Raw genomic sequence first — 112454 nt, forward strand, 5'->3', positions numbered from 1 at the left:
AGTGATACTAGCCGTGCAGAGGCAGCCGTGATCCTAACAAGATTACTTAAAGCTGCCGGATTATTGAATTAAATTTCTACTAAAAGAGCAGCTATTCTCCAGTAATTGGAGAATAGCTGCTCTGCGTTTTTTGGACGAAGGCTGTCTGCCAGAACATATTTGGTTATTTTCATGCCAATAGCGACTAGAGGGTCCGTTAGTATGCCGAATATTCGATTATGCTGCGTAAAAGGTCAACTGGCTCCGATAGCGGCCTCATAGGCGATACAGCCTTATTTAAGCTTCCCCATCGACAAATTGACTCTGTAATTTCCGAACTTTAGCAGCTCGTCGAGAAAGATATTCAAATCCTCTTGGCTTCCGGCACGAACGCGTATCCAATAGCAGCCTTCTCCACTGACGCGATGCATTTCTTTTACGCTGTCATGCTGCTTTGCGAATGTTTGAAAGGCTGGATGTACCGTATTCGAACCTAGAAAGACCGTTATAAAGGCATTGATCGCCTCACCAACTTTATCTGGATTCCAGCGGACGGTGTAGCCTTCAATCACTCCGGTGTCCTGCATTTTGCGAATACGTGCACCCACTGCTTGGCCTGTCATATGCACTTGCTGCCCAATGTCTCTGTGACTGATCGTGGAATCATCAATTAGAAGCTGTAAGATGCGAAAATCCACATCATCTATGGAATAAGAACTCGTCATTATTTAAAATCCTTTCTGCGTGAAAGTTGAACAGGCCAATCTCTTTCCAATCTCAATGTATTCTGTTTCAAGGTCCAACTATAATTAATTGTAGCAGAAGATATCTGAAAGAAAGAAGGGCTTACGATGAAAATACAGCATATTCGCAACGCGACCCTATGGATGGAGTATGGGGGAAGTACATTTCTGATCGATCCTATGTTGAGTGAGCAGGGCGCTAATCCTCCCATTTTTAATACGGAAAATGACCGTCGGAATCCGCTTGTATTGTTACCGGGATCAGTAGACAAATGGCTGAATCCTAATGCAATAATAGTCACGCATCTTCATCCAGATCATTGGGATGCCGCTGCCGTTTCCTTGCTGCCGCATAATCTCCCGTTATTTTGTCAGGAGGGGGACAAGCATACCCTAGTAGAGCAGGGATTTGAGAACGTCTCGGAAATCACCGATAAGCTGACATTCCAAGGAGTAACTATAACACGTACCGGTGGACAGCATGGAACCGGAGAGATTGGCAAGCTGATGGGGAAGGTATCCGGGTTTGTCTTTCAGGCGGAAAACGAACCAGTTGTGTATTTGGCAGGAGACACGATTTGGTGTGATGAGGTGAAGATTGCACTCGATGCCTTTAAACCTGAGGTGACGATCGTTAATGCTGGTGGAGCGCAGTTTTTAACCGGAGGTCATATCACAATGAATGAGCAGGATGTCGTAGACTTATGCCAATATGCCTCTTCTACTAAGGTGATCGCTGTACACATGGACGCCATCAACCATTGCCTTGTTACCCGGGATAAGCTAAAAGCTCACTTGGAGAAGGAGGAGCTACGGGATCGAGTACAGCTTCCGCAAGACGGGGAATGGTGTTACGCATAAACTAAAGGGGGGAGTGATCCCCTCTTATATCTAGCTAATGGCAGAAATAATGCATGAATTTGAAAACGATCACAAAAATTATTTTACCTGCTTGACTAGACCTTGAAATCATGATAAATTAATTCATGTTCACTTCTAATTTACTTCTAATGTTCCCTGATAGCTCAGTTGGTAGAGCACTCGACTGTTAATCGAGTTGTCACAGGTTCGAGTCCTGTTCGGGGAGCCATTTTTATGGAGAGATACCCAAGTGGCTATAAGGGGACCCTCTGCTAAGGGGTTAGACTGCGTAAGCGGTGCGTGGGTTCGAATCCCACTCTCTCCGTTCTGAATTACATAAGAAGAGCTTCCATTATGGGGGCTCTTTTTTTGTTGTGTAAAATTATTTTTTCGGTGGCTAAATGTGATATATCTGGAATTGAGGAAGTACCGGGACAGATCACACGAATGTGTGATTTGTCTTTTTTAATCTGAATTATCAGTGATCAAATTCAATATTTTGGAAGGTGAATAGAGTGGAAAAGGCGAATGTTTACTTGTTAAGTTTCATGAATCCAGCTATATCAGCTAACGCAACATTCATATTACTGAAAGAAATTTAACGGAGGGAACATGAAAACTATAAATCAATTACAAACTAAACCTTCAAGTAGATATGATAGTTTTGATCCGGATCAAGAAGGAAATAAAAATACCAAATTTGCTGACATAATAATTGATGGCAGGTCTCTTTATCAAATGCTGAAAAGACATGACATGGTTCCATCCCTCGGGTGGGGGAGTGAAGAGCATCAAAGGAAAATGATTAACTATTTTTTATTAAACCAAATGCATGAATATATGTACTACAGATACCCAATATTAGTCTGCCCTTGGTGTGGAGATGAAGAGTGTGGCTTTATATCCGTATTTATTGAGAAAGAAGAGGATCTTATCATATGGAGAGATTTCAAACTGGAACCCAGCAATAAAGCTATTGATGTTGGGCCTTTTTATTTTAAATGGGATGAATACGAAAAAGTTATTAGAGAGACATTTGGAACTGCGGGGATTCAATAAAGTTTCAAGAAGTATTCTGCAGACGGAAAAGCTGTGAGGCTAAGTCTCCGACTTTTCAAATTAGAACAACCTTGAGGTGGATTATGAAGTCTTTTTTAATAAAGGGCAAAGATAATAAACAAGATTTATTATCCATTGAGATTGAGATAAGCAGCAGGAATGAATATAAGAATATATCTAAACACAAAAGGGTACTAATGCCTGTTATTAAATGGTGCATTTCTTTAGATATAAATGGCCATAAGTTAGATAAAGATGAAGTGTTTGTAGAAGATGTTTTTTTTGAATCATTATGTTATCCGGGGCATTACCCCATGTTTACCTGTACTTGTGGTATTTTCGGTTGCGGAGGGTATTATGTGGATGTTGTACATGATAATGAAGCGATGATTTGGACAACGCAACAATCTCCATACGAGGATAAAACAATTAAGAGCACTAATAGATTTGTTTTTTCATGGAGTGATATAATTGATTTTTCGGAAAAATTAATACAGAGACTAGAAGAACTCCAAAGTTTAATGATATCCAATGAATTAGAATTTCGATTCGATCTTGAAAAATATAAAGACATAATACAAGAAATAAAAATAAAGAGAATAGAAGATTACAATATTTGAAGAAGGTTAAATGACCCTAGGTCTGAAGGGTTCGGAGAGCTTCTTGTGATTGCGAATGTAGGAACGTTATAGAAATCGATTTTAGAAGGAGACTAATACATACATATGGGTAAGAAATTAACGATATTTCTTGTTGATGGTTCTGAAACAGGCCCTAGAACTATTGAAATTGGAAATTGGTCTGGTAAAGCAGTTTACTCGCAAAGATCATCACTACCAAAAATAATAGAAAGACAGGAGTTTAACCGACCAGGTATTTATATATTAAAATCAATGCCGAATAACGAAAATTACAACGAACGAATATATATAGGAGAAGCTGAGAATTTAAGAAAACGGCTTAAACAGCATTTAGCTGATTCAGATAGGGATTTTACTGAAATTGTAGCTTTTATCAGTAAAGATGAAATGCTAACAAAATCTCATATAAAGCATTTAGAGTCTAGGATTATTACTTTGGCGAAAGATGCTAAGACTGCTGAAATTGATAATACCATACAACCAGAATTGACAACATTACCAGAGGCAGATATTTCAGATATGGGATATTTTTTAGAACAAATCAAACTGATTTTACCTGTAGTGAATTTTATGTTTTTAGTTCCGTCTACAATAAGGCAATCCGAAGATGTTAGTGTTTTGAAGCAGACAGAAAGTAATAACGAAATTGTTTATACGGCAAAAAGTAAGAAAGTATTAGCAAAATTAATTGAAACAGAAAAGGGCTATGTAGTTTTATCTGGATCTCAAAGCAGTAAAGTTACATCAAATTCTATTTCAGAAGGCTGGGTTAAACAAAGAAATAAACTAATAGAAACAGGGGTCCTAATTGACGGAGGAGAGTTATATATATTCAAGGAGAATGCTATTTTCTCAAGTATTAGCGCGGCAACAGCTGTTGTGCTAGGTCGTCAAGCTGCTGGTCCTGTAGAGTGGGTCGATTCTAGCGGAAAAACATTTAAGCAAAATCAAGAGAAGAAGTTTGAAGGGGGATTCAATGAAGAAGACTCGTGAATATAAGGAGTACATTACATGAACAAAGATGAGTACTTTGAAAATCTAGAAGAAATAATTACTGATCAAATATACATTGGGTCATCAGAATCTGATATTCAAAAAGAAATTGAGACAAATATGTGGAGAATTACAATTCAACCTGACTTGGCGAAAGAAAATTTAATTGATGATTTCGACAATTTTATAAATAAAGTAATTGAAAATAGACAAGAACAGATTTATAGATCAAATTCAGCTAATGGTATGATCTTTTACCTGTGGTTTGATCTAATGGCTAGCCAGTTGAGATTCAACTTAATATCAGATGTAAACAAAGAACTACCATTTGCTTGCTCGATTCAATATATGGGAGATAAAAGAGAAGTTTTAGAAGATTTTATAAATTCACCGTTACATAATGGCCTACCAATAGAAGGATATGATGTTAGTTTTGTAGAGAAAGAATTTGTATTAACAATCTATAAAAAACATTTAATAATATATTAGTTTATATCAAGGAAGACGGAAAACCATATAAGTCAAAGGAGTGGAATCAACATGGAACTGTATAAGCAAATACCCTTGTACAGATTTTTGGCATTATGCAATGAAAGTGGTATGGAGAAAACAATATTAGATTGTGGGGCGGGAGGGGATTCACCTCCATTAAGTTTGTTTTCGAATTATGGATACAGTACAAACGGAATTGAGATGAATGTCGAACAAATTGAAAGAGCTAATCAGTTCGCAACTGAAAGAGGACAGAATCTAAATATACAACAAGGCGACATGAGACAGTTGGCGATAAGTGCTGAGTCGATGAGTTTTGTGTATTCATATAACTCTATTTTTCATATGAGAAAACAAGATGTGAAAAAAGCGATAAATGAAATGAAACGAGTTCTAAAACCTAATGGCTTATTATTTGTAAATTTTTTAACCCTAAAGGATTTTAGAGTCGGCGATGGAGTTGATTTGGGGGATAATCAGTTTGAACAAATGGAAGATGATGAATTAGTAATACACTCTTATTATGATTATCATGAAGCAGATTCTATGTTTGATGATTTGCAGTTAATATACAAAGAAGATCGAGTACTGGAAAGAAAGTTTGAAGGTGAATGGATACGACAAGGATTTATCGATTACATATATAAAAAATAGAGATAGGATTCAGCTTAAATTGTTTCTCTAGGATTTAATGGATATGAAATGTATCTATAAACATATAGCAGAATATACCGATCATGAAATCAGAGAAATTTTATTTAGACAAGAATTAGAAGAACTAATTTACTTGCCAATTTCAGTCGGTCTTTATCATCATAGCTGGAAGTTTGCTCAGGATATATGTATTAAACTAGCTCAGCATGAGGATGCAAGAGTGAGAGCTAATTCAATTTTTGGTTTAGCGCATATAGCAAGAACTAAAGGTCGATTAGATAAGAGACTAGTAAAACCAATTATTTTTAAAAGAATTAAGATATAACGAAATCCATAGAGGGATAATATTAGATGCGATAAGTGATATAAATATATTTATGAAGTGGGAAATTGGAAGGAAGCATAATTTGTAGTCGTTTCAGAGAGTTGGTTGACATCATATAACAAGGGGATATTTAAATGGATAAGTTAGAAAAGAGGTGTTTTTTTGGGTGAACGAGATGTTAGTTATGTAACTTATACGCAGAAACATAGAGATATCATAATTACAGGAGTGACTGCAATCAACGATTTTTTGAATCGTAAAGATGTTTCTGAAAAGAGAAGTCTATTATTTTGTTTGGACAGGTACTTGGATCCATATTTCGGATATGATTTGCCGTACTTTGATGATATTATCTTGCTCCTTGAAAAACATCTACTCTTTAATCATAGTAAAGAAATCAACCAAGATATTCTTCAATTACGGCAAAAAATGCATTAATAGAGCTTTCAAAAAAACCGTGAGAGTACCCATTTAACAGTTTGTTATTGAGATAATGTATCAAGAGAGTATTAATAAATGCTGTTAAAGATGTTTACTAAAAAAGGAGATGTGCCAATGAATAACAGATCAGATTTGCTAAATCAGTTTAAGGAATGGAATGGATTTGTTCTAGAAATTATTGATTTAGATTGGAAAACACCCATCGCTGAAGGAAAATGGACAATTCATGATGTTGTTAGTCATATTATATTATGGGATAAATACTTCTATGAATCGACGATAGAACCGATAGCATGTGATAAAGCGATAACACTTCAACTTATTGATTACGATCAATTCAATAATGATGCTGTTACATATGGTAAGACAAAAACCAAAGATGAATTAATAGAATTGACTATGAAGTATCGTAACTTACTATTAGATTGTATAAGTAGCCTTGAAGAGGGGAAATACTTGAAAAAATATGTTGACGGAAGGTTTTCCTTTGAGTCCTATTTAAAGGATTTTATATCGCATGACCGACATCATATGATGCAGATTAAAGAATTGGAATTAAAAGGGAGAATGTGAACAGCTTACAGCCTATTCTCCTTCCGTTTATCGGTTGGGAATAAGCTTTTTTTTTGTATGTAACAATGAGACACAAATGTTATATTATTTGCTATAAGATTCAGCATTCGAATGAATATCAAACAAGGATCAACGAAAACCAAACTTATTCTATGCATGTAGCACTCGCCATCACATGCATGACTTTTGTAGAAATTGTTATGGCGGTGCATGGGGCGATCGTTATGATGAGAAAAGGAAAAGCGCCAGCCGTTTCGGCAATCAAGTTATCCAATCTAGCAGCCTCCTTAATATCTCTCGTTCTTACACAGACAGCTATACTTTCGTTTACACATCAAGGAGATATGTCTTATTATAACGGTCTTGCGGCGTGAATTTTTCTATTGAACTTATTCGTTACGAGGATCATGCTCCTAGAAGGAAGCTTCTTTATGTTCATGAGATACACAGCGACTCCAGGGAACAATATGAGGAGATCAAGGCAAGGATTAGACGTGATTGGGATATAGAGATGATTGAAGAATCGAAGAATGCTACAGGCTGAAGTGGTGTGAAAAAAAGTTCTTGCCATGTCCTTATATTTCTGGTATCATAATTTTTGTTGTCACGTTAGACAACCTTGCTAAGGCCCGTTGGTCAAGGGGTTAAGACACCTCCCTTTCACGGAGGTAACATGGGTTCGAATCCCATACGGGTCATATTATGCGGTAGTGGTGGAATGGCAGACACGCTATCTTGAGGGGGTAGTGGGTGTATACCCGTGGAGGTTCGAGTCCTCTCTACCGCATACAAATAAAAAGTAAGAAATCCTTTGCTTCGCAGAGGTTTTCTTACTTTTTTTTATAAGGTTAGACAAGTTGATTAGTTCTTGAAGGCTCTTGCATATTGAGGATAGAGCTGTCTGACACAGTCTGGGCAAATATCATGGGTGAATTGCAGAGAAAGCTGATGTTTTAAAAAATGTTCAATGTTGATCCATTCATCCTTAGAATTTCGAATGGATTTGCAGGAAGCGCAGATGGGGATTAACTCTTGTGTTGGCTGACATGTCGAACAGATGCTTGTGATCCCCGACATCTTAGTTCCTTCTATAAATACACCCAAATCATATAGAGAAATTATAAAAGCAGCTTCTAGGTAATAATCAGAGAGCAGCGGATAGATTTCCAAACGAAAGATTCGCGTCCCTTTATAGGCGGTTTGTATGATGAACTCAGAGGTATAAATCTGTTGCTCTCTGCGAAGTATAATTTTCACCGAATCATAAAGCTTGGCCCATTGATCGGAATCGATGATCACATCTTGCAGAAGCTCCGAATAATAAGCTCCAATCCATTGTTTGTGAGGGGAGAGGCCGTATTCATGACTAAATGCTTTCCACTTCCTGTTGGTGAACTGGATAACTCCTTGGCTGTTGATGACCACTGCATTGTGCGGCAGATATTCAAGTGAATGGATAATGGAAGATGATAAGCATTTTGACAAAAGTCACCGCTCCCTCCTAGAGATCCTTCGGGATGACATGTTAATTAAGGGGGTCAGACGGCATTACATCAGACACTTGTCACCTGAGTCGCCTCTTATCGTCACTCTAGCCATATGATATAATCGGATAATACATAGTAACACCAATTATATACTTTTTTGCGTTATTTTGCAATAGATAATTACTTAAATAAGTCTTTTTTTATTTTTTTGTGAAGGGCGGTTTACGGATGCAGACCATATACGAACGTATAGAGTACTTAATTAAGCAAAAAGGTCTCACCAAGAAATCATTCTGCGAGCAGTTAAATATAAGCACAGGTAATATGGGAGATTGGAAGCGGGGCAAATCTACTCCGGGAACACATAAATTAATTGAGATCGGCGCTTTTTTTCATGTAAGTCTGGACTGGCTTATTTTAGGTAGAAATACATCTGAAATATTGAAAGAGAGCAATGAGGACTATGATTTCGGAGAAGTGAAGTTGAATGAAGATCGAACGAATGAATTGCTTCCAGAGGAAAAGGAATTCATTAAAGAATACCTAGCATTCACTGAATATCGTAAGCAGAAATGGGCCGACGAAAATTCTTAAATCAACGCCTTTACATTTCGGGGAAGTACATTTATAATAATGAATGTTGACCTCAAACAAAGTTTTATGTTTTATCTCACCGCGCGGTAGTGGTGGAATGGCAGACACGCTATCTTGAGGGGGTAGTGGGTGTATACCCGTGGAGGTTCGAGTCCTCTCTACCGCATACAGAATGACGGAAGAAGCCTTGCGATGCAAGGCTTCTTTTTTATGCTTAACGAGCAATCGGAAAGCTGTATTTTCGTATATTGGATAATGACAAAAAGGATACTGACCGCATATCACCTAGTGGGCTGAGTGATGTGGCCAGTATCCTTTTTTAAAATTTCTTATTGAATGGATTATTTCAGAAGCTTGGAGATATAGGATTCGATCTGCTGAGGAGTAGTTTTAGGAGCAAAACGCTTAAGGACACGGCCTTCTTGATCCACCAGGAACTTGGTGAAGTTCCATTTCACGCTTTTTGAGCCTAGAACACCAGGTGCTTCCTTTGATAAGTATTTGAATAATGGGTGTGCTTCATCACCTTTTACATCAATCTTCTCAAACATTGGGAAAGTTACTCCATAGTTAATCTCGCAGTATTCTGCAATTTCATCACTTTCGCCAGGCTCTTGGCCAGCAAACTGATTGCTTGGGAAACCAAGTACTTCGAATCCACGATCCTTAAATTTCTCGTACACTTCCTGAAGCCCTTTATACTGAGGAGTAAACCCACATTTGCTAGCTGTATTCACAACAAGGAGTACTTTACCTTTGTACTTGGACAATGATTCTTCTGCACCCCGAAGAGTGTTGACCTCAAAATCATAAATACTCATGGATGCCACCTCCTTTGTAATTCCTAATTTTAATTTATCGCAATTTAATTGTACACTATTTATGAGGGTGAGCCAAATAAGAAAATTCTATGAACCATTAACGCCCATTCGGTTTATCAAATCACAGCAAAATGAATGATCATAAATTAAATGTATCTGTATATATTTTATGGAAATAATGACTGAATAAAGGCGTTGATCAGAAAAGAGCAATAAATAGCCTCCGTGTTAGGCGTCTTTGGTTGACATCACTCTTAAAATTCTTTAATATGTCTAAGTATCTGAGAATATGTTGCGTGTGCAATTTACAACCAAAAATTTAAATAATGGGTGATGAAGATGTCTTACAGACCGAATATTACGAATGTGACCAAAGCCAGCAGCAACGATAAGGAAGGATTGTACGAGTTCATTATCAAGCTTGCTGATGGAACGGAGTGCCGTGCGTTTTATAATCGGTTTCCGGAATGGAAAATGACGAACATCAGCCGCCTGCTTAAAACTCCATGTCCAATTTGCCGCAAAGATTTCATCTGTAAATGCATGGAGGCATTCACTGCTGATTTCGAAGGACAAATGATCGGTGATCAATGGATTGAAAAGGCAATTGCTGAATAATTAAAGAACGGTACATGTTGGCGCGGGATTCTATCCCGCGTTTTTGTTTACCCAAAATATGCGATACACTTATTTATATAGGGAGGGGGAGCTATGAACGAGGAGCTGAACATTATGCAAAATAAGTCCATTGTGTTGATTGATGGGGTGTGTCATCTTTGCCAAGGTTTGATTCGTTTCATCATCCCGCGTGATCCCAAGGCTAAATTTTTATTCGCCCCTTTACAAAGTGAAATTGCCGCTAAGCTAATGAGTGAGGCTGGACTTCAACCTGGGCAGTTGAACACAGTTGTATTGCTGGAGAACGGTGTGTATTATACAGAGTCGGCTGCTGTACTGCGGATTGCACGTAGATTGAGATGGCCTTGGCCTGCTGCGTATATCTTCATTATAGTGCCGCGCCCAATACGGAATATCCTTTACCGCTATGTTGCAAGGAATCGTTACCGTTGGTTCGGGCGCGATGAGCAATGTCTGCTCCCAACACCGGAGATCAAACAAAGATTTTTGTAATCTGGGATTTGGCTAGATGTTATAATGTAACCATAATTTGGTATATCTAAGGACATTTAGCGAGGGGTGAAGGGATGTTGCGAAAGGCAGGACTTTATCTATTAATAGTTATGCTAGCTCCTTTAGGTACGATGGGAACGGTATCCGCAGATGCTAAGCTCAAGGTAATGGTGAATAATTCGAGCGTGAATTACGGCGTGCAAATCGTCTCTGGACAGACGATGGTTCCGCTGAAGGCTTTTGAGAGCTTCAAGAATATTTCTATTCAGTGGGAAGCCCGTACAAAGCAAGTAACGATCGTTAGAGACTCCATGAAGATTATGCTTGCTGTGGGTTCTCGAACGGCGTGGAAGAACTCCGAATCTGTACAACTGGATGCACCTGCTAGCATCATGGATGGAAGAGTTACGGTGCCGCTGAGATTTATTGCGGAAGCTCTTGGAGCAAGAGTAACGGTAGATGTTACTACGAATACTGTCTGGGTTCAGGAACGTGCAAATGCGAAGCTTGTGCAGAATTATAATAGTAGGGACTTGGTAGTTTCCCGCATTGCTGCTTTACAATTCCCGGTTGAAGAAAGAGAACCGTCCCAATTAACGGGTGATAATGAAGCGTTGTCTATGTCGTATTATTTTCCTGAAGGCAGATCTGATGGATATTTCATAATCTATGGGCATTTTGTATCGTATTATGAGATTAAAGACAACATTAGAACAGTCGTATGGGAAGCAGATTTGGACAATTCGAAAGAGGCTGATAAAAAAGATTTTACCGCGATATTCGGACACCCCATTGCGAAGGAATATGGTAAAGCCCCTGTTTTAGCCCCATCCTATGCCTATTATTATACGAGTGTATGGGGAAGTCAGATTATTTGCGGAATCGTTAATGTGGATGGAACGACTAAAGTTTCAGGGAAGTCGCTGAACTGGGAGGGTAACAAGCCCTTTATCGTGGCTATTCCCGGCGAGACCAAGCTTTAAGCGCTCTACAAGTCATATAAAATATGGAGATGAATTATGAATAAAGGGAAGCCCAAGGGATTTATGCGTTTTGATTGGCCTTTTCATTTTGTGACGATGCCGCTTGCGCTAATTTTGTTTGTGTGGTCGGCGATTTATGCTGTTCAAGAGATACGTGATGATGGTGCTTTAACGGTGCCATTGCTGTTATTCGGTATGTCCTTATGCTTACTTTTTGCGATTACAAGAATTCGTATATATGCGACAAAAAATCAGGACCGCGTGGTGAGAGTGGAAGAGCAGTTCCGCTATTTCCGTCTGACGGGCGAAGCCTTGAGCCCAGAGCTTGAAATAGCCCAAATTATAGCGCTACGTTATGCGGGTGATGATGAGTTTCCAGGACTGTGTCAACTGGCGGTGAAGGAGAAGCTCATTCCTGCTGATATTCGGTCTGCCATTAAGAACTGGCGCGAAGATAAGATGAGAGTATAGTATCCAGCTAGTGTGCGAAAAAACTTATTGCTGCCTTCATATATATATGCTACTATAGCTGTAAATTAAAGGAATAGTAACGGAAGCACCGTTCAATTACCGTATCCACGGTTATTGTCGGTGCTTTTTTTTGCTGTCTTTTTTTGAGGAAATAATGGATTTCTTCTTATCGAAAGGAGCGTGGTTTCATGGCGGCAAGGATTGTGCTCGCAGTGCGTGAAAGTCAATATATCGAACCATTACTGCACTATCTTCATCACAGCGAGTACGGAGAAATGCTGCGTATTACGGCTTTTAGCCGAATGGATGCTTTTATCGAATTTATGAGGGGAGAGGACATCCCGGATGCTGTTGTGGGGGACTCTTCTTTTATCGAGGCTTGGCTAGTAGAGGGGAAAAGCACGGTTCCATGGGCAGTTTTGAGTGAGGATGGAGGTTATCTCGGTAAGAGTTCTAAAAGCCTGGGAGGGGGAGTGATGATTGCCAAATATCAGGCGCTTCCTTCCCTCCTGGGAGCATTTCTCCAGTTATGTGAAGTTCAGAGAGGTAGAGGATCTTCTGTGCTAGATGAAACGCTGTTGCTGGGGGTTGTCTCTGCCAGCGGCAACATGGGCAAAACAACGATAGCATTGAATATGGCGAAGCAGCTTGGTGAAATGGGCCTTTCGGTTTTCTATCTGAACCTTGAGAGTATAGACAGCAGTGGGTTGTTTCTCAGAATCCCTGCAGGTTATACGCCTGGACTAGAGCGGCTGCTATATGAAATAAAGGCCAATCGAGACAAGGATGAAGCGGATACGATCGAATTAGGACAATACTTCATTAGATATGATCACCTCCGAACTGCTGCTTTCAGACCAGTTATTAATGTGAAGGAAATGCTGCAGATGACTTTGCAAGATACGCTGGATTTGTTAGAGCGGCTGGTTGCGGAGAGAAACTTTGATGTTGTTATTGTGGACACCGGCAGCATCGAGGAAGAGCGTGCGAAGGCTGTGCTGCAGCGAAGTGGGATTTTACTTTGGGTCCTGAAAAATGATGATGTAAGCATGTATAAGACTATGAGATGGCTGTCGCATTGCACCGCTCCTAACTCTGGCATGTCCCCCCATGTGATGGACAAGAGTAAATTTGTAGTGAATTTTGCAGTGGATCGTTTGGAAGAGTGGGTGCCTCCTGAAGGAATTATCATTGAAGGCGTATGTCCCTTTATCCCATCATGGACGCTGCAACACCGTGAAGAGCTCTTTTTGAACTCTCCACAATTTCAGCAGGAGATCATGCAGTTGTGCAAGCGGATTGTAGAGCCAGCACTCCCATTAGTTTTTACAGGGAAGAATATCCATGAATGAGGAGATGTTCAGGGCGCTGCGTAGTGAGATTCGTGCAGGGCTTGATGTGACTTCTGCAGTAGGAAACCGTGAACTTACTGGGTTTATCGAACGAACGATTCTAGAAAGTGAAAGCCTCCGTTACTTAACAGCACAGGAGAAGCATGAGTTAGTTAAGAGACTATTTGACTCCTTCCGAGGATTGGATGTGCTTCAGCCATTAGTGGATAATCCGGCGATCACGGAGATTATGATCAATAGTCATACTGAAATTTTTATAGAAGAGGAGGGTCAGATTCGTCGTCTTCCTTTGGAATTTGAGTCCAGCAGCAGGCTGGAAGACATTATCCAAACGGTAGTATCCGGTGTTAACAGGGTAGTAAATGACTCCTCTCCTATCGTTGATGCCCGGTTGAAGGATGGATCCCGTGTGAATATTGTACTTCCGCCAGTCTCACTGAAGGGACCAGCGATGACCATACGTAAATTCCCGGAGAAGCCGATGACGATGAATGAATTGGTGAGTCGTGAAGCTTTAAGTCAGGAAGCAGCAGAGCTACTGCAAATCTTAGTAGCTGCTAAATACAACATTTTTATAAGCGGGGGAACGGGCTCGGGGAAGACCACCTTTCTAAATGCGTTATCTCAGTTTATCCCTTCACAGGAGAGGGTCATCACAATAGAAGATTCTGCTGAGCTACAGATTGTAACGGTGCCAAATCTGGTTTCCCTGGAGACTAGGAACGCGAATACGGAAGGCAGAGGGGAGATTTCCATTCGAGATTTGATTCGTTCTTCGCTGCGGATGAGACCCAATCGAATTGTTGTGGGTGAGGTACGGGGAGCGGAATGCCTCGATATGCTACAGGCGATGAACACTGGACACGATGGTTCGTTATCAACGGGTCACTCTAACAGCGCGCACGATATGGTCAGTCGATTGGAGACGATGGTGTTAAGTGCTGCGGATCTGCCGGTAACGGTTGTTCGTCAGCAAATCTCATCGGCGATTGATATATTCGTACACTTATCTAGGCTCCGTGATCGTTCTAGGCGAGTGATGGAGATTAGTGAGGTTGCAGGCCTGAAAGATGGAGAAGTGGTCTTGAACCCTCTATATGAATTTCGAGAGTCCGGTGAACGAGAGGGCCGGGTACAAGGAGGGCTGGTTTCTTGCGCAAACCCGCTTATGCATACAGCAAAGCTTAGAATGGCTGGTGTAACCTCCTATCCGTTATCACAGGCTGGATTCTGAATTCTAAAAGGGGGAAGAGGTAGTGCTTAAGATTAAGTTTGCTGCTGAAAAGCCTAAGAAAGCTGATTCCAGAGGCCATTCATTATTGCCGGATTATACGGTATATGAGTTGACCTTGATACAGAAAACTCTGGCTATTGCAGTAGGTGGTTTGCTGCTGTTTGGAGTGGGATATCTTTTTTATCATCAATGGATACTGTCGTTACTACTTATGCCAGGTGGGCTGTATGCACCTCGTATGCTGCGTAATTATTTGCTGAAAAGACGCCGGAGTATGCTTAATTTACAGTTTAAACAGACGTTATTTTCATTGTCTTCCTCACTCTCAGCAGGGCGATCGGTCGAGAATGCTTTCCGGGAAGCGGTCCAAGACTTACGTATGCTGGACCCGGAGGGGGGCGGCGATATGATCTCGGAGCTAAATATTATCTGTACGCGCATGGAATACGGTCAGCCAGTAGAGGAAGCGCTTCGGGAATTCAGTGAAAGAGCAGGAATGGAAGATATTGAGCGGTTCGCTGACGTGTTCTCTGTATGTAAACGTACAGGCGGTGATCTGGTAGAAGTAGTGCGCCGTACGTCTACGATTATTGGAGAGAAGCTGGATATTCAGCAAGATATTACTGTAAGCATTTCACAGAAGAAATTCGAAGCGAAAGCGCTGTTAATATCTCCACTAATTATGGTGATCTTTATGAGTTTGACTGCAGGAGACTACATGCAGCCCATGTACACAGGAGCGGGTATAGCCATATCGACGCTTGCATTAGTAGCTTTGTTTTTATGTTATCTCTGGACTACTAAAATAATGGACATTCCGCTGTGAAGGGGATGAAATCATGCGATGGCTATGTGCAGTAGTCACTATATTTTTACTTGTTGTCTGGGCTCTGTTACGAATTAAATGCGGAAAAAGATATGACGGATTAAGAGAACTTCCTATGGAAGGATTACGACTTCGGAAGCTGGGTGAACCGCTGTTGCTGCTCATTGAGAAAACCGGCATTGTCAGTCGTTTTCCATCGTTGATGTTCAGGATTCAACGTTCCCTGCAGCGAAGTTATGGGATGCGTTACAGTGCAGAACGAACCCTGTTGTTCATGGGTGAGAGGCTTAGCTACAGTTGGTTGCTGCTTGTGGGTGGAAGTTTGATCACAGGATTTAGCGGCGATCAGACAGGTCTGATTCTAGGTTTTTTCTTGGCGGTAGCTCTACCAGCTGCTATGGTGAGTGATTTACATAAAAAGGTGAGGGTGAGAGAGCAGAATATTATGCTCGAGCTACCAGAACTTCTGAACAGCATTGTATTGCTGGTAGGAGCAGGTGAGACCGTGCAACGGGCGATTATTCGCTGTGTGGAGTTGATTCGATTAAATAAAGTTGAAAATGATAAAAAATAGTTGGTAAAGCACAATTAAAGTTGGAAAAACGAATTTAAAGTTGGCAATGAAAAGCTCGAAACGCGAATACAGAGCGTCCGAAACGATTAATTTAAAGTTGGCAATGAAAAATCGAAGGATTATACCGCTGATTTTGAACATTACGAATGGTCATGCTTAAGAAGACATACGACAAAAAAGAAAGCCTTCTTATTTGCTTTGTGGGCACCTTTTATTCATAAATAAGGGGCTTTATGAGGTTGGAACTTATGAGGGCTTATATGCGAAATGGAGCCCATTAGAGATGGAGGAGACAGTATGACTAAACGAATCATCACAACCGACGCCGAACTAAAAAGTGTAATGTTAATGGGCACTCCTGTAGACATATGGATGGGGAATCATCTGTGTGAGAAAAATAAAATGATACATAGTTATAGTTCATCAGCGATTCAAAGTAAAAACAGTTATTATTTGCGTCCGAATGTACAAATTGTTCGGAAGGATGTTCTTCAGTAAGAGGAGCGAGGTTTTAATAAAGAAGAAACGGGGACCAAGGCTTTACTGCCAAAATCTTGGTCTCCGCTGTTTCGATTAATCGATGTTTCCTTCTTAAGGAATTTGATTGCATATTTTGGCATGTAATTTAAGGAGAATCCTATAAGGTAAAATTTTTTTGCAGTATTTAGCATTTTTCAGTTTTTGGTAGACGCAAACTTTGTTAAAAATCTCCAAGCCGCCAATATGGAGTTTGCTAACTTGGAGCAGTTAAAGAAGATCTTGAAAGAAAATTTAATTGTTTACGATCTGAATAAAGATCGGGTGAATTCGGTAGTCAGTGCCTTTATAAACAATATGCACATAATCAAGCTGATACATCGTATGCTGTTCTTCTCTTGTATGTGGACTCCAAACTTTCGCACCTTCTTCCCACCAAATATATGGTGAAGAACCACTCTCACCAATTTTGCATTCAGGATCATCAGTGAGATTTACCCAATTACCAAGCAAACAGGCATGTACTTGTACTGCCAATACAAAACACTTCCCTTCAAATTTCTATTTGAACAACTTTTACATTCAACAGAAGAGGGCTTTGTTCCTTTAATGCGCATTACGACGAAACTATTCATCACAAGATGCTAATCTGAAAAACGCAACGTTAATCGTCGCTCTTATAGACTTATAGATGGAGAATCATCTGTGTGAATACATAGTTATAGATCAACAGCGATTCAAAGTAATTCAAAGTAATTCAAAGTAAGAACAGCTAGTATTTGCGCTCAAACGTACAAATTCTTCGGAAGGATGTTATTCAATAAGAAAAGAAGAAGCAGCCATCAAGACATCTTCCAAGTCTTGATGGCTGCTGTATGCGCTGATCTGATTTCCTGTTTAACGGGGTCTCTTTATCAAGGGTGGAGGATTTTCGTAAGAAGAAAACATGGGAGGTTTTGTGATTCATTAAAATCGCTACAAAGGATATGCGATAATCCCTTTTCTCCTTGGTATTCAAATAGGTCTGTTTTCATTAATTGATCGTAAAATTGTTATTTTCTTCACTTTCCGTAATAATGAGGCTTTCCCCTTGGTCCAAGGTATACATTGCAGTAATTAACCCGCTGACAAGGAATTCTTTGTTTGAAAGTACATTACCATCCTTGTCCAATATTTTCAATCCATCATTCTCTAATTTAAGGAGTAACGTATAGATATCGTTAATTAATCTCTGCGGAATACCGACTTGATTTGGCTTTTTTATCCTGCGTGTAAATTCTAAGTAGTCGGATGTATCAATTTCACCCTTTTTATAAAGATCATAGAGGATGTCCGAGCATCTTTCGTAGCTATGTACATGTTTTTCGTCTTTCAACAAGGTGAGAACACATTTATATTTCTTCTTTAGGAGAGGCTCGACAATTCGAACTTTTTCATTGCCTTGCAATGCTTTAACTTGCAGTCCACCTAACGGGGTGAGTTTATTATGCCTGTTCAGATCAGGAATATAAAATTCAATATCATGAGCATCAGATGTCGAAAATAGGTCAGGTTGATGAATTTTGGTTAGCTTAGAGGCTCTTCCAACTACTTTGACAGCAAATAATAACGAAATAAAATTGTCGTAACCGTACATGCCCTCTTTAAAGGTATGGTACGTAATCCCCGTACACCATTCAAAGAGGTTCTTTTTGGTCGTTAAATCAATCCCCATTAAGCCAACAATGAAGTTCTCTAAAACACATCCTACTATTTGTTTAATTCCTGTGTTCGTTTTAATTTTGCGCTTACCCATATCAAAGTGATTGGATTCTTCCATTGCTTGAAGTAGTAATGATTTCAATGTCCTATCGCCAAAAACTTTAATGTAATCTTCTTCTGTAATTTCAACTGGAGAGTTTAGATCCAACTTATTAATCAGTATTTTTGTTTCTTTCTTACTAATAATCAAATCAGGTATCATTTTACTCATTGTCTTAACTTCCTTCGCTATTTGTAATATCTGTTGCATGTTATCATCCGAGAAATTAAATTTATAACCAGTAGTTCATTATCCGTATTTATACACTTAAACATGATTTTATGTGGAAAACTAGTAATTAGCTCATAAACATGCCTCTTCAAACTAACCTGCCTGCTTGTTGACAAACTTAGTCGATTGAGTTGATTAATTTGAATGCCTTCCTATTCGGGCTTCGTTTCTTTTTAGTGTAGTTCTGTGAGGGGTATTTTCAAGGTTCAAGTATTTGTATCTTTATAGCTAAGTATTCTATAAAAATGTTGGGTCTTCATCATCCAAAGTGGATGTTATAGAAAAGTTGAACATTCAGCCTTTTTATAATAAGGACTTATGAAAAGATCCATAAGCGATTGCTCTGTGAAATGAGCAACTGTACTTTATAACTGATGCAATAAATAGTATGATTTAGATATTTCATTAATTGGAAAAAATGAAAGTGATTCGGAATATTTTTTATAGGGAGTCAATTAAGATCATCTATAAATGGAATTTGACATTTTAAACAAGGTTTGATTTATTTTCACAATGCTATTTGAGTTATGTGAGGTTAGATGCTTTCTTATAATTATTAGGATTTTAAAAATGCAAATTTAATTATATGGTTGAAGATCATACATTATTTTAAAGGATGTGTTAAAATGTCGCATTTTTCTGATAAAGAGATTAAAAAAATGATAAGTGAAGACGATATTAGAATATTAAAAGTTGACGAAAATAAAGGCAAAAACATTATTGAATTGAAATATGATGTTAAGTCAGGAAAGTTTGTTGAAATAGAAAAAAGTGATAAGGAACAAGGGTGGGGGACCCCTGCATATGTCATATTATCAGATATGAAAGTAAGCGCAACAGAAGAAGAGGCCAGAGGAAATGTAGATGCCTATTTTAAAAATGAAAATACAAAATATTTTGTTCTAGATAAAAATACGGGAAAAATAGTTGAGAAAGGAGGTAATACTATGAAGTTTGAGGACACCGATGATGATACTCGGCTGGAATTAAATGAAGAAGTCGTGGAAAAAGCCACCAAGGAAGATATATTAAGAAATGTAAATAGAGCTCGCACTACATCTGGGTATGGCAATGTAGAAGAATATAAGCAAGCAATTTCTAGCGGTATGGTTAAAAATTATTCAAGAGCACAATTGAAAATGTGGGAACGGATGGAGAAACTATTGAAGGAGATGGAGAATAATGATTTTTAAAGGTAGCTTACATGAATATAAAATATACCTAAAAAAAACGATATTTAAGTATGAAAACTTTTTTGAAAACGCTTGGGTTGCTGAACATATTCAACTTAAAGATTATGGCCAGTTTGCAGAAATTGGTTTAGGTAATTATTCTATACTTCATGCTGGTGAAACAACAGATTGGAATGAGTTCCCGTTAAAGTTTGTAGACGGTTCAATTTTGATGATTGCCCAAAGTTTAGAAAAAATAGGAAATAGAAAATATGAAATATCAATTTCGAATATTGCTTTTGTAAAGGTTGATGAAGGAAATGTTCGGTATATTTTCCATTATGATAAGGTAATGGAAATGGCTGATCATCCTGATAATCACTTACAATTTGAGTTTGATAAAACTATTGATACTCCTAGATTTGATACATATAGATATGTAGAGTTAGAGGAAATTTTGAGTATGATTGTTCGAGATAGATTGATAGTGTAATAAAATTTTTAATTTGAGCTTCTAAGTTAGCGGTGTCCATACGGACTTATTTTATACACTATCAATGACATTTTTTAGCCCTTTAAAAAAAGAACCATAGCATTAAGATTCAACAAGTGAGATACGGTTGGGATTATAAGAATGAACCCGTCAGGCTAAAGCTTGGCGGGTTTTATTTCAAGTATGAGTAATTTTTTTAATCGGATAATGATAATTCAAAATAATCAATGCCGTTAGAGGTAATATGAATCGCAAGCAAATTCTTACCCATAGAAGTAAGCCAATTTAATTTTGCCAAGTAAATAATGATAAGCTTTGTGATGTTCGTTATCTATAAAATGCTCCTTTTTTGTTCCGATTAAAACTTCATGTCTTCCACTGGAGAAAAGGACAATCATTAGAGGACTGCAATTCATTTTCTTTGTTTTTGAAACTGAGATTCCTGTTAACTTAGTTTCGAAATCCGTCGGTCAGGAAGAGGGGCAACGTCTCCAATGCTTGAATCGGTTGTGGATTTCTCCTCTACGAACCCCTAATCTCTCTTTTGTTTAGTTTCTTGAATGCCGAGTATTCTTGATCAGAATTAATAAACCTAAATATTTTATCGGCACATTCTGTTGGACTCAGCTCTTCTGTATTTACTTCAAGGTCATATTCATTAAAGGAATAAACTATGTCGAACTGGTAAAGTGCTAATCCAAGCGCTCGATCTCCTCTAATATGCTCTCTTCTTATGAGTCCGTCTCTTGAACACAATACACCTACAAACAATGTAGGAAGATCCATCAGCAGATCATGAAACTCATTAAAACGCTTGTCATTGTCAATTACTGTATCGACGATGACATTCAGCCCCATTTCCGAAAACAATTTAATGGTCGCATAGTACACTGAGCTGATGGGATCAAAAAGGATCTCTGAGACAACTTCATCATCCAATACTCGTGTAGGTTTAATGCCTGGATATGTTTTATTGATAAAATCATTGTAGTTACCAGAAAAATCACCATAGGATAGGTGATGAAATGGGATGTCGTTCTGTTTTTTTAGTTCCATAGAAATACTTGTCTTTCCTGAGCTTGAGGCTCCGTTCAATAACACAATAACTCCTTTCTTCAAAACGAATCCCCCTTACATATCAAGATTTGAGTGTAAGACATCGTAATATTCAACATTTTGTTTTTTGTTCCGTAAAAGAAAAGTAAGAGAAACAATACATCCCAGTCATCCCCATTTATGGTATAATGCTTTTGGCCCATAACCTTATTTGTTGTGGAGATTGCATACTGACTGCAATTTCTTTCTTTGAGGGGCATTCACACAAGTGGCTGTAATTATTCAATAAAAGGTGGAGAAAAAGTGTCTGTTGTACACGATTACTACTTAGAGCACTTTAAAGAGATGTATTATAATGAGCATGAACAAAAAGAAAAAATAAACGGGCGAATTCAAACACCAATTGGTTTTTTAAGCTTGCTCATTGCATTGGATGCCTTTTATATCAATGGGATAGAAGATATCCAGAAAGGAACGTGGGGTGTTGTATTCTATGTAATGCTGAGCTTGCTTTCTCTCTCCTTAATTGTGGTTATCTTTTATTTAATGAAAGCTTACTACACATATAGCTATAAATATATCCCGACCCCAACTGTTTTAGAAAATAAGGCAAATGAGCATGTAGTTCATTTTGATACATATTATGAACAGTATAGGAATTATTACAATCTCCCCAAAGAAGAGTGCGTTAAAAATCAGATTGATAAAGATATGTATCATTATTATAAGACAAGTACAGAAGAGAACATGATATTGAATGAGAGAAAGCTTAAGTATCTGAGGAATATTGGATATTTATTGATCATATCGCTTATTTTAGGTCTTACTACGCTATTCCCATATTTTATGGCTCATGAAAAAAGCGATATCCAAAAGATTGAAATTGAGAAGATTAGTGAACTAATTGATACCATACAATTTAAAAAGATAGATTTAAATGATCATAATGATTTGGTGAAAACAGTTCAGGAGCAAGAAAAGGTGATTAGAGAAATAAAATCAGAGCTTGAAGCAATTCAGTTATCGAAAGTTAATAGCAGTCAAGGAGGTGAATGACATGACTAATCCCAACGATGATGCTAGAAACCAAAGTGAACCACCAGCTCCTCCAGAACCAGCCCCACTTCGATCTATAACAGAAGGCTTTGAACGAGTAGAAGATGCTAATAAAGGTGATGAGTAAAATGCGGAAACGTCTCGATGAGAGGCGTTTTTTCTGTTTTTAATAATTGTCTACTGTCTTAGTACGCTCAAACCTCTTTTGTTTACAGTTATTCACAGTTAAGACCTTAGAACGTTGACAAGAAATCAATGGATAAATTTATGTTGAGTATACTTTAAAAGTTGATCAAGTCTGGAATAACCAAAAATTATATTTTAAAATAATCTACTGATGATCTCGACGGCTTCCATACATATTAATTATAAATGACTCACTTTTATTGACGACACATACAGGTATTTGCTGAGGAATGCCATTTAAATTGATTATTGTTAAACTCAACATTCTGTGAGGACGTAAAATTTGGACTACACCGTGTACAATATCGTTGTGTAGAAGCGATTTCTAAGTACCAGTCCCCAGGCCTTGATTTAAATCGCCCATCACTACGGACCCAAATTGAATTCAATGCCTCTGGATTATCATTGTTGTACCGTTTATAGCAGTTTTGATTGCTTTTTGAACCATGATGTGATGCAGTTATTATCATGTCGTTTGACCAAGGAATTGTTTGATCAAAACCAAAGTCAGAATCAGCGGAAAATAGTACAGCGGGTGCATTTAGAGTCTTAGGAGAATGGAAGACTAAGCTCTGTTTATTTGATTTAGAAAGGGCAAGGTATTCTAAAGCGCCAAGTTTTCTTATCTTGCTAATTTCCTTTGAATTCAATGGCTCTAAAATATCCTTTATCCCACCCGAGGCCATTTCGTATTTGTCATACTCAAACCATTTTATAGTAACGCCCTTCTGAAAAGCTGCGAGCGCTATATCTTTTATCATTTTGGCTGCATTAATCGCTTCTACAAATATTTCAATCTTGTCTGGGTCAAGTTGCCACCAAATATTGTGTTTAGTCATATAAGCTAAATGAAAGATATCAAAATCCTTTTCCGAAGATACCTCAAAGTCATTGTGTAATTCTTCTAATTGAAAATAATCCTCCATCATATTTTTTACGTCTAACATTTGCTCATAATCAGATAGAGCGTCGCCATAAGTAGCTAGATCTATTATGCTTTTTTTATGAATATTCTCAGCCAACTCATCTAAAAAAACGGAAGGGCTAACTAATATATCCCCTAATCTACTAGCCCAAGTTCCTGGTAACCAGATCTCTTTACATGATAGACGCTCGTCTTTTAAAAATCCAAGAATACCAGTCGCATGATCAGCATCATTATGAGTGCAGACTAAGATGTCGACCATGTTGCTTTCAATTACATTCCCCCCATTGATTTTGAAAAAACTTGTCAGGCTATTCTTCGCAAGTCCGCCGTCCACAATTATTAAATAATTGTCGCGTTGTAAATAGAATGAATCACCTTGATTTACCATTAGAGACACAAATCTTTCCACGTACATAACCTCCGATTTTTTCTGATTATAACCTCAATGAAAAGATACTACTTCGTAATTTAATTAATTGAATAACTAACTCACTAACGTATCCGATAATTGTGTACTTGAAAATATATTCATTGTAAGTAAATGGATGGGTGCCTAAAGTGCTTTTATCGATAAATTCTGATGAAAGCGTATATATTCAATCCTTATACACCTACAACATCACTAGCCACCACTTTTATCACGGAAGAGTCAATTTTTGAAATTTCACGCAAATAAGCTTTGTTAAACCTTGGATTATAGATACCTAATTTCTTTATGTCATGAAACTCCCTACGCATTGAACGAATACCTAAAATGTAATACATCAATAATTGTAAAGTATGTCCAGTCGTTGGCTTATTTTTTGAAACCTTGAAATCCCAAAGGGTATCTTCGGTGAGGAAGTCTCCATCGCCAGATGTAACCGTTGGTGTGTATCCAAGTTCAAAAGTGAAGCCTTCTTTGATGATTGGCCCATATTGTTCGAAAAAGGCAAGACTACGATTTACCATGGTGCGAATATTGAAGATCGTTTTTTCGTCTGCATGAATTTCATCTGCATTCTTATATCCGATAATCCCGACTCTAGTGCATACATCATACCCCACAAGTTTACATGCAGATCTTATTGATAGATCATCCAGCCCCCGCACTCTAGACAGTAAGAAATCGGCGTCTTCTCTTTCGCCAATAATTGATGCACCACGTAGTGAAATATCAAACGCTTGTGCAGCAGGAGTGCCCATTGCATAACGGGTCAAATAATCAACTGCTGTTCCGACTAGACCTGCATTAATGTTTTCTTCAGGGTAAAGTTCAACTCCATCATCCAATAATATTTCATTAAAATCTTTTGGTTTCAGGTAGCCCCCATAAGGTTGCTTAATCTGTGCAATCCTTTGTGTGACTGATGTCATGAGACTCACTCCTACTCCTTAGTCCGTTTTTCCGCTTCCCCATATATAGTAAACCAACATTAACACATATTGGAAGTGTCCAGCCCGTTAACTCAATTCTGGTTCATCATTTCTATAATGAAAATCAAGCGCAGAGCTATTCATTATTTAAAGAATGGAAGGTATATGATGGACTATTTAAAGTCGAAGGTCGCTCCTTAGTAGATCAAGCCCCTGCTGTTATGCAGGGGCTTGATCTACTGTCAAACTAAAAGCCTAATCTTTTATATACGACTTCAGCAAGAGCAGCCTGGGACATTTCATGAAACGTCGAAAATTTCGTTGTAGAACGAACATAGGCCTCTAAGTCCTCCTGGGGAAGGGCCGCAAAGTCTTCTTTCGATTTGACACCAACGCCTTCTAGAAAAGCAGAGATATTTTCAGATGGGGTGTATTTCTGAATAAAGGAATCTGGGAAGAGCTCATCAAAGGACATTTGTTTTTGATCACCAAGTTCCTTGGCACCTTTACATATTTGATTCAACCTGTTATTTAATTCTTTAAAGCCAGTTACTTTTACCATCTGGATCACACCTTTACAATTATTTTTGTATGATAAACCTTATGTGTAGAAGCTATGGTTATTTTCGAAAAGAAGAGTAGCGATGTATGATGAAGAATCACTCTTGGAGAACAGGTATGTGTGATTCGAAAGGATTAATCTGAAAGAAAATGATTGAGGGATTATTTATTCGTAATTATTTGTGATATAAGAGTCTCCTTCAGATGTACCCGCATCTGAAGGAGGAGAAGTATAGGTTGTGAAGCTTACTTTAATCTTTTTATTAATTTGTCGAATTGCTTATCCACTTCACGTGAGATTTCACGTTCAAACTTTTTTAGATCGTTTTTGGTTTGTGACTTCGATCCGCCGACTCTAATCTTAATTGTTTTACTCATAGACTCACTCCCGTTAGGTTATTTGAAATTATTTAGATTGCGAAAGGACGCTTGCAGCCAAAGACTTGGTTAACTTGCTGGTTTGTTTACTTTGTAGAGCTTTCGAAGCAACAGTTGACATCTTGGAACTTGAAGTTTTTTGTGAACTGGATTTAGCCATTATGACACCTCCATATCTATATATTGTGCTTTCAAATAAATGGTAACCCAATATATTGTGTTTGTAAACATTTTTTTTTACTAACAGCTTGTCCACAGGATATTCACAGTAAGTACGCTTGTTCCCATGGGTTTATCCACAGAATGGGGCAGAAAATCCACTCTGAAAATAAATAATGAGCGAATATACGTATGATTCGCTTTAGGAATTTAAAGATATATTATCCTGCTTTTTTAGACCCAAATACGGTATGCAAAATAGAACAGTTTATTTTAGAGAAGTGAAATGAATTCTACCTACTTTCGTAATACGTTTCTGTTCAAAATCTATTAAAGTATTTATGTATTCGTATTCGTAAGAATGCAGAGGTTCTGAATAGCGTAGTTGACACTGATGAAGAAAATTAAAGGAGTTAATTAACCGTATATAAAGTTTGGAATGATAAATCTAAGATTTTAATGACGCCATTTCGAACATTAAGAATTATTATTATTGAGAAGAAGAGTAATTAAATAGACGTTAGCTGGCTATCGAGGCGACTTCATCAATAAAGGTTACTTTTTTACTAGAGGGAAATATGAGGGCTTATACGCAAACAGAGGCCCAATAAAAATGGAGTGTATTATATGACCGAGTATTCATATGGATGATAAGGCAAATCTATGGGCCATCGACACAGTCGATGGTCTTTTTGTTATGACTGGTGAACATTAAGGAGGTGTCATTGCCAACTTTAAATGCAACACTTTTTTTAGCTAACGAAAGTTGGAGGCATATCCATTGCCAACATTAAATACCTCATATTTTTTAAATGGGATTCCAACTTTAAATTAATCATTTTTAACCTCTGATTCAAAAAATGCTTGCAATACAAGGTATGTATATTTCCAACTTTATTTAATCGAAACAGGAGTGTTCCAGTAAATTAAAGTTGATCATAAGAGATTAAAGTTGATCATGAAATGTAATTAAATCTAAAAAGGACGCATGTTCTTGTTTACTGATGTGTGTGATTCGATTAAACAAAGTTGGTAATGAAAAAAACGAAGAATTATGACGCTGATTTAGAACATTAAGAATGGTCATGCTTAAGAAGACGTGCGACATAAAAGGAAGCCTGCTTATTTGCTACGTAGGCGTATTTTTATTCATACATAAGGGATTATGAGGTTGAAACATAGGAGGGCTTATACGCGAAATGGAGTCCATTAGATAGAGATGGAGGAGACAGTATGACTAAACGAATCATCACAACCGACGCCGAACTAAAAAGTGTAATGTTAATTGGCGCTCCTGTAGACATATGGATGGGGAATCATCTGTGTGAGAAAAATAAAATGATAAGCAACTACAGCTCGTCAGCGATTCGAAGTAATAGCAGTTATTATTTACGACCAAATGTTCAGATTATTCGTAAGGATGTTCTTCAATAAGAGCAGGGGCGCTGTTCTATTTATAAAAAACTGCGGTGGATAAAGATTTGGGTAAGAAAGTCTAAACCCGCCGCTGTTGTCATTGAACAAATGTTCCTTTTCTGCTTAATTAAGCTTCGTGAGTCCATTATTCTATCGGATTTTTTTCCCTCGTAAAGACACGAAAATTTGGGGAACGTAAAAAAACACCAAATAGGTGTCTATTATCAACATAGTGAAATGAGTGAGCTAGAGTACAACTTGAACCCTGTTAAATCAGTAATAACAAGAGATATTCAATGGATTGAGCTTCTATAACGAATAACTTTTTGAAGAATGCCTTAAATATTATTCTCTGTTTTCTTTACTTAACAGATCAGCGAGCTCTTCCGAATTATGATCTTTTAAATCTAGCATCTTTTCACTATTACTTTTTTTAATCAAAAAGCCATTTTTCGTTTTAAAATTCATATAAAGACTGTATTCGACAACCTCAGAATTAGCATAGGTAACAGTCATTCGATAAGTTGGTGGACCACCCACATCAACAGACCCGCGTACTTTTTTAACGGTTCTTATAGCATCATCGAAGATTTGGATGCTTTCACTATCGGTGTAAGTGATCTCCGTTGTTTCGGACACAAGGTTAACGCTAATGATATCTTGCTTTGGTCTGACTAATACAAATATTAAAATCAATAAAAATATTATTGAAATTGAAAGGATGCTAATTTTTTTCATAACTACCTCCTTGAAGAAAGGAGGAGACTGAATATTCAGTCTCCAGAATAAAGTTACAACTCGTTTGAGTAAGTGGTAGCAATTTCATTAAGTAAATTATCTCTGATATCATTATCTCGTGTTATAAAAGTTCCTCTTCTATTAGTAGCTGTAGAATTGACCTCATCCAGTGTGAAGGTTCCTTCGTTTCTATTAATTATTTGATATTGGCCTTGTGGATCTTTCCTTAAGAATAAAATATATTCGGTTCCTTTTTGGGTTTCTTGATATCCATCATTCACCATTTTTACTTTTTGTAATCCAAAATCAACTATAGCATTTGATTCAATTACTTCTAAATTTTCCACTATGTTTGATGAATCTCCTTCTAATACTTTTTTAATACTAAGATTATTTAACGTGTAATAATCTTGTAAATCGCCTGTATCGTAAAAAGTTGCAATATGTTTTCTATTTTCAAAGTCATCAGTAGGTGATGCAATAACAACGAGGTCTGAAAAACTTGACAATTCAGATAAGGTGTCATAACTTTCATATTGCGTTTCAATGTCAACCTCATTTTGATTAGAAGTATCTGCGTTTAAGGAAGAAGCCATTAGTCCAGGTCCTCCATAAAGAGATCTTAACTCACTTATATCGTAGCTTGAAGGAGTGTTAATGTCTCTATTAACAGATGAATTATCTCCTGCTGTCATTAGTGATGTACTAACTTGAGCACTTGCAGTGGTGTGTGCTAAACCAAGTGAGTGCCCCACTTCATGGGCAGTAGTATGTTTAATTCTTGCCGACGTAAAATTAACACCGCCATTGAAATTCCTTAATTGATTGTCAAATACCGAAACAACAGAGCGACTCCAAGAAAACCAATCTGGATCTACAGGTATACCTAAATCATTATACCAAATATTACGACCATATAAACCTTCTTCCGATGTAGTTCCAACATAATATCTATCAACTTGACCAGAATTATTTAATGTCTTGGAAATTGAGACGTTCGCATTTCTACCATTCCAAGTGGATACTGCATGATCAAAATGACTTGTATAACCATATGATGATATAGAAGAATCGTACCAAGCTTGAATTTTACCATTGGCATTACCGCCTCTTGGGCTATGGGTGTTAGCGCTAACAACAGAAGAAAATAATAATGATGTACTTAAAACAAATAAAGCTGTTGTTCTTTTTTTCATCATTTACCTCCATGTGTGGGTTTATTTAACAACGATACCAATATAGCACATATAATAGACGGAATGTTGTTTTTAAACTTAATTATATAAAAATGGGTAATTATACCTAAAAAATATGCTTGTTGAGAAATTCTAAGATATCCCGCGAATTTAATAAGAGAATGATCATTGTTGTAGAATAAATGAGGCTAAAAAGGACGTCTACATATTTGCTGCGAGATGCTTTTTTTATTAACACACAAAAAAGGGGGAAGTAGGGGGAATGCGAGAGCATATACTCAAACAGAGACCCCTTAGAAATGGAATGTGTTATATTATAAACTAATCATCACAACAGACATCGAACTAATTGACGCTCATGGTGTAGACATATGGATGGGGAGTCATCTGTGTGAGAAGAATCAAATGATCAGCAGCTATAGTTCATCAGCGATTCAAAATAACAGAAGTTTTTATTTGCGTCGGAACGTACAAATTGTTCGTAAGGACATTCTTTAATAAAAGAAGAAGCGGCGACCAAGACTTTAATATCCATGTCTTGGTCGCCGCTGTTGTCATTTAACTATTGTTCATTGTTAACTTAATGCTCTTTATAGTCTGCATCATAAATACTCTTTACAAAGAATTTAATTTCAACTTCAACATGTCCCTATTCCATAAAGCAATATTAGAGACATCGGCCAATTTTTTTGCTGGAGCTGTGAAATAGTTATTTGTAATGACTATTCCTTTTCCAAGATCGTAATACCGAAGTCCAGCTATAATTTCTTGCACCGCTTTATTTGATACGGTTGAAGTATAGCATTTTGTTTGGATGCCGATACGGTCCTTATTCTTTTCAACAATTAAATCAACGCCTTGGTCCCCAGATGCCTTCGTCAGTGTAACCGCATAACCCATATTTTCAAACAAATTCCCGATAAACTCTTCGAATTCAATTCCAGTCATTAAATCAATATCATCTATCGTTACCTTCACCCCATACTCAATTCGAGGAGTGGCAAGTGATTTACTGTACGCTTTTAATTTATAGTGATTTTCATATGTAGAAAAGATTTCATAACACGACTCAAATGAGTTGATGATTTTATCACTACGAAAGAATCGCTTTTCAACAAATTTCTCTCTATAGATAAGATAATAAATAAAAGGAATAAATTTCTTTTCATCATAAGGATCGAACGAAGTCTGCGAAAAGAAGACTTTAATTAAGTACTCTAGCGTATGTTCTTTGAATAAACTTCCGTAATCTTTCTCAAACAAGGAAGCGAAATAATTAATCGCATGTTTGTTTAAAACTCCCCAAAGATGGAGGAGATCCCCTCTTGGTGAGGAAGAGGAATTGCTCGTTTCAAGGGCCTCGGCAAAAAAAATTAATTGATTATATGCATCAAGAGTTGTTTTTTTGAATGTTTTTCCAGGTATATATATTTGATCCGAAGTTGACCAAGTATATCTTTTTTTGCTAGCATCATTAATTCGTATTAGTAAACTAAACAAATTATTTCGTTTGTCTAAATTTAGTAGTATTCCCTTCATCGTATCTTCAATGAAATTAAAAAATACTGTTTCTATGGTCATAGAAGGGGGAACTCCTTTATATGTGAATTGTGGTATCGAAAAACATGTAAACCAAAGTGATATCAAACCTGTTTAGCCAATAAGAGTGATCACCTATGAATTCGAAACGTACTATACATCAAACACAAGTGGGATAGAAATGGCATTCGTCCAAATGCAGAGCAAATTAATATAATTGAAGATACAGGAACAGCCAATTGTGTTCAATTATAAAAAATCATAACAAGAGCCATCAATTGGATTCCCTTATTAAAGTTTTTTCTATAGTTTTGATAAGCTTGTTAAAGAACTAAAAAAAATTTTTCCTCTTTATCGGCCAGGATTATTTGTCTATTATAAAGAATCAGTCGAAATGTATAACAATTTAATAAACCTTATCAGGAGAATGGGGTTTATGGTTGAGATTGCATCTTCTGATGAGAGTGATGGCGATTTGGCATTAGAATTTTCAGCCGACTATCAGCTCGAATCTTACGATGCGATACACTTAACTTTGGCAGAAACAAGTGGATGTCAATTCCTCATCACCTTTGACGGAGATTTTAACACAGACTATTATGATAAGAAATATAATTCAGTGAAAATTATACTCCCTGCTTCTTAAGGAGCGAACAACCCGTTAAATATTAAAAAAAAGTTTCTTTTTGATAGTAACCGAAAATCATTGAATAAGAGCGTCATAAAAATGCGAGAGAGCTCCATTGCTCCCTCGCATTTTATTATTTTAACCCTCTTTCAAGTAGGTCCTCAAGTGCATCCTCCAGTTCATCTTGGTTTTCCACATTAGGAAACATTGAACTGCCTATGAGGTTTGTGCCGTCGTCCTCGTCATCAGAATCATCACTATCACCTTCAGTATCAAACTCATCAGTATTGCAATCTTCTTTAAGAAGCGGTATTAAAGTTTGAACTTCTTGGTCGGACAGAGTGTTGAATTTGGTTAGAAATGCAGCTTCTTCAAATTCATCAATCAGTGTCATATCTGTTGCATCAGACAAAAAATCTTTTGGGTTCTGTATGAACTCATTTTGTAGTTCTGTATTCTGCTGAGAGAAGTAATATTGTCCTACAAGCATTTTGAATTGCTCCTCATCGAAATAATCCTTTAGTTCAACAGCTGTTCTTTCCTTTTTTGCCACGGTTATGCCTCCTTAAATATTGTTTGGTCTTACTGTTTGAAGATATTGAGATGTTTGCGCAACAGATCGGGGTATAATTACTCGTTATCCTCATCACCAGTGAGATCATCCCAAGGAATACCTTCGAAGAGAACTATAAATTCTTTGTTTGACACTATGTTAGACTTAATTGTCTCTACATCATCAGTTACGATGATTTTTTCAAGGCTATCGAGGTGTCCATCGATTTTCCGCAAAATTTCCGCAACGACTTCATTTAAACCAGTTTTTGTATCGTTCTAGAATTTATCTATCGCCTCTTGTGGGGGAATTTGGGTGCGATAAATTCATTTAACAATCAATAGAGTTTGACAAAATAATATTAATTATATTTCACATACTTTGTTTTAATTTCTTTGAATTCCAAATATATGTTTTTATCAGATGCAGGATGGAATATAATTGAATTCACGACTTATATAGATAACAGGAGGAAAATCACATATGAAGTCACCTTTTATATCTCGTATAAAGATTAAGAATTTTCGAAATTTCAAAGATATAGATATCTTACTTAGCCATAAACAAATAGTAATTGGAGAAAATAATATAGGTAAAACAAATCTTATTCGTGCATTGCAGCTTATTTTAGATCCTCGGCTAAGTGACGATGATCGACAACTTGGAGAGTCCGATTTTTTTAATGGTCTTGAAAATCCTATGGAAAACGGTGAAGAAATCGAAATTCTTATCGAAGTACAGGGATTTGAAACCAATAAAACTTTGCTTGCAGTTTTATCCGACGCCACCGTCTCCAAGGCTCCTCCGACCTTCAGACTTACATATCGTTATTATCCAGTAGAAAGAGAAGATGGCACTAAACAATATACATATAACATTTATCAAGGAGACGACGAAGCTATTCCGTTCTCCTATCGGCAAAGAAAGTATTTTAATATCAGGGTGATCAATGCTCTTCGAGATGTCGAAAGCGAAATGAGAAACTCAAAAAAGTCACCGATTACTCAACTCTTGAAAGACTATGATTTTGACAAAAATGAGTTGGAATCAATTGCTCAAAATTTAAAGTCACAAAGTAACGAATTGCTCACTATGGATGAAATCAAAGATCTAGTCTCTAATATAAACTCCCGATTTAATAAAGTTATTGGCTTTCAACCTGACACAGATCTTCACCTTGAAACAATGGATTTTGATCCTAATCGAATTTTGACATCTCTTAAACTAATGGTCGGTCAAAACAAGAGACCTACTAGTGAAACAAGCATGGGATTAACAAATATCCTCTATATTTCCCTTGTTCTACTTTCACTTGAAGACAGAACTGTTCCGAGCTATCTCAGGTTCAATCAATATTTCGATTTAATTAATCTTGATAACTCTGATATTCTTGGAGATTGTTATGAAATAACGGAAAAAGGAGGCTTTAAATTAAGAAATGAATTAACTGAAGAAAACCTTCGTTTACTGTATATTTTTATGGATGAATCAAACCCGAACCAAAAAGGATTTACATTACTCGCGTTGGAAGAGCCCGAAGCGCATTTACATCCCGCACTTCAACGTATTATTTATAAAGATGTTATGCATGGTAACGCATCCATTTTAATGACCACACACTCCCCCCACATATCATCTGTAGCACCTTTAGAATCTATTGTACATTTGCGCTGGACAACTGACGGAACCCAAGTTAAGACCGCCTCAAATACAGGATTATTGCCAAATGAAAAGCAAGATTTAGAAAGGTATTTGGATGTGAAACGAGGGGAACTTTTTTTTGGAAAAGGTGTTATTTTGGTTGAAGGAATTGCTGAGGAATATCTGATTCCTAAATTTGCGGATCTATTAAACAAACCATTGGATCAAAAAGGAATCATGGTTTGCAATATTAACTCTACAAATTTCACTCCCTATATTAAGTATTTGGACAAGCTTGGAATTCCTTATGTTTGTATTACAGACGGAGATTATTATGCTTACATCTTAGATCCAAAGAAAAACGATGGTTCCATGATCAAAAAATTCCATATTATGTCCTCTGAACATGATAACAATTTTGACTTATGTGGTTTTTTAGGAAATGAAAATGTATTAGGAATATTAACTTCTTTACAAAAAATTAAGCCCGAAGAACTCTTTGACCTAGAAGATCAAGATTTGTTGGTGTCAGAGTATGGATTCTTCGTTGGGATGTATACCTTTGAAATCGATATTATGCGTAAGTGCATGAGTAATCCTATTGCACTAGAAGTCATTTACAGTACCTTTAATGAGTTAACATCAGGTGGAGAACAGCAACAAGCAAATTTTAAATCTGAACTTGAAAATGGAAATTATTATGCGTGTTTAAGAAAAATAGAAAATAGTGATAACGGTATAGGGAAAGGCCGTTTCGCACAAAGGTTGTCGACAAAGTGCTTAAAAGTTCACATTCCTGATTACATAGAAGCGGCAATTAATCAAATTATTGAAAAAGTCGATGCATCATCATGAGCTATTATAAACAACAACTAGCCGAAATTAGAAAAGACCCTTATCAATATAAAGCATACAAATCAAATAAAAGTACAGTTGTAATTGCAGGACCTGGAAGTGGTAAAACTACGGTGCTAACACTGAAAATCATGAGTTTACTGCAAGAAAGCATTCTATTTCCGAGAGGTCTCGCTTGTGTTACATATAACAGATCAGCAGCCAAAGAATTTAATGATCGACTTCATATGTATGGCTACCAAGAAAGGAGTAATGTATTTTTAGGAACGGTCCATTCATTTTGTATTGCTGAAGTCATTAAACCTTTCGCCCATCTTTTTGATTATGGAATTCCATTACCTATAAGAATAATATCCCAAAGAGAAAAAAAACTAATTTTCAAAAAAACTATTGAATATTTGGGTTTTAAGGAGGATTCACTTTCATTTGAAGAAATGGACAAAGAACGAACACTAGGTATTACAGGTATGAGCAGAGTTACAGCCACAAGTAATAATGATGCACTTGCAGCTACTTTAGAATATGAGAAGAGAATTCATTCTTTAGGCAAAGTAGATTACATTGATATCGTAAAGTACGCTACAATTCTGATTCAGAAAGAAAAATATGTGAGGGATTGTTTAGAGGCTAAGTTTCCATGGATTCTAATTGACGAGTATCAAGACTTAGGTAAACCTTTGCATGAGATGATTCTTTCTCTTATCACCTCAACAAATATCAAGATTTTCACCGTGGGTGATCCTAACCAGTCCATTTATAGTTTCAATGGGGCAACCCCTCATTTTCTCATGGAACTATATAAAATGCCAGATATAGCTTCTTTTAAATTATTGACCAATTTCCGAAGTAATCAAGGAATAATCGATGCTTATCAATTGGCTTTACCAGCAGAAAAAATTGAGAATTACAGAGCAGGCACCAGAATTGGTGAAAAAGCAGAATTTAACTTTATCACCTGTTCAGAAGGCATCGAAGAACAATTTCACAAAGTAATTCACAAAATAGTTCCCGATTGTATTCAATCAGGGGTCGCTCTAAATGAAATCTGTGTCCTAGTTAGCAAGAATGACTATGCCAAAAGACTGAGCGAGCGTTTTCAAGAAGCCAACATCCCATATCACATTAATAAACGCAAAGATTTTGAAGTTAGCATAATTGTTACATGGCTGATTCAATGTGCTTCTTGGAGTATAGATTACAGGGCAGAATCGTTCACAAAGTTATTTGAGTTTTGGGCTCGTTTATTTATGCAGCATAAAGGATACTTAATAATTGATGATTTATCTGAAAAGAAAAAATTTTACAATGTATTACGCAAAAGTGAGTTACGCAATGAAAAGCTTTCAGATTGGCTTTGTTGGATCGAGGAACAATTGTCTCTTACCATTCTCCTAGTTGATTCTGATTCTTACCCTGATGAAGTTGAAAATTTAACTAAACTAATGGATTTAGCTACGAATGGGGAATTTAGCGATTTCTCTGTTGGAAAATTTGTACAAATATTAAAACCTGATAATCAGGTAACTATTTCAACCAGACACAGTTCAAAAGGTCTAGAATTCGAAGTTGTTATTCTTTTAGGAATGGAGGAGGACAACTTCCCTTTCTATTGGAATAGAATAAGTCCTGACCCAAACAAAATGGAAGAAGAATTTAGGGTGTTTTTTGTATGTATTAGTCGAGCAAAGAGAGCTTGCTATTTAGTACGTTCTTTGACTGAGAGAAACAAATGGGGAACGATTTTCAATAAAAAACCCTCCAGATTCTGGACAATGCTTCATGAGGTTTATGGAAAATAAGATTTACCGAATGGAAGAAGCACAGAGTCGTAGAAAACGTCAATATAAATAGAACAAGCGCCTATTACGGCGCTTGTTCTATAATAGGGTTCTAATTATTATTTGGGATTGTTAGGATTATGATTACCTTTACTGTACATTCTATTTAATCCGTCAACTTCAATTGTAGTTAACTTCAAGTTATTTTCAAGCTTATTACCAATCAGCGCTATGTCATTCATACTAACCAGCGGCTCCTTATCCTTTCTTGCTATTTCTCTCATTCCTTCTAACCGTTCAAACATATAGTCAATGTCTAATAATATTAATTCTTTTTGTTGAATAGTTACGTTTGATACAATTGGAAAACAATTTTCAATTACAGTTTTTCTTTTTAGGGAAACCTTTTCAGCGTATATTTTGTCCATTGTTCTGTACGTGAGATAAGAAATTAATAATAAACCTATAAAGTAAGCAATCATTATAGCCTTAAAGTTAATTAACGTTACACTTAAACCTATCAATACTGATGTAATTCCTAAAGCATATAAAAGAACCTTATTACTAAATTGTTCCCTTTTCTCATGAATGTACTTAATTGAAGCCTCTTTCATTAAACATTTCCCCTTAAATATTTTATATGGCTGATATCATATCATTGTATTCGATAACACATCTTTGTCAAATTCATGAAATAAAATATATTTAGTTATCCCTGAATCGTTTGATGTATCAATTGCTAATACTCTTATAAAAGATAGATGACCTTAAAAATTGTTAATTAGATTCTGTTCTTATTAATTTCATTATTAATATAAAAAAGCGTCTACTGGCGCTGAATTTATATGTTGAGTCCAGATAACTATAAGAGGTTGCCTTTTAACGCGGCGACGTTCGAATTCTTCAATGATTTCGATATGAAATTCCATGGGCTTTCTAATCACTTTGATGCATTCCAAAATAAACTATGTATCAATTAGGCGGGTAAATTCCTATATTTGAATAACCCAAAACCGTTATGGCTAGCCGTTTGTGGGATCGCAACGATTGCCTTGATTACTTTTAGCTGGATGGTATGGAGCGAAAGGATAAGGTTTGGAAGTGACGAAGAAAAGGAACATACGAGTGAGGATTCTGAAGATACAAACCGGAGTCCGAATCGAAGAGAACTGGAGTGGGATTTCGGTAGGAATCCTGTGACCACTGTGCGTCCTGCAGCATCGATTCCAAAGGGAGATCAGCATCCATCCGACCCTTTATCTAACATTCCGTCTGTGCGATCTGAATCAAGGAAAGAGGAGGATAGTTCTGGAATACCACCAGGTCCAATAGCCCCAACCGCTTTATTATCACGGGAGGAAACACCTGAGCAAGGCAAACGAAATGAGAAGCTAGCTCGAAATGTTCCTTATCTCAAAAGAAGCGATGAGGAAGAGGCAGAGTCGGAAACCATAGCGTTAAACCGAACTAGCTTTATCATTGGCCGATCGGCAGAAGTAGCTCAGTATGTAGAAAGATCGGAAGGAGCTTCTAGAGTACATGCGGAGATATCTAGGAGCCCTGGCGGATACGTACTAAAGGATCTCGACTCCAGAAATGGAACGCTTTTTCAAGGCGAAGCCATGATCCCTTACAAAGAGTACCCGCTGTCAGAGGGGACCGTATTTAAGATTGTAAAAGGAAGTTACACATTCCACATGGGATGAAGAGTACAAGCAAAGAATGTTAATTCTGCTATTTTTGGCTTTTCAAATCTTCTAAAGCGGTTTGAAGTGTGGGGAAGGTAAAGATAAAGCCATGTTCTAATGCCGCCGATGGAAGAACGCGTTGTCCTTTGAGCAAGATCTCAGACAATTCACCTACTGCTGTTTTTAACAGGATGGCGGGTAGTGGGAACCAATGCGGCCGTTTGTATACTTTGCCGATCGTTCTACCGAACTCTTCGTTCGTGACCGGATGTGGTGCAGTCGCATTAACAGGTCCGGCGATGGTGGGATTCTGAATACAAAAATCGATTAGACGGACGATATCCGTCAGGTGAATCCAGGATACCCACTGGTTTCCCGCGCCGATATTACCACCAAAGCCCAGTAAATAAGGTAGCTTCATTTTTGGGAAAGCACCGCTTTCATTGCCGAGCACAACCCCAGTACGCAACTTGATCCTACGGATATTCTTGTATGCTTCATCTGAAGCTTCTTCCCATGTCTTAACCACGTCAGAAGGGAAGTCCATGACATGGGCTGGTGATGATTCATTAAAGGTATCTTGCAAAGAGGTTCCGTAAATAGCTACAGCGGACGCCTGAATGACTACAGGAGGTTTGTGTTTCAAACGGTCGAGTAGCTTAGCAGCAGCGGAAACGGTTGCAAGACGGGATTGCATGATTGCCTTTTTACCACTTGGACTCCAACGTTGGCTAAGAGAAGCGCCAGCAAGATTGACCAAGGCATCAGCATTTTCTATGGGTGCTTGATCATTGTTAAGGCTGTCCCATGTGTGGTAACTCAGCTTAGGATGATATGGCGCAGCTTTAGGTAGATTGCGACCGACGATTGCAACTTCATTGCCTGCTAGTAGCCAGTATTTTGCTAGTTCGCTGCCAATAAAACCGGTGCCGCCACATATCACATATTTCATAAGGTGGGCCTCCGTTCTGAACGCGACATTTGATTAGCAATCACTTAAACAAATGCTGGTAAGCAGAGTAGTCGATTTTATTCTTTTCAAGAAAATTGACGAGGAAACGATTGTCACGCCGTGGTGTGGCGACTATGTAACCTTTAATGCAGTGATCACGAGTAACCTCTTTTGCATTACTTTCCACAGCGATCTTACCGATCTCGGCAGCAATGGAATGTTTGGCGATATCGCGAAAAGGGCTAGGCACAGGCTGAACAAGCTGGTCTAAGAAAGCTTTTGATTCATCACTCCAGAGTGAACGACTGCGTTCTACCCAGTAATTTTGCCAGTCCAGCTTTGATTTTCCATCAGCTTTTGGCAACACCTTTAGGAATTTCCGGAACATAAAAAAACCGCCGATACACATGGAACCCAGCAGCATAAATGTCCAGAAAGCGATAGAGTTCATGAACCAATTGCTCGGTGTTGCGGATAATAAACCAAGTCCTGATTGGATAGACATGCATGCACCACCTTTTGGCAATGAGTATTCTCACATAATTTAATCTCATATTAAAGTATAGCTTATTTCCAAAGTTTTGCGAAGCAGAACCCAGCATATTGACCTTGTCTAGATTTATTTTTCTGATCACGGTAGAATAGGGGGTAATTCGTGAAGGAAAGAGGGAAGAAGTATGCTGAAAATAGGTTCACACGTGTCTTGCTCGGACAAGGGTCTTTTGACCGCAGCAAATGAAGCAAATGAGTATGGTTCCAGCTCATTTATGATATATACAGGAGCGCCACAGAACACGCGCCGCAAGCCGATTGATGCCATGTATCCGGTTGAAGGAAAGCAAGCAATGAAAGAAAACGGTGTGGAGGAGATTGTCGTCCACGCACCTTACATTATTAATCTCGCTTCCTATAAAGAGAACACGTATCAGTTGGCCGTTGATTTCTTACAAGAGGAAATCCGCCGTACGCACGCACTTGAGGTCAAGCATATCGTATTACATCCAGGTGCATTCACTGATAAGGATGCAGAATACGGCATTCAGCGGATTGCAGATGGCCTTAATGAGGTTCTTGGGGGAACTAATGAAACGGAAGTTCATATCGCCCTAGAAACTATGGCTGGTAAGGGAACAGAGATCGGGCGCAGCTTCGAGGAGATTGCTTCTATTATTGATAAGGTTGAACATAACGAGCGTTTATCCGTATGTCTTGATACTTGTCACATTCATGATGCTGGCTATGATATCGTTAATGATTTGGATGGCGTTCTAAACAAGTTTGATGAGATTATCGGCTTGAATCGTCTTGGGGTTATCCATATCAATGACAGCAAAAATCCATGTGGAGCAGGTAAAGACCGTCACACTCCAATTGGTTCGGGTTGGATCGGTTTTGATACGATTAACAAAATCGTACATCATAAGAAATTGACAGGTCTGCCATTCATTCTTGAGACGCCATGGGTTGGTAAAGATGCGAAGAAACAGCGTCCGATGTATGAGGTAGAGATTGCTTTGCTCCGTGGTAACGTAGCGGAACGATTTGGACCGGAGTTTATAGAGGATGTTGAAAAACTGCGTGATTTTTTTGCTAATAAGGAGATCGATTCCCGTCAATTTATGCTTAATGTCTGGGAGATGCTGAAGAACGATGCCAAGGCTAAAAAAGCTGATCCACGTGAACCGCTGGAGCGTCTATATGATGAAGTCATCGCTGCCGAGCTGTTCCCGCAATTGAGCGAGGAAGCCATTAATCATCGCTTGATTGCATGGTTAGCAGGCAAGTAAGTGCTCGTTCACGCATAAGTTAGACTTCAGATTGCACATGTAGATGAGAGGATGGGATGAGGATCATGGAATTACACGTAAAAAGAAACAATTCGTCAGGTGTTGAGTCTTATTCCAACCGGGCGCGTATGCTCATTTCTTGTCCTGACGGACCGGGAATCGTGGCGGCTGTATCACACTTTCTGTATCAGCATGGCGCGAATATTGTGCAATCGGATCAGTACACAATGGATCCAGATGGCGGAATGTTCTTCATGAGAGTTGAGTTTGACCTTCCCGAATTAGGAGATCGTCTGGAAGAGATCCGTTCTTTGTTCGGCGGGGTGGCTGAACGTTTCAAGATGAACTGGAAAATTTTCAATGTTCGTCATAAGAAAAGATTAGCCATATTTGTCTCTAAAGAAGACCATTGTCTTGTGGAGCTGCTCTGGCAGTGGCAAGCTGGTGATCTAGAAGCTGACATCGCTCTCGTCGTGAGCAACCATTTTGATATGAAATCGTATGTCGAGTCCTTCGGCATTCCTTTTCACCATATTCCAGTTACAGCTGATACTAAGGCTGAGGCGGAAAAACGTCAGCTTGAGGTCATCGGAGACGACATTGATGTTATAATTCTGGCTCGGTATATGCAGATTATCTCTCCGTCGTTTATTGAGCACTATCGCCACCAAATTATTAATATTCATCACTCCTTCCTGCCGGCCTTTATTGGCGGTAATCCTTACGCTCAAGCGTACCAACGCGGGGTAAAGATTATTGGAGCAACTGCTCACTATGTTACAGAAGAGCTTGATGGTGGCCCGATTATTGAACAGGATGTACAGCGGGTTAGTCACGGTGATGATGTCATCGAGCTGAAGCGGATTGGACGCACCATTGAGCGGGTTGTTCTGGCTCGTGCGGTGAAGTGGCATATCGAAGACCGGATCCTCGTCCATCAAAATAAGACCGTAGTGTTTAAATAAAAGGTTATTTTCCGGTGAGAGCCTATGGTATGAACCTGAGCGCTTTTACCGGAACTCTATAATCTAATAGCTCTCTAAATCTCTACAGGTAAAAAAGCATATAACATGTAAATGAGGATAAACCCTTGATATATAAGGGGTTTATCCTCATTTATTGTGATTTGGGTAACATTTGGGTAACAAAAAGTATTTTTATAGTTCTCTGAGCATCTCAGCAAACTTAGTTGATGCTTCTTTTTTCTTCGGTTTCGTCACATGCCAATATACATTTTTTGTAGTAGCATCGTCCTCGTGTCCGAGCCTGTCCATGATCTCTTGTAAACCAATCCCAAGTTCAGCCAAAAGCGATACATGCGTGTGTCTGAATTTGTGAGGAGTTATACTTGGATTCAGGTTAGTTATTTTCAATAACCTCTTCGTTCTGTATTCAACTTGACCTACATATTCAGGGTAACCGTAATTTGAGATCATTTTGGCAATAACAAAGTCTTTATCATGATAAGTATTGCGATGCCTCATTCTTACCTCGTTTTGTCGAGCTCGATGTTCTTCTAATACTTTTATCAGATCCTCATCAATTTCAATGATCCGATTGGACCTTTTCGTTTTAGGTGTGAGCAATTCATATTCCTTAACATGCTTGTTATCACTATAAATAGTCTTGGTTATGCTTATCCGATGTTCCTCGAAATCAATGTCTTTCCACTTCAATGCACACAGTTCACCCACTCGCATACCTGTGTATGCCAGCATCATGAAGATAACATAATCTCTTTCAAGTCCTTTTGTTTTGGCAGCATCTAAAAATAACGCAAGTTCTTCTTTTTCTAGATAATTTATTGTTTCTTTCTTACGCTCTAAATCTTCAACTGTTTCCCTTGTCTTGGGGATATAGGAATATAGCGTAGGATCAGTCTTAATCACTGATTTTTCCATGGCCCATTTAAATATTAGTTTACCTGTGTTTTGTATTCCTACCAAAGTCTTGTTGGCTAACCCTTCTGCATGCAATTCGTTCAGCGCATTTTGATAAGTGGATAAGTTTATATCTTTCATCTTCAGATATTGGAGATAGGGAAGCAAATTTTTAATTGCATATTTGCGCATTCTAATTGTTCCTGGCTTTACTTTCCCAGTGGATTGATAGTAATTGTACCAGTTATCCGCAAATTCCATAAACGAAGTGTTTGGTTCTTCTACGAACGTTCCTTGTTGAAGTTCTACCAGCATAATGGCTGCAGCTGCTTCAGCATCACCCTTCGTATCAAATCCACCTTTTTTCTTTTGCTTACGCTTTCCCGTTTGAGGATGTATACCTACATCAATAATAAAAGACCACTTCGCGCCGCACCCACATTTTTTCTTTTGTTTACCAGGACACTTACAATGTGGCTTATAAAAATGACCTTTCACTAGGATCACTCCTTCACTCTCTCTATGTCTGTATTGTAGGGGAGGGGTAACAAAAAGACCATACTTGATTAATGGTGTTCTATTTATGAGTGTAATCTACTGTATTATGTAAAACTTATGTATAAAATCAATTTCAAGCATTTTTATTCAATTTTTTACCGCTATTAATTACTAATATATCCATGGTAAAATTTGCTCATAAAGGAAGGAGGTATGATGAGAAGTACGCGACTTGTTGTACTTTTTCACGGGTCGGAGCAGCTTACGCCACTCAAGCCTACTCACGTACAATTTCATAGAGATCATCCATCGAACATTTCACGGCTTTGGAAATTGTCATTGCTGTAGACAATGACATGATTCTTCGATTGGTTACATAATCCGAGATTTGCGACTTACTTATACCAGTCACATCACTTAACCATTGCTGTGATTTACCGATTTCTCTGAGCCTTCGCGCGAGTAGGCATCGACCTGGATAGTAACCCATGATCGCGCCTCGCAATTCTTACAATTATTTACCTTGATTAAGAACGTTTGTTCGCTTATTATTGACTTACTAAAACATCAAGAGAACGGAGCCATGCTATGTCTGACGATGATATTAACAAAATGATACTTGAGGCGAGCAAGAAAGAGCTCACATCACTTATCGAGGTAGCTAAGTCAGCCTGTATGCACGCTTTAAAAGAAGCAATAACTAATCATTTAGAACTAATCGAAAATTAATAGTTATGCTGGGCGCCCAGCTGTCTAATCATTTTTAAATGTCTTCAATAGATCTTCAATAATCTTTCTTTTATCTTCAGGTAGTTTTAGTATTTCTTCCGCTATTTTCAACTTTGACTCATGTATTTCATCTTGTTTTGATTTTTTCTTATTACTAGACTTCGTTAAATCATCGATGTAAATTTCATATAACTCAGAAATTTTATTCAGCATTTCCAAATCAGGTTCTCTCGTTCCATACTCCCAATTTGCATATGTGCTGCTTCTCTTCAATCCGAGTTTCTTGGCCACAAATACTTGAGACCATCCTCTTTTTTCGCGTTCTTCTCTTAGGCGATCCCCTAAAATAGACATTACGCACCTCCCAATTCTATATATTATCACCATTACACAAAAATAATAATTAATTACACTATAAGTGTCTTGACTTACACGTTATGAGTATGTATTATTTAGTTATGAGTTACACGAAACGAGTAAGGTGGTGATGAAATGAGACACAAACTTAGACAGTTAAGAGTAGATCGTGGAATAAGCCAAACGTTCCTTGCAAAAAAACTGGGTTTCAAATACTCAAGTGGATACAGCAATATTGAATATGGAACTAATAGATTAAGTTATGAATACGCAGTGATAATTGCTGATGCCTTATGTGTAGATGTAAAAGAGTTAAATGAAGAAAACACGAGTTTTTTTGAAGAAAAGTTACACATAACGTGTAATAAACAATCAGCTTAATTTCAATCCATATATACAATTCAATTTTTCACAACCTATTTCCTGCAAAATAACTTACACAGGAGGCACATTATGAAATCAACAAATATTGAGGATCTACCACAAGTATTAACAGCCCAGCATATTGCAGACTACCTTACCTTAGCACGAAACACGGTGTATGAACTGTTTAAACTACCGCCAGATCGTGGTGGAATACCGAATTTCAAAGTTGGAAAATCTCGCAGAGTTGTTAAGACGGATTTCATCGGCTGGATCCAATCTCAGCGTCAGCAGCAGGATAAAGTAGCTCAACGCCGCATCAACTACATTGAAACTGGAGTACGTTCCATTTCATAAGGAGGACAACATGGAAAAGAAAAATATCGAGCAATTTCAGAGAGTAAAACTAAATGTTAACAACTTATCCCCAGAATTGATACTGCGAATGAGTAATGAAGTAGAACAGGCGAAGTTAAAGGAGGAGAAGAAAGTTGGCTAAAAAACTCGATGATATCACAAACCGCAGGCTGACAGTAATTCCATTTAAACGACCGGACAAGCCCAAGCAAACACGCATCTTCACACCAACTTGCGGATGCGGCGCCGAAGCAGAGTGGGAGGTATACGACACCTTACAGCCACATTGTACACGTCACAAGAACGAAGCTATGACCAGCACGATCAAACCATTCGTGAGACCGATCGGAGGGTTTGACGATGCAAGCTAACACAGACCCACGTTACCCAGAGTTGATGCAATTCATGGTTGATACCAAATGCGGCCGACATTTCCAACGAGCAGCAGTTAACTACGAAAACTTACTACGTGATCTGCAGGATAAGGGATTAGTTGCCACATTCATCATGGAACTGAGTGAATATGAGGCTGAAATAGCCGCAAAAGAAGCGCAAGAGGAATTGATCTACCAATGGACATTGGAGTTAGAAAGAGAGCTGAAAGAATCTGCTTAAAACGGTACTGGACATTATTGAACATTACGGGAAGGGAGGAAAGGAGGATGGCAGAACCGATAGAACCGACAGACCCATGGACGTTCATAATCCTGGCGAAGATGGCGAAGGAGAGAGGTAAGTTGACTGGTCCTTTGTATTGTGTGTACGCACTTAATTACATTTATGCCAAAAGACGCATAGAAGCAGCCACTGCAATGGCTGCCCGGGAAAAGCTATTCGAAAATTAAATGTACGTCCATTTTAGCACGAATTAGGGAGGAATGACAGATGCAAGCGATTCGTTTAGTAGGCACAAAGGACATGGAGCATGATGAGTGGTTAGAGTGGCGGCGTAGTGGTATTGGCGGTTCAGACGTAGCTGCTATCTGTGGTCTAAGCCGTTATAAATCAGCTTTGGAAGTCTACTTAGACAAAATCGGAGAGATTCCACCTATCGCAGACAATCCAAAAATGAAGGCTGGACGCATCCTTGAACCAGTTGTAGCTGATTGGTTCGAAGAAGAAACCGGGATACGTGTTCAAAAACAGAATTACATCTTTCAACACAAAGACCATCCTTGCATGCTTGCAAACATTGACCGTTGGGTTCCAGGAGAGAATGCCGGGCTTGAAATAAAAAACACTGGAGAATATTCGCGAAATCACTGGTTCGACGGTAATACAGAAGTTATTCCGACAGAATATCAATTACAGGCTAATCACTATATGGCTGTTACTGGCGCGGACAAGTGGTATGTAGCTGTACTAATCGGAGGATGGGACTTTCAGTGGCGAGTGATTGAACGTGATGAAAACCTGATTAACAGCCTGATCACAATCGAAGAAAACTTTTGGAACGATCATGTGATAGCGAGAGCGCTACCAGAAGTTAAAGCACAGGACACTAACTTGATGAATTATATGTTCCCTCGTAGCGCCTCTACAAGTGTCAATATAAGCGAAGTCTACTATGACCTTGTAAACAGACTACTTGTTACGAAGACAGCCTTAAAACAGGCAGAGGAAGACCATGAGGACGTGAAAAACAAAGTTAAGCAGTTGATGGGTGAAAATGAGCTAGCCATATGGAAAGATGAAAAACTTTGTTCTTGGAAAACAAACGCACGCGGTAGTCGCGTATTCAAAATATTAGGAGGAAATTAACAATGAATATGGTAAAAGCACCAACGAATCAAAGTGGATTAGCAGGAACGTTAGGACAAATAGCTACAGGAGCTCCAACCAAAGGGAAAACCATCAATGACCTATTCGAACAAATGAAGCCAGCTATTGCACAGGCTATCCCTAAACACTTAACTCCTGATCGTCTCCTTCGAATCGCTACAACAAGTATTCGTACTAACCCTAAACTAAAGGTCTGCTCACCTGAGAGCCTTCTAGGAGCCGTTATGCAGTGTGCTCAGCTAGGGCTTGAACCTTCTATCTTGGGTCACGCATACCTCATTCCATATAAGAACAAAGGCGTAGACGAATGCCAGTTTCAGATTGGATATAAAGGTCTGATCGAATTAGCACGCCGTACCGGACAGATCAGCAGCATCATGGCACAGGCTGTTCACCAGAATGATGAATTTGAATATGAGTACGGAATTAATGAGAAGTTGAAACACGTTCCTGCAGATGGTGATCGTGGAGCCGTAGTGAAGTATTACTCTTATGCCAAGTTCAAGGATGGCGGTTACTCCTTCATGGTCATGAGCAGACAGGACATCGTGATCCACCGGGATAAATTCAGTAAGGCTAAGAACTTCGGGCCATGGGTAGACCACTTTGACGAGATGGCTAAGAAGACAGTTCTTAAATCTCTAATGAAATATATGCCGATTAGTGTTGAATTCCAACGTGCTGTAGATCAGGATGAAACAACAAAATACTTCGATTCTTCAGCAGAAAATATGAGCGAAATTGTGGACGTGACAGATTGGAAAGATGTTACTGAGGAAACGACAGAGACCACGGTTGATCCTAATCAAGGCGAGCTACCCTTCTAACAGAGGGTAGTAGTTATCGGAGTTTACAAAGCCACCCACGCGCGCGTGGAGTTATAAGGAGAAAGCATAAATGAGTAGAGAGATTAAGTTTCGTGGAATGGACGTTGAAGGTAATTGGCACATCGGTAATCTAGCTATCTTACCAGAGGATGTGCGGCACCTGAAAAAGGGACATTACATTTCCAATGAGGCAGGACTCCCGTTTGCTTACCAAGTACGACCTGAGACAGTTGGGCAATACACCGGACTAAAGGAAATGTACGAAGGGGACAAACTAGAAATAACTCTTAATTTTGAATACAGAAATGATGTAGTAACCGATGTTATTGATTTTAGATATTACATGTGGGGTTGTAATGATTGGTCGCTGAATGAACTTTTTGACTATGAGAAAAAAGGCGAGTTGAGTTTCAATGTAGTAGGTAGCATCCATGAACCGTGACACAGTTATCCAACAAATGGACAAGCACCTAGAAGTCTGCAAAACGTGCTCATTGAAACTGGACAAGCGATGGGCGCACCCATCCTATAACCGGTTGCAAAGCATCTGCAAAAACGAGTGTCCTACAGGAAAGGAGCTACAAAAGATTGCCGATGATCTGGATCAGATCGTGAAGGATAAACGCAAAAAGAAGGGGATGAGCGCATGACCAGTGCAGATTATGAAAAGTTGGCTCGACGTGAGATATCGGAGAACGGCAATGTATCACCTTCACTCGCTATCAAGATGCTGATTCACATGAAATCTCTTGAAACTCCAAGAGTGCAGATTGATAAGCGGCTGCTAGATCGGAGCTATGGATTCAAGGCATACAGAGAGAGGAAAGTGAGCGCATGAAAGAAGAGATTGCAATGTGGAAGGAGTTCATCACCGTATATACCACAGCCTTAGCAGAGGCAGAGAGATACGGTGATGTGGGTGGGATCGAGTGGAATAAGCACATGATCGATGTTCACCAAAGGAAGATTGATGAAGCTGAGAAGTTGAGCGCTTAGTCCTTTTTCTTCTCATTCATATAGTTGCGGAGGATGACGTTAATCATCGAGCTTACAGAACGATCATCCTTCACAGCTTCTGAACTTACAAACTCAAATACCTCAACATCTAACGTGATTGATAACTTTTCTTTATTGGTTTGTCTCACCATATAAATACACCTCAAAAAAATTATAGCATTTTATCCGATATTTCAAACATTTATCTTGCGAAGTAGGATAAAGTAGGATAAAGTAAGATTATCAGATGGCGAACGAGAAAGGATGGACAACATGGACACCAAAACAAGGTTTTACTATCACGAATGGACGAGCGCGGAGGACGCGCGTTTGACCACAATCATGCTTGATGGTATGCGTGACCGTAAGAAGGTGCTTGAACTGTTCTGCGAAGCGTCAGACCAGCTACAACGCACCGCTAAATCCTGTCAGAACCGTTGGTATGAGATCCGCGCGGCTAAAAATTCGAAAGCTGTTTAGGCGGTGATCATATGGACGGGTGGATAAAGCTTCACCGGAAGATCAGAGAGAACCCAGTATTCAATGACATGAATTTATTCCGGTTATGGATGATTTGTCTCACTGAAGCTACACATAAAGAACGTGATCAAATGATAGGAAAGCAGATCGTGAAGTTGTTTCCAGGTGAGTTTGTCACAGGCCGTTTTGACCTCGCTGAAATGTACAATCGTGGGTTAAAGAAGAAAGAACAAAAACCTCCAACTACGATATGGAGATGGCTAGAAAATTTAGAAAAACACGAATTTGTGGTCATCAAATCGAACAACAAATTCTCAGTAGTAGCAGTGGTTAAATGGCTAGAATATCAAACTGATGGTCAACAAAATGGTCAACAAGTGGTCAACAACTGGTCAACAGATGGTCAACAAGTGGTCACAAACAAGAATGATAAGAATGATAAAAAGGTAAAGAGTAATAGTCCTAAACAAGTTTATGACGAAGACAGTCTTCCGTTTCGGACAGCTAATTATCTTTATACAAACATTTTGAAACATAAGCCGGACTTAAAACAACCTAACCTCCAAACATGGGCAAATGACATGAGGAAGTTAATAGATATAGACAACAGAGAGCCAGCAGAGATTGGAAGAGTGATTGAGTGGGCTACAAAGGATTCATTTTGGCAATCAAACATTTTATCTGCTTCTAAACTCAGAGAGAAATGGGACACGCTCACCGCGCAAATGAAAAATAAGACCGTAAGCATGTTTCCGACCCAGTATCAAAGTAAAGCAGATAAAGACGCTCAACAACGAGAAGAGCTTAAACGAGAAATTGTAGGAGGAATGACGCTTGAAGACATTGGAAAAGCAAGAAGCATTATTGATATTACTCCAAATCAAAACAGCTTACCCCAATTTCAACCTAGACAATGACACAAAGAACCTATGGACACAGTTTCTGATGGAAACAGATGCAGAAACGGCAGCGCATAACCTGAGAGACCATATCAAACAGAGTAAATTCCAACCAACCATCCATGAAATTGTTAAGCCGAACGAAGAAGTCATATTCAAACGACGCAAGCAACTGGCTATCCAGCAAGAAAAGGAAAACGAGGATCGAATGAGGCTGGCAGTTCCGCCACCGTGGAAAACGTTAGGCATCACGAAAAGTGAGTATGAAGATCAAATAATCGCTGAGATGGCATTAGGTAAAGGCGATGAGTAAGACTCACGTGGATCGAAATGCCGAAGCTGCGGTGCTGGGAGCCATACTGTTAAAACCTGAACTTCTAGAAGATACGATCCTAACGGAAGACTCATTTTGTTTAGATGATCTAAAGCTCATATTTAAAACCATGCTACATCTGAGAGAGCAGCAGAAGCCCATAGACACAATTAACATTGTGCATTGCCTGAGTAACGAACAAATCAGCTTTATAGGTGGTACAAGCGTCTTCTTGGACTTGGTAAACCACGCTGGATCACCTGATTACTTTTTATCGCACGAAACGATTGTCAGAGAAAATGAGTTCCTGAGAGACGCTGAACAGATTTACTCAGACATTAATTTAGAGTCACTAAAGTTCAGTGATCCGAAAGAATACACAGCGCACCTCCAAGAGGCCATAGAAAAGCTTGAGTCAAAGATTATCAAGGAAAACACCACAGAGTCAGTCAGCAAGATGCTTGAGGATTATGACGAAACCATATTTGCACGGCAGAAGAATGGTCATGTCCCAGGTTATCCGATCATATCCGATCAGTTCGACAGAAAAGTTGGCGGTGCAAAGAAGCAAGACTTGATCATCATAGGTGCGCGGCCTTCAGTCGGAAAGACAGCCTTTGCGGTGAACATAGCAAGAATGGCCGGAGGTTCTATTAAAGTGGATGCCGTGGAGTTTATAAGCATCGAAATGAAAAAACATGACATCTTGGACCGGATTATCTCAGGACACTCTCGAATCGAAGGTAGGAACCTAGAAAACGGGTATCTGACCACAGAGGAATGGAGTAGGTACACGCATGGCAGTATCTTCTTGCGGCAGAACAATATCTTGATTAACGATAAATCACACCAAACGGTTGAAAACATCGTGAGAGAGATTAAGGCGCTGAAGAAATTGCACAAAGATATCGTTGTAATTATCGACTATCTGCAAGAAATACAAACGGAACGAAAGTTTCAGTCTAGGCGCGAAGAAGTCACATACATCACCAGAAGGTTGAAACAAGCAGCTAGAGATAATGATTGCCCAGTGATATGCATCAGCTCATTAAAACGGGGAGAAAAGCGTCCTACGATGGCAGATTTGAAAGAATCAGGAGATATTGAGTTCGCAGCAGACCTAATTATCTTGCTCCACAGGGATGATTACTTTGAAAAGACAGTCGAGAACAACACCACATATAGCGTGATGGAAGTGATTGTAGACAAGAATCGCAAAGGTTGGACAGGCGTACATGAGATGGTTTATGAGCGCAATCTAAGTAACTTTTTAGAAATGGATAGGAGGGAAACGGCATGAACAAATGGGAGATTTACGAATACCTGAAGAGATGTGGCTACAGTGACAAGATGATTCCAAGTGCTAAATCTTTGAAAATGAGGTTCCCCAATGCAGATCGTGAAGAAATACTGGAGGGCATAGAAGAATATAAGGCGGCAAAGTGGTTACGTAAGGGAGCTTAAAGACGAACAAGCTTAACGAAAGGAGCGTAACCCATGAGAATCCTATGTAGACTATTCGGCCACAAGTACGACTACAACATGCGGAGATGGCACAAACGGTGTAAGCGGTGTGGGAAGACGGCGTTGTAAGAAATTAAATGAGGAGGGTGAAGGGAATGAAGATTAAATGTCCTGATTGTGAAGAAATAACGGAGTTTGATGATTGGACAGACGGAGAAACGGGGTGCGAAGATTGCGGGTCACATCCGGCACTGGTTTGTCCTGCTTGTGGAATTGGGACTGTAGATTTGATCTTTAATGGACTAGAAGATTTTGAATACATCGACCCGACCGAATCACCCAGCGTAGCGGCAGCCGAAACAGGTATAGGGGGTTCCTATGAGTAAACTAACAGAGATCAAACAAGTGATGGAAACGTTGGGAAAAAGTGATTGGAAGCATCCTTGGAGATGGACTTCTCAAAAACGAACAAAAGGAAATGGAGAATGGGGAGACAATGAATTTGCAGTGGGTGATTTAATCAGCCCGATTGATGAAAAATCATCAGACACCATCCTTGAAGTTCAGAAAAATAAGTATGGTCAACCTGAGATTTATTGTTGGGATGAAACGGCGGCAGATTTGATAGCAAAAGCACCTGAATACATTACCTACCTACTTTCTCTCCTAGAAGAAAAGGACAAAGCCCTACAAGGTCAGCACAGATACTTTGAACGGATAAGCGTAACCTTTGGAGAATTCGAGTGTCAGCGGTTGGCGAAGGAAGCTATGGAGAAATATACATCCTCTAACAACGAAGGAGAGAGCTGAATGACACCAGAACGGATAAAAGTGATCAAAAAGAAATTAACGGCATTACCGCCATCATCGGACGCGCCTATTAGCTCAGAGGAGTTGTGCTGGTTGCTGGCTGTTCTAGAAGAGTCACAACAGGAGCAAGAGTATGCCAAACAACAAGCAATCTACTGGAATGACGAGGCTGTAAAGATCAAAAGGCAGTTAGTAGAGGCACAGCAGACCATAGCCCGACAACAGGAGGCAATGGATAGAGCGTCTGACATGATGAATCACAAGCACCCAGCTTATAGATTGTTACAAGACGCATTGCTACCAGCAGCGGAAGGGAGTGACAAGTCATGAATACTCAGTGGGAATGTATGGACTGTGGTACACCAATCGAATATGAACCGGAATATTGTTGCGATGGTCGCGAATGCGGATGCATGGGAAAGCCTATTGAACCACCATTATGTCATAAGTGCTGGGATAAACTGCTCGGAAAAGGGGAGGCACAGTCATGACACAGGTAAAGGATAAGACAGACCAGCAGCTTAACCAGGCGCTGGCTGAGTTAGTGGGGTATAGCGTAGTGAAATATAGGATGCCGCCTGACCCTGATGGATCTAATTGGAGCTTTGACTATTACATGCTTGTTAACTGTGAGGGCATTCCAGTTGAAACAGGGCTTGAAACAGAAGAAGAAGCATGGGCAGAAACTCTGGACTACTGCAATGACCCTGCTGCCAGCCTAGAGGTACAGGCAAAGGCTATAGCAGACAATAAACTCATTTACTTAAATGCTCTGCTAAGCCTAGTTAGCCCCGGTGAAGACATACAATTCGGGTTAGGTGGGAGCATGGAGGTTGTAGGATACAACATTGATGGAACAAGTGCCATGCTCACCGCCAGCCCCCGAGAGAGGGCAGAGGCGGCATATATCACGCTACAGGGGGCGAAAGGGAATGGATAAAGTGTCGTTCTCTTATGAATATGCGAGACCATGTATGGATTGGTATGAATGGATTCGAAAAGAGATCAAACCGGATGATTACTATTATTTCCGAATTGAACGAAGATTTGGTCCTTCGTGGTGGTTGATCGGGATGAAACCAGTTAAAAAGCCTTCGTATCATTGGAAAGACGAGGATATAAGCGAAATAAAGGAACCAGACTTAAAGAGGTTTATCGAGTGGGCCAAAACAGAAAGAGGAAGCAGGATCATTGAAGTAAAGGCGATTAGTAGTGACTTTAATATAATCGAGGAAATAGCGAATCTCATAGGCCGTCAGGCCACCGTAACGACCGAATAGGCGCGAGCCGTAAGAGATCATTCAGATCATTAAGGGAGTAGGAGTATCCCTCCTCTCCCAAAGGTTATGACGAAGTAGACGCATACTGCACAGGAAGGAGCATAAGCTTTGGAACTTAAATATACCGTTCTTAGTGGGAAAATGGCTTTCATTCATAAAGTTCCTATTGAAGAAAAGATTGAAAAATTCATGACCGAGTTTGTATTAAAAGAGCCTTCCTTCATCGGAATTGTTACTGTTTTTAAAGATACAAAGTACTTTGAGGATAACGGAGACATCTACCAAAGACAGCTTGAATATGAGGTTGAGCAAGGAAAGTTTCGGAAGCGAAGATATTCTAAACCGCTTAAATGGAAGGTAGTTGTTACACATTCATAATGCGCAGTACGAAGATACAGGGACAGAGAGGGTTAATAGCCCTCCTCTCCCACAAGGAGGATATAACGTGAAACTGAAATATACATGTCCGCACTGCAGGATTAAATCTTACTCAAAACTTTGGAATGCCGAGACAATGAAAAAGTACGGAACATACTCAGATGAAATTTGCGAGATTCAACAAAGGGAAAACAATTCATTTCACATTTGCCCTAATCCAGAATGCAGAAAAGAGTCAGAAATGTTTAAAGGTGATTTGATCAGGATCGGGGAGGAAGCCCAATGACACAAACACCCATGGCGTACGAACAGTTAAAACAATCGCATGACGAGTGGAGAATGCTTGCAATGCACAACTACGGTGTGGCAAAGGCAGCAGAGGCCCGCGAACAACGGCTGATATTGGCTGCACAAAAAGTTGTAGATCATACAGAACCTATCACGTACTTATCTGCAATGTTATCCACCCTTTACCCAGATACCCCAGCACCCAAGGAGGGCGAATCGGATGCAAGTCTCGATTAATGTGATATGCGAATGCGGGGCGAAGATGACAGTAACGCCTCCAGCAGCAGTCCATAGTTCCCCGAAACATCTGAGGAAGTTCCAGCTTAACTGTTGCTATTGTGAAGGACTGATTGGCACATTTGAAGTGAATATTGGAGATCGAACAGATCAATAGTTTGGCTGTACTGAACTTATAAGGGGGCTGAGACACATGTTACCAATCAAATGGACAGATCGCTTTGGAGAGGATCATTTATTTATGGTGGGTCAGGGTGATGATGTCTTTCATGTGATCCCAAATAAACGCGATGAAGAAGATAATTCACATGTAGAGATATTGTCAAAACAAGCAATTATCGAAATATCAAAAGTGCTGACAGCAGAATAGATTTAGGGGGCTGAGACCCCACACATTTAGGTATAAGGGGGAGAAGAGGATATGAGCGCGGTACCGATTACTTTCGAGGAATGCTTAGCTCCTCCGTCAAAGGGTAGAAAGGCTGTCATCACTAATCGGGGCATGACTTTCGAGTGTGCCAGATGTGGAGTGATGATGCCGAAGTTATTCAAAAAGGACTTTCGCAAGGCAAAAGGTGCTATTCACCAGATTTGTGAGTGTGGGTGCAATAACCACATATTGCAAGGTGTCAGGTACACATGGTGCGATTATGAAGCATTTAAAGAAAGAGAACGGAAATTCGCGCTGTATCAAAAGCAACAGTACGGTGATTCCTAGGCCGAAGGGCTCCGATTCGACCGAATTACCCAGTTTACGGGGGCCGATGAATGACTTCTGCTCCCCATAAAGAGAGGAACAAGACACTAATACAATCTGAAAGCGAGGTAATCAATCATGAGTAGTAGTGGAATCAAACGTCATCGTCGCATATCCCCTATGCCAGTAGCATCCAGCTTTCCGCCACCTAATCGGCAGACAGTACACAGTGAAGTCACTACGTGGAAAATGACAGCAGAGGATTGGGAGAAGTACGGACCGCTCAATCCAACGCCGCGGAATAAGAACCACTACATGTCAGGCAAGAAAGGGGTGAAGAAGAATGCGAAGCAAGTACGGGGCGAAAAAGACGCAAGTTGACGGGATTAACTTTCATTCGATAGCTGAGAGTAAGCGGTACCGTGAATTAATGCTCCTGAAACGCGCTGGTGAGGTCATAGAGGTCGAGTTACAGCCATCATATGTATTAATGCCAGGATTCAAACACAAGGCCACAGGCAAGCGCGTACAAGCTATAACGTACAAGGCTGATTTCTTGGTAACATATGCAGATGGTCATCAAGAGATTGAGGATGTCAAGGGGATGAAGACTCCCGTTTACTCACTTAAGAAAAAGTTATTCATGTACGCTTACCCAGACTTGCAGATACGAGAGATAAGCGCATGATGGCGGCATGGATCAACATAGGTGAGTCTTATGAACTCGTGAGCGAATATGGAGCCCGTGTAGGCACTCTTATAACGTTGGACAAGCAAATACATCACCGCAACTTAAAGTCGCTGTATGAGCCTCCTATTGGCTTTAAAGTAGATAAGTATAAATTCGTGGAAAGGAGACTTGTGAAGAGAATATCAGCGTGAAATAAAGTTGAAGAAAAACGAAGAAATCAAGAGATAATAGTACAATAATGGTAGTAAATATAGTATAATATAGGTAATATCAAAACATTTGGACGAAAAGAGGGGTATTCGTGGAAATATCGCAATTAGTAGCTAAAAGGGAACAGTTACAGTATGAGTTGAACACGGAAAATCAGCGCGGAGCCGTAAAGGATGGGGCTAAGGTTACTCAACTAGAAAACGACATCAAAGCTATAGATATTACCATCGAAGAACAGGGTAAAGCGGAGGAGTTACAAGTAGTTACGGCAGAAGCTGCGAAGTTTATGGAAAGTCTAGACTTTGGTGGAAATGATATCAAAGACCTGTTTATTAACTACAGCGAAGAGAAAGCAATTGTATCCTATGAATACGTTAATGCAGTTATACAAAATGCTGTAGCGAAGATGAAACAGGCTGAGCTTGCGAATCAAAAAACGTTAGAATCAACTATTTCGGCATTACAAGAAAAATATAATCAATCAGAGGCTGCGAATGAACAGCTGAACATTGAATTAAGTAATAAAACGCTGGAGATCGTGGATTTGAACAGCCGAATTACCAATGCTACACGATTACTGGATGAAGAAAAGGTAGAGGTTGAACGACTTAAAAGCCAAGTTGATGATCTTCGTAATGAAATTGCGCTTGGTGCAGCTGCAGCCATTAAAGTTGAAGAAGTTGATGTGCGAAGCGCTCACGAAAAATGGTTGGAACAACGCAAAAAAGAAGAAGATGCCAAGCCGATTATTTATGATATCAGTTGGAAAGATGATATTCGTAGAGACACATATGTGGCTAAATTAGCTGCAACAGATGAAAAAATAGAGTTCCCTTACTACGCCATGAACGGAAATATTGAAGAGCCAACAACGATGAAAGGGAAATATCGGGTGGTGTCCAAGGAAGATACCGAACCCTTTCGTACCGCCTACCTCGAAGAACAAGAACGTAATCATGAGGATATGGCACAACATAGCAGTGTGGAGGACGAGCTAGTAACAGTGCCAGCCTTTCGTGAAGATAGCGACAGCACAACCAGTGGATTGGATCAGACATACGCTAGTAGCGAAGTGGCAGGATCGGAAGTTAGCCGAGAAGAATTCGAAGCACTTAAAAGCACAGTGAAACGGCTGGAGAGCGCAGTATTTACAGTGAGGGAGGTAGCTTAGGCTACCTTTTCTCCTCATGAAAATAGGCGATAGAGTACTCCACAAGTCGGGATATAAAGGCACAGTAAAACGAATTGTAGATCCATGGGTATTCGTGGTTATTGATGGCATGAATACAGCTATACCGTATGGCATTGGGAGTTTGAAAGTAATCGAAGAGGAATAAAAAGTTATCTATAGGGGGGATACACATGAATTGGAAGGAATCATACGCTGATACGTGCGCTGAATTGCAGATGATGAAGCTCAGAGAATTCGAACTTCGTAAGCAATGGGAAGCAGCTCATAAAGCTGTGAAAGAAGGTAAAATGCCTTCAAGCATCTATTGTCATATAGATCTGGTAAAGGGACTAGAACTTTATAACGTAGCTGCTGATAAACTTAATGAGTGTGTAGATGAAGTCCAAAGATTGGAAGGGATTAAACGTCAATATGAATCATACATGGATCAATTCACAGGGTTAGATAATGTAATATTGTCCAAACGGGCACAGGGATACAGCTTGAAAGAAATAGCTGCGTTTACTGGACATTCATACGGATATATTAGAAACAAAATGGCGAAACATGACAAAGAGGTGACACAAAGTACAAAAGCATCGTGATATAATGGTTTCATGAGGAATTGGCATTCGGTAGCGCGCGAACCGCCCCTAAGTGCTGATTCCTCGTCACTTTCATTCCCTCACTGGTCACTACTACTCAGCGTCGATTGCTACGGGTCGGCGTTATCTTTTATACAAGGAGAATGGCAATGGACAGATTCATGGATGCATATGAAGAATATGTGGTAGTTAGATTATTAACATGGATCATCGTTACTGTTCTGGGTGGCTCTATAGGTGGATTCATTTTCATAGGAGTGCAAAGATTATTTTAGCAACAACCGCACACTACGAAGGTGACAGACTCGCTCCTAGTGGTGGTGTGGAAATGCATATAGATGCGATTGCATCAAACGTAAGAGTGATGGTTAACGCCGTTGCTCTTTTTTGTTTTCCTACGATTCTACCGAATAATCTTAACGAAGTGGAGGCCGTATAGGGTTGAAGCGATCAGACCGATGGATATACCTCTTATACACATCAATGTTTATAGCATACACAGGGATCATTTATTTAACTTACTACTGGAGGTGAGAGGAATGGCTGAAGGAGAAGTAAAAGTAGGACGATTGATACCAGATCTGTATGTGCTTGATACAAGCAAGTTAAAGACAATTGGAGATATCGTGTTGCTACTTGGAAACATGAACATAACAACACACGAAGGTACGCCGGGATTTGATGAGATCAAACATTTATTCAAGAAAGTATAGAGTGAGGTGAAAACAATGGCAGACTTGAGACCGCAGATCATGTTGTTTGTAACAGAGTACATCAAGAACGGTGGTAATGGCACAAACGCCGCGATAGCTGCCGGGTACAGTGAGAAATCAGCATACAGCCAAGCGAGTAGGTTGCTAAAAAGTGTTGAAGTTCAACAATATCTTAACAATACTCAACAAAGTATTAACAAGGACTTGCGTATGATGTTCGCTGAAGATGCTGTTAAGGCATATACAGTAATGCTTGAGGTGATGAATGACCCCTTAACACCGCCTAAGGATAGGCTAGTTGCTGCAAGGGATTTGTTGGACAGAGCTGGTTATAAACCAGTTGATAAAATCCAAGCAGATGTGGATGCTGAAATAAGTTTCAAAGTATCATTACCGGAGGGATTGGGCGATGCCGACGATTAACATCGACTTAACCGAGTTGCCGACTCTAACTAATGATCGGTTCTATCCACTCTACATGAACAAGGATAGATACTTGGTGCTGATGGGCGGCGGCGGTTCGGGTAAGTCGGTGTTTACGGCTCAGAAGATCATCTTACGACTGCTGACTGAGAATAAGCACCGTATCCTGGTACTACGTAAGGTTGCTAAGACGCTGCGAGAATCAGTGTTTATGGAGCTTAAGAACGCTATATACCGCTGGGGCTTAGAGAAACTGTTCAAGATCCCGAAGGGAACGAGCTCAGAACTTCACATAAGCTGCATTAACGGCAACGAGATCCTATTTGCAGGGCTGGACGATGTAGAGAAGCTAAAGTCTATATCAGGCGTTACTAGCGTGTGGATGGAGGAAGCAAGCGAGTGTTCACCGGAAGACTTCAGACAGCTTGATATCCGGTTACGTGGTAAGACCATCAACTATAAGCAGATGATGATTACCTTTAACCCAATTGATATCAATCACTGGCTTAAGCGTGAATTCTTCGACCAGCCTAAACCAAATGCCACAACGATCCACAGCACATACAAGCATAATAAGTTCTTGGACGATGAAGCCATTAAGGTACTGGAGGCGTTCAAGGAGACAGACCCATACTTCTATCAAGTGTACGCGCTTGGTGAGTGGGGAGTGCTTGGTAAGACCATATTCAACGCTCAGAAAGTTAGTGAGCGCATCTCATACCTTCGCGACCATGATCCATTGGTGCAGCGAGGGTATTTTATTTATCAGAAAGATGCAGCTGACAAGATCCTTGATACCACTATCCAGTGGATTGAGGATGAGAATGGGTACATCAAGATATTTGAGAGACCACAGCCGCAGATACCTTTTGTGATAGGCGGTGACACGGCTGGTGATGGTTCAGATAACTTTACTGGTCAGGTCATAAACAACGTCACAGGCAAGCAATCAGCCGTGTATAAGAACCAGTTTGATGAAGACTTATACGCCGAGCAGATGTATTGCCTAGGTAAGCATTACAACAATGCACTGATCAGCATAGAGACCAACTTCAGCAGCCATCCAGTAAAGGTACTCAGTCGCTTGGGATATACAAATCAGTACATCAGAGAACGTGAGGATACATTTACAGGTTCCATTACAAAGGCTTATGGCTTTCGGACAGATAAACTTACTCGTCCATCAGCAATTGCAGGACTGGTAACCGTTGTGCGTGAGTCGGTCAATCTGATCATGGATGTAGACACGTTGAATGAAATGTTAACCTTTGTCCGCAACGAAAAGGGACGACCTGAAGCACAGGAAGGTGCTCATGATGACCTTATCATGTCACTGGCTATTGGCTACTACAGCCGAGGACAGCAGGACAGTACGCTGCTACAGAAAGCAATTGAAGTACCAGTAACACCATTCCCATTCCGTACAGACGAATCAACCGGAGGTGATTACTTAGGATGGTAGAGGAAGCAACTAAACTTGGGGACCTATTGAAACTCCCAAACCTTGAGGAAGAAACGAAAACATTAATAAACGCCAAGATGCGAGAGCTAATAGGTGATGTTAAGCCGATTGCGCCTGAGATAAAGCAAGAGGTACAGAGCATCATGAATGAGTACCTAAACGGCGCTACACAAGGGGGTGAGTAGATGTCAGAAGCATTAGATAAGTTAGCTGGAGAAATGGAGAAGCAATACAAAGACGGCCTATCTTATTTGCGAAAGATGGGCTTTCTTGATAAATGGCCAGAGTATGAGCGATTTAAGTCCGGTGACCAATGGCCTGCCGCAACAGCTCGAACCAAGTCGTTACCACGTCCTGTATTCAACCTGATCAAGATGATCGAGACGCACAAGGTCGCTAATGTCATGAGTGAGCAGATCAACATGCTGTTCAGCCGGGAAGAGGCAGACGAAACGCAGGGACAGGAAGATATCGGCGATCTGTTTAGTCGTTACTCTGCTGCCACTTGGGAGAACATCAAGCAGGATGATATCAATGAGGAAGCGTTGGATATAGCAGCCAACACCGGGACAGTAGCTGTGCATTATTACTACGATATGAGCATCAAAGGCGGTGTACAGATGCCATATATTGGAGAGATGCAGGGTGAGGTTATCGACCCTATCAATATCTTCTTCGGTAATGAGCAACAGCGTAATGTGCAGCGACAGCCGTACATCATCATATCCAGCCGTGAGAGCGTCAAAAGTGTACGTGAATACGCTCGTAATAATGGCATGAGTGAAGAAATGTCAACTCAAATCAAGCCAGATAAGGATACGCAGGACGAAGGTTACGACATGGCTAAGACTGAGGTTGCAGATAGCGGTAAGGTGACTGTGATTACACGTTACTGGAAGGACAATGGCGGCAAGATCATGTTCAGCAAGGCTGCTGGTGGTATGACCATCAAGAAGGAAACTGACACGATGCTCAGCCGTTACCCAATCGCTGTGATGCAATGGGAACGTCGTAAGAAGTCTATACGCGGTATTGGTGACACTGAGGGGCTTATACCAAATCAAAAGGCTATCAATACACTGGTAGCTATGCAGATCCTCTCTGTACAGCTTACGGGTTGGCCTAAGCTGATCTATAAAAAGGGAGCGATTGACCCGAGCAAGATAACCAACGCCCCTGGTGAGATGATCGAGGATCACTTGCCTGTAGGTCAGGGTGACGGAGCCAAGTATCTTACTCCCGGTAACATTAGCGCCGTGGCTGGTAACCTAGTTGAATCTATATTAGCTTACACTCGCCAAATGACAGGTGCTGACGAAGCTGCTACAGGCTCTGCACCATCAGCTGACCTTAATGCAACAGCAATTATGCTTCTGCAAAAGGCATCAGCTATCCCAATCGAGTCCATTAAGCGACGTTTCTACTCGTTTATCGAGGACATTGGACGTATATGGGAGGACATTTGGAAGGTTAAGTACAACTTGCCGCGTCAAATCAACCTTAAGGACGATGATGGCGAAGAGTACTCAGCTGAATTTGATGGCTCACAGTATCAAGATGTACCCATGCAGCTCAAGATTGACGTGGGCCCATCATCTACTTACTCCGAATCACTCATGCTGTCTAGCTTAGACAAAGCGCTTGATCGCGGTGATATCGACTATGTACAGTATCTCAAGTACGCACCGCATGCAGTCGTGCCGTTTAGAGATAGGCTCATGAAAGAGTTGGAAGAGAAGAAAGGTATCGTCGGTCAAATGGAACAATTGATTGCATCCATGCAACCTGGGGAGAAGCAAATGTTTGATTCATTGCCACCTGATCAACAGTTTATGTTCCTGCAGCAGAACATTCTTGCACAACAGCAACCGACAGCATTACCAAATCAACCACCACAAGTAGTAGGCATGTAAAACAATGGGCTTCCGCTGAGACTGCGGTTGCCCTTTTTATATACAAATTTGCCCCAACCATAGGGCAAGGAGGCGTTACACATGGAAGAAACCGCCAACCATAGCGGAATTGAAACACAAGAAGCACCTGTCACTGAAGTGACTGAGACGATAACAACACCCGAAGGAGAGTCTTCCCCACCACAGGAAGAGCCAAGAGGGATAAATGTTAAGTACAACAAAGAAGATCGCTTTGTGCCAGAGGATGAGGTATCCAGTTGGGTTCAGAAGGGTTTGAACTATGACAAGGTATCCGAAAAAGCCCAGCAAGCCGAGCGATACCAGCAGATGTTAGAGCGCACAGCTAAATTTTACGGGTTTGATAGCCACGAAACGTACATGACAGCACTAGAACAAGCCGAAACAGACCGCCGCATCCAAGAAGAAGCCGATAGATTAGGCGTATCTGAAGATGTAATTCGAGAGTATGTTCAACCGCTAAAAAGTGAACTCGACCAACTCAAACAGCGTGATCAACAGCGTTCTGAGGCTGATCTTATCCAAAGGGTAGAGACGCAAATTGCCAGCATGGAGAACGATGCAACGAATTATCCGAACTTTGCTCAGTACAAAGTAGATGTAATCAATATGGCAGCCACCAAAGGTTACAGCCTAGATGATGCTTACAAGATACTTACTTACGACTCGCGGGTAACTACCGCATCGCAACAAGCCCAGCAGGAGGCTATACGAAGACTGCAACAAAACGCCGACTCTTCTACTGGTTCTTTGGGTGCTGATGCTCCTGAACATGTAGGGGGATATTCTTCTATGTCTTTAGCTGAGAAGAAAGCATTCAGAGAAAGCGTGAAAAGCGGAACACAAATAAGGAGATGAATTTAAATGTCAACAGAAGTACAAGGATATAACACAGGTGTCGGAGTCAACGCACTAACTGCAGAACAACATACTTATTATCAGGATGCAATGCTTGAAAGATTGATTCCTGAATTGTATTACATGAACTACGGACAGAAGAAGAACATCCCTAAACAAAAAGGGGCCACTACTAATTTCCGTAGATTGAACAGTTTAGCAGTATCTACAACTGCGCTGACCGAGGGAGTGACACCAGACGGTGTTAACCTCAGTATCACACCAATCAATGCAACTGTTAAGGAATATGGTAACTGGACGAAGATTTCCGAGTTCCTTAATCTCACAGGCTTTGATCCACTAATGACCGAAGTTTCCGAGTTGATGGGTGAAAACGCAGGCGAATCTATTGATACTATCGTAAGAGACATGATAGCCGCAGGAACTAACGTTACTTACGCAGCGTCAAAGGCAAGTCGTGTCACTGTTGCGGCGGCTGATAAAATATCAAACTTGGATATTTTGAAGATCCGCAGAACACTCAAGAGAAACAAAGTGAAAAAAATTAAACTACCAGGTGGAAATATGGGGTGGATTGCTTTCATTCATACGGATGTTGCGACAGACCTTATGTTAACTCCTGAATGGATTAGCCAAAACACTTACGTTAACACCAAGAATCGTGAGGAAGGTACGCTTGGAATGATGCACGGTATCTATTTCCTTGAAGTGGATAACGGTGTTAAATTCGATGCTGCCGGAGCTGCTGGTATTGACGTATACGGCACTTTGTTTGTTGGACGTGGAGCGTATGGTGTGCCAGATATTGAAGGATCTTCTAAACCAGAGATCATTGTTCACCAAGCTGGATCTGCTGGATCTGCTGACCCATTGAACCAGTTCAACACTATCGCATGGAAATGTGCATTTACAACTGTTCGATTGAATGAGCTTTGTATTGTACGGTATGAATCAGCAGCAACAGTTTAATATCAAAGGGGCCTACGGGCCCCTTATACTTTTAGGAGGTTGTTAATTATGGCAGCGAAAGAAGTAAACATGGAAGCAGAGATTGCAATTCAAGAAAAGAGTTTGAAAAAACAGCTCGAGGAAAGACCCAAAGTTAAAATTAGTGTTCCTAGAGATACAAGTAATCCCAATGATACACAAATCGTAGTGTGGAATGGCGTGGTTTATTCTATCCCACGCGGCAAAACAGTTGAAGTACCAGATTTAATTGCGGCAATATGGGAAGAGAGTTACAACAAAACAGATGAAATCAACCAGCGTATTGAACAAAGTGTAAATGCAGAAGTAACAGTAATGTGACAGAGGCCCCGCAATGGGGCTTTTTTGTCTATTAAGGGGTGATAACGTGACGCTACAAGAAATAATTGACGAGATTTCCGAGAAGTACCCACATGGCCTGTCCAATGATAGCGTGATCCGTAAGATTAATCAGGTGCAAAATGAACTATTTCGGACTACATTTCCGATAAGAAGCCTTGCTATATACAACCTTCAAAAGAATGTATTTGCTTACAACTTACCATTCCCAAAAACAAACTTAGTTGGAGTGTTTGCAAACGGTGTTGAGCATAGATATCAGGACGTGCGCAGGAAGTCGAACACGCCATTCTATTACTTTGTTGGGACAACAGGGTTTGCTCTCTACCCAACACCTACCGAGGACGTTGTGGGCGGTCTCACGCTGTTTTATAACAAGTACCCTGCACAACTAAACGTCAATTCATTATCAGCTGTACCAGAGCTTGATGCAGACTTTCACATGTTGCTGGTATACGGTGGATTGGTGCAGATCACTGAGAACTTTAACGATGTGGCGATGGTGAATAACTACACTGCCAAGTACAACGGATTGATTGAGGAATTCAACAAAGTCAACGATGAAACACCGGATTACCTTGTTATTGAAGATGTCATGGGGGGGTTGTTATGAGCTCGCAATACGATATTACACAGCAGTTCCTTAATGGTGGGGTCGTACCAGCGGATCTGGTGGGACAGGAGACAGTTTCTAAAACATATGTAGATGGTAAAGTTGGTTCTCAAAATGCTGAAATAGCCGTTATCGCTGGATTAGCAGCAACAGCTCAGAACACAGCAAATGTGGGTGTTAGTGCAGCTGGTGCAGCTCAATCAACGGCGACCGCAGCTGTGGGTGCTGCTGGTGTAGCTCAACATACAGCTGAAGTAGCACAGGCTACCGTTGATACACATCAGGTTTCTACGAAAGCTCATGACTCATTAAACATCACTTATAGCGGTCCAGTTTCAGGTGCTTCAAGCGTAAAACAGGCACTCGATCTGACTAAACAACGAGTAGATAACATCGTTGCCAGTGGCGGTGAAAGCAACATCGAGATTGTGGATGCGCGGCAACCGGCTACAGGAGAAGCGTACCCAGTATTAGGTGCTCGATTGAACAATGTTGATGCGCAGTTGGCGGATAAGACGGAGTTAGAAGGGTATCAGTATACAGAAATAACCACGACAGAATACGGAGCACATAATACCACCTATTACATCACTCGGATACCAAATACAGATTCTAAGGGGCAACCTATCCGGCTGGAGCACGGCATTTCCCAGGACAATATGTCTGGGTATAGCTTGGAGACGGCTCGGTCATTTGCGACCCGACACCGGGCGACACTGGCGATTAACGCGGGCATCTTTAACACCAGCACCGGGGCACTGCAAGGTACATCCATCATAGACGGAACAATCGTAAGTAAGGAAAGTTCCGTTTTCTGGCGGCTGGGGATCAAGGCAGACAATACCCTGGTGCTGTTTCAGCCTTCTGTAACCGCTCAAGATATCATTGACGCAGGATGTCCAAATTGCATAAGCGCTTTTTATCCTTTAATCATTAATGGAGCGAGTGTGGGTACTGAAATTTCATCTTTGATAGATAATTGGGCTGATCCATACCAACGCCAAATCATTGCACAGATTTCCTCGACAAAGGAGATATTGATATTCAGTTGTAACGGCAAGGGAGTGGGCGGTAATGTTGGCCTGACTTACCCTCAATGTATCGAAATCCTGCTTGCGCAGGGTGCCACTCTCGCTTACGCGCTGGATGGTGGCGGCAGCGTGTCTACTGTAAAAAGTAGTGTTCTTGTTAACCAGGCTACAGATAACCGTGGATATTCAGAACGCAGTGTGGCCGACTTCCTTTACGTGACGAAGGATCATCCTGCAAATTTTACTGATACCCTCAATAGAGAATTAGGCAAGATTTACAAAGCGTTGGCTGATATGAAATTGATGATACCAGACACCACCGATTTTAGTTTCAACTACATCAATCTGGAAAACACTCTGAACGCTGATCTGACTGGAATACGAACAAAGCTGAACGGAGTAAATAGAACAAAAATGTACCTTGATTTAGTTAGGTGGGCTTATTACAACTATCTAACCGGAAAAAATATTGTTGAATTTAACGACGCGTTCAAGCCCGGTCGATTCAAGATGAATGAGCTATTCTACTATGCTGCTCCTGATAACATAACATCGAGTAACGTCCAGGGTATTACTAATCTTAATGATATTAAGGAAGAGAATAGAGTCTTTGTAATATCTGCAAATGTCTCTAATACACCCGTAGTCGGAGACGGACTATGTTACACAAACTACTTTTCTTCAAGCTCATGTGTTCAGGAATACCGACCAATTAACAACACAAAGTGGAAACATAGATGGTTCTTAGGTGGATCATGGGGAGCATGGACAGATAATTAAGGGGGGGAACTGATATGGCATTAACGAAATTCATACACTCTCAGACAGGCATGGAAATACCTAATGCGTATATTGTAATGCCGCATATGGAAGGTGGAAAAGAACTATTAAAGATCAATGTAAAAATTTTCATATCCAGAGAAGCTTATAAAGAAGGAAAGGTTCCTGTAGAGGATACCTATAAAAGCTTTGTGCCTTCAGTTGAAGAAGGATCTGGCAACTATCACAAACAGTCGTACGAGTATCTAAAGACTCTTCCGGAGTATGCAGGAGCAATTGATGTACTTGAATAGCAGGACCATACTGCGTAACAAAGGAGGTAACCATGAAACCTTGGCCATCATCACCAGATAGAGTCAAACCAGTCGTTATTACCTTGGCAGATGGCATCAATCAATCAGTAGAGTCCATAGAGATTGCAGACGGTCAATGTACCGACGCAATCAACGTGGACTCTTTTATTTACCCCACACTTCAGGTGCGTGACGGTTACGCATTGCATAGCACACACACAGGCTATATCAATCGCCTATTTACCTTCCTTGGTGTTTGGTACTGCGGCAATGAAAGGGGCTTATACAGGTTCACAGGATCATCATGGGCGGCAGTGTATGAGTATGGTGATTCCAACAATGAACGGCTATGGGATGCGGCGATGTTTTTCGATGGTTCTAAGCTGTACTTTTTAGACGGATCGCTTCAATTGCAGCAGTGGGACGGAACGACGCTAACACCAATGAGCTCAGCGCCAGCAGCAAGTGCTTTCCTTACAACTCACGCCAACCGTTTCTACTTAGCGAATCGCAATGACAATCTGCTGTCATACTCAGGATTGCGTGATGCGGCTGACTGGACAAGCACCAACAAGTACACCGGGACTGGTAAAATCACCGTTGAAACACCAGACGGAGAGAAGCCAACCGGACTGATAGCCTACGCTGATCATGTGATACTCTTCAAAAAATACACGCTGCACGAATTATACGGCGAGGATAGCACCAACTTCCAAATGCAGAACCCTTATGGTGTCGGCTGTATCTCAGACCGGACGTTAGTCCCGACGAATTCCGCATTATATTGGCTGGCTTCAGACGGAGTATATGCGTACTCCGGTGGAGCAACGCCTGTTAAGATCAGCGACCAGATAAAGAATTACATTTCTTCCATAAACCAAAGCTACGCCCGTCATTGTACCGCTGGTACTGATGGGCGTTTCTTGTATCTCTCACTTGTAACTGGTGGGAATACCATCCCAAACGTGACACTCAAGTACGACTTACAGGGTGGGCGCTGGTGGCCTTGTAGCTTCGTGGCTACATCTTACTTCCTTAACGGTCAAACGCTCTATATCGGCACATCAGATGGTCGTGTACTTCAAATGGGCGGTGCTACTGACGGTGGTAACGTGATTAACTGGTCCATCGAGACTAAGCCATTCTCTGAAGGTGATGAAACGGTACGCAAGACCATTAACCGCATATGGGTGATAGCAGATATCGAGCCGGGATCAACGCTTAATGTGGCTTATGCTGGTGGTACAGAGGGCGGCGCATGGAACGTGGTTAACTCAATCACAAACGGTACTGGAGTGATCCGTAGTACTCGTATCCCCGTTATTGTACGCACACCTGAAACGTGGTATCGCCTAAAGCTATACGGCACAGGTAAGGTCAAAATACACCGCATTGTGCGAGAAGTATCAAGGAGGAACTCATAGATGGCTAATGTGAATTTACCGAATACCGATGGCATGACAACAATGGACGAGCTTCGAAACGCTGTCGGCAAAATGACCAAGGAATTATCATGGCTGCTTAATAACCTAGACACACGGAATGTAAATGAGCTTAATGCAGAGGTGATTATAGCCAATACGATCACCGCTGATAAGATGAATGTCAATGAACTATCAGCGATCACAGCAAACTTAGGGCACATCACAGCAGGGTTGATTGAGTCTATACGGATATTCGGGTCATATATCGCAACGCGAAATGGGGCTTTCCCAAGGGCGGAGCTCAATAATGTTGGAGATCTTATAGCGGTTTATACGAATGCAAATAACTATTTGACAATTGAGCCAGGTATTACGGATGAACCTGTAATAACATATCGTAATGGTGGATCCCCTTCACTTGTAATAGGACCAGCTTTTGGTTTTTCAGTGGTTCTATCAACATCAGACATATTAATGGGAACAAATAACGGATCTTTACAGTTGCAGTGTGGATCTGGACCTTTTGATAACATAACCGTTCCTAATTGGGACAGGCTTGTTAACCCTATGACTGGCTTGAGTCTGCAAGATGAATTAGATTCACTTCGAGCAGAATTAGCTGGGAAAGCTGATATTTCACACTCACATACTGTCAATCTTGGAACTCATAATCACGGCATTGCTGGTGCAGTTAACTGGGGAGGAACCTTCTCAGTATCCTAATAGGATGGTACAATTAGGAAAAACTGTTACGGAGGTTGTCGAATCATGAAAAAGTTAATTACAGGAGCAATTGCAGGGGCGCTATTGCTAACAAGTGTGTCAGTATTCGCAGATTCTGCTAGTTTAGTAGGAAAGAAAGTTCAAGGATTATTCACAGTTGAACAAAATGGGAAGAGAATCGCTGACGCAGTTATCATTGATGGCACTGCATATGCTCCTGTAAGAGCTGTTTCTGAAGCTGCAGGGGTTGAATTAAAGGTAGAAGGGAAGAAAATTCTAATGTTAGAGTCCAAATCAGAAACAACAGTAGCTGAATCTAGTCCATCACCTACGGCAACACCATCAAAAACCGAAACGGACATTATCAAAGAAAAAGCAAGGAATATTCAGATCGAGATAAATAAACAGCAAACTGCAGGTATGGACATATATTTGAAACTAATTAATGATAAAAACAATACAGAGTTAAAAGAAAAATATGAACAATATGATAATAGTATTAAAGGATTACAAGAGGAATTGAAAGTGTTGGAACGCCAACTAACAGAACTGCAAAAATAACCATAAACTATTGCCCTACCATGCTACACTGAAGGAAATAATATAACGGCCAGAGGACTCCATTCGGGGTCCTTTAATTATGAGGGGGATTATACAATGCCAAAAGAAACCCAAGAAAAATTACACAAGACAATCGAATTATTATGTGAGGACGTACAGGAATGTGTTAATATCAGTATAAAAAATGGAAGTCATTCAGTTGGTATGCCCCAACTTCCTGACCTCCTTAATTCCATTGCAAATCTAGTTAATGCTACAAGATTTTAAGAGTCAGCCGCTTTAACCGCATTATAAACGGTTTTGTAAAACTTAGCGATTTCATTAGCGTTGATAACGTTAATTTCTTCAACCGTATTACTCATACCAACTGAATCTTTAATGATATGTCCACTTTGTATTGCTGCAATAATAATTTCTTTAGCAATCTCTGAATAAGTTTGTGCCAAATCTAACACCCCCTTCCCGACAGTACATTTTATAGTAAATTTTTAAAAATAAATAGGATTTATTTGGTAGGGCCTCGTATGAGGTCCTTTTTATATTGCAAAGGAGTGATAATATGGCGGCGACGATTGGAAACGGCGTAGTAGACTACAACACGGCTGAAGCAGAAGCTAAGAAGAAACTGGTAGCCAACCAACTGAAGATCAACAATGATCCTAACTATGTAGCAAGCGAACAACAACGCGCGTTACAGGTGATTGCACAGCGTCAAGCGCAGGGGTTAGATACCACCGGACAACAAAAATATCTAACGCAGCAGTTAGGATATAAAGCTCCAGCAGCAAACACGGCGGCAGCATCTACGCCCACAGCAGCATCTAGCACACCAAAGAATAACACCCAACAAGGTTCCGAGTACCTGGAACAGATGAAAGCTATCGCCAACCGGACGATTACTCCATATTCATATAACCCTGATGCTGACCCGGCATATCAAGCAGCATTAAAACGGGCTGCGGCTAATATCGAAACTGGTAACTCACAGGCACAAGCTGAAATGAACAAACGCGGAATCCTGAACAGTACCATCACATCTGATCGAATGGGTGAGATAGCCTCACAAGAGATGGGTAACGTCGAAACGAACATAGTTCCACAACTGATGCAAGCTGACTACCAACGATACTTAGATAGGATCAATCAAGAGCAACAGCAATTTAGTAACCTTGGGTCGCTGGCAAATACGTCATTCAGTGAGGACCAACGGGCAATCGACAACACTAACACTCGCGCTGGATTGACTGGGTATCTTTCAGGTGGGGAAGAAGCTCAAGGATTGGTAAGTCAACTACTAAACCTAAAACAGCAAGCTGAGACTAAAGGTATCACAGCAGCTGAACGCAATAAACTGAGCAATCAAGCTGATGGTATCCGCGCTATGCTGTCACAGATGGGCGTTGATGCAAGCCAGTACGCCGCAGGTGTGAACTACAATACAGCTAGTCAAGTTACACCGAATATACGTACACTCGCTGGGCAAGAGTCTGACAGAGCAGCTAATGCACAGACATTCAATCAGAACCTTGCTACACGCCAGCAGGATACATCAGAGAAGCAGTATAACGAAAGTTTTGCTTATCAAAAAGCACGTGATGCAATCTCTGATAAACAATGGAAAACAAAGTTTGATGAAGATGTTCGTCAATATGGCCTTAACTATGGACTGCAAAGTCTTGCACAAGAAAATGATCAATCTTATCGTCAGGCTCAACTCGCGCTATCTCAAGACGATAACTATCGTGCTTGGACACAACTTGATTATGAAACGTCACAACCGCAAACCACTAAATACTCAGGTCTTACGGCTAATCAGGTACTTAATAACATAAAGTCGCTATATCAAGAACCTATTATGACAGAAACGGTAGATCCGTTGACTAAAAAAGTAACACAAACAGCATCAGGTAAAACCAAACTAACAACAGACCCTGCTAAACTCACGCAAATGTTTGAATCTGTAATAAGTGCAGGGCTTAGTGAGACTGAAACGAAACAGATCCTACTATCACTCGGCATGTCTATGAAAGATATCGAAGCGAGAGCGAAATCGTACTCGGGAAACTGACTAGCCCCACAGCTAGTGCTAGTGGGGCTAAGTTGAACAGTAGTTTAGGTGGTTCACTTAAAAACTCAGGGGACATATTTGCGGCAGCTGGTAAAAAGTACGGTGTTGATCCGGCTTTATTAGCTGCAATTGCTGTACATGAAACTGGTAATGGTACGAGCAACGCTGTTAAAAACAAGAATAACGTTGGTGGAATGATGGGTAAAAATGGACTTATGACCTTTAGTAGCTTAGAGGAAGGTATTGACAAGATGGCATCTAACCTTAAACGAAACTACTTTGATAAAGGTCTGACAAGCATTGAAGCAATTCAGAAAAAGTATGCTCCGGTTGGCGCTAGTAATGACCCTACAAACCTTAATAGTAACTGGGTGAATGGAGTTAAGAAATATTACAAGATGTTTGGGGGTTAAAAAATGTCAATGTTTGATGCGGCACGAAATAAAATACGCGGTGAAGAAGCTAGACAAAGAGTTTTAGATCGCGTATATAATCCCAAACCAACAGAACCGGAAGAAGTGGAAGACATGTTTTCTTCTGTTAGAAAACATTTGGCTAACCCTTCTGTTACACCTCAGGCGCCAGCGACAACCGTCGCAGCTCCTGAGGTTACAGTTAATCCAATCACCAAAAAGGTGTTGGAGTCTACTTTAAACAGCGTTATGAATCCACAGGTTAAACCTTCAACAAAAAAAGAATCATCACTCGGATCAAAGATAATGGATGGTATACAAGGATTTAACGCCTTTACGGACCGCGCGAAAAGCGCTGCAACATTCGGAGGCACAGAATTAATTGATAAGCTTTTTACTAAGATTGGTACAGACGAATCCAAACAGGCGATGCAAGAAAAATTAGATCGTGCTGATAACGTAAAAGGTGGTCTAGCAGCTGATATAATAGGATCTCTTATGCCAGGGGAAGCAGCTTTTAGGGCTGGTGGAATGTTGATTAATCCTTTGATCAAGAATGCTCCTAAGGCAGTACAGACGCTCACGCGTGGTGCTGCTGGAGGTGCTTTATTCCAAGGTGGAGTAGAGGCAGGAAAGGCGCTTAATGGTGATCAGAAATCATTAAGTAATGCTGCTAAGAATATTGGTATGTCGGCGGCATTAGGAGGTGTAGGGGATCTTGCGCTTAGTGGTATTGGATCAGCACTCGGTAAGGTGTTTAGCCGTAATGCAGCGCCGCAAATACAGACACAGACTCCACCAGAGATATTTGCACTTCCAGAAGGTAGAGGAACAGTAAGGCAGGCTGAAGCGTTAAACCGTTCTAACCTTCCAGCTGGCACTCAACCTATTATTAATCCACCTAGCAGAGCTTCAGATATTATCGACATTACGCCTAGACCAGAATCAAACATGATACCTTCGCCTCAAAGTGCAGGATCTGGTGATAAAAAATTCTTGTCACAGAATGAAATTGAAGAACTACTGAAAAGAAGCGCGGAGTCGCCTAATTCATCGAATATTCAAGATATCCAATCTACACCAACAAGAAGATCGGCATATCAACGGTTACTTGATGAAACAACAGATCGAGTGCCGATGGCAGACGCAACACCGGAAGTGAATGCAGCTCCGATGCGTCAGGATATGTTTACCGATCTCTTTGGCGATCAGGGGCTAGGTATATCAGCGGCTGGCAGTAGTTCTAGGGTTGGCACTGGTCCAATTGATACAGCAGATCAAATCGTGCGTAGTTCCATTCGTAACGACAAGGAAGGATTAAAGCAAGCTGCAGCAGCTCAGGCAAGAGCGACATATCAAAACCTTGTAGATAGTTTGTCTCCATTGAAAAAAATTGGTGATGATGTTTATGAATCTGCTATGGACGCAACCAGAGCAAATAACATAGCGAATACCGTTGTTCGTGACAAATTAGTGAATCTTCAGGGTGAAGTTATAGGCAGTAGTTTGAATGATATCTTCAAGAAGGTAGCACGTGGACAGGATAAAAACTTCATTGATTACCTCACTTTGAGGCATGCCAAAACCCGTATGGGCCGTGGAGAACGTGTTTATGCAGAGAACTTGGGAATGACTCCCGAGAAGGTGCAGCAGCGTATCCAGACATTGAATGAACGTTATCCCGGATTCGAAGAAATTGCACAGGAATGGGACAAATTCAACGATAATGTATTACGTGAATTTGGAGTCAATGAAGGTTTACTTTCTACTAAAGCTTACAATGCTATGAGGGAACAGAACCCAAATTACTCTCCAATGAAACGGCAGTTTTCACGTTCAGAGAAGCCAGGACGTAGCTTCATACAAAAATCTACAAAATCGTCTTTTAGTGGACAGAATGCACCAATACAGAAAGTTAGCCCTACCGGATCTGTCCGGAACATTGTTGACCCTCGTAAATCCACAATTGAATCTGTGGGAGCATGGACTAACGCGGCGTTGCGTAATCGAACAATGCAGTCGATTGTGAAAGCTATTAAGCGTGATCCTGATGCTTTTGATGGAGTCATATCCTTTGCTGACGTTGCGGATAATGTGAAGACATCATCTATTAATGAGATGAACAATCTTATTGAAACTGATGGTATTGAAGGTTTGCTTACAGCTCTAGATAATGATTTTGAAATGCTGTTCAACAAAGGTAAAAACATTAACCTCAGCGACGACAATGTAGTTAGAGCAATGGTCGATGGTGAACCAGTATATTTAAAAGTGCATGATCCTGAGATCGTGAAAGCTCTTATGGGTATGGGGCCGCAGGCATCGAATGTCCTGATTGATACCATGAGTGCATTCAGTAATGCAACCAAACGTGGGGCAACCGGATTACTTGCACCAGCATTTGCAATTAAGGGCGCTACAATGGACCTTGCACAGTCAGCAATACAGTCGAAGCAGCCAGTGAAGCAAATTGCTTACACTGTAGGATCTATTTTCTCTGGAATTGGCGATTCCTTAAACATTCCAGGACTACGAAACTGGGCTCAGGAATACCGTAGGGCAGGCGGTGGATACACCGCATCACTGAAAGGTGATCGTAAATTGAATACTGGTATAGCAGACATGACACGTGATCCTTTACTATCGGCTAAAGGAATAGCAAAAGGCACGCGAAAAGCTGTTACAGCACCATTTCGAGCACTAGAAGGATTGGGTAACATCGCTGAAAATGCACCGCGTATTGCCGCTGCTAAGATCGAACGTGAGAGCCTTGGAAATCAGATCACACCAGAGAACATTCGTCAGGCTATGAGTGCAGGGCGTGAAGTAACAGTTAACTTCTCTCGCAAAGGCGCTCTTACACGTGATATTGAGGCGTTTGTTCCATACAATAATGCTGCTGTACAAGGAACGTATCGTGTTCTAAGAGCATTTAAGAAGAACCCAGTACGGACAGTTGCGGCAATAGGTACGTTAGCTGTACTTCCTAAGATGTATGAATACTCCAAGTTCGGTGATGACCCAGATTATCAGAACCTTCCGGCACGTGAGCGCATGAGAAACCTTATAGTTAAGAAGAATGACGACGGTACTTTTGTTAAGATTCCGATGGAGCCAGCTTATAACAGCTTTGGAGAAGCGACAATAGAAGCCCTGAGATACTTCAAAGACAATGATCCAAAAGCATTCAAGGGCTCAATGGATGCCCTAGCAAATGCGTGGACACCGCCGTTGTTGACTGGTGCATTGCAAGGAATTACTAAAGGTGACGGAGCAGAGGGAAGCATTGCTGGTGTAGTTAACTCCACAGTTGCAGCACCATTCGTTGCTACGGTAGCTAACCAATCATTCACAGGTGCCCCAATCGTTTCACAAGCATTACAAGACCGGAGTAAACAATATCAGTATGATGAAAGAACGAGCTCAGTAGCGAAGAAAATAGGCGAGACAATGAAAATGTCACCACAAAAAGTGGACTATATTATTAAAAGTTATGGCGGTGACCTTGCAAGATTGGTACTTCCTCTTACATCAGACCTGGGGCAAGGGAATGCACGTAATACACTACTGAAAAATTTTATAGTTGATCCTCAGTTTAGCAACACGTTAACCGATGATTTCTATACTGCTAAGGACAAGCTTAATCAGGCTTACGCTAATTTTAATGAGGCAGATGTTGAACTGCCTAGCTGGTACGATGATGACATTAGAAAGGCGCTTAATTCGTCTGCAAAGGGTTCTGTTTCTAAACAATTATCCGAACTACGTGACTGGAAGAAAGAAGTCACTGCTGATAAATCGCTATCTGACAAGGAACGGACCAAGCAAATACGTGAGATTCAACAGAAGATCAATGAAATATATATTGATGTTAACTCTGTGCTTTCAGAATCGGGTGTGATCAAATGATCGAGATGGACGAGACAGAATTAAAACAATCAGCAGTATCGGATGAATTACTATATCTGATACTGCTTTTTCATGGGCCCGAAGTGAAAGATCTCTTTTTATACGGCGGTGAAACTATTGTGGAGTGTACTCGAGACGCTGTATGAGTTAGTTTTTTATATATTCAAAAATATTAACAACATTAAATGGGAGGCCCTTATAGGGTACTCCCTTTATTTATTCGGTAAACGATCTGGTATGAAGATGTTCCGTAAATTTATGGTCACACATTTTAAATATCTAGAAGATGAGGAATCGCAATGGCGATATTACGTAAACAAGCAGCTTGTAAACTTAGGCGCGGAAAGGTTCATCCCAAAAAAGCAGTATGTTGGCAGTGGGAAACGATCAAAGCTTCAGGTAGTGAAGAACTCAACTACATTATCGAACTTATCACAGGTGGTCACAGACCAGGGAGGGCGATACCGGATGAACGAACAAAAGATACTAATAGCAGATGATGATGGCCATGGCATTGATACCGCTGGGAAACGCACACCGCTATTTCCGGACGGAACTTATATGAAGGAAAACGAATTTAATCGTGCAGTTATAGATAAGCTGAACGTCCATTTGAAGCGAAATAACTTTGATGTGCTGCACGTATCTGCAGGAGATACGGACGTACCGCTTAAAACCCGTACGGACCTAGCAAATAATACAATCCCTAACGGTTTCGGTCGCCCGGCTGATGCCTTTTTATCTGTTCATGCTAATGCAGCAGGAAACGTGTGGAACAGCAAGGTAAAGGGAATCGAAATATTCTACCGTGCTGGATACAAAGAAGGTAAGAAGCTCGCACAAGACGTGCAAGAGTATCTGGTTAAAGGTACGCCATTGTTCAATCGTGGGCTGAAGACAAACAACCTTCACGTCACACGCGAAGCTAAGATGCCAGCGATACTGATCGAGGGTGGATTTATGGATAATCCAGATGAAGCGAAACTTCTGATGTCTGATGCATACCGAGAGGAATGCGCTGAAGAGATCGCGCGCGGTATATGTCAGTACTTCGGTCGCACTTATATAGAAGTAACGCCACCAGCCCCACCACTGCCAGTCGGCGTCAATCCGGTTAGCATTGTGATCGGCAGCAATGATCCGTACAGCGGGCTGCTTATCAACGGAAGCAGCTGGGTGCCGGCCAAAGAGGTTCTGACTGTACTCGGTGTGAAAACGTGGATGTTCCAGAAGAAATCAATTTATATCGGTGAATCTTCGGTAGAAACAAAAATAATTAACAACACTAGTTATATAAAATCCGTTGATCTCGTATCCCTTGGAATTCTGAAAGGGGTGTTCTTCGATCCAGATGTCGTAAACACCAAACGAGTATTACTATTCCCTAAGGAGGCTGTTTAACCATGAATGACATGCTGAATCAAGTAATGCTGTTTGCCTCGGTGCTATCTGCTATCGTGTTGGCGTTCCTGCAGCTGGTTAAGGCTACCGTCAGTGTACCTAAAAACCTAATTCCCATCATTGGTCTTGTGATCGGTCTATTGGCTGGATACCTTGGTTACATCTTCACTGACCTAGAAACCGTACCTCGCCTATGGGCTGGAGCATTCGCCGGGCTATCATCTACAGGTATATTTGAACTTGTGAAGAACAATCCAGGACATACCAAGTAATGACTAAAAGCCTCTGCTTAGCGCAGGGGCTGTTTTTGTTTATAATGGTGGTAAGGAGTGATCGTATGCCTATACCCCAAAATGTCCTTACAATAGAGATGGCTGAATACGTGTCTTCATATGTACTCAATCGTGGCGGTTGGGACGACTGTACACCTGAGAAAATTCTTGAACGGGCAACAAACTTTGAAGAGTTACATAAATGGATGAGCATCGCAACAAAATCCCCGAGAACTCCATTCCCGAAAAACCCTAAAGAATCAGATGTAATTTATGTGATCCACGACGGAACCTCTTATTGTTACTTTTTTGTAGATGGTGAATGGAAGTTGGTTGATGCTGCACCAACTTGGGCAAGGAATTTTTGAATTATCCACAATTGTTAATAAAAAATGTTACCCGGGTAACGTTTGGGTAACATGGGTAACATATAAAAACGATAATAAACGTTAATATATTACAAAATTAATAGAAGTGAATGTTACTCAAATACTGATTTATCAACATATTTATGGGATAGAGAATAATGAAGAAAAATATGTTACAAATGTTCTAGGGTATAAAGCATTTTACCAGCAGCTTGGCTATTTACGCCAAGTTGCTTTTTGTCGTTTTTCAAAACTGTGTTTTTGAGGAGGTGGAAGGCTTGGCTTTACAGCGTAGGCAACTGTTGAAACGCAATTATTTCTTCGCAAGTCTCATTTTGATTACTGGAGTTGGCGGACTGCTGGGCTATGATCTTTATTTCAAGCCCTACGTGCTCTCCCGAACCGTGGTCAAAATTAAGGTGGAAGGCGGGGAGCTTCTTCCCAAAAATTATGAGCTGAAAGCAAGTGATTTGTATCTGGATTCTGTTCAGACCAAGGATATACCTTCCGGTGTAATTACAGAAATTGCACAAGTGGAGCACAAAATTACGAATGTAAATCTGACTAACGGAATTATTTTGACGACATCGCTAGTGGATGTTAGTGATTTGGAGCCACTAGAGGATGAAGGGATTTTTCCTATACCGAAGGAGGCCATCTATGCCATCAATGGTTCACTGCGCAGTCGGGATAAGGTAGATATTTATCTTGTAGAAGCTGATCAAGAGAAACGGAGTGAATCGCTTAGCACAGATAACAAGAAGGAAGGGCAAGAGCTGATAGAGCAAAGTCCACTTAGCGAACCAGCAAAGGAGGTGTTTTTATCTGGAGTCACCGTGAACTATGTGCGAACTGAAGACAATAATGATGTGCTGGATTCAGAAAAGGGAAACAACAATAATCGATTCACTTCGACTGGCAAGGTAGCGACACCAGAGTTGAAGCTGAAGAAAAGCGATGGACAACAGCTAGGACAATTTTTGGAGCAGGGAAAGAAGCTGTGGATCGTACGGGTCGAGTAGGAGGGAAGAGTCTTGAAAATATTTAGTCTAGGCATAGATCAGTTAACCATTAATGATATCAAAAATGCAGGATTTATTGTAATTACACAAAGCGTACTTCCTGATCCATCTCATGCAGAGGGCCATATGCTAATGGTTACCAGTGACCAGATTCAAGCTCAGTCACTTAGCGAACTGCGCCGGAATTATCCGAGCTCAACGATCCTATATGTATATTTGCAAAAGGGAATCAGTGGTTACCAAGCTGTACATATGCTGTGTGAAAGCTTAGAAATCTATTTTATCCCTCCTCGTTCTACCTCGTCAGTGGTGATAGAGAAGATTCGCTTTATTCTAGACGAGGACGGGGAGGAACGAAGTAATCTGGTTGGTTTTTTTGGATCTGGTCCTGGGATCGGCTGCACTAGTGTAGCCAAGCTGTTCGCAAGACGAATTGCCGCGGCAGGCCTTCGTGTTATTGTCCTTGGACTTGATTTATATGATCCCGGATATGACCGCAAAGCGACTATTAGTCTGGATAGGCTTCGATCAAGGCTCACAGGGAAGATGATTCATGATGAGGATTTTGAGCAATTGATTAAGCAAGACGGTTACTCGTATCTCCCAGGCAACTACGATTACTTGAGTGCACAAGATTATCAGGAGGATGAGATTGAATATTTTTTGGCTAGAGCTGGGGCAAATGCAGATGTGGTTATTGCTGACTTTGGCTCTATTCCGGAAAGCGCAGCATGGTATGTCGGAATGCACAAATCGGCACTGCGTATGATCGTCACTCATCCAAAGCATGAATACAGACTCGAACCTCTTCTAGAGCTTGCTGGGCATATGGATCTACGTCCACATGATTTTCAACTGATTATTAACCGCAGTAATGTGGAAGAAATATCTTCTCCTAAAAATCTAGCGCTTCGCTTTGGGACTGAAATCTTGCTGGAGCTACTGTATTACCAGCCCTTGCAGGAAAGCTTACCTTTAGGCAAAAAAGAGCTGCAGCATGTGGATGATAAGGTACATTCTTTGCTAGTGTCCATGAGCCTGGCGCCAGAAGCTAAAAAGAAAGGTATATTCCTATGAATGGAAATCAACCGAGCCGTCCGTTGTTCTCTCTAAAACAAAGTATCCTACGCATGAGCAAACCGGGCAAGGAAGACTTTTATGCATTTTTACAAAAAATGAAAAACGATATGAACGAAGGGCTGGAACGTGAGGATGATGCTTACTTCGAGTTAAATGCGAAGGCGCTAATTGGAGATCCGCAGGCGGTTAGCTTTTTTATGAATGAGATAGAGAAATACTTGCGGAAGACACCCTTTACGGGAAAGGTTCCAGAAGCATACAGAACGGCTGCAGAAGCGCTCTATCATGAATGGAAGGGTTTTGGTCCGGCGTATCGTTGGTTTACTGATCGTGCATACAGTGAATCAACCGGGCTACAGATGATCGGAAAGCAGATCTTTTATAACCAGAAAGGTGAGTTTGTAGCTTATCCATATGAGATGCCTTCACTAGATCGGGTTGAACAGTTAAAGCGCTCCTTATTAAAAAGTGATCCCAACAAAAAGCTGAACAAGGACAACCCTTCAGTGGAGTTTAAAATGGATGACCCGCTCTGGCCTGGTCGATTTATTAGGCTTGCCATTTGGGTATCCCCGAGAGTATGGGATGGCTTCACCACATTATCGTTACGGCGGCAGGTTGTAGAGTTTCTGAGTCTAGAAGATCAGGCGGGGACGGAATGTATTCCTGCGGAAGCGGTTGAAATGATTCGGGCGTTATCGTCTACCTTTCGCAATACCATTATTGCGGGCGCTGTAGGCTCGGGAAAAACAACCTTTGCAAATACGATCGTCGGTGAGCAACTGCTCGGATCTTCATCCTGTATGGGTGTAGTAATGATAGAAAAGCATCCGGAGTCGATTTTACCTTACCAGATTAAAGGGCACCGAATTATTCCAATCCAGGCTGCGAACGAGGAATTGATGGAGGTAGGGGTAGAATCGCTGCGGCATGACCCAAACATTTTGTATATGACGGAAATGCGGTATAACGAATGGGAATTTTATCTTTGGAGTGGGGAAAAAGGGTATGACGGCATCACCGGAACCTTCCACACCGTTGATTCGGAGGATATTCCTTATCAAGGCGCTTTTGCCGTGTCGACAAGGATTGGCGGGAGCCTTAAGGGGCATTTGATCTCTGCACTGAAATCGTGCGAGCTGGTTTTTATTTTGGAAAGTGTTCCGAACGGGAAGAAGCGGTTAACGCGAATATCGGAAGTCTTTTATGACGAGGAAAAGAACTCTGTATTTGCGAATGATCTGATGCGCTGGGAACCCCAGAAGATGTGTTGGTCCTATAATGACAGGCTGACGAAGAACCTGATTCTGAAGATGACTAGGAAAAATGAGCAGGCAACACAGTTGCTCCAGAAAGAGCTGGGACAGCTTGCAGCAGCAAAACCAATGGATCAGCCTATCAAAGAAAGCTTGAAATCTAAGATCATTCTTAACGAGTGAGGAGGTGAAACCGTGGATTTATTATTGTATATTCTTCGTTTTGTCCTTCATTTGTTAATTGTATGGGGAATTTGGTTGCTCATTAAACCGCTAATCGAACGGCATTTACGACAGGTAGGTCAGAAAGTCGATTTTCGTGTCAAACATAAAATGAGTATTTTTGGCAAAAGAGTTAGCTCGGTAAAAAAAAGGCTGTGGCTCTACCGTCATCTAGATAATCTTTTATATTTCGTACACCGAAAGTATGAGCCGGGAATTAGCGTTATGCGTTTTATGACGCGTACAGCAATAGTGTTTATCGCGGTTTTTCTATCAGGACTACTGACGCTAAGCGAGCTTCCTGGACAATTGAGTTTTAACAATCCTTTTCTGGAAGGGATAACTTTTAACGAAGGGCGTTCGATTCAGGGGGCTTGGAGATTTCCACTTTTTATGGCTGTGATTTCTGCGACGATTCCTTATTTTCGTATGAGATACATCTACGCGCAGAGGAAGGTGCATGGAAGCTATGATTTACTCGATGTAGTCAAAATCTCCACCAAATTCACTCACTTGTCGGTAGATTCCGTTCTCGATCGGACAGCGGATTTTCTTACGGATAAGAATGTGTTGAAGGGGCCTTTGAAGCTGCTAGGGGCTGCGTTTTCCAATTACAGTAATGAGAAGGAGCTTGTTGAGGAAGCCGGGAGATTTTCCAATGCGATTGGTACTACCTTCGCCCTAGAATTTATATCGGATTTGCTCTATGCCGAGAAGGAAGGAACCCGTTATTTAAAAAGCTCACTGATGCTGTTAAACCGTTCTATGGAGCAACAGAGAGAAACGATTTTGACTGTAAAAGCGGGAAGTAGAGATGCGATCAGCCTTGGCTTATACGGGAATCTTTTGGTGCTGGTATCAACGGTTGGAACCTTTATGTACATGCTGAAGCCTGATATCTATTTCCAATTGCAGTTTGAGACTACAGTAGGACTTTCTTTTTTGATGGTGATCGTCTCCGGTCTTTTTATTTCTTTTGTGATCAGCACTATTCTCGCCAGACCTAAACTGGACTACCACTAAGGTGATGAGCTATGGACAGATTGTTACTATTAGTTACTGTAATCGGGATTGTTTATGTCGCATTACTTGTCTTTGTAAGCAGTAGTAGTAAACAGGAAAGATATCTTGTCCGATTAGGACTACGGTGGAATGAGCTTGGGGATCGGGTGCAGGGGGATAGACTTCAGCAATTATTAAATGATTCTGGTTTATCGATTGCGGCCCGTAAAATTACGCTTTTCCGTTACTCTGCAGCGCTGATTTATTTAATAACTCAAGTCGTCAGTGATTTCATTCGTTCTAATTCTTTTTCTATCTATGACCCTCTAATTGCTCTACTTATTCTCGTAATCAGCAGTCCGATGCGCTATCTTCCGTTTGGCTGGGTGCTTGCATGGCTTCATCAAAAAACGGTTATTAAAAAAGACGGTGAGCTGATCTCTTTCATCCGTCTATACGAGAATAATCGGCTACGCAAGCGCGGATATGCGCAATTTGGCACTTTTTGCGGGAGTACGGCTGGACATTTTCAATATATACGTCAGGATCTGTACGAGTTGTCAGAACGAGCAGTAGATGAGGGTGTGGAGGGGGCGATTGAATGGTTTTGTGCAAAGTTTCCGGATAATCATAGTTTTATTAATGACATTCGTTCCATTTTGCTGGCTACTGAGGGTATGGATGACGACACAGAAGCGGCGAATTATTTGCGTGAGCAGAGTAAGATTATCTCCAAAATCTCCAGCGATCAGTATTTGAAAAAGTGGTCTTTTATCGGTGATCTATCTACGATCATTAATGTTATCCCATCGATTGCTACTTTTTTGATGATCGTCGCGATGGCGATGCAGTACATTTTACTGATCAAAGGGAATTTTAATGGAGTGGGTATGTTCCAGTGAAAAATAGTATATTCAATATTATTTAAAAAATATAAAATAAAAGGGAGATTTTAACAATGAAAAAGGACGCTATTTCTACAGGTTTGTTTATTGCTATTGGATTTTTATGTGTGGCCATCGTAATTGCCGTTTTGATTCCTGTAGTTCGAGATGTAATTGATGCTACGGATGATAATAAACCGACGATTCCGGGTGTGACATTTATTCAACCGCTGGATTCCAGCCAAACTGCAACTGCTCGGGTCTTAACCCATACTTCGGTTTAATTCGATTATGAAAAAAGACTCTATCTCCATAGCAATGTTTCTGGCTATTGGCTTTGTAATCGCAGGGATGTTTATCACAGTAGCTACGCATATCATTGGCAGCAGTCAAGACGATATCATCACACATACTAAGCAAGTAGAGCAATATTAGAAGGAGGCGTTTCTATTGAAGGAGACCGTCCTCCGGGCATTATTCATGTGGCTTGTCCTGTTTATTATCCTGCAGCCCATATTCACCTATATTGATTATCTGCTAGATTTACAGGTCAAAGCTAATACGTCCTACATCACACAAAAAGCTGCAACGGAGGGGATGGTCACAGCGTCTATGCGGAACGAAGTGATTTCAAATCTGAAGGCGATTGGGTTCTCAGAGGGTTCTATAGAAATTACGAGCAGTACAGATACCATTCAAGAACGCAAGCAACGAATTGATGTGTATGTAACAGCACCACGGATAAATTTGTTTCCGTATAACTTTTCCACGGTTTCGCAGCCGACCCGATATTATGGACATGGGTCAATTATGAGTGAATATCTCGATTGATTAAGGGATGAGCCTAATTTATGGATTACATTATTAAACTGGCATTTGTCCTACTGATCTTTATCTACTCCTGGTTCTTTCAGATCCAGAATCAGGAGTGGGACATGCTGCGCAGCATGCTAAAAGATGCAAACAATATCGCTGTTCACGATGCCGCGCAGGAACTAGATGAAACTGAACTCACACGAGGTCGTCTAATTATCGATCCCGCGCTTGCTTACGATACTTTTCAGCATGCCTTGCAGGCGAATCTTGGGCTTGATAATGGCCTTTCTCCCCAAGTAGGCAGCCGTTTTAAGAATCAAGTAAAGATCGTGAAGTTTGATATTGTTGATGATTCCGATGGAGTAACTTTTCCGCTTTTATACGAGGATAGAGAATATGGCATTACCAAATACATAGAGGGTCCCTCGGTTATTGCCGTCATTGAGACGGAACATCCGCTGCTGATCTCCAGAGCCAAAACACAAGAGCCAATCAGAGTACCAGCAGTTCAGGAGTATAAGTTCAATAAGTAGGAAAAATCCAATTGAGACTAGGGAGAGATTTGGAGATGAAGAAGAGAGTTGTAAAGGCGACTTTGGTATCGGCAATGTTATTTAGCGTGGTTTTGGGGCAGGGAGTGGTTGCAAAAGCGGAAACGGTTACATCAGTAGTTACGGCTAAGCCAACCACATCCGCGGTACCCACAGCAACCGTGAAACCTATAGCAACGCCAGTGCCTATTATGAGAGATAATCTGTTTAAATTTGGTCTGAAAAAAGAAGTGGATCTTCCGGTAACAATCAGCGCGGGAGGATTAACGTACACGTTGGAGAAGCTGATGTTTTACGATGTAAAGTCTAAAGAAGCACAATCTCTAATGAAGCTATATGATTACTCTGATAATATTTATAAATCACCTACTAAATATATGGTATGGACTAAACTCACCATTGAAAATAAGGGTAGTAAAGTCATTCAAGTAAGTTCTGTAGATTTGAATCCAAAATGGAATTTAAAAGTGGATGGTTATAATCTTCTTGGACCAGCACCTGGAACTAAAATGTTAGAGTTGAACAATAAGGAAGCATTGTGGGATTGGGTGTTGAAACCGGGTGAAAAGCTATCTAGCTATCAGATGTATGGGTGTATTAAAGACCCTGTAGATATTTCTATAAATGTTAATATCGCGGGGGATTTTAAAGAAAAATACATTGTTAAACGTCCAGGAGAGTAATTTATATGAAGAAAATTTGGATTGTTCTGCTTACAGTTATACTAGTTTTTGTATATATCCCACAGAACATAAAGGCAGCTAATTCGCAAAGTAAAACAGTGTCAATACCTTCAGAAATTCTTAGTGGGTCTGCAAATGCTCAAAAATCTTATTACTTAGATCTTCCAAGTGGAGTATCCAATTTGGCAATTGATGTCTCTTCTCTTAAATATAATGGCACTAATCAAAAAATTGCTCTTACAATAGAGAATGGGAAAATAAAGGTTACTTTAAAGGGCGTTGAAGCAAAACAACGAATAGATAATGTACTCGGGTATAATGCCTGGTTTAACAACCTTTTTGTAACAACTCCAGGCAATTCTATTTGGCGATATTCAGACGGAGTAAGATGGCAGATAAATGAATGGGACCCATACATTAATGGTCAAAAACATTACGATAAAAATGGACAAGGTAATGGTACACCTAGAAATGATCCCCCTGATATGACGGTGGTAACTCAATCGGCAGTATCACGTTCGGGAATTAAATGGTACGACCAAAACGTGAACTCGGTAATAGATTCATCTCAAATCATAGAGTCAACCGTCAAATTAGTTGTACCTAAAGATTGGCTTCCATCAACATATGTTAATCATAATGTTGTAAATGGGAATCAATTTATTATTTACTATAAAACTGACGCTGCTTTAAAAAATTATGGTCCTGAACAATTAAGTTCAAATTTTGATCCAAGTGGTCATGCACTAGGTAGACGTTATAAAACAAATTTAAGCTACTACTTTACAGGTTCGGCTAATGTAACATCTTACAAATACAGCGGCAATGTCTCCTTCGACTATACCCTCCCTACAGAACCAACACTTACCGGTACGGTAACTCTAAATAAACCTAATCCCAATCCAACAAAATTGGGAGATAAAGACGAACCCGTTCAAATTTCGTTAATGGGGCAGCTGCAAGGCTACAATGATGCTTCAAACATTGATGAGTGGGTGTTCTATGCTAAAGAGAAAGACAGAAATAATACACTCAAAACGAAAAAGGAATCTGCAAAGACATTTAACGTAAACACTTTATTTGACTTTGAGATCAAAAAGTCGAGTGTAACGGGCGAACATTTTAGTCAGGAATATGCTTTAACCGTTCTCGTCCGCTTTAAAAAGCCAATCGTCACAAAGAATGGAACCATCACCTCTCTGGAACAGCCTCTACAGATTTCAGCAGGTGTTTATAAAAACAATCCTCAAGTTACTTTTCCTCCCAATCCAACTATTCCAACAGAACCTGAAGGAAAGCCACCTATTGCGAGAATATCAACAGCTAGATACATAAAAGCAGGGTCTGATATGCTCGTTAGTGGGAATGCCTCCTATGATCCGGATGGATATATCACTGATTATGCTTGGAGCACATCTGGAGCGCAGGGAGAAATCGGAAATGTCCCAAGGGGGTATGTATGGTATACCATAGAGCAAGTTGGAGAGACATTTCCTATAGCTCTCACAGTCGTTGACAATGATGGACAAATAGGTAGTACAAGTACAGAAGTTACCGTCATTGAGCCGAAACCAGCAGCAATTATAAATATAGAAGGAATACTTAAACAAAATCGTAAAACGACATTGTTCAATAGAAGCCAGAGTCCAACACGCTTTCCGTTAATACCATCGAAAACACGAGTTACCATCACTGCTGTATCTGGCGGTACGAATGCAGATATTAAATATAGTGGTACATTATCTGAACTTGAAAGCAAAGACATCTTATTTAAAAAACCTGGAAAATATAAGGCTACGATTTATGTGGAAAATACGCTTGGGTATTCTGATAGTGATGAGATTACTTTTGATATTGTGCCAGATGAAGCGCCGTACAACTATTTTACTCTGCCTGGAGTGGTATATCGAAGTCCTGATTACGGTAATAAAGCGGTGGTTTCATTGGATGATATCTCCTATTCGCCTGATAAAGATGTAGTGGGTCGGAGACTATGGGAGTATCGCTATGATTCTAATAATGACGGGAGTTTTAGCGGAGAAGCATGGGTGATCTTCAGTAATGAGAACAAAGATCGCTTAAATTTAGAGCTGAGCGAGGTAGGGAAATATGAAGTCCGACTTACTGTGTTTGAAGAGTTTGGTCAACCAACCATTGATGAGTTTGTGACAGAAGCTGATCGGAAATCTACAAATTCAGATGGACAAAAGTTAAGCTCACGGATTGTAGAAGTGAAAAATCGAGCGCCAGAAGTTGATTGGTCCTGGTAGGAGAGGTGCTTAAATGAAAAAGACAAAAGAAATACTTTCGCTAGTAATTATAATCGCTATCCTATTCGGAGTTTTTCCTAGTCAGGGAGTGTATCTTCAGACAGCAGAGGCTGCGACGGGTGATCCAAATTTCATCACGTATAAAGATATAAATATACCTGCTGATGGTGATTTTTATGACGCTGGTTGGAACTATGGTACTATGCGTGGGACAATAAATAACCAAAAGCTAACGAATATTAAATATAATCGTACCACTAAGCAACTAACATTTGATATTAGTTCAGATGCAACATTGACTGTAGGAGTAAACTTGTATCGTTCAAACAGTGCTCTAGATAGACGTGTTGTTCGAGCGGATCTCTGTGTGGCGGCAATACCAGAGGGGGCACCATTAGATTTACCAGTCTACCAATATAATTGTCCGAGCCACTGGTCAAATCCAAATACCAATTGGACCCCATTGTATAGGAGCTTTTTTGATGGACCGTTTGACGAGAATACATTCGATCATACATTTAATCTTGTGACAGATGTTCCTTACTACAACTATATAGGGAATTTAAGTTACGGTGAACTTCCAAAAGGATTAGTTATTAATTACAGTTTTGGTGCAGGTCAACAGGACCCATTTGGTGGATATAGTCCAGATAAAGGATATGGAGGGCCGTATATTGGTTGGAGTTTTCAAAGGGTATTTCCTTTGATACCTAATAGTCCACCTACCATTTCGTTAAATACACCTAATAATCAAGTCCTGCAGAACGAGCCTGGACGAAACATACTTAACATCGAGGGATATGTTCACGATCCAGATAATGATGATCTTATCGTAAGTGCTGAGATACCAAATGTATTTTATAGGAAGACGGTAGTATCCCAGACGAAAGGGTATCAGTATTTCTCTATCCCTGTAGACGCTGTGGCTGATTCGATCCCGCCGGGCGATTATACGATGACTGTAAAAGTAGCGGATCCTTCAAATATGTCAGAATCCGCGAGTATGACCTTTAAAGTTACAAACCGACTGAAGCGAAACGCTTTTGTTCTCGTTAATAGTCCTATAGAGAATAGCGGCACCACCTACGAAGATTATGAGTGGGATGCTAAGTACGCTGATCGAGTGAGATATGATCATGATCCGAATTACTTTGATAACTCAATGGGGATTATAGGGGATTCGGGACTATGGAGGACGAGCCTTTACACTTCATTTCCGTATACCGGACAATATGTAGTGAGTTATCAAGCTAAGGATATACCGAAACAGGATGCTCGCTTTGCTGAATATCAGATGTGGAGTAAAGATGCCGCATCTACGATGAGCTTTAAAGTCCATCGCAAGCCAATAGCGCTTTTTTCAGCAAGGCTTATCAACGGAAATGTTCAATTAACAGATACGTCCTACGATTTAGATCATATTACAAGTTCTGATAAAGGGATTATGCAGTGGCAATGGCAATATAAAAAGAGTGTAGATGAGATGTGGATCGACGGGCAGCCGCCTGGGGGAGTTTTTGAAAAGGACAGTTACGATATACGTTTAAGAGTCCGTGATGTGGATGGAGATAATGGAGTCGGTGTATGGAGCGATTGGTGTCAACGTACTGTGGGGAATGCTGCTGTTAATCTACCACCTGTTGCATTATTTACCGTTAATCCGAATACCGTTTCTTATCGTAAATCTACGACCATTACAGACAAATCTTTCGATCCAGATAATGATCCATTGGATGTATATTACTGGACTGTAATCAAAGACGGATGGAATAAAGTATGGGAACATTGGGGTGGAGCAACAACACCTCCGAATATCGCTTCATTTGGAGAAGGCAATTATCAAATTAATCTTCAAGTACATGATAATCGTGGATTGTGGTCGGATTGGTACAGTCAAAATGTACAGGTAGTTAATCATCCACCGGCTGCAGCATTTACAATGCCTAACGAAATATACCGCGACACGATCATCACAATGGATAACTTAACACCAGATCCGGATGAAGATGGAGATGTTTTATCTTACGCCTGGAATGCAAAATTAAATGATTCTCCTTACTACTGGGCAGGAAACAACCGTTATCAATCAATGACCATTCGTGATCTTATAAATCGTAACGGTATCTCACATAAAAAGGCCATTTCTGATGGTTGGGAAATGCAGCTCACAGCCTCTGATGGAAGGTTAAGCTCTTATGTGACGCGTACATTTATGGTTAAGAATCATGTTCCTGTCGCTAAGATTAACGGACCTTCATCCGTAAATCAGTATGATACGAAACAATTTACATCAGGAGATATCGATGAGGATACATCAGATCAAGGCTCGTTAGAATACTACTGGAAAGTAACGAACAGTAATGGTGAAGTGAAATCATATCTTACTCGCGATATTACGCTTACCTTCTCAGATCCAGGGGTATATACGCTAGAACATTGGGCAATCGATCAAATAGGAGATAAGTCGAATATCGCTGGATTGCAAGTCCAAGTGAAAGAGAATTTGGCACCTACTATGACTTTAACTAGCCCTTCAGGTACAGCAACAAACCCATCTGTGATTGACTCGGAACAAGGCGATCCATTAATTAAATGGACTTACGCAGATCCAGAAAATGATCCACAGGAGAAATATAGATTAGAGTTTTTTACGAAGGATGATCTATTAGTTTCCACTGTAGAAAATCCAGATCCTACTGGCCTACTCAGACAATATCAAATCCCAAATAATACATTTGAACGGTTTGAATACTTTACAGTGAAAGGTCGGGCGTACTCCAAATTCTCATGGTCAGATGTATCAAATGAAAAAACATTCATCATCGATAATGCACCTAAGCCGGGATTCACTCTGATCACAGATACTGGTAAAGATGCGACTAAGGTACCGATCTACCGGACGGACGTTCTGAACATTAAGAGTACCGCCTCTGATCCGGACGAACCAAAAGGAGATACAATAAGCCACAAGTATTTCTTAAAACCATCAAGTGGAACAGAAGCCCTAGCAAGCATTCAAAAGGACTTTACGAAGCAGTTTAGTAGTAATGGTGTATTCACCTTTAGACAGCTTGTAACGGATTCTCTGGGGCTGTACCGTGAAATATCCCATAGTATAACAGTTGTGAATAGAATTCCAACAGTTAATATTACGTATCCAACCAGTACGGACTCGTCAAAACCGACAATCGCAAGTACACTTACCCCGATCATTAAATGGGATTATCAAGATGAGGACAAAGATCTGCAGCAACGTTATAAGGTGCGAATTATTAACTTGGCCACCGGTGCAATCAAGGTACAATCTGGTGAACAAGTTTCAAGCGCTAAGCAATGGCAGATTCCAGTCAGTTCACTGATTGAGAATGAAAAATATGCCGTTGAAGTGGAAGTTTTTGATGGTTATAACTGGAGCAATGTCTCTCCACGTAAATACTTCATGGTGAATTTACTGAGTATTAAAGGAGGCGTTAAGCACACCGAAGGGTGGAACAACAACCGTAAAGGCTACAATCTGAAAAAGAGTGGCAATGAGGAGAGTCCAAGAGGCTACAACGTATTCTGGGCAGGAGAACGTTTTGTTCTGCAAGGTACAGCAACAGGTCTCCCGGATACTGTGCAAGTAACCATGAACGGAGGGTTCATTACGCAGCTCAGCCCAACTAACGACGATAAAACCTTCTGGACAGGTGAAATGTATGATAGCTCTTTTGAAAAGCTACCAGATGGCCCTGTTACTTTTACCTTTACGGCTCAGAATGCGTATAACACCAAAACGGATACAGTTACCGTTGTTATATCAACGGATTGGTCGGAGTATTTCCAGAGTCATCGAATTAAGTAGAGTAGGAGCCTATATCACCCTATCTTTTTTGCGTGACTTCACAGGATCATGTTAATGTTGAAGCATTGTATCAAACATTGATAGGGGTAGGGGACATGATTCGAGAGTTAACACCAGCGGAAATGAAATCAATCTTGAGTTCGATTAATAGGGAACAGCACTTTTTATACTATTCATACCTTACAGCTCGTAAGCATAATACGGTACACTATGGACAGTTTACAGAGCAGGGGGAGCTGCTCGGCGTATTGGCTTTTTTTAGAGGGCTTTCGTTCTATGCGTTTTCCGTATTCCCTGTGGAGAAGTCATTCTGTCTCTGGTCCGTGCTTGCATTTATGAAAGATCAATTGAGTTTACCTGACAATGCTGTCGGTAATGTAATCGTGAATGAAGAAGTTATGGCTGTACTCGCTTCACAGCTTGAACTTGTTAAGTCACCAAAAAAACTGCTTCTAATGAAGCATATCCATCAAGAAGCGTTACCACCGGTGGATACAAGCGTTTTACAATTGGGTCCCCCTTATTTTGAACTCATTGAGTCGAAAATGGCCGATTTAGATACAATGGCGTTCTCAAAAGAAGAATTACAGTATCCGTTCTATGGTGTGATGGAACAACATGAGCTGATTGCGGTAGGTGGATACCATATTTATAGCGAAGATTACGTTGAATTGGGGAACATCGGAACGGATGTAAGATGGAGAAGGCAAGGCTACGGGAAAAAGATCTGTGCCGAGCTCACCCGAGCGGGGGGAAGGGTTACATCTAACGTATATTTGAATGTCCTTGAGGAAAATGTAGGCGCAATTTCTCTATATCAATCCATCGGCTTTGAGCTTATGTGCAAACAGTACATGGTCCAATTTGTTATTTGATGGTTAATGAAAAAGGACTAAGCGGATTTAAATCCGCTTAGTCCTTTTTCACAAGCATAGAACCTTTTATACGACCCCTTCAGTCCGGTCTTCATTCATTCGCATCATTCGTGCGGCAACCGAAGTAGTATGTAATGGTAAAGAGGATGGGCGCGCAGAGGCTCTCTGTGCTCTACGTAAATAATAGGATAGCTTGCCAGTAAAAATCTTATGTGCACAGAGTGAAAGCGCGAAATCTTCCGGTGTAACGAAGCAGGAAGGCTTATTCACAGGCTGAACTGCAGTTTCTTCAAATAAAGAGGCAACGAAATGGGAACAAAAATAAGCATTTTCTCTATCGATTTTAATATTCAGAAGCACACCAATTAATCCTAAAAGATGGTATTTATAACGCTCCTGATTTTGCATCATCCCTTGGACGTGATTGTACATCGTATCGTATTCCTCAGCGCTAACACGCAACTGATAGATGGAACAATTAGCACTGCTATAAAAAGGGTCGATAAAGTTCTCCTGGATTAGTCCTGCCACAAATGGATTGTGCATTTTTTTTCTTCCGAAGCTGTATACCTCCCGCAGTTCACAGTCAAAGGCGATCGAAGCATGATTCAGATCGGCTTTTGTAAACCACTTAATAAAACCACTAAAGGCCGTACCTGTACCGGTAAGCACAATAAAGATGTCCTTATTCGAACTCATGTTCAAAGTTCCTTTCCACTAGGAAATGTTGGGTAATGAATGAAAATTATGCTTAACTAACTCCATCTTACTGTATATTTGAGCATTGTAAAACAATCTTTAGTCGCAATTAAAAACTAGACCATAGACTAGTGCAATTCTGGCTTGTCTCATAGTTCTTGTGTGTATATAAATACGTCGATATTGCAAAAGATAAGCTGTTCAAATAAAGAGTTTTTAAAAACAATTGGAATTGCTTCCACACTAATGATACAATAAGAGTCAAAATGACATTCTTGAGATTTCAGAGGAGGAACTATTAAATGAGTGAACAAGAACAAGTGATTCAAAAGGAAGAAAACTCAACTGTAGATAACCTGTCCATTACAACGATTCGTACTTTGGCGATTGACGCCATTGAAAAAGCAAACTCCGGCCACCCAGGTATGCCAATGGGTTCTGCACCAATGGGCTACCAATTGTTTGCAAAAACAATGAAACACAACCCTGATCATCCAACATGGGTAAACCGTGACCGTTTTGTATTGTCCGCAGGACATGGTTCTATGCTTCTGTACAGCTTGTTGCACCTTAGTGGTTATGATCTTCCTATGGAAGAATTGAAAAATTTCCGTCAATGGGGCAGCTTGACTCCGGGTCACCCAGAAGTAGGTCACACCGCTGGTGTCGATGCAACAACAGGTCCACTTGGACAAGGTATTGGTATGGCTGTTGGTATGGCTATGGCTGAAGCTCAATTGGGAGCTACCTACAACAAAGATGAACATAAAGTGGTTGACCACTATACTTACGCTATTTGTGGTGATGGTGACCTGATGGAAGGGATCTCTTCCGAGTCCGCTTCACTCGCTGGTCATTTGAAACTGGGCAAATTGGTTGTATTGTATGATTCAAATGATATTTCCCTTGATGGTAAATTGAACCTTTCCTTCTCCGAGAACGTGGCTCAACGTTTTGATGCTTATGGTTGGCAAGTACTTCGCGTTGAAGACGGAAATGATCTTCCGGCTATTGCCAAAGCGATTGCTGAAGCTCAAGCTGAGACTAGCAAACCGACTTTGATCGAAGTGAAAACTGTAATTGGTTATGGTAGCCCTAACAAACAAGGTAAAGGCGGCCATGGCGGTACTCACGGTTCCCCACTTGGAGCAGAAGAAGCTAAGCTTACCAAAGATTTCTACAAATGGGTATACGAAGAAGATTTCTATGTACCTGACGAAGTGCGTGCTCATTTTGCAGAAGTGAAGAAAAACGGAATCGCAGCTAACAAAGCTTGGGATGACAAATTCGCAGCTTACAAAAAAGCATATCCAGAGCTTGCTGCACAGTTCGAAACAGTAATCAACGGCGATCTTCCAGAAGGCTGGGATGCTAACCTCCCAACTTACACTACTGAAGATAAGGCAGTATCGACTCGTGTAGCTTCCGGTAGTGCGCTTAACGGTCTGACTGCTGGCGTTCCTCAGCTTGTGGGTGGTTCCGCTGACTTGGAAAGTTCCACTATGACACATTTGAATGGTTTGACATCGTTCACACCAGAATCTTATGATGGCCGCAACATCTACTTCGGCGTACGTGAGTTTGGTATGGCTGCTGCAATGAACGGTATTGCACTGCACACGGGTCTTAAAGTATTCGGAGGAACATTCTTCGTGTTCACAGACTACCTGCGTCCAGCCATCCGTTTGGCTTCGATCATGAAATTGCCAGTAACCTATGTACTGACACATGACAGTATTGCAGTTGGTGAAGATGGTCCTACGCATGAACCAATCGAACAATTGGCTTCCCTGCGTATCATCCCAGGTCTGACTGTTATTCGTCCGGCTGATGCTAACGAAACTTCTGCAGCATGGGCTTATGCTATGGAAAACAAAGAGAATCCAGTTGCTTTGGTTCTGACTCGTCAAAACTTGCCAATTCTTGCTGGAACAGTTGATGGCGTTCGTGAAAACATCAAACGTGGTGGTTATGTTGTTTCTGATTCCAAGAATGGCACTCCACAAGCACAACTGATCGCTACTGGTTCTGAGGTACAATTGGCTGTTAAAGCACAAGCTGCTTTGGCTGAAGAAGGTATCGATGTTCGTGTAATAAGCTTGCCAAGCTGGGATCTGTTCGAAAAACAAGATAAAGAATACCGTGATTCCGTAATTCTTCCAGGAGTTAAGGCTCGTCTTGCAATCGAAATGGCACAAACCTTTGGCTGGGAACGTTACACTGGTGACCAAGGCGATATCCTCGGCATCACTACTTTCGGAGCTTCCGCACCTGGAGACAGAGTAATGAAAGAATACGGCTTTACTGTTGAGAATGTAGTTAGCCGTGTGAAAGCACTTCTGTAATTAACTGAATAATCATTAGGGGGAGAACAAGTAATGAGTCAGTTTAACAACGCAACGATTGAAAAAGCAGCCAATGTATATTATGGCGGACAAGTAACAAGCCGTACGGTAATTTTGCAGGATGGAACTAAGGTCACACTTGGTATCATGTTGCCTGGTGTATATGAATTTGGTACGGATGGTCCTGAAATTATGGAGATTCTGTCCGGCGATCTTAAAGTGCTGCTTCCCGGCACTGAGGTATGGCAGGAGATTAAGGGAGCGGCAACGTTCAATGTCCCTGGCAACTCAAAATTTGCGTTGGAAGTATTTGAAGTAACTGATTATTGCTGTTCTTACCCGGTTCTATAAAGACATAACTAAAGGAAGCTCTGCTGAAAAGCAGGGCTTCCTTTTTTTCTTGCACTACAAAGAATAATTTAGTATTATTATTTAGAACAAGTGTTCGTATTTTTAGATTGAAAATTCGTTAAAAAAGACCGCCTCTCACATTGGAAATCATGTGGAAACGGTCATGAGTAAGTGAAATGTTATTCTGATACAGTAGAACCCATTTTTTGTCCGATCCACTCTTCATAGCATTTCACTACAGCGGAGAGGTCTTCGTCGCCATAGCCTTGGGTAAACCCAGCTTGGAACATACTTTTGGCTAGTCCCAGCATTGGAGAAGGGACGCCTGTGAAATCGCTGTGGGCGGAGGCTAACTTCAAATCCTTTAACATTAATGCAAGGGAGAACTGATTGCTGAAATCATTTTCTATGATTTTACGGCCTTTAAGCTCTGCTTGTTTGCTACCCGCAGAACCAAGCTGCACTAGTTCAAGGAACTTGTCAGCTGGAACACCTGATTTTACAGCGATAGCGAATCCTTCAGCCAGGGCAACGTTATGAATGCCGACCATAGCATTATGAGCCAGCTTGGCTACAGCACCACTGCCGTTCTCACCCATATGTATCAGCTTTTTGCCCAAAGTATCGAATATATCGCGATGCTGTTCTATAACTTCAGCACTGCCGCCAACCATGAACACCAAGGTTCCTTCAATAGCTGCCGGCTTGCTTCCGGTCACTGGCGCGTCAAGGAAATGTCCACCTCGAGCTTCTACAGCAGTGGCAATTTCGTGAACTAGTCCTGGAGAAATTGTGCTGGAATCAATAATTAAGCCGCCTGGCTTAAGTGCATCAAGAATACCATCCTGACCATAAAACACTTCACGAACCGAATCATCATTACTGATCATGGTAATAATAACATCCTTACCTTCAGCGGCGGCACGTGGCGTAAGGGCAGTCTGGGCACCCTCTGCTTCAAGAGGTTTACATTTAGCTGCTGTACGGTTATACACCGTCACCTGAAAGCCGCCACGAAGCAAGTTGGAAGCCATTGGCGCTCCCATTGTTCCAAGTCCGATAAAACCGATTTGTTTCATTTGTATAGCCACCTTCCGTTTTCTTCATTCTATCATGGCACTTAGGCTAGCACCACAGCTCAGCCATGCCTAATGATGCGGGAAACGCTTCCATGAAACTTTCGAAAACTTGGTTCTAAAGCCCGGGATGTGCCCTAAGACCTTGCCAGTCAAGGCAAATTAAAGTATCCTAATTATAAAGTTGTAACAAGCGGTTTCAAATTTAAAGAGATAAACAGGAGGTTTCCATTACCGATGTCTAAGAAGATTAATTTTGACTACACCAAAGCCCTTACTTTCTTCAACCAACAAGAAATTGACAACCTTGCCGCTCCAGTTAAGTTAGCGCACGAACAGTTGCATAATAAGACTGGTGTAGGTTCCGACTATCTTGGATGGATTGATCTTCCATCAGCTTATGATAAGGAAGAATTCGCACGCATTCAGCAAGCCGCAAAGAAGATCCAGAGCGATTCCGAAGTACTGATTGTAATTGGTATTGGTGGTTCTTATCTGGGAGCACGCGCAGCGATTGAAGCGCTCTCGCATTCTTTTTACAATAACCTTTCTAAAGATAAGCGCAAAACTCCAGAAGTTTATTTCGCTGGTAATAACATCAGTTCTACATACATCACGCATTTGCTTGATTTAGTAGAAGGCAAAGACTTCTCCGTGAACGTAATCTCCAAATCAGGAACTACGACTGAGCCAGCCATTGCTTTCCGCATTTTCCGCGCAGCTCTGGAGAAGAAATATGGTAAAGAAGAAGCTCGCAAACGTATTTACGCTACTACAGACAAGGAAAAAGGTGCCCTTAAGAAATTGGCTACTGAAGAAGGTTATGAATCCTTCATCATTCCAGACGATGTAGGTGGACGTTACTCCGTATTGACACCTGTAGGCTTGCTTCCAATCGCTGTAGCAGGTATTAACATTGAAGAGATGATGCAAGGTGCTGCTGCCGCTGCGGATGAGTTCAATAATCCAGATGTAGCTACTAACCAAGCTTATCAATATGCTGCAGTTCGTAATGCTCTGTATCGCAAAGGTAAGACAACTGAAATCCTCGTGAACTATGAGCCTTCCTTACACTTTGTATCGGAGTGGTGGAAACAATTGTTTGGCGAGAGTGAAGGTAAGGATTTCAAAGGAATTTATCCTTCTTCCGTTGATTTCTCTACGGATCTACACTCCATGGGTCAATTTATCCAAGAAGGTAACCGTAATATCTTTGAAACGGTAATCCAAGTAGAACAAGTGGCTCATCATGTGACCATTGAGAACGATCCTGATGATCTGGATGGCTTGAACTTCTTAACAGGAAAGACTATGGATTTCGTAAATAAGAAGGCTTTCCAAGGTACAATGCTTGCGCATACAGATGGTCAAGTACCTAACCTTATCGTTACTATTCCTGATCAAACACCATACACATTTGGTTATTTGGTTTACTTCTTTGAAAAAGCTTGCGGCATCAGCGGTTACCTGCTCGGTGTTAACCCATTCGACCAACCAGGCGTTGAAGCATACAAGAAAAACATGTTTGCGCTGCTTGGCAAACCGGGTTACGAAAAAGAAAAGGCAGAGCTGGAAGCAAGACTTACAGAATAGTATTGCAGCAGTAATTTAGAGACCATTCATACTAGTGTAAGTCACCAGGAGCAGTCCATAGGTAATCCAATACCGGGGCTGCTCCTGACATTATATGAAGACATCATATGTATATAAGGACTGGAATAATTATGTTAGAACAATATCGAACGGTGCGATCTTCCGGTTCTAAGGAAGTCGTAATCCGCAAATCTCGCTTCATTGGTCATGTTATGCCAGTTGAGAATGAAGAAGAAGCATTGTTGTTTATCGAAGACATCAAGAAGAAACATCGGGACGCAACGCATAACTGTTCTGCTTATGTGATTGGGGAGCGAGACGAAATCCAGAGGCAATCGGACGACGGGGAGCCGAGTGGAACAGCCGGCAAACCGATTTTGGAAGTAATTCGCAACCAGGGAGTTAAAAATGTCGCAATTGTTGTTACCCGTTATTTCGGAGGCATTATGCTGGGTGCCGGAGGGCTGATTAGAGCTTATACGGATGGGGCAGTGCTTGCGCTTGAAGCAGGAGAAGTAATCACCCGTGTGCTAAGACGAGAGGTATTCGTAGAAATTGATTACACTTGGCTAGGCAAGGTTGAGAACGAACTTCGGGGAAGAGGTATTCAGACCGGCGAGACTTTGTTCACCGATAAAGTAACGTTGTTATGTTTACCGCGAAATGATGAGGGAGACGCATTTATGGCATGGATAACAGATCTAACCCAAGGGCAAGCCTTGGTAACAGAAGGGCGGCGGATTTACTACAGCGAAGGGGATTAGGTATATGGCAAGGAGAGCAGTGGAGCAGGAGTTGTCGAGGGAAAGAATATTAGAGGCCGCTAGGCATCTGTTTATTACCAAAGGGTATCGAGCGATTTCAATGCGAAGCATCGGTCAGCATTTGGGATACAGCCACGGCTCTCTCTATTATCATTTCAAAGAAAAGGCGGAATTGTTCTACGCCATTGTTGTCGAAGATTTTAATCATGTGGCTACTTTGCTTGGTCAAGTAATGAATAAGCCACCTGAAGAGGGTATGACTCGAGTAGAGCAGCTAATTATGGAGTTTATAAGGTTTGGAATAGATCATCCTTATCAGTATGAAATTATGTTTATGATTCGTGATGAAGAGCTGCTGGCTTATTGTAGAGCAGAGCAGGGACGATGTTTTGATTTATTCTCAAGTATTGTACGCCGTCATATGAAGGAAGAGGGATATGTGTCCGAGGATTGGCAGAACGTGCCGCTAACCTTGTTCTTATCCGCTCACGGATTTATATCTTATTATATCCAAGATAAAGTATCATTTGAGGATGTAAAAGAGGCAGCATCAGCTCATATCAAGGTCTTATGTCGCAGCCTTTAACATGCTGTTTTTTTTATAAGTTGACACTTTAAAGCTGTGCATTGGTATAACACTACTTCTCTGCTTGGTCAAAGTAATATTTAATTCTAGTTATATTTTAATGGCCGCTCCGTAGCAATAACGGAAGCGGCCATTCATCGTTTATCCCTCAATAATTTTTAAGAAACATTGTCTACGTCTAGGTCCATCAAACTCACAAAAATAAATACCCTGCCAACGTCCGAGCAATAGTTCGCCATCATGGATGATTATGCTCTGGGAAGGTCCGGATGTAATAGACTTAAGGTGGGAGGCAGTATTGCCTTCAGCATGTCGATACTTCGGATGCTCCCAAGGGTAGACTTCATCCAAACGCATTAGAACATCATGCCTCACATCAGGATCTGCATTCTCATTGATTGCAATTCCTGCGGTGGTATGTGGACAATAAACTACGATCACCCCGCTACGCACCCCGCTTTTTTTCACAAAAGAAATGACTTCACGAGTAATATCCCGTAATTCATCCCGTTTCGTTGTAGTAATCTCCAGTGAATGCAGCATAATCATTCCCCTTCCTGTGATGTGCCACTTTTTCCTAACCTTTGTTATATATATTTTACCCCAAATTCACTTGAAAGTAATTGACGACAACGAGAAGGATTTGGTAAAGTAGTAATAATATAAAACCAAGTATATAAATAGGAATAATTAATGGAGATGTTGGTTAGTATACCGACCGGTTATCCGGAGGTGGGAGGGCAAAATCATTGAATTCGCTGCTTAGACACAAAGGTTGGACTTGGGGTTTCCGAACTACAATTTTGCTCTATTTTGTAGTATTGATTGTGTTGCCTATACTTGGGGTCTATTACAACTCTTTTTCACTGGGTTTCGGTAATTTTGTGGAAAGCATAAGCGACCCGATTGCCTGGAAGTCGGTGCTGTTAACCTTAAAGCTGGCGATCATCGCTACTTTAATTAATGTCTTTTTAGGAACAATGATTGCCTGGGTTCTTATTCGTTATCAATTCATTGGTAAAGCATTGCTTAATAGTCTTGTGGATTTACCATTTGCACTGCCGACGGCAGTTGGTGGTTTGATGATTTTGCTCTTGCTCGGACCTGGTAGTCTTATCGGCAAGGCTGCAGAAGCGCTTGGTTTTGAAATTGTTTTTCATCAACCGGCAATCGTAATTGCTATGGTCTTCGTAACCTTTCCCTTCGTGATTCGAGCGGTTCAGCCCTTGCTGGAGGAACTTGATCCTTCCGAAGAGGAAGCGGCATATACAATGGGTGCCAAGGGAACTAAAGTCTTCTGGCATGTTATTCTCCCCTCTATGGCTCCTGGGATGATCAGCGGTGGAATGCTCGCCTTCTCGCGGGCGCTTGCTGAATTCGGCGCTGTAGTCCTCGTAGCAGGCAATATTCCAGGTCGTACACTCGTATCTTCTGTTTTTATTTTTGGTGAAGTTGAAAGTGATAATCCGGTTTCCGCAGCAGCGGTTTCTGTCATTCTCTTGACCTTATCTTTTCTCATTCTTTGGCTCATTAATATGCTGCAGATGCGGGGGAGACGCTCATGAGAAAATTGTGGATCGTACTCACCTACTTGGTGTTTTTTCTGCTAATCGCTGCACCGCTAGGGAAAATGGCTATAGGTGCTTTTAGTGAAGGATTTGGTGGTTTCTGGAATGCTCTGACTAGGCCTGAAGCGCTGCATGCGCTTATGATGACTGGGCTTGTTGTGATCGTAGTTACGTTATTAAATACGTTGTTCGGAATTATGATGGCGCTGTATCTTGTCCGGGCGAACTGGATAAATAGACGTCTAAAGGGCTTGCTTAACAGTATTGTTGATTTGCCTTATGCTGTGTCCCCTGTCATTGGCGGGCTGATGATTGTCCTGCTGCTGGGTCCGGATAGCGCCTTGGGTGCGATTTTTGAAGGGATTGGGCTGAAGATCGTCTATGCGATTCCCGGAATGATCATTGCTACCTTGTTCGTAACCTTTCCTTTAATGGTGCGTGAGGTAATGCCGGTGCTTCAGGAGATTGGTTCACAGCAGGAGGAAGCTGCTTCTACACTGGGCGCTCGTGGCTGGACAATTTTTTGGAAGGTGACTTGGCCTTCGATTCGTTGGGCGGTTGTGTATGGGGTCATCCTTACGGTGGCTCGTTCACTAGGTGAGTTCGGGGCGGTGCTCGTGGTCTCGGGTAACATTATGAACAAAACCCAGACGGCGACGACGCTAGTCTATCAGGATGTTGAGAATTTTAATGTAACGGCTGCTGGAGGAATAGCGCTAGTTCTGGCTGCATTTTCCGCAGGTCTACTGTTATTGATGGAATGGACCAAGAGAAGAAAGGAAGTGCAGTAATATGCATGTGGAAGTGCGGGGATTAAATAAGCATTTTGGAGATTTTCATGCGGTCAAGGACGTCAATTTCACCATTACAAAAGGTCATCTGATCGGACTGCTCGGCCCGAGTGGTGGCGGTAAAACTTCGATTCTTCGTATGCTCGCAGGGCTGGAGACACCGGATAATGGCGAGATCATTTTTCATGGTCAGACAGTTAACAATCTTCCTCCTCAAGAGCGCGGGATCGGCTTTGTCTTTCAGAACTATGCATTATTTAAGCATATGACTGTTTTTGATAATATTGCATTTGGATTAAAAGTTAAAAAAGCCAGCAAAACCGCCATTCGTGATCGTGTTATGGAACTGGTAGAGCTTACGGGGTTAAAAGGCTTCGAGAAGCGTTATCCGCATCAGCTATCTGGTGGACAACGCCAGCGTGTGGCCTTTGCTCGTGCACTCGCGCCTGAACCACAGCTATTACTCTTAGATGAGCCTTTCGCAGCTATTGATGCGAAGATCCGTCAGGAGCTGCGCGCTTGGCTACGTGAGCTGATTGAGCGTGTTGGCATCACTTCCATCTTCGTAACGCATGACCAAGACGAAGCGATTGAAGTCGCGGACGAGATTATGATCATCAACCAAGGGCAGTTGGAACAAAAGGGTACGCCTTGGGATATTTATAAGGAGCCTAAAACACCATTTGTGGCAACTTTCATCGGGGAGTCGACACTGATTGAAGATGCTTCTGAGGTGAAAGGCTTTAAAGGCGCTGGAGATGGTAAGCCTACCAAAGCACTTATTCGTCCGGAGTATATTGAAGTTGGTAACCTGCATGAGTTCAAGATGGCTTCAGCTACGGAAAAAGGCGTCGTAAAGCATCTGCATTTCCGTGGAAGTGAATGGCTCGTTGAGGTTGAAGTTAATGGTCATAAACTGGTCACTTACCGTTCTTTGGAGAAAGAAACATTGCAGCCGGGACAGGATATCTCAGTTCTTGTGCACCGCGCTTACCTGTTTAATGATGAGCGAAGCTGGATCCAGGAGAACAACCTGAAAGAAGATCCGATGCCGATATTTATTTAATATAAAAATAAATAAAATGATTTTCAATTTTTTTGAAGAGTAGCGAATGTGATGAGCTAGGATTAGAGGAACTGATGTGAAGGTATGGAGTAATGGAGTGGAAGTTTGGAACTGTAGGAGCAGTAGCGACCGCCTTTATGCTCTAATTTCAACCGTAATACGGTTCCAATCAAGAAATTAGAGCATAACAGCGGCCGAAAGTCCAAACATTCCGCGTATTACGGCAAATACCGAACGTTGGTTACTTGAATTTTTAGTTCAGCCATAGAGCTACTTTCAAAGAGTCTTTAAAATCATTATCTCGAAGGATGTGGGCCGCAATGAATTTCAAAAGGAGCAGACAACTGCACGGATGTTTTGCTGCCCTAATGCTGGCCATACTCACGCTGGCGGCAGTCGGTTGCGGGAATGAGAAGGCGATTACGACGATGGCAGATCCTTCGAAGCAAGGGGATGTTACGCTAGTCGTTGGCGCATACAGTGTGGCTAAGGATGCGATGGAAGATATTTTGCCGTTATTTGCAGCGCAGTGGAAAGCGGATAGTGGACAGGAGATTAGTTTTCAACAGTCCTATGAAGCTTCCGGAACACAGGCACGTGCAATCGTAGGCGGGTTCGAAGCGGATGTTACACTGCTAGCCATGGAAGGTGATGTCGAGAAGCTGGTTAAGGCTGGACTCGTAGCGCCAACGTGGAAAGAGCAGGGTGAACAAGGCATGGTGACACGTTCGGTAGTCGCACTTGGTACCCGTGAGGGAAACCCCAAAGGAATTCACGATTTTGCGGACTTAGCCAAGCCAGGGATTAAAGTGTTATACCCAAATCCCAAAACATCCGGTGGTGCGCAGTGGGATATTAACGCGATCTATGGGGCTGGTCTGAAGCTGTCAGAGGAGCAAGAGGGCATTAAGGATCCAGCAGCAGCGAAAGCTTTTTTAGAAAGTGTACATGCCAATGTGGAGTCTTTGGATAAGAGCGGACGTGCATCTATGGCAGCCTTCGAGTATGGAGTGGGTGATGTCATTGTCACCTATGAGAATGAACTGCTGGCCCGGATAGCTCAGGGTGTTAAATATGAAGTCATTATTCCTAAAAATACAATGCTGATTGAGAACCCAGCGGCTGTCGTAGAGAAGTATGCGGATAAGCATGGGACACGCGCGGCAGCAGAAGCATTAGTTGATTTCTTGATGACCCCACAGGCACAAGAGATCTTTGCAAAATATGGCTTTCGTCCCGTAGATAAACAGGTCTATGCGGAGAACAAAAGCCGCTACCCCGATCCAGCGGGTCTCTTCGATATCAATTATTTAGGGGGCTGGGATGAGGTGCGAAGCACGCTTTATTCCAAGCGGGGGATTTGGTATCAGGTACTTGCCGGAATATAGGTAGAGGTGTAAAAATAGAGTCATCCTAGCAGGGCTACTGCTTAAGGGATGACTTTTTTGACGAAAATATATAATTGGGGCCCCCGCAAAAAGTACCTGGGTACGCATCGAAGCAAAGCTTCACTTTGTGGGGATATTTTGGTGAGCATCTTTAAGATAGACATATGGTAATTTAAGACTTCCTTGATGGGAACTGAAGGAGAGATAGATTATGGATACGTTGGTGTTTTTGGGTACTGGGGATGCCATGGGTGTTCCTCGGGTATATTGCAGCTGCGAGACCTGCACAGAAGCAAGGGAGCATGGAAGCAATACAAGGCTGCGTTCCTCTGTACTTATAGATAATAGCAGTGACTTTCTAGTGATTGATTGTGGGCCAGATTGGCGACGTCAGATGGAGGCGCAGGGAGTTCGGAATATGCGAAGACTGCTGGTGACGCATGCTCATTTTGATCATATTGGTGGGCTACCTGAATGGGCAGATGCTTGTCGATGGACAGGCATTAAGGGTGAACTTTATACTCCAGCAGAAGTCATTCCTATTATCGAACGGCAATACCCTTGGCTGCGAAATCACATCGAGATGATTCCCTGTGATGAAGGGATAGAACTGGACGGCTGGAAGATAGATACCTGGAAAGTAAACCATGGTAAGAATGGATATTCGTACGCCTTTCGGCTAGAGAAGGAAGATTATACATGGGTGTATTGTCCTGATTCCATATCTCTTGGGGCTGAGGAGACACGCCTGATGCATGGGGCGGACTTGCTGGTCCTTGGTACAAGCTTCTATTATGAAGCGGCGGAGCTATCCACTCGCTCTGTGTACGACATGACGGAGGCAGCGGAGCTACTGCAAATCGTGAAGCCTAAAAAGGCAGTGTATACCCATATGTCGCATGATGTAGATATGAGAGAAGCATATATTTTACCGGAGAATGTTACTCTAGCCCAGACAGGTATGAGAATTCCAATATACAAAAACCCATTCTCTTCACTTTAGAAGAGAATGGGCAAGTAGAAATAAACGGATTAAACAGTTAATTGTTCTGGTTCATTTAAAGGGTGACGTCCGCTTACCGCAAGCATGACTAAGGAAACAATGATGAGTATAAAACAGAGCACAAATGAATACCGGTAACCTACAATACTGGCTAAGCCCCCGCCAACAAGACTCCCAATCAGTCTACCGATCGTGGATGAATTAGAGTAAAGAGTGGATGCATACCCAGGCATGTTTGGGAGCAGATCCTGGATGTAGCTAATGCCAATTGCTGATATCACAGCAACGAAAACGGCGAGTAGAACTTGGGCTGCAAGTATCTGCCACATCTCGCCTGAGAAAATGACAACGAGATAATATGCTCCTCCTAAAATGGCCCCGCACATCATCAATGCTCGGTTACTGTACTTCGCACTGAGTAGACCGAGCATAATCATAAATGGAATTTCCAGCGCAGCACATATACTGCTGACTAGACCGACATCACTTGTCGATCCCCCTAGATTGTTTGTAATAAAGAGTGCCGTATTGATGCTGCTCGTCCAGTGAGCTACATACATGAGTATCAGAATCAGAAAAGGAAGCAGAATATTGCGGTTCTGACTGAGCCGGAAAGTTTTCACTTTTACTTCAGCTTTGTTGCTGCTCAGCTCTGTATCTGTATTTGATTTGAGAAAGAAGAAAACGAGTAAGGCAACAAGCAGGAATACTCCGATCGTACCCGTGAAAATCCCCTTAAACCCAACAGCAGCGATTAGCAGGGTGCCGATTAAAGGACCTGTAATAAAGCCGAGAGAGAAAGCTGAACGCAAGGTAGAATTAGCAAACGCAGTATCCGTAAAATTGCTCTTATTCACTGCTTCTCTAGCAATGGCGAACAATTGAGGCATCCCTGGTGCACCGAGGGCGGTGAACACAATCATGTAGATGAACAAGATCGTGAAATCCTGAATGAGCAAGTACCCGCTATAAGCCAGCGCATTACAGAGTGTGGCAACAAAGTAAATGTTTTTTCGATTTAAGCCGAGGTCAGAGCGTCTCCCGATTAGTGTACTGATCCATATTCCGGCAATTAACGTGGTGGCTAGAAAAACACCAAACAATCCGACAGATACGCCAAGCTGTTCCGTGAAATAAATGGATAAGAAGGGTGAACTGAGTGAAATCCCCATTCCCTGAAGTAGCATACATAAAAAGAGTAAGGCATAAGAGGGAATTGAAAATAGTGCAGTAAGTCTTTTGATCATGTTGTGATGTTACTCCTCTATTTTTGTTAAGATAGTCAAACTGGTTCTAGTATACATGAAAAAGACAGCAACAATATATATGCGATTTGGCTAAGGGGCATCACTCGGGCAAATCTCGGACAGTTGATGTTCCTTTTGTGATATCTATTGCATTCGGTATTCAGAATCATGTTTATCCTTTATAATCAGAAAGTATTGCCGTCTTATATTTACATATATAGAATAATTATCAACGACAGGAAGGGAGTAATAAGTAGCTAATAGGGGAGAGGGCTGATTTTTTTGAAGCAGAAAGGTGTTTTCTCAAGATTAAGTACATACATGTTAAGGCACAAGCTCTTATATACGATTTTATTGTTTACGACTTTATTTGGGATTGTTCTGGATTTAACGATTGCTTGGCTGCTCTCAGTAATTACGGATGCGGCGGTTAGACTTGATGTGAAAGCTTTTAAAGGGCTGGTTATATTCGGATTAATCTACTTATTAGTGAGTGCAATCAACGGTTTTTTCGATCGCTATCTCAAAAATAAAATCTCAGCCAAGATCAGAAATGAACTGCGGCTAGATATGATGCGACATGCTTTAGCTCTTCCTCAGTCTTATTTTGACCGTAATCACTCCGGAGATTTGTTGTCCCGCTTTACTAATGATAATCAATCTGTGGGTAATGCTACCGGCGAGGTAATGATTGATTTAATCCGTAACCCTTTGCTTGCTCTCGCGGCTTTTGGTTATTTGCTCTATATTAACTGGCTACTGGCATTGATCTGTTTTGCAATGGGTCCTTTGATGTTCCTTACGGGAAAAATCTTCGGTTCAGCGATGCGTGAGAACAGTGTGAAGATTCAGACTAATATGAGCAAGATTACTTCCTTTTTACATGACATTCTAGGCAGTAGTATGGTGTTTAAATCCTTTAGCATTGAACGCAGACTAATGAAGCAATATCAGGAACATAGTGAGAATATCACTTCCGAAGAATTAAAACGGGGAAGAATAGAGGGAGCTACTGGCTCATTCTCCTCTTTTTTGGGAAACTTTACGTTTCTTCTGGCGCTGGTCGTGGCTGGTTATTTTGTGGCAAAAGGATCACTTGAGGTCGGTGCGATGATTGCTTTCATCCAGCTCATGAATTATTTAGTGATGCCGTTCTCGGCATTGCCAGGACTGATCAATTCGATGCAGCAATCACTTGGGGCGGCGGGACGGATCTTTGAAGTGTTGGATAGCCCTGTAGAAGTGGAGGCTTTACCCGAAGCAGCTACGAAACAGCCTGAATTTGAGCGTATGGTCATGTCCTCGGTATCCTTCTCTTATCCGGGAGCGGAGAGACGTAGTTTGAACAAAATCAGCTTAGAGCTTCACAAAGGGGCTCAAATGGCAATTGTGGGACCGAGCGGTGGAGGGAAATCTACACTTTTTAAGGTACTCCTTGGGTTATATGAACCTGATGAGGGTGAAGTGTTTATAAATAATGAGAAGACAAGCGAGATGAGTTTAGCCAAACTTAGGAGTCACTTCTCTTATGTGCCGCAAGAGTCTGGGCTTTATACAGGAAGTATCCGTGATAACATCCGAAATGGAAATCCAGATGCAGATGAGCATGAAATTCTGGAAGCTTTGCGACAAGCGAACGCTTATGATTTTGTAATGGACTTACCGGAGGGCCTCGATACAGATATCGGTGAGGAAGGTTCACGCCTGTCCGGTGGACAACGCCAGCGACTATCGATTGCGAGAGCGATTCTTAGGAACTCTCCAATTTTGTTGCTGGATGAAGCTACTGCTGCGCTTGATAATGAATCGGAGAAGCTGGTGCAGCAAGCGATTCGTAAATTAATGGGAGACAAAACCACACTCGTTATCGCTCACCGTCTATCAACGATTCAGAACGCTGATGTCATTATAGTGATGGAGAACAGTGAAATTGTGGAGAGTGGTACCCACGAGGAGCTACTTGCAGCAGAAGGAAGATATCATGGCTTGTACTATTCTCAGCTGGAAGAGGAAGAGGCTGGGGAGGGTGAGCAAGAGCAAGAGGCATTAGAGTTTGCATCTACAGGAATACCGAGCTTGCTGAAATAACAAAAGGGTGTTGCAACGTCATATATCATGACGTTACAGCACCCTTTTCTTAAGAAAGTGAATTTATATAGATTGAACTTAAGAACTTGAGGTAAAGGAAGGAGCAATGGAGGGGGGAATTTGGAACTGTAGGAGCGAAAGCGATCGCCTTTAGGTTTGAATTTCTACCATTGACAACGGTTTAAATCAGGAAATTCAAACCTAACAGCGACCGTAAGTCCAAATATTCACCGTAGTTGCAACTGAACTTTATCACTAAAACTATTAAGTTCAGCCGATTTAGTTCACTTTATTGAGAATGAATTTATCAATCGCGTATTTTACGCCATCTTCATTGTTGCTTAGGGTTACGAAATCAGCAATTTCTTTCAGCGCAGGAATAGCGTTCGCCATAGCAACGCCAAGACCGGCAGCTTCAAGCATCTCATGGTCGTTCCAAGAGTCACCCATAGCCATAGTCTCGGAGAGATCACAACCAAAATGATTGGCTAGGAATTCAAGCGCAATTCCCTTGGTTCCTTCATGATGCATGATTTCTAGGAATTGTGGTTTGGATTTGGTAATATGCACGGAATCGCCGAGCAATTCACGTAGAATTGGAGCCAGCTCATCCAAGAATGCAGGATCATCGATAATCAGCATTTTTGGTGTTTTTTGTGGAACAAGCTTCTCCCAATCTGGTTCAATATAATATGGCGTTTTGTTCAGGTCTGTATAATCTTTGATCTTCTGGTTGTCTTCACGGGCATACAGCTTGTCGTCAATGTAAGTTTGCAAATGCAGATTATGCTCCACGCAGTAAGTGAACAGCTTGTGTACCGCATCTTGTGGCACGTAACGCTCATATAGTACCTTTTCATCGAGCAAGTTCTTAACGAGTGCGCCTTGGTAAGTGATGATTGGCACGTTAAGTCCAGTTTGACGGGCAATGGCTTGCGCAGAAGCATAAGCTCGGCCTGTAGCAAGGGTTACAACAACGCCAGCAGCTACAGCCTCTTCAAGCGCAGTCTGTGTAGCGGGTGTTACTTCCTTGTCATCGTTAATTAGAGTGTCATCAATATCAATCGCGATCAATTTGTACATTTGTCTCTCTCCTTATCTCTTTCTAAATAAATGTAATTTGGAAAAATAATTCTTCTTATGTTGATTCTGACCCGGTTCCGGGCTCAGCTCTGCCATAAGCATAGCTCCCAGAATACAACCACAACCGAGCAGAGCGGACATACCAAGCGTTTCTCCGCCAAAGGCTAAGCCTGTCAGAACAGCGAATACAGGTTCTGTGGCATAAATAATGGCTACCCGGGAAGGCGTAGTGTATTTCTGGCAGGCGGTTTGAATCCAGAAAGCAAAAGCGCTGGTAGGACCAATAGAGATTAAAAGTGCCCAGAGAACGTCCGGGTCCTTGATAAGCTCTGCGCTGTGTGCCAGCGGTGCAGCTCCTTCAAAAATAAGCGAAGCGACAATGCTGAACAGTCCAACGAAGGCGAGCTGCAAGGTTGCCAGCGGCAACGCCGGATAATGAGGTGCATAAACGCCAGTATATGCGACTTGTAGCGCAAAAGCTATGGCGCAGAGCAAGATCAAAGCATCGCCTTTATTCAGGGACAAAGCAGAGCCGGTGAAGGTCAGCAGATAAAGACCTACTGCGGCAAGCGCCGCGCTGAACCAAGTGTAACGTGAAATGGCATGCTTTAGTAGCGCCAGAGAGAGAAACGGAACCAATACGACCGATAGACCGGTAATAAACCCGGTATTGGAGGTGGTTGTATATAGAAGTCCCATGGTCTGGAAGCCATAGCCCATAAACAAAAAAAGGCCTAGCAGCAGAGAATCACGTACCATGCGGAAACTTAGCTGTTTCCACTCCTTGCGGTAAAAAATAAAAGTGATTAGAGCCAGCAACAGGGCAGCACCTGTAAAGCGGATGCTGTTAAACGCGAGTGGAGGGAGCACTTTGACAGCATTTTGAACAATCAGAAAGGTGCATCCCCACATCATCGCCACAAGTAGCAGGCTGAAATCGGCCATACGGGAACGCTTCACTTCTTAGGTCATCCTCTCTTCGGCAAATGCCGTCCTTGTAAGAACGACAATGTCAAGTTGTCCAAATTGTATCGTATATTCATGGGGAGGACAAGATAGGAATCGCTCAAAGGCTTATATTTAAAGGGATTTAAGGGATTAGGCTAGACAAAAAAACAGGGTCTTGATATACTTCGATAACCGCACATTTGTTCTTGTTTTTCGCATCTTAGAAAGGAGCGGTTTCACCATGATGGGCAGATCCCATTTAATAATCAGCACTGGGGTTACCCTATCTGTAATGAGTTTGATGTCGCATGAGATTACGATTCCGGTTATTGCGGTCGCAGCATTAAGTTCCTTGCTGCCTGACATTGATGAACCGAATTCACTGCTCGTGCGTAAGGCGATTCCAGAATTTCTATTAAGAGTGCTGCAAATTGCTTTGATAGGTGCGGCGATTTATCTCTATTTTGCCGGAATCGTGGAACGTCCTTGGAACATTGTGCTGGCATTGCTAGTCGGAAGTGTATCTTTCCTGCCTAGTCGAAAGCTGCGCCATTTGGTCATGATCTTGATTGCCATAGCACTCTTTGCCTTCGGGGAAGCCTATGATCCATGG

142 protein-coding genes and 5 tRNA genes (2 of these 147 only partly in view) are annotated in these 112454 nt (G+C 41.0%); 119 read left to right on the plus strand and 28 right to left on the minus strand.

What is annotated here, in order from left to right; genetic code table 11:
* Positions 1-72, plus strand: the end of a protein-coding gene (locus MKX35_RS27555) for an S-layer homology domain-containing protein (RefSeq protein ID WP_076298370.1). Its footprint begins 6750 nt before the window's first position; 72 of the gene's 6822 nt are visible here — the last part of the coding sequence; the start codon falls outside the window, past its left edge; its stop codon occupies positions 70-72.
* Between the two features lie 200 nt (positions 73-272).
* Here the strand turns inward: MKX35_RS27555 and MKX35_RS27560 are convergent, their stop codons facing one another.
* A complete protein-coding gene (locus MKX35_RS27560) occupies positions 273-704 on the minus strand; it encodes an Lrp/AsnC family transcriptional regulator (RefSeq protein ID WP_042185510.1) in 432 nt (143 codons plus the stop codon).
* Between the two features lie 126 nt (positions 705-830).
* On the opposite strand from MKX35_RS27560, the gene MKX35_RS27565 reads away from it, so the two are divergent.
* The 14 genes from MKX35_RS27565 to MKX35_RS27630 all read left to right on the plus strand — a co-directional run bounded on the left by MKX35_RS27565 (position 831) and on the right by MKX35_RS27630 (position 7548).
* Complete coding sequence (locus tag MKX35_RS27565; RefSeq protein ID WP_076298369.1) at positions 831-1583, plus strand: MBL fold metallo-hydrolase; 753 nt, start codon at positions 831-833, stop codon at positions 1581-1583.
* 153 nt (positions 1584-1736) lie between these two features.
* Positions 1737-1812, plus strand: a tRNA-Asn gene (locus MKX35_RS27570).
* A 7-nt stretch (positions 1813-1819) separates the two neighbouring features.
* Positions 1820-1908, plus strand: a tRNA-Ser gene (locus MKX35_RS27575).
* A 287-nt stretch (positions 1909-2195) separates the two neighbouring features.
* Positions 2196-2642, plus strand: a complete 447-nt coding sequence (locus MKX35_RS27580) for an oxidoreductase (protein ID WP_076284047.1) — start codon at positions 2196-2198, stop codon at positions 2640-2642.
* A gap of 83 nt (positions 2643-2725) precedes the next feature.
* On the plus strand, positions 2726-3262 hold the full coding sequence (locus tag MKX35_RS27585; RefSeq protein WP_076298368.1) for a hypothetical protein: 537 nt from the start codon (positions 2726-2728) through the stop codon (positions 3260-3262).
* Between the two features lie 105 nt (positions 3263-3367).
* Positions 3368-4276, plus strand: a complete 909-nt coding sequence (locus MKX35_RS27590) for a GIY-YIG nuclease family protein (protein ID WP_076298367.1) — start codon at positions 3368-3370, stop codon at positions 4274-4276.
* An 18-nt stretch (positions 4277-4294) separates the two neighbouring features.
* Entirely contained in the window at positions 4295-4765 is a 471-nt protein-coding gene (locus tag MKX35_RS27595; RefSeq protein ID WP_076298366.1) for a hypothetical protein, read from the plus strand.
* A gap of 51 nt (positions 4766-4816) precedes the next feature.
* Positions 4817-5422 carry a class I SAM-dependent methyltransferase gene (locus tag MKX35_RS27600; protein ID WP_076298365.1) on the plus strand — a complete coding sequence of 202 codons (606 nt, stop codon included), beginning with the start codon at positions 4817-4819 and terminating at the stop codon, positions 5420-5422.
* A 43-nt stretch (positions 5423-5465) separates the two neighbouring features.
* Positions 5466-5747: a hypothetical protein gene (locus MKX35_RS27605; protein ID WP_218641850.1), complete on the plus strand. Its 282-nt coding sequence runs from the start codon at positions 5466-5468 to the stop codon at positions 5745-5747.
* Between the two features lie 162 nt (positions 5748-5909).
* The gene (locus MKX35_RS27610) at positions 5910-6185 is read left to right on the plus strand and encodes a hypothetical protein (RefSeq protein ID WP_076298364.1); all 276 of its coding nucleotides are present in this window, start codon (positions 5910-5912) and stop codon (positions 6183-6185) included.
* 117 nt (positions 6186-6302) lie between these two features.
* Positions 6303-6761 (plus strand): DinB family protein, encoded by a 459-nt coding sequence (locus MKX35_RS27615; protein WP_076298414.1) that lies wholly within the window; start codon positions 6303-6305, stop codon positions 6759-6761.
* A gap of 179 nt (positions 6762-6940) precedes the next feature.
* On the plus strand, positions 6941-7135 hold the full coding sequence (locus tag MKX35_RS27620) for a hypothetical protein (RefSeq protein WP_341044496.1): 195 nt from the start codon (positions 6941-6943) through the stop codon (positions 7133-7135).
* A 252-nt stretch (positions 7136-7387) separates the two neighbouring features.
* Positions 7388-7459, plus strand: a tRNA-Glu gene (locus tag MKX35_RS27625).
* Between the two features lie 6 nt (positions 7460-7465).
* Positions 7466-7548: transfer RNA gene (locus MKX35_RS27630), tRNA-Leu, on the plus strand.
* Positions 7549-7622: 74 nt separating this feature from the next.
* On the opposite strand, the gene MKX35_RS27635 is transcribed toward MKX35_RS27630, so the two are convergent.
* On the minus strand, positions 7623-8246 hold the full coding sequence (locus MKX35_RS27635) for a hypothetical protein (protein ID WP_076284053.1): 624 nt from the start codon (positions 8244-8246) through the stop codon (positions 7623-7625).
* Between the two features lie 230 nt (positions 8247-8476).
* Here MKX35_RS27635 and MKX35_RS27640 point away from each other — a divergent pair, with 230 nt between their 5' ends.
* Together MKX35_RS27640 and MKX35_RS27645 are read left to right on the plus strand one after the other, a co-directional pair.
* A complete protein-coding gene (locus MKX35_RS27640; RefSeq protein ID WP_076298363.1) occupies positions 8477-8842 on the plus strand; it encodes a helix-turn-helix domain-containing protein in 366 nt (121 codons plus the stop codon).
* An 83-nt stretch (positions 8843-8925) separates the two neighbouring features.
* Positions 8926-9008: transfer RNA gene (locus MKX35_RS27645), tRNA-Leu, on the plus strand.
* A gap of 175 nt (positions 9009-9183) precedes the next feature.
* Here the strand turns inward: MKX35_RS27645 and MKX35_RS27650 are convergent.
* The gene (locus tag MKX35_RS27650; RefSeq protein ID WP_042124801.1) at positions 9184-9663 is read right to left on the minus strand and encodes a glutathione peroxidase; all 480 of its coding nucleotides are present in this window, start codon (positions 9661-9663) and stop codon (positions 9184-9186) included.
* Between the two features lie 339 nt (positions 9664-10002).
* Here MKX35_RS27650 and MKX35_RS27655 point away from each other — a divergent pair, with 339 nt between their 5' ends.
* From MKX35_RS27655 to MKX35_RS27695, 9 genes are all read left to right on the plus strand, one after another.
* On the plus strand, positions 10003-10281 hold the full coding sequence (locus MKX35_RS27655; protein WP_042124803.1) for a hypothetical protein: 279 nt from the start codon (positions 10003-10005) through the stop codon (positions 10279-10281).
* 93 nt (positions 10282-10374) lie between these two features.
* Positions 10375-10794: a thiol-disulfide oxidoreductase DCC family protein gene (locus MKX35_RS27660; RefSeq protein WP_076284055.1), complete on the plus strand. Its 420-nt coding sequence runs from the start codon at positions 10375-10377 to the stop codon at positions 10792-10794.
* A 74-nt stretch (positions 10795-10868) separates the two neighbouring features.
* The gene (locus MKX35_RS27665; RefSeq protein ID WP_076298362.1) at positions 10869-11777 is read left to right on the plus strand and encodes a copper amine oxidase N-terminal domain-containing protein; all 909 of its coding nucleotides are present in this window, start codon (positions 10869-10871) and stop codon (positions 11775-11777) included.
* A gap of 36 nt (positions 11778-11813) precedes the next feature.
* Positions 11814-12248 (plus strand): DUF6526 family protein, encoded by a 435-nt coding sequence (locus MKX35_RS27670; protein ID WP_076284057.1) that lies wholly within the window; start codon positions 11814-11816, stop codon positions 12246-12248.
* Positions 12249-12436: 188 nt separating this feature from the next.
* Complete coding sequence (locus MKX35_RS27675) at positions 12437-13600, plus strand: hypothetical protein (RefSeq protein ID WP_076298361.1); 1164 nt, start codon at positions 12437-12439, stop codon at positions 13598-13600.
* Positions 13593-14834: a CpaF family protein gene (locus MKX35_RS27680; protein WP_076298360.1), complete on the plus strand. Its 1242-nt coding sequence runs from the start codon at positions 13593-13595 to the stop codon at positions 14832-14834. The genes MKX35_RS27675 and MKX35_RS27680 overlap by 8 nt, the downstream gene beginning before the upstream one ends.
* A gap of 22 nt (positions 14835-14856) precedes the next feature.
* Entirely contained in the window at positions 14857-15660 is an 804-nt protein-coding gene (locus tag MKX35_RS27685) for a type II secretion system F family protein (RefSeq protein WP_076298359.1), read from the plus strand.
* 13 nt (positions 15661-15673) lie between these two features.
* Positions 15674-16234 carry a hypothetical protein gene (locus tag MKX35_RS27690; RefSeq protein ID WP_179086644.1) on the plus strand — a complete coding sequence of 187 codons (561 nt, stop codon included), beginning with the start codon at positions 15674-15676 and terminating at the stop codon, positions 16232-16234.
* A gap of 297 nt (positions 16235-16531) precedes the next feature.
* Complete coding sequence (locus tag MKX35_RS27695; protein WP_076298358.1) at positions 16532-16732, plus strand: hypothetical protein; 201 nt, start codon at positions 16532-16534, stop codon at positions 16730-16732.
* A gap of 273 nt (positions 16733-17005) precedes the next feature.
* On the opposite strand, the gene MKX35_RS27700 is transcribed toward MKX35_RS27695, so the two are convergent.
* The gene (locus MKX35_RS27700; protein ID WP_076298357.1) at positions 17006-17248 is read right to left on the minus strand and encodes a hypothetical protein; all 243 of its coding nucleotides are present in this window, start codon (positions 17246-17248) and stop codon (positions 17006-17008) included.
* A gap of 496 nt (positions 17249-17744) precedes the next feature.
* Positions 17745-18683: a hypothetical protein gene (locus MKX35_RS27705; RefSeq protein ID WP_076298356.1), complete on the minus strand. Its 939-nt coding sequence runs from the start codon at positions 18681-18683 to the stop codon at positions 17745-17747.
* A 686-nt stretch (positions 18684-19369) separates the two neighbouring features.
* Between MKX35_RS27705 and MKX35_RS27710 the strand changes: the two genes are divergently transcribed.
* Both MKX35_RS27710 and MKX35_RS27715 read left to right on the plus strand, forming a co-directional pair.
* Positions 19370-19936, plus strand: coding sequence for a hypothetical protein (locus tag MKX35_RS27710; RefSeq protein ID WP_081382718.1), 567 nt, complete (start codon positions 19370-19372; stop codon positions 19934-19936).
* Positions 19926-20408, plus strand: a complete 483-nt coding sequence (locus tag MKX35_RS27715) for a hypothetical protein (RefSeq protein ID WP_076298355.1) — start codon at positions 19926-19928, stop codon at positions 20406-20408. The genes MKX35_RS27710 and MKX35_RS27715 overlap by 11 nt, the downstream gene beginning before the upstream one ends.
* Positions 20409-20930: 522 nt before the next feature.
* Here the strand turns inward: MKX35_RS27715 and MKX35_RS27720 are convergent.
* The gene (locus MKX35_RS27720) at positions 20931-21527 is read right to left on the minus strand and encodes a chloramphenicol phosphotransferase CPT family protein (RefSeq protein ID WP_076298354.1); all 597 of its coding nucleotides are present in this window, start codon (positions 21525-21527) and stop codon (positions 20931-20933) included.
* A 240-nt stretch (positions 21528-21767) separates the two neighbouring features.
* Between MKX35_RS27720 and MKX35_RS27725 the strand changes: the two genes are divergently transcribed.
* Both MKX35_RS27725 and MKX35_RS27730 read left to right on the plus strand, forming a co-directional pair.
* The gene (locus MKX35_RS27725; RefSeq protein WP_076298353.1) at positions 21768-22520 is read left to right on the plus strand and encodes a hypothetical protein; all 753 of its coding nucleotides are present in this window, start codon (positions 21768-21770) and stop codon (positions 22518-22520) included.
* 1 nt (position 22521) lies between these two features.
* Positions 22522-22647, plus strand: coding sequence for a hypothetical protein (locus tag MKX35_RS27730; RefSeq protein WP_256716209.1), 126 nt, complete (start codon positions 22522-22524; stop codon positions 22645-22647).
* 256 nt (positions 22648-22903) lie between these two features.
* On the opposite strand, the gene MKX35_RS27735 is transcribed toward MKX35_RS27730, so the two are convergent.
* The 4 genes from MKX35_RS27735 to MKX35_RS27750 form a co-directional block, all read right to left on the minus strand.
* Complete coding sequence (locus tag MKX35_RS27735; RefSeq protein ID WP_076298352.1) at positions 22904-24043, minus strand: hypothetical protein; 1140 nt, start codon at positions 24041-24043, stop codon at positions 22904-22906.
* Between the two features lie 194 nt (positions 24044-24237).
* Entirely contained in the window at positions 24238-24990 is a 753-nt protein-coding gene (locus MKX35_RS27740; RefSeq protein ID WP_076298351.1) for a hypothetical protein, read from the minus strand.
* A gap of 247 nt (positions 24991-25237) precedes the next feature.
* Entirely contained in the window at positions 25238-25552 is a 315-nt protein-coding gene (locus MKX35_RS27745; protein ID WP_076298350.1) for a hypothetical protein, read from the minus strand.
* 245 nt (positions 25553-25797) lie between these two features.
* Positions 25798-25929, minus strand: coding sequence for a hypothetical protein (locus tag MKX35_RS27750; protein WP_341044499.1), 132 nt, complete (start codon positions 25927-25929; stop codon positions 25798-25800).
* Positions 25930-27321: 1392 nt separating this feature from the next.
* On the opposite strand from MKX35_RS27750, the gene MKX35_RS27755 reads away from it, so the two are divergent.
* Entirely contained in the window at positions 27322-27522 is a 201-nt protein-coding gene (locus MKX35_RS27755) for a hypothetical protein (RefSeq protein WP_076298349.1), read from the plus strand.
* 327 nt (positions 27523-27849) lie between these two features.
* On the opposite strand, the gene MKX35_RS27760 is transcribed toward MKX35_RS27755, so the two are convergent.
* Together MKX35_RS27760 and MKX35_RS27765 are read right to left on the minus strand one after the other, a co-directional pair.
* Positions 27850-28242, minus strand: coding sequence for a hypothetical protein (locus MKX35_RS27760; protein WP_076298348.1), 393 nt, complete (start codon positions 28240-28242; stop codon positions 27850-27852).
* Positions 28243-28295: 53 nt separating this feature from the next.
* The gene (locus MKX35_RS27765; RefSeq protein WP_076298347.1) at positions 28296-29438 is read right to left on the minus strand and encodes a matrixin family metalloprotease; all 1143 of its coding nucleotides are present in this window, start codon (positions 29436-29438) and stop codon (positions 28296-28298) included.
* A gap of 306 nt (positions 29439-29744) precedes the next feature.
* On the opposite strand from MKX35_RS27765, the gene MKX35_RS27770 reads away from it, so the two are divergent.
* Positions 29745-29936 carry a hypothetical protein gene (locus tag MKX35_RS27770; protein ID WP_341044500.1) on the plus strand — a complete coding sequence of 64 codons (192 nt, stop codon included), beginning with the start codon at positions 29745-29747 and terminating at the stop codon, positions 29934-29936.
* Positions 29937-30053: 117 nt separating this feature from the next.
* On the opposite strand, the gene MKX35_RS27775 is transcribed toward MKX35_RS27770, so the two are convergent.
* The gene (locus MKX35_RS27775) at positions 30054-31019 is read right to left on the minus strand and encodes a restriction endonuclease (RefSeq protein ID WP_256716208.1); all 966 of its coding nucleotides are present in this window, start codon (positions 31017-31019) and stop codon (positions 30054-30056) included.
* 394 nt (positions 31020-31413) lie between these two features.
* Between MKX35_RS27775 and MKX35_RS27780 the strand changes: the two genes are divergently transcribed.
* On the plus strand, positions 31414-31623 hold the full coding sequence (locus tag MKX35_RS27780; RefSeq protein WP_076298346.1) for a type II toxin-antitoxin system VapC family toxin: 210 nt from the start codon (positions 31414-31416) through the stop codon (positions 31621-31623).
* A 115-nt stretch (positions 31624-31738) separates the two neighbouring features.
* Here the strand turns inward: MKX35_RS27780 and MKX35_RS27785 are convergent, their stop codons facing one another.
* Positions 31739-32158, minus strand: a complete 420-nt coding sequence (locus tag MKX35_RS27785; RefSeq protein ID WP_076298345.1) for a hypothetical protein — start codon at positions 32156-32158, stop codon at positions 31739-31741.
* Between the two features lie 483 nt (positions 32159-32641).
* Here MKX35_RS27785 and MKX35_RS27790 point away from each other — a divergent pair, with 483 nt between their 5' ends.
* Both MKX35_RS27790 and MKX35_RS27795 read left to right on the plus strand, forming a co-directional pair.
* Positions 32642-34654, plus strand: a complete 2013-nt coding sequence (locus MKX35_RS27790) for an ATP-dependent nuclease (RefSeq protein WP_076298344.1) — start codon at positions 32642-32644, stop codon at positions 34652-34654.
* The gene (locus MKX35_RS27795; RefSeq protein ID WP_076298343.1) at positions 34651-36453 is read left to right on the plus strand and encodes an ATP-dependent helicase; all 1803 of its coding nucleotides are present in this window, start codon (positions 34651-34653) and stop codon (positions 36451-36453) included. The genes MKX35_RS27790 and MKX35_RS27795 overlap by 4 nt, the downstream gene beginning before the upstream one ends.
* A 98-nt stretch (positions 36454-36551) precedes the next feature.
* Here the strand turns inward: MKX35_RS27795 and MKX35_RS27800 are convergent, their stop codons facing one another.
* On the minus strand, positions 36552-37046 hold the full coding sequence (locus tag MKX35_RS27800; RefSeq protein ID WP_076298342.1) for a hypothetical protein: 495 nt from the start codon (positions 37044-37046) through the stop codon (positions 36552-36554).
* A 384-nt stretch (positions 37047-37430) separates the two neighbouring features.
* Between MKX35_RS27800 and MKX35_RS27805 the strand changes: the two genes are divergently transcribed.
* Positions 37431-38138: an FHA domain-containing protein gene (locus MKX35_RS27805; protein WP_076298341.1), complete on the plus strand. Its 708-nt coding sequence runs from the start codon at positions 37431-37433 to the stop codon at positions 38136-38138.
* Between the two features lie 28 nt (positions 38139-38166).
* Here MKX35_RS27805 and MKX35_RS27810 read toward each other — a convergent pair whose 3' ends face one another.
* On the minus strand, positions 38167-39072 hold the full coding sequence (locus MKX35_RS27810; RefSeq protein ID WP_076298340.1) for a TIGR01777 family oxidoreductase: 906 nt from the start codon (positions 39070-39072) through the stop codon (positions 38167-38169).
* A 40-nt stretch (positions 39073-39112) separates the two neighbouring features.
* Positions 39113-39577 carry a DUF2621 domain-containing protein gene (locus MKX35_RS27815; protein WP_042124904.1) on the minus strand — a complete coding sequence of 155 codons (465 nt, stop codon included), beginning with the start codon at positions 39575-39577 and terminating at the stop codon, positions 39113-39115.
* A gap of 172 nt (positions 39578-39749) precedes the next feature.
* Between MKX35_RS27815 and MKX35_RS27820 the strand changes: the two genes are divergently transcribed.
* Together MKX35_RS27820 and purU are read left to right on the plus strand one after the other, a co-directional pair.
* Positions 39750-40859 carry a deoxyribonuclease IV gene (locus MKX35_RS27820; protein WP_076298339.1) on the plus strand — a complete coding sequence of 370 codons (1110 nt, stop codon included), beginning with the start codon at positions 39750-39752 and terminating at the stop codon, positions 40857-40859.
* A 65-nt stretch (positions 40860-40924) separates the two neighbouring features.
* The gene (purU, locus tag MKX35_RS27825; protein WP_076298338.1) at positions 40925-41824 is read left to right on the plus strand and encodes a formyltetrahydrofolate deformylase; all 900 of its coding nucleotides are present in this window, start codon (positions 40925-40927) and stop codon (positions 41822-41824) included.
* A 192-nt stretch (positions 41825-42016) separates the two neighbouring features.
* Here purU and MKX35_RS27830 read toward each other — a convergent pair whose 3' ends face one another.
* Both MKX35_RS27830 and MKX35_RS27835 read right to left on the minus strand, forming a co-directional pair.
* On the minus strand, positions 42017-43237 hold the full coding sequence (locus MKX35_RS27830; RefSeq protein WP_076298337.1) for a tyrosine-type recombinase/integrase: 1221 nt from the start codon (positions 43235-43237) through the stop codon (positions 42017-42019).
* Between the two features lie 277 nt (positions 43238-43514).
* Complete coding sequence (locus MKX35_RS27835; RefSeq protein WP_076298336.1) at positions 43515-43727, minus strand: helix-turn-helix transcriptional regulator; 213 nt, start codon at positions 43725-43727, stop codon at positions 43515-43517.
* Positions 43728-43825: 98 nt separating this feature from the next.
* Here MKX35_RS27835 and MKX35_RS27840 point away from each other — a divergent pair, with 98 nt between their 5' ends.
* Positions 43826-43966, plus strand: a complete 141-nt coding sequence (locus MKX35_RS27840) for a hypothetical protein (RefSeq protein WP_179086643.1) — start codon at positions 43826-43828, stop codon at positions 43964-43966.
* Positions 43967-43990: 24 nt separating this feature from the next.
* On the opposite strand, the gene MKX35_RS27845 is transcribed toward MKX35_RS27840, so the two are convergent.
* Positions 43991-44320 carry a helix-turn-helix domain-containing protein gene (locus MKX35_RS27845; RefSeq protein ID WP_076219304.1) on the minus strand — a complete coding sequence of 110 codons (330 nt, stop codon included), beginning with the start codon at positions 44318-44320 and terminating at the stop codon, positions 43991-43993.
* Between the two features lie 138 nt (positions 44321-44458).
* Here MKX35_RS27845 and MKX35_RS27850 point away from each other — a divergent pair, with 138 nt between their 5' ends.
* From MKX35_RS27850 to MKX35_RS27900, 12 genes are all read left to right on the plus strand, one after another.
* Positions 44459-44704 carry a helix-turn-helix domain-containing protein gene (locus MKX35_RS27850; RefSeq protein ID WP_076298335.1) on the plus strand — a complete coding sequence of 82 codons (246 nt, stop codon included), beginning with the start codon at positions 44459-44461 and terminating at the stop codon, positions 44702-44704.
* A gap of 72 nt (positions 44705-44776) precedes the next feature.
* Positions 44777-45043 (plus strand): helix-turn-helix domain-containing protein, encoded by a 267-nt coding sequence (locus tag MKX35_RS27855; RefSeq protein WP_076298334.1) that lies wholly within the window; start codon positions 44777-44779, stop codon positions 45041-45043.
* Between the two features lie 10 nt (positions 45044-45053).
* Positions 45054-45185, plus strand: coding sequence for a hypothetical protein (locus tag MKX35_RS27860; protein ID WP_256716207.1), 132 nt, complete (start codon positions 45054-45056; stop codon positions 45183-45185).
* Entirely contained in the window at positions 45178-45414 is a 237-nt protein-coding gene (locus MKX35_RS27865; RefSeq protein WP_076298333.1) for a hypothetical protein, read from the plus strand. The genes MKX35_RS27860 and MKX35_RS27865 overlap by 8 nt, the downstream gene beginning before the upstream one ends.
* Positions 45404-45658 (plus strand): hypothetical protein, encoded by a 255-nt coding sequence (locus MKX35_RS27870; RefSeq protein ID WP_076298332.1) that lies wholly within the window; start codon positions 45404-45406, stop codon positions 45656-45658. Before MKX35_RS27865 ends, MKX35_RS27870 begins: the two co-directional genes overlap by 11 nt.
* A 47-nt stretch (positions 45659-45705) precedes the next feature.
* The gene (locus tag MKX35_RS27875; protein WP_076298331.1) at positions 45706-45888 is read left to right on the plus strand and encodes a hypothetical protein; all 183 of its coding nucleotides are present in this window, start codon (positions 45706-45708) and stop codon (positions 45886-45888) included.
* Between the two features lie 40 nt (positions 45889-45928).
* Positions 45929-46804, plus strand: a complete 876-nt coding sequence (locus MKX35_RS27880; protein WP_076298330.1) for a YqaJ viral recombinase family nuclease — start codon at positions 45929-45931, stop codon at positions 46802-46804.
* Positions 46805-46806: 2 nt separating this feature from the next.
* A complete protein-coding gene (gene recT / locus MKX35_RS27885) occupies positions 46807-47652 on the plus strand; it encodes a recombination protein RecT (RefSeq protein WP_256716206.1) in 846 nt (281 codons plus the stop codon).
* Between the two features lie 70 nt (positions 47653-47722).
* Entirely contained in the window at positions 47723-48094 is a 372-nt protein-coding gene (locus MKX35_RS27890; protein ID WP_076298329.1) for a hypothetical protein, read from the plus strand.
* A 16-nt stretch (positions 48095-48110) separates the two neighbouring features.
* Positions 48111-48302 (plus strand): hypothetical protein, encoded by a 192-nt coding sequence (locus MKX35_RS31950; protein ID WP_445252427.1) that lies wholly within the window; start codon positions 48111-48113, stop codon positions 48300-48302.
* On the plus strand, positions 48299-48490 hold the full coding sequence (locus MKX35_RS27895) for a hypothetical protein (protein WP_076219313.1): 192 nt from the start codon (positions 48299-48301) through the stop codon (positions 48488-48490). The genes MKX35_RS31950 and MKX35_RS27895 overlap by 4 nt, the downstream gene beginning before the upstream one ends.
* Entirely contained in the window at positions 48487-48648 is a 162-nt protein-coding gene (locus MKX35_RS27900; RefSeq protein WP_179086642.1) for a hypothetical protein, read from the plus strand. Before MKX35_RS27895 ends, MKX35_RS27900 begins: the two co-directional genes overlap by 4 nt.
* Here the strand turns inward: MKX35_RS27900 and MKX35_RS27905 are convergent.
* Positions 48645-48800, minus strand: a complete 156-nt coding sequence (locus MKX35_RS27905) for a toxin-antitoxin system protein (protein ID WP_143759290.1) — start codon at positions 48798-48800, stop codon at positions 48645-48647. The genes MKX35_RS27900 and MKX35_RS27905 overlap by 4 nt on opposite strands.
* Before the next feature lie 178 nt (positions 48801-48978).
* On the opposite strand from MKX35_RS27905, the gene MKX35_RS27910 reads away from it, so the two are divergent.
* From MKX35_RS27910 to MKX35_RS28080, 36 genes are all read left to right on the plus strand, one after another.
* Positions 48979-49128, plus strand: a complete 150-nt coding sequence (locus tag MKX35_RS27910) for a hypothetical protein (protein WP_179086641.1) — start codon at positions 48979-48981, stop codon at positions 49126-49128.
* 11 nt (positions 49129-49139) lie between these two features.
* A complete protein-coding gene (locus tag MKX35_RS27915) occupies positions 49140-50045 on the plus strand; it encodes a hypothetical protein (protein ID WP_076298326.1) in 906 nt (301 codons plus the stop codon).
* On the plus strand, positions 49963-50340 hold the full coding sequence (locus MKX35_RS27920) for a replicative helicase loader/inhibitor (protein WP_076298325.1): 378 nt from the start codon (positions 49963-49965) through the stop codon (positions 50338-50340). Before MKX35_RS27915 ends, MKX35_RS27920 begins: the two co-directional genes overlap by 83 nt.
* Positions 50333-51640 (plus strand): replicative DNA helicase, encoded by a 1308-nt coding sequence (locus MKX35_RS27925; RefSeq protein WP_076298324.1) that lies wholly within the window; start codon positions 50333-50335, stop codon positions 51638-51640. The genes MKX35_RS27920 and MKX35_RS27925 overlap by 8 nt, the downstream gene beginning before the upstream one ends.
* Complete coding sequence (locus tag MKX35_RS27930; protein WP_179086640.1) at positions 51637-51804, plus strand: hypothetical protein; 168 nt, start codon at positions 51637-51639, stop codon at positions 51802-51804. Before MKX35_RS27925 ends, MKX35_RS27930 begins: the two co-directional genes overlap by 4 nt.
* A 33-nt stretch (positions 51805-51837) precedes the next feature.
* Positions 51838-51933: a DUF1660 family phage protein gene (locus MKX35_RS31955; RefSeq protein ID WP_076208670.1), complete on the plus strand. Its 96-nt coding sequence runs from the start codon at positions 51838-51840 to the stop codon at positions 51931-51933.
* Positions 51934-51959: 26 nt separating this feature from the next.
* Entirely contained in the window at positions 51960-52190 is a 231-nt protein-coding gene (locus tag MKX35_RS27935; RefSeq protein ID WP_076298323.1) for a hypothetical protein, read from the plus strand.
* Positions 52183-52614: a hypothetical protein gene (locus tag MKX35_RS27940; RefSeq protein ID WP_076298322.1), complete on the plus strand. Its 432-nt coding sequence runs from the start codon at positions 52183-52185 to the stop codon at positions 52612-52614. Before MKX35_RS27935 ends, MKX35_RS27940 begins: the two co-directional genes overlap by 8 nt.
* Positions 52615-52944 carry a hypothetical protein gene (locus MKX35_RS27945; protein ID WP_076298321.1) on the plus strand — a complete coding sequence of 110 codons (330 nt, stop codon included), beginning with the start codon at positions 52615-52617 and terminating at the stop codon, positions 52942-52944.
* A 157-nt stretch (positions 52945-53101) separates the two neighbouring features.
* Entirely contained in the window at positions 53102-53554 is a 453-nt protein-coding gene (locus MKX35_RS27950) for a hypothetical protein (RefSeq protein ID WP_076298320.1), read from the plus strand.
* Positions 53547-53894, plus strand: a complete 348-nt coding sequence (locus MKX35_RS27955) for a hypothetical protein (protein ID WP_076298319.1) — start codon at positions 53547-53549, stop codon at positions 53892-53894. The genes MKX35_RS27950 and MKX35_RS27955 overlap by 8 nt, the downstream gene beginning before the upstream one ends.
* Before the next feature lie 108 nt (positions 53895-54002).
* Positions 54003-54272, plus strand: a complete 270-nt coding sequence (locus MKX35_RS27960; protein ID WP_076298318.1) for a hypothetical protein — start codon at positions 54003-54005, stop codon at positions 54270-54272.
* Between the two features lie 67 nt (positions 54273-54339).
* Positions 54340-54558, plus strand: coding sequence for a hypothetical protein (locus MKX35_RS27965; RefSeq protein ID WP_076298317.1), 219 nt, complete (start codon positions 54340-54342; stop codon positions 54556-54558).
* On the plus strand, positions 54555-54797 hold the full coding sequence (locus MKX35_RS27970) for a hypothetical protein (protein ID WP_076298316.1): 243 nt from the start codon (positions 54555-54557) through the stop codon (positions 54795-54797). Before MKX35_RS27965 ends, MKX35_RS27970 begins: the two co-directional genes overlap by 4 nt.
* 193 nt (positions 54798-54990) lie before the next feature.
* The gene (locus MKX35_RS27975; protein WP_179086639.1) at positions 54991-55167 is read left to right on the plus strand and encodes a hypothetical protein; all 177 of its coding nucleotides are present in this window, start codon (positions 54991-54993) and stop codon (positions 55165-55167) included.
* Between the two features lie 465 nt (positions 55168-55632).
* The gene (locus tag MKX35_RS27980) at positions 55633-55875 is read left to right on the plus strand and encodes a hypothetical protein (protein ID WP_143759288.1); all 243 of its coding nucleotides are present in this window, start codon (positions 55633-55635) and stop codon (positions 55873-55875) included.
* Positions 55838-56182: a DUF1064 domain-containing protein gene (locus MKX35_RS27985; protein ID WP_076298314.1), complete on the plus strand. Its 345-nt coding sequence runs from the start codon at positions 55838-55840 to the stop codon at positions 56180-56182. Before MKX35_RS27980 ends, MKX35_RS27985 begins: the two co-directional genes overlap by 38 nt.
* Positions 56183-56486: 304 nt before the next feature.
* Complete coding sequence (locus MKX35_RS27990; RefSeq protein ID WP_076298312.1) at positions 56487-57566, plus strand: hypothetical protein; 1080 nt, start codon at positions 56487-56489, stop codon at positions 57564-57566.
* A 16-nt stretch (positions 57567-57582) separates the two neighbouring features.
* A complete protein-coding gene (locus MKX35_RS27995; RefSeq protein WP_341044502.1) occupies positions 57583-57732 on the plus strand; it encodes a hypothetical protein in 150 nt (49 codons plus the stop codon).
* A 25-nt stretch (positions 57733-57757) separates the two neighbouring features.
* Positions 57758-58171 carry a hypothetical protein gene (locus tag MKX35_RS28000; RefSeq protein WP_076298311.1) on the plus strand — a complete coding sequence of 138 codons (414 nt, stop codon included), beginning with the start codon at positions 57758-57760 and terminating at the stop codon, positions 58169-58171.
* A gap of 149 nt (positions 58172-58320) precedes the next feature.
* The gene (locus tag MKX35_RS28005) at positions 58321-58446 is read left to right on the plus strand and encodes a hypothetical protein (RefSeq protein ID WP_256716204.1); all 126 of its coding nucleotides are present in this window, start codon (positions 58321-58323) and stop codon (positions 58444-58446) included.
* A gap of 264 nt (positions 58447-58710) precedes the next feature.
* Positions 58711-58884 (plus strand): hypothetical protein, encoded by a 174-nt coding sequence (locus tag MKX35_RS28010; protein WP_179086638.1) that lies wholly within the window; start codon positions 58711-58713, stop codon positions 58882-58884.
* A gap of 15 nt (positions 58885-58899) precedes the next feature.
* Positions 58900-59307 (plus strand): terminase small subunit, encoded by a 408-nt coding sequence (locus MKX35_RS28015; RefSeq protein WP_076298310.1) that lies wholly within the window; start codon positions 58900-58902, stop codon positions 59305-59307.
* On the plus strand, positions 59294-60769 hold the full coding sequence (locus tag MKX35_RS28020; RefSeq protein WP_076298309.1) for a PBSX family phage terminase large subunit: 1476 nt from the start codon (positions 59294-59296) through the stop codon (positions 60767-60769). Before MKX35_RS28015 ends, MKX35_RS28020 begins: the two co-directional genes overlap by 14 nt.
* Complete coding sequence (locus MKX35_RS28025) at positions 60763-60954, plus strand: hypothetical protein (RefSeq protein ID WP_076298308.1); 192 nt, start codon at positions 60763-60765, stop codon at positions 60952-60954. The genes MKX35_RS28020 and MKX35_RS28025 overlap by 7 nt, the downstream gene beginning before the upstream one ends.
* The gene (locus MKX35_RS28030; RefSeq protein WP_076298307.1) at positions 60955-62682 is read left to right on the plus strand and encodes a portal protein; all 1728 of its coding nucleotides are present in this window, start codon (positions 60955-60957) and stop codon (positions 62680-62682) included.
* A gap of 81 nt (positions 62683-62763) precedes the next feature.
* The gene (locus MKX35_RS28035) at positions 62764-63558 is read left to right on the plus strand and encodes a hypothetical protein (RefSeq protein WP_076298306.1); all 795 of its coding nucleotides are present in this window, start codon (positions 62764-62766) and stop codon (positions 63556-63558) included.
* 6 nt (positions 63559-63564) lie between these two features.
* Positions 63565-64527, plus strand: a complete 963-nt coding sequence (locus MKX35_RS28040; RefSeq protein WP_076298305.1) for a N4-gp56 family major capsid protein — start codon at positions 63565-63567, stop codon at positions 64525-64527.
* Between the two features lie 48 nt (positions 64528-64575).
* Positions 64576-64866, plus strand: a complete 291-nt coding sequence (locus MKX35_RS28045; protein WP_076298304.1) for a hypothetical protein — start codon at positions 64576-64578, stop codon at positions 64864-64866.
* Between the two features lie 46 nt (positions 64867-64912).
* A complete protein-coding gene (locus MKX35_RS28050) occupies positions 64913-65497 on the plus strand; it encodes a phage adaptor protein (protein WP_143759286.1) in 585 nt (194 codons plus the stop codon).
* Positions 65494-67308 carry a phosphodiester glycosidase family protein gene (locus MKX35_RS28055; protein WP_076298302.1) on the plus strand — a complete coding sequence of 605 codons (1815 nt, stop codon included), beginning with the start codon at positions 65494-65496 and terminating at the stop codon, positions 67306-67308. Before MKX35_RS28050 ends, MKX35_RS28055 begins: the two co-directional genes overlap by 4 nt.
* Before the next feature lie 14 nt (positions 67309-67322).
* Positions 67323-67601 (plus strand): hypothetical protein, encoded by a 279-nt coding sequence (locus MKX35_RS28060; RefSeq protein WP_076298301.1) that lies wholly within the window; start codon positions 67323-67325, stop codon positions 67599-67601.
* 32 nt (positions 67602-67633) lie between these two features.
* Positions 67634-69025, plus strand: a complete 1392-nt coding sequence (locus MKX35_RS28065) for a hypothetical protein (protein ID WP_076298300.1) — start codon at positions 67634-67636, stop codon at positions 69023-69025.
* Positions 69026-69748: a hypothetical protein gene (locus MKX35_RS28070; RefSeq protein WP_076298299.1), complete on the plus strand. Its 723-nt coding sequence runs from the start codon at positions 69026-69028 to the stop codon at positions 69746-69748.
* A 45-nt stretch (positions 69749-69793) separates the two neighbouring features.
* On the plus strand, positions 69794-70309 hold the full coding sequence (locus tag MKX35_RS28075) for a hypothetical protein (RefSeq protein WP_076298298.1): 516 nt from the start codon (positions 69794-69796) through the stop codon (positions 70307-70309).
* Positions 70310-70405: 96 nt separating this feature from the next.
* Positions 70406-70576 carry a hypothetical protein gene (locus MKX35_RS28080; RefSeq protein WP_179086637.1) on the plus strand — a complete coding sequence of 57 codons (171 nt, stop codon included), beginning with the start codon at positions 70406-70408 and terminating at the stop codon, positions 70574-70576.
* Here the strand turns inward: MKX35_RS28080 and MKX35_RS28085 are convergent.
* The gene (locus MKX35_RS28085) at positions 70573-70755 is read right to left on the minus strand and encodes a hypothetical protein (RefSeq protein WP_076298297.1); all 183 of its coding nucleotides are present in this window, start codon (positions 70753-70755) and stop codon (positions 70573-70575) included. The genes MKX35_RS28080 and MKX35_RS28085 overlap by 4 nt on opposite strands.
* Positions 70756-70868: 113 nt before the next feature.
* On the opposite strand from MKX35_RS28085, the gene MKX35_RS28090 reads away from it, so the two are divergent.
* The 20 genes from MKX35_RS28090 (at position 70869) to MKX35_RS28185 (ending at position 93245) form a co-directional block, all read left to right on the plus strand.
* Positions 70869-72377, plus strand: a complete 1509-nt coding sequence (locus MKX35_RS28090) for a hypothetical protein (protein ID WP_076298296.1) — start codon at positions 70869-70871, stop codon at positions 72375-72377.
* A gap of 32 nt (positions 72378-72409) precedes the next feature.
* Positions 72410-72790 carry a glucosaminidase domain-containing protein gene (locus MKX35_RS28095; protein WP_076298295.1) on the plus strand — a complete coding sequence of 127 codons (381 nt, stop codon included), beginning with the start codon at positions 72410-72412 and terminating at the stop codon, positions 72788-72790.
* A gap of 3 nt (positions 72791-72793) precedes the next feature.
* Entirely contained in the window at positions 72794-76699 is a 3906-nt protein-coding gene (locus tag MKX35_RS28100; RefSeq protein ID WP_076298294.1) for an LPD38 domain-containing protein, read from the plus strand.
* 299 nt (positions 76700-76998) lie between these two features.
* The gene (locus MKX35_RS28105) at positions 76999-77199 is read left to right on the plus strand and encodes a hypothetical protein (protein WP_076298293.1); all 201 of its coding nucleotides are present in this window, start codon (positions 76999-77001) and stop codon (positions 77197-77199) included.
* Positions 77168-78100, plus strand: coding sequence for an N-acetylmuramoyl-L-alanine amidase family protein (locus MKX35_RS28110; protein ID WP_076298292.1), 933 nt, complete (start codon positions 77168-77170; stop codon positions 78098-78100). Before MKX35_RS28105 ends, MKX35_RS28110 begins: the two co-directional genes overlap by 32 nt.
* Positions 78101-78102: 2 nt before the next feature.
* On the plus strand, positions 78103-78372 hold the full coding sequence (locus MKX35_RS28115) for a holin (RefSeq protein WP_076298291.1): 270 nt from the start codon (positions 78103-78105) through the stop codon (positions 78370-78372).
* A gap of 65 nt (positions 78373-78437) precedes the next feature.
* Complete coding sequence (locus MKX35_RS28120; RefSeq protein ID WP_076298290.1) at positions 78438-78740, plus strand: hypothetical protein; 303 nt, start codon at positions 78438-78440, stop codon at positions 78738-78740.
* A 278-nt stretch (positions 78741-79018) separates the two neighbouring features.
* A complete protein-coding gene (locus tag MKX35_RS28125; protein WP_076284068.1) occupies positions 79019-79762 on the plus strand; it encodes a hypothetical protein in 744 nt (247 codons plus the stop codon).
* Positions 79763-79774: 12 nt separating this feature from the next.
* Positions 79775-80839 carry a hypothetical protein gene (locus MKX35_RS28130; protein ID WP_076298289.1) on the plus strand — a complete coding sequence of 355 codons (1065 nt, stop codon included), beginning with the start codon at positions 79775-79777 and terminating at the stop codon, positions 80837-80839.
* Positions 80836-82281, plus strand: coding sequence for an ATPase, T2SS/T4P/T4SS family (locus MKX35_RS28135; RefSeq protein WP_076298288.1), 1446 nt, complete (start codon positions 80836-80838; stop codon positions 82279-82281). The genes MKX35_RS28130 and MKX35_RS28135 overlap by 4 nt, the downstream gene beginning before the upstream one ends.
* A gap of 12 nt (positions 82282-82293) precedes the next feature.
* Complete coding sequence (locus tag MKX35_RS28140) at positions 82294-83343, plus strand: hypothetical protein (RefSeq protein WP_076298287.1); 1050 nt, start codon at positions 82294-82296, stop codon at positions 83341-83343.
* Between the two features lie 11 nt (positions 83344-83354).
* Entirely contained in the window at positions 83355-84224 is an 870-nt protein-coding gene (locus MKX35_RS28145) for a hypothetical protein (RefSeq protein WP_076284072.1), read from the plus strand.
* Between the two features lie 56 nt (positions 84225-84280).
* A complete protein-coding gene (locus tag MKX35_RS28150; RefSeq protein ID WP_076298286.1) occupies positions 84281-84490 on the plus strand; it encodes a hypothetical protein in 210 nt (69 codons plus the stop codon).
* Between the two features lie 7 nt (positions 84491-84497).
* Positions 84498-84641: a hypothetical protein gene (locus MKX35_RS28155; protein ID WP_156113062.1), complete on the plus strand. Its 144-nt coding sequence runs from the start codon at positions 84498-84500 to the stop codon at positions 84639-84641.
* A gap of 15 nt (positions 84642-84656) precedes the next feature.
* Complete coding sequence (locus tag MKX35_RS28160) at positions 84657-85037, plus strand: hypothetical protein (RefSeq protein WP_076284074.1); 381 nt, start codon at positions 84657-84659, stop codon at positions 85035-85037.
* Positions 85038-85057: 20 nt separating this feature from the next.
* Complete coding sequence (locus MKX35_RS28165; RefSeq protein ID WP_076298285.1) at positions 85058-85555, plus strand: hypothetical protein; 498 nt, start codon at positions 85058-85060, stop codon at positions 85553-85555.
* Between the two features lie 35 nt (positions 85556-85590).
* A complete protein-coding gene (locus MKX35_RS28170) occupies positions 85591-86256 on the plus strand; it encodes a hypothetical protein (RefSeq protein ID WP_076298284.1) in 666 nt (221 codons plus the stop codon).
* Between the two features lie 5 nt (positions 86257-86261).
* Positions 86262-88526 (plus strand): PKD domain-containing protein, encoded by a 2265-nt coding sequence (locus MKX35_RS28175; protein WP_076298283.1) that lies wholly within the window; start codon positions 86262-86264, stop codon positions 88524-88526.
* Between the two features lie 13 nt (positions 88527-88539).
* Positions 88540-92370: a hypothetical protein gene (locus MKX35_RS28180; protein WP_076298282.1), complete on the plus strand. Its 3831-nt coding sequence runs from the start codon at positions 88540-88542 to the stop codon at positions 92368-92370.
* A 95-nt stretch (positions 92371-92465) separates the two neighbouring features.
* Positions 92466-93245 carry a GNAT family N-acetyltransferase gene (locus MKX35_RS28185; protein ID WP_076298281.1) on the plus strand — a complete coding sequence of 260 codons (780 nt, stop codon included), beginning with the start codon at positions 92466-92468 and terminating at the stop codon, positions 93243-93245.
* A gap of 66 nt (positions 93246-93311) precedes the next feature.
* On the opposite strand, the gene MKX35_RS28190 is transcribed toward MKX35_RS28185, so the two are convergent.
* Positions 93312-93944, minus strand: a complete 633-nt coding sequence (locus MKX35_RS28190; RefSeq protein ID WP_042124922.1) for a hypothetical protein — start codon at positions 93942-93944, stop codon at positions 93312-93314.
* A 302-nt stretch (positions 93945-94246) separates the two neighbouring features.
* Between MKX35_RS28190 and tkt the strand changes: the two genes are divergently transcribed.
* Both tkt and ppnP read left to right on the plus strand, forming a co-directional pair.
* Positions 94247-96289, plus strand: coding sequence for a transketolase (gene tkt / locus MKX35_RS28195; protein ID WP_076298280.1), 2043 nt, complete (start codon positions 94247-94249; stop codon positions 96287-96289).
* A 33-nt stretch (positions 96290-96322) separates the two neighbouring features.
* Positions 96323-96640, plus strand: coding sequence for a pyrimidine/purine nucleoside phosphorylase (ppnP, locus tag MKX35_RS28200; RefSeq protein WP_042185578.1), 318 nt, complete (start codon positions 96323-96325; stop codon positions 96638-96640).
* Positions 96641-96819: 179 nt separating this feature from the next.
* Here ppnP and MKX35_RS28205 read toward each other — a convergent pair whose 3' ends face one another.
* Positions 96820-97719, minus strand: coding sequence for an NAD(P)-dependent oxidoreductase (locus tag MKX35_RS28205; RefSeq protein ID WP_076298279.1), 900 nt, complete (start codon positions 97717-97719; stop codon positions 96820-96822).
* A 234-nt stretch (positions 97720-97953) separates the two neighbouring features.
* On the opposite strand from MKX35_RS28205, the gene MKX35_RS28210 reads away from it, so the two are divergent.
* The 3 genes from MKX35_RS28210 (at position 97954) to MKX35_RS28220 (ending at position 100659) form a co-directional block, all read left to right on the plus strand.
* Complete coding sequence (locus MKX35_RS28210) at positions 97954-99309, plus strand: glucose-6-phosphate isomerase (RefSeq protein WP_076298278.1); 1356 nt, start codon at positions 97954-97956, stop codon at positions 99307-99309.
* A 131-nt stretch (positions 99310-99440) separates the two neighbouring features.
* Entirely contained in the window at positions 99441-100073 is a 633-nt protein-coding gene (locus MKX35_RS28215) for a YigZ family protein (protein ID WP_076284084.1), read from the plus strand.
* Between the two features lie 4 nt (positions 100074-100077).
* Entirely contained in the window at positions 100078-100659 is a 582-nt protein-coding gene (locus tag MKX35_RS28220; RefSeq protein ID WP_076284085.1) for a TetR/AcrR family transcriptional regulator, read from the plus strand.
* A 141-nt stretch (positions 100660-100800) separates the two neighbouring features.
* On the opposite strand, the gene MKX35_RS28225 is transcribed toward MKX35_RS28220, so the two are convergent.
* The gene (locus tag MKX35_RS28225) at positions 100801-101202 is read right to left on the minus strand and encodes a secondary thiamine-phosphate synthase enzyme YjbQ (RefSeq protein WP_076298277.1); all 402 of its coding nucleotides are present in this window, start codon (positions 101200-101202) and stop codon (positions 100801-100803) included.
* A 206-nt stretch (positions 101203-101408) separates the two neighbouring features.
* Between MKX35_RS28225 and cysT the strand changes: the two genes are divergently transcribed.
* The 5 genes from cysT (at position 101409) to MKX35_RS28250 (ending at position 106475) form a co-directional block, all read left to right on the plus strand.
* Positions 101409-102224, plus strand: coding sequence for a sulfate ABC transporter permease subunit CysT (gene cysT / locus MKX35_RS28230; protein WP_076284086.1), 816 nt, complete (start codon positions 101409-101411; stop codon positions 102222-102224).
* Complete coding sequence (locus MKX35_RS28235) at positions 102221-103018, plus strand: sulfate ABC transporter permease subunit (protein WP_076284087.1); 798 nt, start codon at positions 102221-102223, stop codon at positions 103016-103018. Before cysT ends, MKX35_RS28235 begins: the two co-directional genes overlap by 4 nt.
* Position 103019: 1 nt before the next feature.
* Positions 103020-104084, plus strand: a complete 1065-nt coding sequence (locus MKX35_RS28240; protein WP_042124940.1) for a sulfate/molybdate ABC transporter ATP-binding protein — start codon at positions 103020-103022, stop codon at positions 104082-104084.
* A gap of 320 nt (positions 104085-104404) precedes the next feature.
* The gene (locus MKX35_RS28245) at positions 104405-105472 is read left to right on the plus strand and encodes a sulfate ABC transporter substrate-binding protein (RefSeq protein WP_076298276.1); all 1068 of its coding nucleotides are present in this window, start codon (positions 104405-104407) and stop codon (positions 105470-105472) included.
* Between the two features lie 211 nt (positions 105473-105683).
* Positions 105684-106475 (plus strand): MBL fold metallo-hydrolase, encoded by a 792-nt coding sequence (locus MKX35_RS28250; protein ID WP_076298275.1) that lies wholly within the window; start codon positions 105684-105686, stop codon positions 106473-106475.
* A 29-nt stretch (positions 106476-106504) separates the two neighbouring features.
* Here the strand turns inward: MKX35_RS28250 and MKX35_RS28255 are convergent, their stop codons facing one another.
* On the minus strand, positions 106505-107722 hold the full coding sequence (locus MKX35_RS28255) for a sugar efflux transporter (protein ID WP_076298274.1): 1218 nt from the start codon (positions 107720-107722) through the stop codon (positions 106505-106507).
* Positions 107723-108076: 354 nt separating this feature from the next.
* On the opposite strand from MKX35_RS28255, the gene MKX35_RS28260 reads away from it, so the two are divergent.
* Positions 108077-109810, plus strand: coding sequence for an ABC transporter ATP-binding protein (locus tag MKX35_RS28260; RefSeq protein WP_341044504.1), 1734 nt, complete (start codon positions 108077-108079; stop codon positions 109808-109810).
* A gap of 279 nt (positions 109811-110089) precedes the next feature.
* Here MKX35_RS28260 and MKX35_RS28265 read toward each other — a convergent pair whose 3' ends face one another.
* On the minus strand, positions 110090-110893 hold the full coding sequence (locus tag MKX35_RS28265; protein ID WP_042124947.1) for a Cof-type HAD-IIB family hydrolase: 804 nt from the start codon (positions 110891-110893) through the stop codon (positions 110090-110092).
* A 12-nt stretch (positions 110894-110905) separates the two neighbouring features.
* A complete protein-coding gene (locus MKX35_RS28270; RefSeq protein ID WP_076284092.1) occupies positions 110906-111853 on the minus strand; it encodes a DMT family transporter in 948 nt (315 codons plus the stop codon).
* Positions 111854-112082: 229 nt separating this feature from the next.
* Here MKX35_RS28270 and MKX35_RS28275 point away from each other — a divergent pair, with 229 nt between their 5' ends.
* Positions 112083-112454 carry the 5' portion of a metal-dependent hydrolase gene (locus MKX35_RS28275; protein ID WP_076298272.1) on the plus strand. 342 nt of this gene lie beyond the right edge of the window, so the window shows 372 of its 714 coding nt (coding positions 1-372); its start codon is at positions 112083-112085; its stop codon lies beyond the right edge, outside the window.

Origin of the sequence: Paenibacillus sp. FSL R5-0923 (assembly GCF_038009145.1) — a bacterium.
In the GTDB taxonomy this organism is placed as follows: Bacteria; Bacillota; Bacilli; order Paenibacillales; family Paenibacillaceae; genus Paenibacillus_AQ.

Excerpts from the sequence above, each read along its gene's own strand:
- MKX35_RS27560 (WP_042185510.1), bottom strand. The coding sequence starts at position 704 with ATGACGAGTTCTTATTCCATAGATGATGTGGATTTTCGCATCTTACAG.
- MKX35_RS27565 (WP_076298369.1), top strand. The coding sequence starts at position 831 with ATGAAAATACAGCATATTCGCAACGCGACCCTATGGATGGAGTATGGG.
- MKX35_RS27580 (WP_076284047.1), top strand. The coding sequence starts at position 2,196 with ATGAAAACTATAAATCAATTACAAACTAAACCTTCAAGTAGATATGAT.
- MKX35_RS27585 (WP_076298368.1), top strand. The coding sequence starts at position 2,726 with ATGAAGTCTTTTTTAATAAAGGGCAAAGATAATAAACAAGATTTATTA.
- MKX35_RS27590 (WP_076298367.1), top strand. The coding sequence starts at position 3,368 with ATGGGTAAGAAATTAACGATATTTCTTGTTGATGGTTCTGAAACAGGC.
- MKX35_RS27595 (WP_076298366.1), top strand. The coding sequence starts at position 4,295 with ATGAACAAAGATGAGTACTTTGAAAATCTAGAAGAAATAATTACTGAT.
- MKX35_RS27600 (WP_076298365.1), top strand. The coding sequence starts at position 4,817 with ATGGAACTGTATAAGCAAATACCCTTGTACAGATTTTTGGCATTATGC.
- MKX35_RS27605 (WP_218641850.1), top strand. The coding sequence starts at position 5,466 with ATGAAATGTATCTATAAACATATAGCAGAATATACCGATCATGAAATC.
- MKX35_RS27615 (WP_076298414.1), top strand. The coding sequence starts at position 6,303 with ATGAATAACAGATCAGATTTGCTAAATCAGTTTAAGGAATGGAATGGA.
- MKX35_RS27620 (WP_341044496.1), top strand. The coding sequence starts at position 6,941 with ATGACTTTTGTAGAAATTGTTATGGCGGTGCATGGGGCGATCGTTATG.
- MKX35_RS27640 (WP_076298363.1), top strand. The coding sequence starts at position 8,477 with ATGCAGACCATATACGAACGTATAGAGTACTTAATTAAGCAAAAAGGT.
- MKX35_RS27650 (WP_042124801.1), bottom strand. The coding sequence starts at position 9,663 with ATGAGTATTTATGATTTTGAGGTCAACACTCTTCGGGGTGCAGAAGAA.
- MKX35_RS27655 (WP_042124803.1), top strand. The coding sequence starts at position 10,003 with ATGTCTTACAGACCGAATATTACGAATGTGACCAAAGCCAGCAGCAAC.
- MKX35_RS27660 (WP_076284055.1), top strand. The coding sequence starts at position 10,375 with ATGAACGAGGAGCTGAACATTATGCAAAATAAGTCCATTGTGTTGATT.
- MKX35_RS27665 (WP_076298362.1), top strand. The coding sequence starts at position 10,869 with ATGTTGCGAAAGGCAGGACTTTATCTATTAATAGTTATGCTAGCTCCT.
- MKX35_RS27670 (WP_076284057.1), top strand. The coding sequence starts at position 11,814 with ATGAATAAAGGGAAGCCCAAGGGATTTATGCGTTTTGATTGGCCTTTT.
- MKX35_RS27675 (WP_076298361.1), top strand. The coding sequence starts at position 12,437 with ATGGCGGCAAGGATTGTGCTCGCAGTGCGTGAAAGTCAATATATCGAA.
- MKX35_RS27680 (WP_076298360.1), top strand. The coding sequence starts at position 13,593 with ATGAATGAGGAGATGTTCAGGGCGCTGCGTAGTGAGATTCGTGCAGGG.
- MKX35_RS27690 (WP_179086644.1), top strand. The coding sequence starts at position 15,674 with ATGCGATGGCTATGTGCAGTAGTCACTATATTTTTACTTGTTGTCTGG.
- MKX35_RS27695 (WP_076298358.1), top strand. The coding sequence starts at position 16,532 with ATGACTAAACGAATCATCACAACCGACGCCGAACTAAAAAGTGTAATG.
- MKX35_RS27705 (WP_076298356.1), bottom strand. The coding sequence starts at position 18,683 with ATGAGTAAAATGATACCTGATTTGATTATTAGTAAGAAAGAAACAAAA.
- MKX35_RS27710 (WP_081382718.1), top strand. The coding sequence starts at position 19,370 with ATGTCGCATTTTTCTGATAAAGAGATTAAAAAAATGATAAGTGAAGAC.
- MKX35_RS27715 (WP_076298355.1), top strand. The coding sequence starts at position 19,926 with ATGATTTTTAAAGGTAGCTTACATGAATATAAAATATACCTAAAAAAA.
- MKX35_RS27730 (WP_256716209.1), top strand. The coding sequence starts at position 22,522 with ATGACTAATCCCAACGATGATGCTAGAAACCAAAGTGAACCACCAGCT.
- MKX35_RS27740 (WP_076298351.1), bottom strand. The coding sequence starts at position 24,990 with ATGACATCAGTCACACAAAGGATTGCACAGATTAAGCAACCTTATGGG.
- MKX35_RS27745 (WP_076298350.1), bottom strand. The coding sequence starts at position 25,552 with ATGGTAAAAGTAACTGGCTTTAAAGAATTAAATAACAGGTTGAATCAA.
- MKX35_RS27750 (WP_341044499.1), bottom strand. The coding sequence starts at position 25,929 with ATGAGTAAAACAATTAAGATTAGAGTCGGCGGATCGAAGTCACAAACC.
- MKX35_RS27755 (WP_076298349.1), top strand. The coding sequence starts at position 27,322 with ATGACTAAACGAATCATCACAACCGACGCCGAACTAAAAAGTGTAATG.
- MKX35_RS27760 (WP_076298348.1), bottom strand. The coding sequence starts at position 28,242 with ATGAAAAAAATTAGCATCCTTTCAATTTCAATAATATTTTTATTGATT.
- MKX35_RS27765 (WP_076298347.1), bottom strand. The coding sequence starts at position 29,438 with ATGAAAAAAAGAACAACAGCTTTATTTGTTTTAAGTACATCATTATTA.
- MKX35_RS27775 (WP_256716208.1), bottom strand. The coding sequence starts at position 31,019 with ATGACCATAGAAACAGTATTTTTTAATTTCATTGAAGATACGATGAAG.
- MKX35_RS27780 (WP_076298346.1), top strand. The coding sequence starts at position 31,414 with ATGGTTGAGATTGCATCTTCTGATGAGAGTGATGGCGATTTGGCATTA.
- MKX35_RS27790 (WP_076298344.1), top strand. The coding sequence starts at position 32,642 with ATGAAGTCACCTTTTATATCTCGTATAAAGATTAAGAATTTTCGAAAT.
- MKX35_RS27795 (WP_076298343.1), top strand. The coding sequence starts at position 34,651 with ATGAGCTATTATAAACAACAACTAGCCGAAATTAGAAAAGACCCTTAT.
- MKX35_RS27800 (WP_076298342.1), bottom strand. The coding sequence starts at position 37,046 with ATGAAAGAGGCTTCAATTAAGTACATTCATGAGAAAAGGGAACAATTT.
- MKX35_RS27810 (WP_076298340.1), bottom strand. The coding sequence starts at position 39,072 with ATGAAATATGTGATATGTGGCGGCACCGGTTTTATTGGCAGCGAACTA.
- MKX35_RS27815 (WP_042124904.1), bottom strand. The coding sequence starts at position 39,577 with ATGTCTATCCAATCAGGACTTGGTTTATTATCCGCAACACCGAGCAAT.
- MKX35_RS27820 (WP_076298339.1), top strand. The coding sequence starts at position 39,750 with ATGCTGAAAATAGGTTCACACGTGTCTTGCTCGGACAAGGGTCTTTTG.
- purU (WP_076298338.1), top strand. The coding sequence starts at position 40,925 with ATGGAATTACACGTAAAAAGAAACAATTCGTCAGGTGTTGAGTCTTAT.
- MKX35_RS27835 (WP_076298336.1), bottom strand. The coding sequence starts at position 43,727 with ATGGGTTACTATCCAGGTCGATGCCTACTCGCGCGAAGGCTCAGAGAA.
- MKX35_RS27840 (WP_179086643.1), top strand. The coding sequence starts at position 43,826 with ATGTCTGACGATGATATTAACAAAATGATACTTGAGGCGAGCAAGAAA.
- MKX35_RS27845 (WP_076219304.1), bottom strand. The coding sequence starts at position 44,320 with ATGTCTATTTTAGGGGATCGCCTAAGAGAAGAACGCGAAAAAAGAGGA.
- MKX35_RS27850 (WP_076298335.1), top strand. The coding sequence starts at position 44,459 with ATGAGACACAAACTTAGACAGTTAAGAGTAGATCGTGGAATAAGCCAA.
- MKX35_RS27855 (WP_076298334.1), top strand. The coding sequence starts at position 44,777 with ATGAAATCAACAAATATTGAGGATCTACCACAAGTATTAACAGCCCAG.
- MKX35_RS27860 (WP_256716207.1), top strand. The coding sequence starts at position 45,054 with ATGGAAAAGAAAAATATCGAGCAATTTCAGAGAGTAAAACTAAATGTT.
- MKX35_RS27870 (WP_076298332.1), top strand. The coding sequence starts at position 45,404 with ATGCAAGCTAACACAGACCCACGTTACCCAGAGTTGATGCAATTCATG.
- MKX35_RS27875 (WP_076298331.1), top strand. The coding sequence starts at position 45,706 with ATGGCAGAACCGATAGAACCGACAGACCCATGGACGTTCATAATCCTG.
- MKX35_RS27880 (WP_076298330.1), top strand. The coding sequence starts at position 45,929 with ATGCAAGCGATTCGTTTAGTAGGCACAAAGGACATGGAGCATGATGAG.
- recT (WP_256716206.1), top strand. The coding sequence starts at position 46,807 with ATGAATATGGTAAAAGCACCAACGAATCAAAGTGGATTAGCAGGAACG.
- MKX35_RS27890 (WP_076298329.1), top strand. The coding sequence starts at position 47,723 with ATGAGTAGAGAGATTAAGTTTCGTGGAATGGACGTTGAAGGTAATTGG.
- MKX35_RS31950 (WP_445252427.1), top strand. The coding sequence starts at position 48,111 with ATGGACAAGCACCTAGAAGTCTGCAAAACGTGCTCATTGAAACTGGAC.
- MKX35_RS27895 (WP_076219313.1), top strand. The coding sequence starts at position 48,299 with ATGACCAGTGCAGATTATGAAAAGTTGGCTCGACGTGAGATATCGGAG.
- MKX35_RS27900 (WP_179086642.1), top strand. The coding sequence starts at position 48,487 with ATGAAAGAAGAGATTGCAATGTGGAAGGAGTTCATCACCGTATATACC.
- MKX35_RS27905 (WP_143759290.1), bottom strand. The coding sequence starts at position 48,800 with ATGGTGAGACAAACCAATAAAGAAAAGTTATCAATCACGTTAGATGTT.
- MKX35_RS27915 (WP_076298326.1), top strand. The coding sequence starts at position 49,140 with ATGGACGGGTGGATAAAGCTTCACCGGAAGATCAGAGAGAACCCAGTA.
- MKX35_RS27925 (WP_076298324.1), top strand. The coding sequence starts at position 50,333 with ATGAGTAAGACTCACGTGGATCGAAATGCCGAAGCTGCGGTGCTGGGA.
- MKX35_RS27930 (WP_179086640.1), top strand. The coding sequence starts at position 51,637 with ATGAACAAATGGGAGATTTACGAATACCTGAAGAGATGTGGCTACAGT.
- MKX35_RS31955 (WP_076208670.1), top strand. The coding sequence starts at position 51,838 with ATGAGAATCCTATGTAGACTATTCGGCCACAAGTACGACTACAACATG.
- MKX35_RS27935 (WP_076298323.1), top strand. The coding sequence starts at position 51,960 with ATGAAGATTAAATGTCCTGATTGTGAAGAAATAACGGAGTTTGATGAT.
- MKX35_RS27940 (WP_076298322.1), top strand. The coding sequence starts at position 52,183 with ATGAGTAAACTAACAGAGATCAAACAAGTGATGGAAACGTTGGGAAAA.
- MKX35_RS27945 (WP_076298321.1), top strand. The coding sequence starts at position 52,615 with ATGACACCAGAACGGATAAAAGTGATCAAAAAGAAATTAACGGCATTA.
- MKX35_RS27950 (WP_076298320.1), top strand. The coding sequence starts at position 53,102 with ATGACACAGGTAAAGGATAAGACAGACCAGCAGCTTAACCAGGCGCTG.
- MKX35_RS27955 (WP_076298319.1), top strand. The coding sequence starts at position 53,547 with ATGGATAAAGTGTCGTTCTCTTATGAATATGCGAGACCATGTATGGAT.
- MKX35_RS27970 (WP_076298316.1), top strand. The coding sequence starts at position 54,555 with ATGACACAAACACCCATGGCGTACGAACAGTTAAAACAATCGCATGAC.
- MKX35_RS27975 (WP_179086639.1), top strand. The coding sequence starts at position 54,991 with ATGTTACCAATCAAATGGACAGATCGCTTTGGAGAGGATCATTTATTT.
- MKX35_RS27980 (WP_143759288.1), top strand. The coding sequence starts at position 55,633 with ATGAGTAGTAGTGGAATCAAACGTCATCGTCGCATATCCCCTATGCCA.
- MKX35_RS27985 (WP_076298314.1), top strand. The coding sequence starts at position 55,838 with ATGCGAAGCAAGTACGGGGCGAAAAAGACGCAAGTTGACGGGATTAAC.
- MKX35_RS27995 (WP_341044502.1), top strand. The coding sequence starts at position 57,583 with ATGAAAATAGGCGATAGAGTACTCCACAAGTCGGGATATAAAGGCACA.
- MKX35_RS28000 (WP_076298311.1), top strand. The coding sequence starts at position 57,758 with ATGAATTGGAAGGAATCATACGCTGATACGTGCGCTGAATTGCAGATG.
- MKX35_RS28005 (WP_256716204.1), top strand. The coding sequence starts at position 58,321 with ATGGACAGATTCATGGATGCATATGAAGAATATGTGGTAGTTAGATTA.
- MKX35_RS28010 (WP_179086638.1), top strand. The coding sequence starts at position 58,711 with ATGGCTGAAGGAGAAGTAAAAGTAGGACGATTGATACCAGATCTGTAT.
- MKX35_RS28015 (WP_076298310.1), top strand. The coding sequence starts at position 58,900 with ATGGCAGACTTGAGACCGCAGATCATGTTGTTTGTAACAGAGTACATC.
- MKX35_RS28020 (WP_076298309.1), top strand. The coding sequence starts at position 59,294 with ATGCCGACGATTAACATCGACTTAACCGAGTTGCCGACTCTAACTAAT.
- MKX35_RS28025 (WP_076298308.1), top strand. The coding sequence starts at position 60,763 with ATGGTAGAGGAAGCAACTAAACTTGGGGACCTATTGAAACTCCCAAAC.
- MKX35_RS28030 (WP_076298307.1), top strand. The coding sequence starts at position 60,955 with ATGTCAGAAGCATTAGATAAGTTAGCTGGAGAAATGGAGAAGCAATAC.
- MKX35_RS28035 (WP_076298306.1), top strand. The coding sequence starts at position 62,764 with ATGGAAGAAACCGCCAACCATAGCGGAATTGAAACACAAGAAGCACCT.
- MKX35_RS28040 (WP_076298305.1), top strand. The coding sequence starts at position 63,565 with ATGTCAACAGAAGTACAAGGATATAACACAGGTGTCGGAGTCAACGCA.
- MKX35_RS28045 (WP_076298304.1), top strand. The coding sequence starts at position 64,576 with ATGGCAGCGAAAGAAGTAAACATGGAAGCAGAGATTGCAATTCAAGAA.
- MKX35_RS28055 (WP_076298302.1), top strand. The coding sequence starts at position 65,494 with ATGAGCTCGCAATACGATATTACACAGCAGTTCCTTAATGGTGGGGTC.
- MKX35_RS28060 (WP_076298301.1), top strand. The coding sequence starts at position 67,323 with ATGGCATTAACGAAATTCATACACTCTCAGACAGGCATGGAAATACCT.
- MKX35_RS28065 (WP_076298300.1), top strand. The coding sequence starts at position 67,634 with ATGAAACCTTGGCCATCATCACCAGATAGAGTCAAACCAGTCGTTATT.
- MKX35_RS28070 (WP_076298299.1), top strand. The coding sequence starts at position 69,026 with ATGGCTAATGTGAATTTACCGAATACCGATGGCATGACAACAATGGAC.
- MKX35_RS28075 (WP_076298298.1), top strand. The coding sequence starts at position 69,794 with ATGAAAAAGTTAATTACAGGAGCAATTGCAGGGGCGCTATTGCTAACA.
- MKX35_RS28080 (WP_179086637.1), top strand. The coding sequence starts at position 70,406 with ATGCCAAAAGAAACCCAAGAAAAATTACACAAGACAATCGAATTATTA.
- MKX35_RS28090 (WP_076298296.1), top strand. The coding sequence starts at position 70,869 with ATGGCGGCGACGATTGGAAACGGCGTAGTAGACTACAACACGGCTGAA.
- MKX35_RS28100 (WP_076298294.1), top strand. The coding sequence starts at position 72,794 with ATGTCAATGTTTGATGCGGCACGAAATAAAATACGCGGTGAAGAAGCT.
- MKX35_RS28105 (WP_076298293.1), top strand. The coding sequence starts at position 76,999 with ATGGCGATATTACGTAAACAAGCAGCTTGTAAACTTAGGCGCGGAAAG.
- MKX35_RS28110 (WP_076298292.1), top strand. The coding sequence starts at position 77,168 with ATGAACGAACAAAAGATACTAATAGCAGATGATGATGGCCATGGCATT.
- MKX35_RS28115 (WP_076298291.1), top strand. The coding sequence starts at position 78,103 with ATGAATGACATGCTGAATCAAGTAATGCTGTTTGCCTCGGTGCTATCT.
- MKX35_RS28120 (WP_076298290.1), top strand. The coding sequence starts at position 78,438 with ATGCCTATACCCCAAAATGTCCTTACAATAGAGATGGCTGAATACGTG.
- MKX35_RS28135 (WP_076298288.1), top strand. The coding sequence starts at position 80,836 with ATGAATGGAAATCAACCGAGCCGTCCGTTGTTCTCTCTAAAACAAAGT.
- MKX35_RS28145 (WP_076284072.1), top strand. The coding sequence starts at position 83,355 with ATGGACAGATTGTTACTATTAGTTACTGTAATCGGGATTGTTTATGTC.
- MKX35_RS28150 (WP_076298286.1), top strand. The coding sequence starts at position 84,281 with ATGAAAAAGGACGCTATTTCTACAGGTTTGTTTATTGCTATTGGATTT.
- MKX35_RS28155 (WP_156113062.1), top strand. The coding sequence starts at position 84,498 with ATGAAAAAAGACTCTATCTCCATAGCAATGTTTCTGGCTATTGGCTTT.
- MKX35_RS28165 (WP_076298285.1), top strand. The coding sequence starts at position 85,058 with ATGGATTACATTATTAAACTGGCATTTGTCCTACTGATCTTTATCTAC.
- MKX35_RS28170 (WP_076298284.1), top strand. The coding sequence starts at position 85,591 with ATGAAGAAGAGAGTTGTAAAGGCGACTTTGGTATCGGCAATGTTATTT.
- MKX35_RS28175 (WP_076298283.1), top strand. The coding sequence starts at position 86,262 with ATGAAGAAAATTTGGATTGTTCTGCTTACAGTTATACTAGTTTTTGTA.
- MKX35_RS28180 (WP_076298282.1), top strand. The coding sequence starts at position 88,540 with ATGAAAAAGACAAAAGAAATACTTTCGCTAGTAATTATAATCGCTATC.
- MKX35_RS28185 (WP_076298281.1), top strand. The coding sequence starts at position 92,466 with ATGATTCGAGAGTTAACACCAGCGGAAATGAAATCAATCTTGAGTTCG.
- MKX35_RS28190 (WP_042124922.1), bottom strand. The coding sequence starts at position 93,944 with ATGAGTTCGAATAAGGACATCTTTATTGTGCTTACCGGTACAGGTACG.
- tkt (WP_076298280.1), top strand. The coding sequence starts at position 94,247 with ATGAGTGAACAAGAACAAGTGATTCAAAAGGAAGAAAACTCAACTGTA.
- ppnP (WP_042185578.1), top strand. The coding sequence starts at position 96,323 with ATGAGTCAGTTTAACAACGCAACGATTGAAAAAGCAGCCAATGTATAT.
- MKX35_RS28205 (WP_076298279.1), bottom strand. The coding sequence starts at position 97,719 with ATGAAACAAATCGGTTTTATCGGACTTGGAACAATGGGAGCGCCAATG.
- MKX35_RS28210 (WP_076298278.1), top strand. The coding sequence starts at position 97,954 with ATGTCTAAGAAGATTAATTTTGACTACACCAAAGCCCTTACTTTCTTC.
- MKX35_RS28215 (WP_076284084.1), top strand. The coding sequence starts at position 99,441 with ATGTTAGAACAATATCGAACGGTGCGATCTTCCGGTTCTAAGGAAGTC.
- MKX35_RS28220 (WP_076284085.1), top strand. The coding sequence starts at position 100,078 with ATGGCAAGGAGAGCAGTGGAGCAGGAGTTGTCGAGGGAAAGAATATTA.
- MKX35_RS28225 (WP_076298277.1), bottom strand. The coding sequence starts at position 101,202 with ATGCTGCATTCACTGGAGATTACTACAACGAAACGGGATGAATTACGG.
- MKX35_RS28235 (WP_076284087.1), top strand. The coding sequence starts at position 102,221 with ATGAGAAAATTGTGGATCGTACTCACCTACTTGGTGTTTTTTCTGCTA.
- MKX35_RS28240 (WP_042124940.1), top strand. The coding sequence starts at position 103,020 with ATGCATGTGGAAGTGCGGGGATTAAATAAGCATTTTGGAGATTTTCAT.
- MKX35_RS28245 (WP_076298276.1), top strand. The coding sequence starts at position 104,405 with ATGAATTTCAAAAGGAGCAGACAACTGCACGGATGTTTTGCTGCCCTA.
- MKX35_RS28250 (WP_076298275.1), top strand. The coding sequence starts at position 105,684 with ATGGATACGTTGGTGTTTTTGGGTACTGGGGATGCCATGGGTGTTCCT.
- MKX35_RS28255 (WP_076298274.1), bottom strand. The coding sequence starts at position 107,722 with ATGATCAAAAGACTTACTGCACTATTTTCAATTCCCTCTTATGCCTTA.
- MKX35_RS28265 (WP_042124947.1), bottom strand. The coding sequence starts at position 110,893 with ATGTACAAATTGATCGCGATTGATATTGATGACACTCTAATTAACGAT.